The sequence below is a fragment of the Xanthobacter luteus genome, from assembly GCF_040049235.1.
Lineage (GTDB): Bacteria > Pseudomonadota > Alphaproteobacteria > Rhizobiales > Xanthobacteraceae > Xanthobacter.
Map to the genome: position 1 here is coordinate 225,005 of NZ_JBDZDO010000007.1, position 105,658 is coordinate 330,662.

The 105,658-nt window shown below is 68.2% G+C and carries 82 protein-coding genes and 1 tRNA gene; 34 read left to right on the forward strand and 49 right to left on the reverse strand.

The window, feature by feature from the left end; translation table 11 throughout:
- Window positions 1-358: 358 nt before the first annotated feature.
- Complete coding sequence (gene phaC, locus ABLE88_RS20470; protein WP_348833593.1) at window positions 359-2,755, reverse strand: class I poly(R)-hydroxyalkanoic acid synthase; 2,397 nt, start codon at window positions 2,753-2,755, stop codon at window positions 359-361.
- A gap of 158 nt (window positions 2,756-2,913) precedes the next feature.
- Here phaC and ABLE88_RS20475 point away from each other — a divergent pair, with 158 nt between their 5' ends.
- The 4 genes from ABLE88_RS20475 to glpX all read left to right on the forward strand — a co-directional run bounded on the left by ABLE88_RS20475 (window position 2,914) and on the right by glpX (window position 7,102).
- Window positions 2,914-3,237, forward strand: coding sequence for a hypothetical protein (locus tag ABLE88_RS20475; RefSeq protein ID WP_348833594.1), 324 nt, complete (start codon window positions 2,914-2,916; stop codon window positions 3,235-3,237).
- 158 nt (window positions 3,238-3,395) lie between these two features.
- Entirely contained in the window at window positions 3,396-4,616 is a 1,221-nt protein-coding gene (locus ABLE88_RS20480) for an LL-diaminopimelate aminotransferase (protein ID WP_348833595.1), read from the forward strand.
- 157 nt (window positions 4,617-4,773) lie between these two features.
- Window positions 4,774-6,075 carry a homoserine dehydrogenase gene (locus ABLE88_RS20485; RefSeq protein ID WP_348833705.1) on the forward strand — a complete coding sequence of 434 codons (1,302 nt, stop codon included), beginning with the start codon at window positions 4,774-4,776 and terminating at the stop codon, window positions 6,073-6,075.
- Window positions 6,076-6,121: 46 nt separating this feature from the next.
- The gene (gene glpX, locus ABLE88_RS20490; protein WP_348833596.1) at window positions 6,122-7,102 is read left to right on the forward strand and encodes a class II fructose-bisphosphatase; all 981 of its coding nucleotides are present in this window, start codon (window positions 6,122-6,124) and stop codon (window positions 7,100-7,102) included.
- A 299-nt stretch (window positions 7,103-7,401) separates the two neighbouring features.
- Here the strand turns inward: glpX and alaS are convergent, their stop codons facing one another.
- Entirely contained in the window at window positions 7,402-10,053 is a 2,652-nt protein-coding gene (gene alaS, locus ABLE88_RS20495) for an alanine--tRNA ligase (RefSeq protein ID WP_348833597.1), read from the reverse strand.
- Between the two features lie 342 nt (window positions 10,054-10,395).
- Window positions 10,396-11,484, reverse strand: a complete 1,089-nt coding sequence (gene recA, locus ABLE88_RS20500) for a recombinase RecA (RefSeq protein ID WP_348833598.1) — start codon at window positions 11,482-11,484, stop codon at window positions 10,396-10,398.
- 587 nt (window positions 11,485-12,071) lie between these two features.
- Between recA and ABLE88_RS20505 the strand changes: the two genes are divergently transcribed.
- From ABLE88_RS20505 to ABLE88_RS20520, 4 genes are all read left to right on the forward strand, one after another.
- A complete protein-coding gene (locus tag ABLE88_RS20505) occupies window positions 12,072-16,250 on the forward strand; it encodes a glycosyltransferase (RefSeq protein ID WP_348833599.1) in 4,179 nt (1,392 codons plus the stop codon).
- A gap of 183 nt (window positions 16,251-16,433) precedes the next feature.
- Window positions 16,434-17,402 (forward strand): glycosyltransferase family 2 protein, encoded by a 969-nt coding sequence (locus ABLE88_RS20510; protein ID WP_348833600.1) that lies wholly within the window; start codon window positions 16,434-16,436, stop codon window positions 17,400-17,402.
- 96 nt (window positions 17,403-17,498) lie between these two features.
- The gene (locus ABLE88_RS20515; protein WP_348833601.1) at window positions 17,499-18,212 is read left to right on the forward strand and encodes a methyltransferase domain-containing protein; all 714 of its coding nucleotides are present in this window, start codon (window positions 17,499-17,501) and stop codon (window positions 18,210-18,212) included.
- 126 nt (window positions 18,213-18,338) lie between these two features.
- Complete coding sequence (locus ABLE88_RS20520; RefSeq protein WP_348833602.1) at window positions 18,339-19,823, forward strand: hypothetical protein; 1,485 nt, start codon at window positions 18,339-18,341, stop codon at window positions 19,821-19,823.
- Between the two features lie 217 nt (window positions 19,824-20,040).
- Here the strand turns inward: ABLE88_RS20520 and ABLE88_RS20525 are convergent, their stop codons facing one another.
- The gene (locus ABLE88_RS20525; RefSeq protein ID WP_348833603.1) at window positions 20,041-20,835 is read right to left on the reverse strand and encodes a GntR family transcriptional regulator; all 795 of its coding nucleotides are present in this window, start codon (window positions 20,833-20,835) and stop codon (window positions 20,041-20,043) included.
- A gap of 184 nt (window positions 20,836-21,019) precedes the next feature.
- Between ABLE88_RS20525 and ABLE88_RS20530 the strand changes: the two genes are divergently transcribed.
- The 6 genes from ABLE88_RS20530 (at window position 21,020) to ABLE88_RS20555 (ending at window position 28,990) form a co-directional block, all read left to right on the forward strand.
- The gene (locus ABLE88_RS20530) at window positions 21,020-22,042 is read left to right on the forward strand and encodes an ABC transporter substrate-binding protein (RefSeq protein ID WP_348833604.1); all 1,023 of its coding nucleotides are present in this window, start codon (window positions 21,020-21,022) and stop codon (window positions 22,040-22,042) included.
- Window positions 22,043-22,121: 79 nt separating this feature from the next.
- Window positions 22,122-24,167 carry a metallophosphoesterase family protein gene (locus ABLE88_RS20535; RefSeq protein WP_348833605.1) on the forward strand — a complete coding sequence of 682 codons (2,046 nt, stop codon included), beginning with the start codon at window positions 22,122-22,124 and terminating at the stop codon, window positions 24,165-24,167.
- Window positions 24,168-24,178: 11 nt separating this feature from the next.
- Window positions 24,179-25,012: an ABC transporter ATP-binding protein gene (locus ABLE88_RS20540; protein ID WP_348833607.1), complete on the forward strand. Its 834-nt coding sequence runs from the start codon at window positions 24,179-24,181 to the stop codon at window positions 25,010-25,012.
- A complete protein-coding gene (locus ABLE88_RS20545; protein WP_348833608.1) occupies window positions 25,009-25,896 on the forward strand; it encodes an ABC transporter permease in 888 nt (295 codons plus the stop codon). The genes ABLE88_RS20540 and ABLE88_RS20545 overlap by 4 nt, the downstream gene beginning before the upstream one ends.
- Window positions 25,893-28,202: a CehA/McbA family metallohydrolase domain-containing protein gene (locus ABLE88_RS20550; RefSeq protein WP_348833609.1), complete on the forward strand. Its 2,310-nt coding sequence runs from the start codon at window positions 25,893-25,895 to the stop codon at window positions 28,200-28,202. The genes ABLE88_RS20545 and ABLE88_RS20550 overlap by 4 nt, the downstream gene beginning before the upstream one ends.
- Window positions 28,199-28,990: a phosphosulfolactate synthase gene (locus ABLE88_RS20555; RefSeq protein ID WP_348833610.1), complete on the forward strand. Its 792-nt coding sequence runs from the start codon at window positions 28,199-28,201 to the stop codon at window positions 28,988-28,990. Before ABLE88_RS20550 ends, ABLE88_RS20555 begins: the two co-directional genes overlap by 4 nt.
- Window positions 28,991-29,050: 60 nt before the next feature.
- Here ABLE88_RS20555 and ABLE88_RS20560 read toward each other — a convergent pair whose 3' ends face one another.
- From ABLE88_RS20560 to ABLE88_RS20580, 5 genes are all read right to left on the reverse strand, one after another.
- Window positions 29,051-29,926 carry a tetratricopeptide repeat protein gene (locus tag ABLE88_RS20560; RefSeq protein ID WP_510182929.1) on the reverse strand — a complete coding sequence of 292 codons (876 nt, stop codon included), beginning with the start codon at window positions 29,924-29,926 and terminating at the stop codon, window positions 29,051-29,053.
- Between the two features lie 373 nt (window positions 29,927-30,299).
- A complete protein-coding gene (locus ABLE88_RS20565) occupies window positions 30,300-33,089 on the reverse strand; it encodes a valine--tRNA ligase (RefSeq protein ID WP_348833613.1) in 2,790 nt (929 codons plus the stop codon).
- Window positions 33,090-33,651: 562 nt separating this feature from the next.
- Window positions 33,652-34,680 carry a DUF2497 domain-containing protein gene (locus ABLE88_RS20570; RefSeq protein ID WP_348833615.1) on the reverse strand — a complete coding sequence of 343 codons (1,029 nt, stop codon included), beginning with the start codon at window positions 34,678-34,680 and terminating at the stop codon, window positions 33,652-33,654.
- Window positions 34,681-34,928: 248 nt separating this feature from the next.
- Window positions 34,929-36,335, reverse strand: a complete 1,407-nt coding sequence (locus ABLE88_RS20575; protein WP_348833616.1) for a TolC family outer membrane protein — start codon at window positions 36,333-36,335, stop codon at window positions 34,929-34,931.
- 160 nt (window positions 36,336-36,495) lie between these two features.
- Window positions 36,496-37,167 carry a protein-L-isoaspartate O-methyltransferase family protein gene (locus ABLE88_RS20580; protein ID WP_348833617.1) on the reverse strand — a complete coding sequence of 224 codons (672 nt, stop codon included), beginning with the start codon at window positions 37,165-37,167 and terminating at the stop codon, window positions 36,496-36,498.
- Between the two features lie 255 nt (window positions 37,168-37,422).
- Between ABLE88_RS20580 and ABLE88_RS20585 the strand changes: the two genes are divergently transcribed.
- Window positions 37,423-37,884, forward strand: a complete 462-nt coding sequence (locus ABLE88_RS20585) for a group III truncated hemoglobin (protein ID WP_348833618.1) — start codon at window positions 37,423-37,425, stop codon at window positions 37,882-37,884.
- Between the two features lie 18 nt (window positions 37,885-37,902).
- Here ABLE88_RS20585 and ABLE88_RS20590 read toward each other — a convergent pair whose 3' ends face one another.
- From ABLE88_RS20590 to ABLE88_RS20600, 3 genes are read right to left on the reverse strand one after another with little or no spacing between them, the layout of a single operon-like run.
- Entirely contained in the window at window positions 37,903-38,628 is a 726-nt protein-coding gene (locus tag ABLE88_RS20590; protein WP_348833619.1) for an ABC transporter ATP-binding protein, read from the reverse strand.
- A gap of 3 nt (window positions 38,629-38,631) precedes the next feature.
- On the reverse strand, window positions 38,632-39,411 hold the full coding sequence (locus ABLE88_RS20595) for an ABC transporter permease (protein WP_348833620.1): 780 nt from the start codon (window positions 39,409-39,411) through the stop codon (window positions 38,632-38,634).
- On the reverse strand, window positions 39,408-40,403 hold the full coding sequence (locus tag ABLE88_RS20600) for an ABC transporter substrate-binding protein (RefSeq protein WP_348833621.1): 996 nt from the start codon (window positions 40,401-40,403) through the stop codon (window positions 39,408-39,410). Before ABLE88_RS20600 ends, ABLE88_RS20595 begins: the two co-directional genes overlap by 4 nt.
- Before the next feature lie 240 nt (window positions 40,404-40,643).
- Here ABLE88_RS20600 and ABLE88_RS20605 point away from each other — a divergent pair, with 240 nt between their 5' ends.
- Complete coding sequence (locus tag ABLE88_RS20605) at window positions 40,644-41,501, forward strand: amino acid ABC transporter substrate-binding protein (RefSeq protein WP_348833623.1); 858 nt, start codon at window positions 40,644-40,646, stop codon at window positions 41,499-41,501.
- Window positions 41,502-41,507: 6 nt separating this feature from the next.
- Here ABLE88_RS20605 and ABLE88_RS20610 read toward each other — a convergent pair whose 3' ends face one another.
- The 4 genes from ABLE88_RS20610 to ABLE88_RS20625 all read right to left on the reverse strand — a co-directional run bounded on the left by ABLE88_RS20610 (window position 41,508) and on the right by ABLE88_RS20625 (window position 47,005).
- Window positions 41,508-42,644, reverse strand: a complete 1,137-nt coding sequence (locus ABLE88_RS20610) for a DUF3616 domain-containing protein (protein ID WP_348833625.1) — start codon at window positions 42,642-42,644, stop codon at window positions 41,508-41,510.
- Window positions 42,645-42,720: 76 nt separating this feature from the next.
- Window positions 42,721-42,855 carry a helix-turn-helix transcriptional regulator gene (locus tag ABLE88_RS20615; RefSeq protein ID WP_348833626.1) on the reverse strand — a complete coding sequence of 45 codons (135 nt, stop codon included), beginning with the start codon at window positions 42,853-42,855 and terminating at the stop codon, window positions 42,721-42,723.
- A 206-nt stretch (window positions 42,856-43,061) separates the two neighbouring features.
- Window positions 43,062-45,473 (reverse strand): penicillin-binding protein 1A, encoded by a 2,412-nt coding sequence (locus ABLE88_RS20620; RefSeq protein WP_348833627.1) that lies wholly within the window; start codon window positions 45,471-45,473, stop codon window positions 43,062-43,064.
- Between the two features lie 290 nt (window positions 45,474-45,763).
- Complete coding sequence (locus ABLE88_RS20625; protein WP_348833628.1) at window positions 45,764-47,005, reverse strand: N-acetylmuramoyl-L-alanine amidase; 1,242 nt, start codon at window positions 47,003-47,005, stop codon at window positions 45,764-45,766.
- A 943-nt stretch (window positions 47,006-47,948) separates the two neighbouring features.
- Between ABLE88_RS20625 and ABLE88_RS20630 the strand changes: the two genes are divergently transcribed.
- From ABLE88_RS20630 to ABLE88_RS20645, 4 genes are all read left to right on the forward strand, one after another.
- On the forward strand, window positions 47,949-51,080 hold the full coding sequence (locus ABLE88_RS20630; RefSeq protein WP_348833629.1) for an Rne/Rng family ribonuclease: 3,132 nt from the start codon (window positions 47,949-47,951) through the stop codon (window positions 51,078-51,080).
- Window positions 51,081-51,382: 302 nt separating this feature from the next.
- A complete protein-coding gene (locus tag ABLE88_RS20635) occupies window positions 51,383-52,387 on the forward strand; it encodes a sialic acid TRAP transporter substrate-binding protein SiaP (RefSeq protein WP_348833630.1) in 1,005 nt (334 codons plus the stop codon).
- Window positions 52,388-52,689: 302 nt separating this feature from the next.
- A complete protein-coding gene (locus tag ABLE88_RS20640) occupies window positions 52,690-53,274 on the forward strand; it encodes a TRAP transporter small permease (RefSeq protein ID WP_348833631.1) in 585 nt (194 codons plus the stop codon).
- 3 nt (window positions 53,275-53,277) lie between these two features.
- Complete coding sequence (locus ABLE88_RS20645; RefSeq protein ID WP_348833633.1) at window positions 53,278-54,684, forward strand: TRAP transporter large permease; 1,407 nt, start codon at window positions 53,278-53,280, stop codon at window positions 54,682-54,684.
- Window positions 54,685-54,721: 37 nt separating this feature from the next.
- On the opposite strand, the gene ABLE88_RS20650 is transcribed toward ABLE88_RS20645, so the two are convergent.
- The 12 genes from ABLE88_RS20650 to ABLE88_RS20705 all read right to left on the reverse strand — a co-directional run bounded on the left by ABLE88_RS20650 (window position 54,722) and on the right by ABLE88_RS20705 (window position 64,330).
- A complete protein-coding gene (locus ABLE88_RS20650) occupies window positions 54,722-55,297 on the reverse strand; it encodes an SRPBCC domain-containing protein (RefSeq protein ID WP_348833634.1) in 576 nt (191 codons plus the stop codon).
- Window positions 55,298-55,335: 38 nt separating this feature from the next.
- Complete coding sequence (locus tag ABLE88_RS20655; protein ID WP_348833635.1) at window positions 55,336-55,761, reverse strand: VOC family protein; 426 nt, start codon at window positions 55,759-55,761, stop codon at window positions 55,336-55,338.
- A gap of 81 nt (window positions 55,762-55,842) precedes the next feature.
- Entirely contained in the window at window positions 55,843-57,096 is a 1,254-nt protein-coding gene (locus ABLE88_RS20660) for an RNA polymerase sigma factor (protein ID WP_348833636.1), read from the reverse strand.
- 25 nt (window positions 57,097-57,121) lie between these two features.
- Window positions 57,122-57,502 (reverse strand): YciI family protein, encoded by a 381-nt coding sequence (locus tag ABLE88_RS20665; protein ID WP_348833637.1) that lies wholly within the window; start codon window positions 57,500-57,502, stop codon window positions 57,122-57,124.
- Between the two features lie 195 nt (window positions 57,503-57,697).
- On the reverse strand, window positions 57,698-58,183 hold the full coding sequence (gene nikR, locus ABLE88_RS20670; RefSeq protein ID WP_348833638.1) for a nickel-responsive transcriptional regulator NikR: 486 nt from the start codon (window positions 58,181-58,183) through the stop codon (window positions 57,698-57,700).
- 78 nt (window positions 58,184-58,261) lie between these two features.
- Window positions 58,262-58,990, reverse strand: coding sequence for an energy-coupling factor ABC transporter ATP-binding protein (locus tag ABLE88_RS20675; RefSeq protein WP_348833639.1), 729 nt, complete (start codon window positions 58,988-58,990; stop codon window positions 58,262-58,264).
- Entirely contained in the window at window positions 58,987-59,751 is a 765-nt protein-coding gene (cbiQ, locus tag ABLE88_RS20680; protein ID WP_348833640.1) for a cobalt ECF transporter T component CbiQ, read from the reverse strand. Before cbiQ ends, ABLE88_RS20675 begins: the two co-directional genes overlap by 4 nt.
- Window positions 59,752-59,753: 2 nt before the next feature.
- The gene (locus tag ABLE88_RS20685; protein ID WP_510182927.1) at window positions 59,754-60,476 is read right to left on the reverse strand and encodes a NikL family nickel/cobalt ECF transporter subunit; all 723 of its coding nucleotides are present in this window, start codon (window positions 60,474-60,476) and stop codon (window positions 59,754-59,756) included.
- Window positions 60,473-61,135 carry a cobalt transporter CbiM gene (gene cbiM / locus ABLE88_RS20690; RefSeq protein WP_348833641.1) on the reverse strand — a complete coding sequence of 221 codons (663 nt, stop codon included), beginning with the start codon at window positions 61,133-61,135 and terminating at the stop codon, window positions 60,473-60,475. Before cbiM ends, ABLE88_RS20685 begins: the two co-directional genes overlap by 4 nt.
- A gap of 7 nt (window positions 61,136-61,142) precedes the next feature.
- On the reverse strand, window positions 61,143-61,949 hold the full coding sequence (locus tag ABLE88_RS20695) for a DUF4198 domain-containing protein (protein ID WP_348833642.1): 807 nt from the start codon (window positions 61,947-61,949) through the stop codon (window positions 61,143-61,145).
- 202 nt (window positions 61,950-62,151) lie between these two features.
- Window positions 62,152-63,333: an acyl-CoA dehydrogenase family protein gene (locus tag ABLE88_RS20700; RefSeq protein WP_348833643.1), complete on the reverse strand. Its 1,182-nt coding sequence runs from the start codon at window positions 63,331-63,333 to the stop codon at window positions 62,152-62,154.
- A 1-nt stretch (window position 63,334) separates the two neighbouring features.
- Complete coding sequence (locus tag ABLE88_RS20705) at window positions 63,335-64,330, reverse strand: tripartite tricarboxylate transporter substrate binding protein (protein ID WP_348833645.1); 996 nt, start codon at window positions 64,328-64,330, stop codon at window positions 63,335-63,337.
- A 115-nt stretch (window positions 64,331-64,445) separates the two neighbouring features.
- Here ABLE88_RS20705 and ABLE88_RS20710 point away from each other — a divergent pair, with 115 nt between their 5' ends.
- Window positions 64,446-65,195, forward strand: coding sequence for a TetR/AcrR family transcriptional regulator (locus tag ABLE88_RS20710; RefSeq protein WP_348833647.1), 750 nt, complete (start codon window positions 64,446-64,448; stop codon window positions 65,193-65,195).
- Window positions 65,196-65,453: 258 nt separating this feature from the next.
- Here the strand turns inward: ABLE88_RS20710 and ABLE88_RS20715 are convergent, their stop codons facing one another.
- From ABLE88_RS20715 to ABLE88_RS20725, 3 genes are all read right to left on the reverse strand, one after another.
- Entirely contained in the window at window positions 65,454-65,642 is a 189-nt protein-coding gene (locus ABLE88_RS20715; protein ID WP_348833648.1) for a DUF3008 family protein, read from the reverse strand.
- A 28-nt stretch (window positions 65,643-65,670) separates the two neighbouring features.
- Window positions 65,671-65,925, reverse strand: a complete 255-nt coding sequence (locus tag ABLE88_RS20720) for a DUF2934 domain-containing protein (RefSeq protein WP_348833649.1) — start codon at window positions 65,923-65,925, stop codon at window positions 65,671-65,673.
- Window positions 65,926-66,033: 108 nt separating this feature from the next.
- Window positions 66,034-66,666: a TetR/AcrR family transcriptional regulator gene (locus ABLE88_RS20725; RefSeq protein WP_348833650.1), complete on the reverse strand. Its 633-nt coding sequence runs from the start codon at window positions 66,664-66,666 to the stop codon at window positions 66,034-66,036.
- Between the two features lie 184 nt (window positions 66,667-66,850).
- Between ABLE88_RS20725 and ABLE88_RS20730 the strand changes: the two genes are divergently transcribed.
- Window positions 66,851-68,050 (forward strand): acyl-CoA dehydrogenase, encoded by a 1,200-nt coding sequence (locus tag ABLE88_RS20730; protein WP_348833651.1) that lies wholly within the window; start codon window positions 66,851-66,853, stop codon window positions 68,048-68,050.
- Window positions 68,051-68,089: 39 nt separating this feature from the next.
- On the opposite strand, the gene ABLE88_RS20735 is transcribed toward ABLE88_RS20730, so the two are convergent.
- A complete protein-coding gene (locus ABLE88_RS20735) occupies window positions 68,090-69,394 on the reverse strand; it encodes a UDP-glucose dehydrogenase family protein (RefSeq protein ID WP_348833653.1) in 1,305 nt (434 codons plus the stop codon).
- Window positions 69,395-69,698: 304 nt separating this feature from the next.
- The gene (locus ABLE88_RS20740; protein ID WP_348833654.1) at window positions 69,699-71,111 is read right to left on the reverse strand and encodes a mannose-1-phosphate guanylyltransferase/mannose-6-phosphate isomerase; all 1,413 of its coding nucleotides are present in this window, start codon (window positions 71,109-71,111) and stop codon (window positions 69,699-69,701) included.
- Between the two features lie 485 nt (window positions 71,112-71,596).
- On the opposite strand from ABLE88_RS20740, the gene cysD reads away from it, so the two are divergent.
- The 3 genes from cysD to ABLE88_RS20755 all read left to right on the forward strand — a co-directional run bounded on the left by cysD (window position 71,597) and on the right by ABLE88_RS20755 (window position 75,562).
- Window positions 71,597-72,505 (forward strand): sulfate adenylyltransferase subunit CysD, encoded by a 909-nt coding sequence (gene cysD / locus ABLE88_RS20745; RefSeq protein WP_348833655.1) that lies wholly within the window; start codon window positions 71,597-71,599, stop codon window positions 72,503-72,505.
- A complete protein-coding gene (gene cysN / locus ABLE88_RS20750) occupies window positions 72,505-74,397 on the forward strand; it encodes a sulfate adenylyltransferase subunit CysN (protein ID WP_348833657.1) in 1,893 nt (630 codons plus the stop codon). Before cysD ends, cysN begins: the two co-directional genes overlap by 1 nt.
- A gap of 154 nt (window positions 74,398-74,551) precedes the next feature.
- On the forward strand, window positions 74,552-75,562 hold the full coding sequence (locus tag ABLE88_RS20755) for an NAD-dependent epimerase/dehydratase family protein (protein WP_348833659.1): 1,011 nt from the start codon (window positions 74,552-74,554) through the stop codon (window positions 75,560-75,562).
- A gap of 78 nt (window positions 75,563-75,640) precedes the next feature.
- On the opposite strand, the gene ABLE88_RS20760 is transcribed toward ABLE88_RS20755, so the two are convergent.
- From ABLE88_RS20760 to ABLE88_RS20785, 6 genes are all read right to left on the reverse strand, one after another.
- Window positions 75,641-77,482: a right-handed parallel beta-helix repeat-containing protein gene (locus tag ABLE88_RS20760; protein ID WP_348833660.1), complete on the reverse strand. Its 1,842-nt coding sequence runs from the start codon at window positions 77,480-77,482 to the stop codon at window positions 75,641-75,643.
- A 188-nt stretch (window positions 77,483-77,670) separates the two neighbouring features.
- Window positions 77,671-78,825, reverse strand: coding sequence for a polysaccharide pyruvyl transferase family protein (locus ABLE88_RS20765; RefSeq protein ID WP_348833661.1), 1,155 nt, complete (start codon window positions 78,823-78,825; stop codon window positions 77,671-77,673).
- A 211-nt stretch (window positions 78,826-79,036) separates the two neighbouring features.
- On the reverse strand, window positions 79,037-80,836 hold the full coding sequence (locus ABLE88_RS20770) for an ABC transporter ATP-binding protein (protein WP_348833663.1): 1,800 nt from the start codon (window positions 80,834-80,836) through the stop codon (window positions 79,037-79,039).
- Between the two features lie 147 nt (window positions 80,837-80,983).
- On the reverse strand, window positions 80,984-81,307 hold the full coding sequence (locus ABLE88_RS20775; RefSeq protein ID WP_348833664.1) for a hypothetical protein: 324 nt from the start codon (window positions 81,305-81,307) through the stop codon (window positions 80,984-80,986).
- 86 nt (window positions 81,308-81,393) lie between these two features.
- Complete coding sequence (locus ABLE88_RS20780) at window positions 81,394-82,314, reverse strand: glycosyltransferase family protein (RefSeq protein ID WP_348833665.1); 921 nt, start codon at window positions 82,312-82,314, stop codon at window positions 81,394-81,396.
- Window positions 82,315-82,391: 77 nt separating this feature from the next.
- Window positions 82,392-83,699, reverse strand: coding sequence for a glycosyltransferase family protein (locus tag ABLE88_RS20785; protein ID WP_348833666.1), 1,308 nt, complete (start codon window positions 83,697-83,699; stop codon window positions 82,392-82,394).
- 577 nt (window positions 83,700-84,276) lie between these two features.
- Between ABLE88_RS20785 and ABLE88_RS20790 the strand changes: the two genes are divergently transcribed.
- From ABLE88_RS20790 to ABLE88_RS20810, 5 genes are all read left to right on the forward strand, one after another.
- Window positions 84,277-86,580, forward strand: coding sequence for an N-acetylneuraminate synthase family protein (locus ABLE88_RS20790; RefSeq protein WP_348833667.1), 2,304 nt, complete (start codon window positions 84,277-84,279; stop codon window positions 86,578-86,580).
- A 108-nt stretch (window positions 86,581-86,688) separates the two neighbouring features.
- Complete coding sequence (locus ABLE88_RS20795) at window positions 86,689-87,471, forward strand: acylneuraminate cytidylyltransferase family protein (protein WP_348833669.1); 783 nt, start codon at window positions 86,689-86,691, stop codon at window positions 87,469-87,471.
- Window positions 87,472-87,485: 14 nt separating this feature from the next.
- Complete coding sequence (locus ABLE88_RS20800; RefSeq protein ID WP_348833670.1) at window positions 87,486-88,865, forward strand: O-antigen ligase family protein; 1,380 nt, start codon at window positions 87,486-87,488, stop codon at window positions 88,863-88,865.
- Between the two features lie 63 nt (window positions 88,866-88,928).
- Window positions 88,929-89,984 carry a hypothetical protein gene (locus tag ABLE88_RS20805; RefSeq protein ID WP_348833671.1) on the forward strand — a complete coding sequence of 352 codons (1,056 nt, stop codon included), beginning with the start codon at window positions 88,929-88,931 and terminating at the stop codon, window positions 89,982-89,984.
- Window positions 89,985-90,048: 64 nt separating this feature from the next.
- Window positions 90,049-91,185, forward strand: coding sequence for a glycosyltransferase (locus tag ABLE88_RS20810; protein ID WP_348833672.1), 1,137 nt, complete (start codon window positions 90,049-90,051; stop codon window positions 91,183-91,185).
- Between the two features lie 13 nt (window positions 91,186-91,198).
- Here the strand turns inward: ABLE88_RS20810 and ABLE88_RS20815 are convergent, their stop codons facing one another.
- The 3 genes from ABLE88_RS20815 to ABLE88_RS20825 all read right to left on the reverse strand — a co-directional run bounded on the left by ABLE88_RS20815 (window position 91,199) and on the right by ABLE88_RS20825 (window position 93,346).
- On the reverse strand, window positions 91,199-91,684 hold the full coding sequence (locus ABLE88_RS20815) for a DUF192 domain-containing protein (protein ID WP_348833673.1): 486 nt from the start codon (window positions 91,682-91,684) through the stop codon (window positions 91,199-91,201).
- 227 nt (window positions 91,685-91,911) lie between these two features.
- A complete protein-coding gene (locus ABLE88_RS20820) occupies window positions 91,912-92,490 on the reverse strand; it encodes a cold-shock protein (RefSeq protein ID WP_348833674.1) in 579 nt (192 codons plus the stop codon).
- A gap of 85 nt (window positions 92,491-92,575) precedes the next feature.
- Complete coding sequence (locus ABLE88_RS20825; protein WP_348833675.1) at window positions 92,576-93,346, reverse strand: SIR2 family NAD-dependent protein deacylase; 771 nt, start codon at window positions 93,344-93,346, stop codon at window positions 92,576-92,578.
- Between the two features lie 61 nt (window positions 93,347-93,407).
- Here ABLE88_RS20825 and ABLE88_RS20830 point away from each other — a divergent pair, with 61 nt between their 5' ends.
- Window positions 93,408-93,830 carry a VOC family protein gene (locus ABLE88_RS20830; RefSeq protein WP_348833676.1) on the forward strand — a complete coding sequence of 141 codons (423 nt, stop codon included), beginning with the start codon at window positions 93,408-93,410 and terminating at the stop codon, window positions 93,828-93,830.
- 298 nt (window positions 93,831-94,128) lie between these two features.
- Window positions 94,129-94,203: transfer RNA gene (locus tag ABLE88_RS20835), tRNA-Glu, on the forward strand.
- A gap of 82 nt (window positions 94,204-94,285) precedes the next feature.
- On the opposite strand, the gene ABLE88_RS20840 is transcribed toward ABLE88_RS20835, so the two are convergent.
- The gene (locus ABLE88_RS20840) at window positions 94,286-95,404 is read right to left on the reverse strand and encodes a hypothetical protein (protein WP_348833678.1); all 1,119 of its coding nucleotides are present in this window, start codon (window positions 95,402-95,404) and stop codon (window positions 94,286-94,288) included.
- Between the two features lie 256 nt (window positions 95,405-95,660).
- The gene (locus ABLE88_RS20845; protein ID WP_348833679.1) at window positions 95,661-97,193 is read right to left on the reverse strand and encodes a 4-hydroxyphenylacetate 3-hydroxylase family protein; all 1,533 of its coding nucleotides are present in this window, start codon (window positions 97,191-97,193) and stop codon (window positions 95,661-95,663) included.
- 225 nt (window positions 97,194-97,418) lie between these two features.
- On the opposite strand from ABLE88_RS20845, the gene ABLE88_RS20850 reads away from it, so the two are divergent.
- Entirely contained in the window at window positions 97,419-98,072 is a 654-nt protein-coding gene (locus tag ABLE88_RS20850; RefSeq protein ID WP_348833681.1) for a MarR family winged helix-turn-helix transcriptional regulator, read from the forward strand.
- Window positions 98,073-98,078: 6 nt separating this feature from the next.
- On the opposite strand, the gene ABLE88_RS20855 is transcribed toward ABLE88_RS20850, so the two are convergent.
- From ABLE88_RS20855 to ABLE88_RS20875, 5 genes are all read right to left on the reverse strand, one after another.
- The gene (locus ABLE88_RS20855; protein WP_348833683.1) at window positions 98,079-98,909 is read right to left on the reverse strand and encodes an alpha/beta hydrolase; all 831 of its coding nucleotides are present in this window, start codon (window positions 98,907-98,909) and stop codon (window positions 98,079-98,081) included.
- A gap of 198 nt (window positions 98,910-99,107) precedes the next feature.
- Entirely contained in the window at window positions 99,108-99,878 is a 771-nt protein-coding gene (locus tag ABLE88_RS20860) for an enoyl-CoA hydratase-related protein (RefSeq protein WP_348833684.1), read from the reverse strand.
- Window positions 99,879-99,887: 9 nt separating this feature from the next.
- On the reverse strand, window positions 99,888-100,655 hold the full coding sequence (locus ABLE88_RS20865) for a glucose 1-dehydrogenase (protein ID WP_348833685.1): 768 nt from the start codon (window positions 100,653-100,655) through the stop codon (window positions 99,888-99,890).
- Window positions 100,656-100,845: 190 nt separating this feature from the next.
- The gene (locus ABLE88_RS20870; protein ID WP_348833686.1) at window positions 100,846-102,483 is read right to left on the reverse strand and encodes an AMP-binding protein; all 1,638 of its coding nucleotides are present in this window, start codon (window positions 102,481-102,483) and stop codon (window positions 100,846-100,848) included.
- 80 nt (window positions 102,484-102,563) lie between these two features.
- Complete coding sequence (locus ABLE88_RS20875) at window positions 102,564-104,561, reverse strand: oxidoreductase (protein WP_348833687.1); 1,998 nt, start codon at window positions 104,559-104,561, stop codon at window positions 102,564-102,566.
- Window positions 104,562-104,989: 428 nt separating this feature from the next.
- Here ABLE88_RS20875 and ABLE88_RS20880 point away from each other — a divergent pair, with 428 nt between their 5' ends.
- Window positions 104,990-105,502: a MarR family winged helix-turn-helix transcriptional regulator gene (locus ABLE88_RS20880; RefSeq protein ID WP_348833688.1), complete on the forward strand. Its 513-nt coding sequence runs from the start codon at window positions 104,990-104,992 to the stop codon at window positions 105,500-105,502.
- The last annotated feature ends 156 nt before the right edge of the window (window positions 105,503-105,658 follow it).

Here is a 105,658-nt window from a genome sequence, read left to right on the forward strand (position 1 = left end):
TATATTATATCATTAAAGAGGACGCGGCGGCCATGCAAGGGGTCGGCGCGCATGCCGGGCGGCCGGCCAGGCGGGCGCACGCCGCCGCGCCGGCGTGGGGGAGCATCCACCCGGCCGGGCGGCACGCGGCGGGCGAGGTTCACGGGCTTCAATCACGCCGCGGGGCGCGCGGGCGTCGGCTCGGGTGGGGCCGGTACCGGTGGCGAGGGCGACGGGGAGCCGGCAGGCGACGGGTAGGAGGAAGGGCGGCGGCACATGGCACGGGAAGCGGGGGATGGGCCGCGCCCCGCTTTGCTCCGGCCGGCTCTTGCGCATTGCCCGGCCCGGCTGGGCCGCCCCCTGCCCGCGCCGACGCGCCTCAGGAGCGGGCGCGCACGTAGCGGCCCGGGGCGTCCTCGATGGGCTGGAGGCGGCCGCCGCCCACCGCGCGGGCGTCCACCTCGTCGGGATGGAGCGCCGAGAACCATTGCAGCCAGTCGGGCCACCAGGAGCCCTTGTGCTCCCGCGCGCCCTCCAGCCAGGCGTCGTAGCTCGCGCCCGCCGGGCCGTCCGCCCAGTATTGGTACTTCATCTTGGCCGGCGGGTTGACCACGCCGGCGATGTGGCCCGAGCCTGCGAGCACGTAGCGCACCGGGCCGGAGAGCATGTGGGCGCCGATATAGACCGAGTTCGGCGGCGCGATGTGGTCTTCCCGCGTCGCCAGCGAATAGACCGGGACCTGCACCTTGTGGACGTCGATGCGCACGCCGGACAAATCGGCGAGGCCGCGGGCGATGTTGTTGGTGAGGTAGCAGTTGCGCAGATAATAGGAATGGTTCGCCGCCGGCATGCGGGTGGAATCGGCGTTCCAATAGAGCAGGTCGAACGGGAACGGCGCCTTGCCCTTCATGTAGTTGTTCACCACGTAGGGCCAGATCAGATCGTTGGAGCGCAGCATGTTGAAGGCGGAGGCCATCTTCGAGCCTTCGAGATAGCCCATCTCCTTCATCTTGCGCTCCAGCACGGCGAGCTGGCTCTCGTCGACGAACACCTTCAGGTCGCCCGCATGGGTGAAGTCGATCTGGGTGGTGAGGAAGGTGGTGCTGGCGATGCGGTCGTCGCCGGTCGCCCCCATGTAAGCGAGCGTCACGGCGAGCAGCGTGCCGCCGACGCAATAGCCCATCGTGTGCACGCGCCGCTCGCCCGAGGCGATCGCCACCTGGTCGAGCGCGGCCATGATGCCGTCGCGCATATAGTCGTCGAACCCCTTGGCGGCGAGGCGCGCGTCCGGGTTCACCCAGGAGATGGTGAACACGGTCAGGCCCTGGTCCACCAGCCACTTGATCATCGACTTCTCGGGCGTGAGGTCGAGGATGTAGAACTTGTTGATCCACGGCGGCACGATCAGCACCGGCGTCTTCTTCACCTGCGCGGTGACCGGCGCGTACTGGATGAGCTGCATCAGCTCGTTCTCGTAGATCACCTTGCCGGGGGTGGTGGCGAGGTTGCGCCCCACCTCGAACGCGTTCATGTCGGTCTGGCGGATCTTGAGCGAGCCCTTGCCCTCGATCAGGTCCTCGGTGAGGTTCTGCATGCCCTTCACGAGGTTCTCGCCGGAGGAGGACAGCGTCTCGCGGATGATCTCCGGATTGGTGATAACGAAGTTCGAGGGCGAGATGGCGTTGGCCAGCTGGCGCACCAGGAACTCGGCCTTGTGCTTGGTGTGGGCGTCGAGGCCCTCGGCCTCCTCCACCATGTGCTCGGCCCATTGCGAGGTGACGAGATAGGTCTGCTTCAAGGCGTCGAAGATCGGGCTCTGGCTCCAGCCGGCGTCTTTGAAGCGGGCGTCCTTGGGGTCGGGCGCCACCACCGGGGGCACGTCCTCCCCGGCGAGGCGCTTCATGGTGTTCGCCCACACCGAGAGATAGCCGCCCATGAGGCGGCTCTGGGCCTCCAGCGTGCGCTGGGGATCGGCCATCCAGTATTCCGCCACCTGCCCCACGGTCCTGACCGCATCGGCGATGTCGTCGGCCATGTCGTCGTTCCGGCCGGCCTCGCGCGGGCCGAGATAGGCGGCCATGGCCTTGCCGCCCTCCTCCACCAGGCGGGCGAGGTTGCGGGAGAAGGCCTCGACGTCGAGCCCGGCGGGACCCGGCTCCGCCGCGCCGACCCCGGCCTTGCCTGATGCAGGCTTCGTCTCGGCGGGCTTCGTCTCGGCACTCTTCGCCTCGGCGGGCTTTTCCTGGGCGGGCTTTTCCTGGGGCTTTTCCTGGGGCGGCGCGGCATCGGCCGGCGCGACTGCTGGCGCTGGCGCGGCCGGTTGAGCCGCGACCGCGGCGAGCGCCTCCTGGACCAGGGCGAAGGGTTGGGCGACCTGCACGACCGGCGGCTCCGCCGGCGCATCGTCCGGCGCGACCGGGAGCGGAACCAGCGGCGGCAGGTCCATGGGCGGGCTGGCGAAGGGGGCGAGCACCGCGGCGGCCACCTCCTTCATGAGCTCGGCGGGGCTCGCCTCCGGCCCGGCGCCGCCGGAGGCCATGAAGGGGGGCCGGATGAAGGGGTCGCCGAGCAGGCCCGGATCGGCGGGCGCAGCACCGTCGGCCGGCGCGCCGCCGGCGGAAGGCGGCACGGCCGAGGCGAGCGCGGCGGCGGCGGGCGGGGCCGACGGCGGGTGGTTGGCGGGCGCGGCATCCGCCGGCCCAGCGGCATCATGATCCTCGGCGGCCTGCCCGATCCGCAGCTCGGCGTGTCCGGATGTTTCCTCGGCAGCGGACATCCGCTCTCCCCTCGATGCGGGCGGTGCCGGATCGCACCCGCTTGGTCGTCGTTGACTGTTCTAAGTCTTGTTTCCAGCTTCCGCCATATTAGCGGGTGAATGTGCCCTTATCGAGCCTCCCGGACGACGGCGGGCCGAATGGGGACAATGTCTGAGCCGTGATTTTTCTTTGCCGACGCCAGATATCCGCGCGCCACACCCCCGGGCGGCCCTCGGCGCGGGGCGGGCGCGCCTGCGCCGCCGCTTTGCTGCTCGCGCTCGCCGGGTGCGCCGGCGACGGGCCGCTCGCCTCGCTGACCCCGCCCAATCCCGAGGTGCCCAAGGTGGAGGCCGACAATTTCCCCTCCATCGGCACTACCGTCGTCGCCGGCCGGCCGGCGCCGCTCACCGCCGAGGAGCGCGCCAAGCTGCAGTCCGATCTCGAGGCGCTCGCCAAGGATCGCGAGGCGAAGCTGAAGCAGTCCCTCGGCGCCGGCAACTGACGGCGGCGATGCCGCGATGCGGCGCGAACTTTCCCTAGGGAAGGCGCAATCATTGCTTTTTCATTCACCGAACGGTGCTAAAAAGCCCGACTGCCGCGCCGGGAGCTGAGGACGCGCGGCGTGACGAACGGCCGCGTGGCGGCCCTGGAGCTATGAAGATGACCACCGATTTTCACCGCATTCGCCGGCTGCCGCCCTACGTGTTCGAGCAAGTGAACCGTGTGAAGGCCGCCGCCCGCAATGCCGGGGTGGACATCATCGACCTCGGCATGGGCAATCCCGACCTCGACGCGCCGGCGCACGTGATCGAGAAGCTGAAAGAGACCATCGGCAAGCCGAGGACCGACCGCTATTCCGCCTCCAAGGGCATTCCCGGCCTGCGCCGCGCCCAGGCGGGCTATTACGAGCGCCGCTTCGGCGTGAAGCTCAATCCCGACACCCAGATCGTCGCCACGCTGGGCTCGAAGGAGGGCTTCGCCAACATGGCGCAGGCCATCACCGCCCCCGGCGACGTGATCCTGACCCCCAATCCCTCCTACCCGATCCACGCCTTCGGCTTCCTGATGGCCGGCGGCGTCATCCGCTCGGTGCCGGTGGAGCCGGGGCCGGAATTCTTCCACGCCATGGAACGGGCGGTGAAGCATTCCATCCCCAAGCCCATCGCCGTGGTGCTGTGCTATCCCTCGAACCCCACGGCCTGCGTGGCGGATCTCGAATTCTACCGGGACGTGGTGGCGTTCGCGAAGAAGAACGACCTGATCGTGCTCTCCGACCTCGCTTACGCCGAGCTCTATTACGACGACGTGCCGCCGCCCTCCGTGCTGCAGGTGCCGGGCGCCATGGACGTGACGGTGGAATTCACCTCCATGTCCAAGACCTATTCCATGCCCGGCTGGCGCATGGGCTTCGCGGTCGGCAACGAGCGCCTCATCGCCGCGCTCTCGCGGGTGAAGTCCTATCTCGACTACGGCGCCTACACCCCGATCCAGGTGGCGGCCGCGGCGGCGCTCAACGGCCCGCAGGAATGCATCGCCGAGATGCGCGAGACCTACAAGAAGCGCCGCGACGCCTTGGTGGACAGCTTCGGCCGCGCCGGCTTCCCCGTGCCCTCCCCGCGCGCCTCCATGTTCGCCTGGGCGCCGATCCCGGAGCCGTTCCGCGCCATGGGCTCGGTGGAATTCTCGAAGCTGCTGATCGAGAAGGCCGAGGTGGCGGTGGCGCCGGGCGTCGGCTTCGGCGAGCACGGCGACGATTATGTGCGCATCGCCGTGGTGGAGAACGAGCAGCGCATCCGCCAGGCGGCGCGCAACATCCGCCGCTTCTTCGACCAGGCCGGCACCACGCTCCACAACGTCGTGCCGCTCAGCGCGGCGCGCTGAGCCGAGAGCCCGTCCACGCCGCGCGCCGGCCGGGCGGTCTCTTTCCTTCAGTCGGAGACGGAACCGCCCCCGGGCTCGCCCGGGCCGGCCGGTCCGGCTCCAGCCCGCCGCGGCCCCTTGGGCGCAGCGGCCCTCCGACGCACAGAGAACCGGTTCGATCATGAGCGACTTGAAAGTGGGCCTTGCGGGCCTCGGCACCGTCGGGGCCGCCGTGCTGCGCATGCTGGAGCGGCAGGAGGCGGAGATCGCCGCCCGCACCGGCCGCCGCATCAAGGTGGTGGCGGTGGCCGCCCGCGACCGCGCCAAGGAGCGCGGCCTCGATCTGTCGCAGGTCGCCTGGTTCGACGATCCGGTGGCGCTCGCCCGCGAGGCCGACATCGACGTGTTCGTCGAGCTGATGGGCGGCGAGGGCGACCCCGCCAAAGCGGCAGTGGCCGCCGCCCTCGATGCCGGACGTTCGGTGGTCACCGCCAACAAGGCCCTGCTCGCCCATTGCGGCGTCGCGCTCGCCCGCCGCGCCGAGGCCACCGGGGCGGCGCTGCTGTTCGAGGCGGCGGTGGCGGGCGGCATCCCGGTGGTCAAGACCCTGCGCGAGGCCATGGAGGGCAACCGGCTGGTGCGCGTCTCCGGCATCCTCAACGGCACCTGCAACTACATCCTGACCCGCATGGCGGGCGAGAAGCTCTCCTTCGCCGTGTGCCTGAGCGAGGCCCAGCGCCTCGGCTATGCGGAGGCCGACCCGAGCTTCGACATCGACGGCCACGACACCGCCCACAAGCTCGCTCTGCTCACCGCCCTCGCCTTCGGCACAAGGGTGGACGCGGAGGCGATCTATGTGGAAGGCATCCGCGAGCTCACGCTCGAGGACCTCGAGGCGGCGGACGACCTCGGCTACAAGGTGAAGCTGCTGGGGGTCGCGGTGCGCACCGAGGCCGGCATCGAGCAGCGGGTGCATCCCACCATGGTGCCCAAGCACTGGCCGCTGGCCCAGGTCTCCGGCGTCACCAACGCGGTGGCGCTCGACGGCGACGCGGTGGACCTGACGCTGGTGGGCCCCGGCGCCGGCGGCGAGGCCACCGCCTCGGCGGTGGTGGCGGACCTCGCCGAGGTGGCGCGCGGCGCCCGCCCGTTCGCCTTCGGCATGCCCGCCGAGCTGCTGCTGCCGGCCGAGCGCGCCCCCATGCAGCGCCACGAGGGCGGCTATTACATCCGCCTCGCGGTGCTGAACCGGCCGGGCACCGCGGCGATCATCGCCGGGCGCATGGCGGACCAGGCGATCTCGCTGGAATCCATCGTCCAGCGCCGCCCGGAAGGGCTGAAGGCCGAGCCCGAGACCGCCAACGTCATCCTCATCACCTACGCCACCACGGAGGAGGCGGTGCGCCGGGCCATCGCCGCCATCGAGGCGGAAGGCGTGGTCGCCTCGCTGCCCCAGGTGATCCGCATCGAGAAGGATTGAGGCCATGGGAGCGAAGCCATGGGAGCGAGGCCATGAGAGACAGGCCATGAGCACGGCGCGCATACCGCAGGCGCTCGACCGACGCCTGGCTTTGGAGATGGCGCAGATCACCGAGCGCGCGGCGGTGGCCGCGGCCCGGCTGCGCGGCCGCGGCGACGAGCAGGCCGCTGATCTCGCCGCCATGGCGCGCGCCCATCGCGAGCTCTCGCGCATGCCGATCGCCGGCACCGTGGTGATCGGCGAGGGCGACGCGGGCGAGGTGCAGCACTTCTTCGTCGGCGAGACGCTCGGCGCCGGCACCGACGCGGTGGACGTGGCGGTGGACGCGCTCGAGGGCTCCACCCTGTGCGCCAAGAACATGGAGGGCTCCATCTCGGTGCTGGCGCTGGCCGAGCCGGGCTCGCTGCTGAAGGTGCCGCCGGCCTACATGGAAAAGCTCGCCATCGGGCCCGGCTATCCGGAGGGCATCGTCTCGCTCACCCAGTCGCCCCAGGACAACATCGCCGCGCTCGCCGAGGCCAAGGGCGTGCCGCCGACCGAGATCACCGCCCTCATCCTCGACCGGCCGCGCCACGCGCCGCTGGTGGAGGCGGTGCGCAAGGCCGGCGCCGCCATCAAGCTGATCAGCGACGGCGACGTGGCGGGGGTGATCCACACCACCAATCCCGACGAGAGCGGCATCGACATCTATCTCGGCCTCGGCGGGGCGGCGGAGGGCGTGCTGGCGGCGGCGGCGCTGCGCTGCATCGGCGGCCAGATGCAGGGCCGCCTCGTGCTCGACACCGAGAAGAAGCGGGCCCAGGCCAAGCGCCTCGGCATCGGCGACCCGGCCAAGATCTACCGCCTGGAGGACATGGTGCGGGGCGACTGCCTGGTGGCCGCCACCGGCGTCACCGACGGGGCGCTGCTGAAGGGCGTGCGCTTCTCCCGCCAGGTGATCTGGACCGACACCGTGGTCATGCGCTCCGCCACCGGCACGGTGCGCCGCATCGCCGCCGAGCACCGGGACTTCTCGAAGTTCGACTGAAGGCGAGCGGACGGCCGCCGAGATTGTCGGCCGCCGCGCCCGAAACTCACGGTCCGCCCCCTCACCCTGCCCTCTCCCCGCCGGGGCGAGCGTTCGCCCCTATTCACAACGCGGCTCCCCAAGCCGTACCGGTGCGACCCTCTTAAGGGCGTGCGCACTCTCCCATGCGCAACGGGGCCGCGCTCCCGGAGGGAGAGGGGGGTGAGGGGTTCAACGCCAGGATGACCGGAGCGCGACGCGGAAACTCTGCCCCGCCTGCGCGCGGGGCCGATCGTCCGGGGCCGCCGGACGCGCGCGTCTCAGCCGGCGAGCGCGGCCGCGATGGCGGCAAGCGCGTCGGCCGCCTTGGCGCCGTCCGGGCCGCCTGCCTGGGCCATGTCGGGACGCCCGCCGCCGCCTTTGCCGCCCAGCGCCTCGGCGCCGAGCCGCACCAGGGCGACCGCATCGAAGCGGCCGGCGAGATCCGCCGTCACGCCGACGACGATGCCGGCCTTGCCGTCCTCGGTCACGCCGACGATCGCCACCACGCCCGAGCCGAGCTGCTTCTTGCCCTCGTCCACCAGCGCCTTGAGATCCTTGATCTCGATGCCGGAGACCGCGCGCGCCATGAGCTTCACGTCGCCCACCGTGCGCACCTCCTCGCCGCCGCCCGCGCCGCCACCCATGGCGAGCTTCTTGCGGGCCTCGGCGAGGTCGCGCTCGAGCTTGCGGCGCTCCTCCACCAGAGCGGTGAGGCGCGCCTCCACCTCGGCGACCGGCGCCTTGAAGGTGGCGGCGGCGGCCTGGAGCGCCGCGTTCGCGCCGTTGAGATGGTGGCGCGCGGCATCGCCGGTGATCGCCTCGATGCGGCGCACGCCGGAGGCGACCGCCCCCTCGGACACCAGCGAGATGAGGCCGATGTCGCCGGTGCGCCGCACATGGGTGCCGCCGCACAGCTCCACCGAATAGGGCGCGCCATTGCCCTCGTCGGTGCCCATGGAGACCACGCGCACCTCGTCGCCGTATTTCTCGCCGAACAGCGCGCGGGCGCCGGAGGTGATGGCGTCGTCCACCGCCATGATGCGGGTCACCACCGGCTCGTTGCGCAGCACGAAGCGGTTGGCGATGTCCTCCACCTCGGCGCGCTCGGCCTCGCTGAGGGGCTTGGGATGGGAGAAGTCGAAGCGCAGGCGGTCGGGGGCCACCAGCGAGCCCTTCTGGGCCACGTGGTCGCCGAGCACCCGGCGCAGCGCCTCGTGCAGCAAATGGGTGGCGGAATGGTTGGCGCGCACCGCGGCGCGGCGCCGATGGTCCACCTCCAGCGCCACCGGGGCGCCGCGCGCGAGCACGCCCGCGTCCACGCTCACGTCGTGGACGAACAGGTCGCCGAGCTTCTTCTGGGTGCCGTGGACGGTGGCGGCGAGCCCCCCCTCCCCGGCGATGCGGCCGGTGTCGCCCACCTGGCCGCCCGATTCGCCGTAGAACGGCGTCTGGTTGAGGATGACGAGGCCGCGTTCGCCGGCCGCCAGGCGCTCCACCGGCGCGCCCTCGCGCACGATGGCGGCGACGACGCCCTCGGCCTTCTCGGTGTCGTAGCCGAGGAATTCGCTCGCCCCCACCTCGTCGCGCAGCGCGAACCACACCGTGTCGGTGGCCGCCTCGCCCGAGCCCGCCCAGCTCGCGCGCGCCTCCGCCTTCTGGCGCGCCATGGCGGCGTCGAAGGCCGGCAGGTCGACGCCGATGCCGCGGGCGCGCAGGGCGTCCTGGGTGAGGTCGAGGGGAAAGCCGAAGGTGTCGTAGAGCTTGAACGCCACCTCGCCGGAGAAGTTCGCGCCCGCGGTCAGATGCGCGGTCTCCTCCTCGAGGATGGAGAGGCCGCGCTCCAGGGTGCGGCGGAAGCGCGTCTCCTCGCTGAGCAGGGTCTCGGTGGCGAGCGGCTCGGCGCGCACGATCTCCGGATAGGCGCGGCCCATCTCGCGCACCAGGACCGGCACCAGACGCCACATCAGCGGGTCCCTGGCGCCGAGCAGCTGGGCGTGGCGCATGGCGCGCCGCATGATGCGGCGCAGGACGTAGCCGCGGCCCTCATTGGAGGGCAGCACGCCGTCGGCGGTGAGGAACACCGCGGCCCGCAGGTGGTCGGCGATCACCCGGTGGCTCGCCTTCTGCGGGCCGGCGGGGTCGACGCCGGTGAGATCGGCGACCTCGGCGATGATCGCCCGCATGAGGTCGGTCTCGTAATTGTCGTGGGTGCCCTGGAGCACCGCCGAGATGCGCTCGAGGCCCATGCCGGTGTCGATGGACGGGCGCGGCAGCTCCAGCCGCTCGCCGCCGGCGAGCTGCTCGAACTGCATGAAGACCAGGTTCCAGATCTCGATGAAGCGGTCGCCGTCCGCATCAAGCGAGCCGGGCGGGCCGCCGGCAATGTGCGGGCCGTGGTCGAAGAAGATCTCGGAGCACGGACCGCACGGGCCGGTGTCGCCCATGGACCAGAAATTGTCCGCGGTGGAGATGCGGATGATCTTGTCGTCGGAAAGCCCGGCGATGGACTTCCAGAGGCGGTGCGCCTCCTCGTCCTCGCTGTACACGGTGACCAGCAGGCGGTCCTTCGGCAGCTCGAACTCGCGCGTGACGAGGGTCCAGGCGAGCTCGATGGCGCGGTCCTTGAAATAGTCCCCGAACGAGAAGTTGCCGAGCATCTCGAAGAAGGTGTGGTGCCGCGCGGTGTAGCCCACATTGTCGAGGTCGTTGTGCTTGCCGCCGGCGCGCACGCACTTCTGGGAGGTGACCGCGCGGGCATAGGGCCGCTTCTCCACGCCGGTGAAGACGTTCTTGAACTGCACCATCCCCGCATTGGTGAACATGAGGGTCGGGTCGTTGTGCGGCACGAGGGGCGAGGATGGAACCGCCTCGTGCCCCTGCTTGACGAAGTAGTCGATGAAGCTCGACCGGATCTCGTTCACGCCGCTCATGTGCCGGCCATCGTCCCCTCGGGGCCGGCGCGCGGGGCGCGTCCGGCGGTGGTGGTCTCCACGCGAGCGCGCGCCGGAACGGCCGCATCGCGGTTCCGGCCGCCGCGCGCGCGGGCGCCGGCCGGAACCGGGTTCGTTTAGCGAGGGGGCTAGCTCTTGTCCAGGAAGCCGTTCCCGCGCGCCTGCCCGGATCCCCTTCGGACGGGGACCGACGGACGGGATCGACGGACGGGATCCGACCCAGGCGATCCAAGCGGCGGGGGCGCAAGCATGGCCCATTGGCGATGCGCAGACTGGACCGGCGGCCCGGGAACGTCCCGGCCCCGGCCCGAGGCGCCAACCTCAGGCGTCGCCCTCCTCCTCGCCCTCCGCCCCGTCCTCCGGCGTGCCGGCGAGGATCTTCTCGGCGATCAGGCCGGCATTCTGGCGGATCGCCGCCTCGATGCGCCCCGCCGCCTCCGCGTTCTGCTTCAGGAAGGTCTTGGCGTTCTCGCGCCCCTGGCCGAGACGCTGGCTGTCGAAGGAGAACCAGGCGCCGGACTTCTCCACCACCCCGGCCTTGACGCCGAGATCCAGCAGCTCGCCGGTCTTGGAGACGCCCTCGCCATACATGATGTCGAACTCCACCTGCTTGAAGGGCGGAGCGAGCTTGTTCTTCACCACCTTCACGCGGGTCTGGTTGCCCACCACCTCGTCGCGCTCCTTGATCATGCCGATGCGTCGGATGTCGAGGCGCACCGAGGCGTAGAATTTGAGCGCGTTGCCGCCGGTCGTGGTCTCGGGCGAGCCGTACATCACGCCGATCTTCATGCGGATCTGGTTGATGAAGATCACCATGGTGTTGGACTTCGAGATCGAGGCGGTGAGCTTGCGCAGCGCCTGGCTCATGAGGCGCGCCTGCATGCCGGGCTGGCTGTCGCCCATCTCGCCCTCGAGCTCGGCGCGCGGGGTGAGGGCCGCCACCGAATCCACCACCAGCACGTCGATGGCGCCGGAGCGCACCAGCGTGTCGGCGATCTCCAGCGCCTGCTCGCCGGCGTCGGGCTGGGAGATCAGGAGCTCGTCGAGGTTCACGCCCAGCTTGCGCGCATAGATCGGGTCGAGCGCGTGCTCGGCGTCGATGAAGGCGCAGGTGCCGCCCTTCTTCTGCGCCTCGGCCACCGTGTGGAGCGCCAGCGTGGTCTTGCCCGAGGATTCGGGGCCGAAGATCTCGACCACGCGCCCCTTGGGCAGCCCGCCGATGCCGAGCGCGATGTCGAGGCCGAGCGAGCCCGAGGGAATGCTCTCGATCTCGAGCGCCTTGCCGCCCTTGCCGAGCCGCATGATCGAGCCCTTGCCGAAATGGCGCTCGATCTGAGAGAGCGCAGCGTCAAGCGCCTTGGTCTTGTCCATTGAGGAACCTTCGACGAGTCGGAGTGTCGCCTGAGTCATTGCCGCGCTCCGGGGCTGGCGCAAGGAAAAACGAGAACTCAGATTCTGTACTCTTTTTGTTCCAGGTTCGCAATATGTTCTCCCGCCTCAGTTGTGGAGAAGAATGCAAGATCGGCGACTTAGCCGTTCATGCAGCGTGGGTCGACGTAGTACAGGAGCGGGCAACCCATGATTGCGGTCTCGGCGCGGCGTCGGGCCGCTGTCGCAAGAAGGACTCCATCGATGCGGGCGCGGCGGGAAACGGCGAGGATCGCAGGCGGTCGGGGCCTGGCGCCACGGTGCTTGACGGCGCAGGGCGTCCGCGCCCCTGCCGCGGGGACGCCGCCGCCCGGACTGCGGGCGCGGCCATGGCCGCTCGGGTGGCGCAGGACGGGCGGAACGCCGCGTCCGTCCTGCCATCGGCCGCACCGCATCCGGATGATCGCCGGCTGCGCCGATATCCCCGTCGGCGCGACGATGGGCCCGCCTCGGCCGGGCGCGCACGCGCAGGCCGCCCGACGCGAAGGCATGTTCCCGACGGCCGCTGCCGTGTTAGGAGCAGCATCAGCCTCGGCGGGGGCCGACGGTCTTCAATTCCGGATCATCTGATGCGCCGTTCCGAACACTTCATGGATCGCTACCGCGAGTTCGAGGACCTCTACCGCGGCAGCCTCGAACTGATCCGTGCGCGCCAAAGCGTCTATCTTCCTATCGTCGGCAAGATCGAGCCGGGCGGCGCCGGCCGCTGCGCGCTCGACATCGGCTGCGGCCGCGGCGAATGGGTGAAGCTGCTGGTCGAGCAGGGATGGCAGGCGGTCGGCGTCGATTCCAATCCGTCGATGGTCGCCATCGCCGCGTCGCAGGGCCTGCCGGTCCTGAACCGGGACGCCTTCGACCATCTCCGCGGCTGCGGCACATCGTCCATCGGCCTCGTCACCGCCTTCCACGTGGTCGAGCACATGGACACACAGGCGCTCGCGGATCTCCTGGCGGAGATCGAGCGCGTCCTCATGCCGGGCGGCGTCGTCATCCTGGAGACGCCCAACCCGGAAAACCTTTCGGTCGCGTCCTGGTCCTTCCGCTTGGATCCGACGCACGAGGTGCCCTTGCCGCCGCCCCTGCTCCAATTCTTCGTGCAGACGGCGGGGTTTCAGCGTCCGACGATCCTGAGGCTGAACAGCCAGTCGACCTCGGCCGAGGGCGCGCCGGTCGGCTCGGCCGTGGTGGGGCTCTTCATGAATTCCCCCGATTACAGCGTGATCGCCAGCAAGCCCGGGGCGAACGATGGCATTGCCGATGCGATCGCGCAGCTGGTGGCGGAACGGACCGAGCCCTCGCCGGCGGACATCTTCGCGCTCGCCGCGGAGATCCAGTCGTTCGCGGCGGCGGCCGCCAAGACCGACGCGCTGGCCAGCGCGTCCGAGCATCTGTTGACCGTCACCCAGACGCTTTCCGCGCAGGTGGCGCAGCTGCACCAGGCGAAGGAGCAGCTGCACGCCGACGTCGCCGCCTTGGGCAAGGACGTCTCGGCCGCGCGCGAGGGGCTCTCGGCGGTCGACAGCCTCAGCCACCATTTCGACGCGCTGCACCGCGCCAAGGACAATATTGCCGCCAATGTCGAGGCGCTCGCCGCGCGACTTACGGAGGTGGAAGGCCTGCGGGCCGATGTGTCCGAGCTTTGGAAGAGCGGCGTTCAGCTGCGGGACCACCTCGATGCTCAGGCCAACAGGCTGGCCACGGTGGCTGAAGATCTCGCCGGCCTGAACCGCCAGATCGCCACCGCGATCGGCGCGCTCGACCAGAAGACGCGCCAGCACGCGGACGCCTTGGAGCAGCGCCTGAACCACCAGGTCGCCATCGGCTTGGCCAAGCTCGAGCAACGCCAGGATGCGGCGCAAGCCGATCTCCTGGCGATGCGCGTCCAGCTCAAGGAGGTGAGAAACCTCGCGCTGCTGAAACTGCTCGTGAAAGCGCGCAGGGCCCGCAAGTCGGCGAAACGGAAGATCAAGGAAGCGTTTCAGCGCCAGTCGCCGCTGCGGGCGACCCTGCGGCGCATCGACCGCGTGATCTCCGCGCCGTTCCGGCATGTGAGAAACCGCATCTGGCCGCGACGCCGCACGGCGCTTGTGGCGCCGGCGCTGCTCGCGGACAATCCATCCGGGGCTGTGCCGGCCATTCTGACCCAAAGCAGCGGCGAGCGGCTCGCGGTCCAGCGCCTGTCTTATGCGCTGGAGCTTGCACGAGCGCCGCGGGAGGCCGACCGGCCCGCCGGGGCCAAGCCGCGGCTGGCCTTCGTCTCGCCCCTGCCGCCGGAGCGGAGCGGCATCGCCGACTACAGCGCCCAGATTCTGCCGGAGCTAGCGAAGTATTACGATATTGATGCCATTGTCGCACAGGAGACCGTCGCCGACAATGTGGCGCAGACGTGTCTCGCCATCCGATCCGTCGAATGGTTCGAGGCGAACGCAAACCAATACGATCGCATCTTATATCATTTTGGTAACTCCCCCTTCCATTCTCATATGTTTTCATTGTTGTATAAAATTCCAGGCATTGTCGTTCTTCACGATTTTTATCTTTCGGATATCATCTGTCACCTGGAGATGTCGGGCGAGAAGCGGCACTTCTGGACCAACGCGCTCGTGACGTCGCATGGCTATTCGGCGGTAAAGGACCGTTTTTACAACGGCGACATCCGGGACACCATTCGAAAATACCCAGTGAATTTCGACGTCCTGACACAATCGCAAGGGGTGATCGTTCACAGCAACTACCCTCGCGAGCTCGCGGTGCGCTTCTATCCGAAAGCTGACATTCGCACCTGGCGGGTCATCCCCCTTGTGAGATATTCAGAATCCATTGGGACGAAGGCCGAGGCGCGACGTGCCCTCGGTCTGTCGGACGACGACATCGTCGTGTGCTCCTTCGGCTTCGTTCACGAAAGCAAGCTCAGCCATCGACTGCTCGATGCCTGGCTGCAGTCCGACATCGGGCGCGACGGGAGGTGCCGCCTCTTTCTCGTTGGCGAGCTCTTGCACGAACACTATGCGGACGAGATCCGCAGGCGCGTCGACGCGCTTAGGGAGGATGGGCGCGTTCGGGCGACCGGCTTCGTCTCCGGCGAGGATTATCGCCTCTACCTGCGGGCGGCCGATATCGGCGTCCAGTTGCGGGCGGCCTCGCGGGGCGAGACGTCAGCGGCGGCGCTCGACTGCCTGACTTATGGCCTCGCGACGATCGTCAACGCGAACGGCTCCATGGCGGAACTGCCGGACAGCTGCACAGTTAAGCTGGAGAATACGTTTGACACGTCCGAGCTCGCAGCCGTGCTGACACGCCTGTGCACCGACGCCGTCGAACGCGCGAGGCTGGGCAGATTGGCGGCGGAGCACATTGCCGATCACCACAATTCGGCGCTTGTTGCGCAGCGCTATCACGAGGCGATCGAGAGGTTTTCCAGCGCCGCGCCGATCCTGCAGAGCCTGCCGGCGCTCATGCATGAAGCCCGGCAAATGGCGACCCATCCAACCTTCGACGATGCTGCGGTCTATCGCCGGGCCGAGCGTCTTTGTGCCGAGGCCCGCCTGCAGCGGCCGTGCCGACGCCTCTTTGTCGACGTTTCCGTGCTGGCGGTCGCAGACATTCGCACCGGCATCCAACGGGTGGTGCGCGCACTGCTCCTCGAACTCCTTAGGGCCCCGCCGGAAGGCTATCGCATCGAGCCAGTGCACCTGAGCGATGTCAGCGCTCGCTGGCGCTATTATTACGCAAGACGCTACATGGAGCAGGTGTTCACCGGAACGCCCGAGATTTTGACCGACGAGCCAATCGAGGTCGCGGAGGGCGACGTCTTCCTGGGGGCGGACTTCCACTCCGGAGGAATCGTCGAGGCCAATATCGCCGGCATCTTCAGGGAATGGCGCGAGCGGGGCGTGCGTATCGGCTTTGTCGTCTATGATATTCTTCCTCTGACGCTGCCCCAGTGCTTCCCGTCCTTTGCCGAGACCGGGCATCGCAGGTGGATCCAGACCATTGCCGAGATTGCCGACGATCTGGTCTGCATCTCGGCGTCCGTGGCCTATGAGACGAGGCGCTGGCTTGCCACGCAGGCCAACACGCGAGGCCGGCTGCCAGCGATCCACTCTTGGACCCTGGGCGCGGACATCGACGCCTCTCATCCTTCCAAAGGAATTCCGGCCGACGCGGAAGCCTTGATCGAACGGATGCGGAGCACCGACTGCTTCCTGATGGTCGGCACCATCGAGCCGCGCAAGGGCCACCTGCAGGCGCTCGACGCGTTCGATCTCCTGTGGGCGCGCGGGAGCCAGTCGCTTCTCATCATCGTCGGCAATGAAGGTTGGCGCGGCGTTGCACGCGACCAGGCGCAGAATCTGCCGGACATTCTTGACCGGCTGTCGAGCCACCCGGAACGCGGCCGCCGCCTGATCTGGATTCAGGGCGCGAGCGACGAGTTTCTCGACCGCATCTACCAGGAGGCCGACTGCCTCATCGCCGCCTCGCTCGACGAAGGCTTTGGCCTGCCCTTGATCGAGGCGGCCCGGCACGGCGTCCCCGTTCTCGCCCGCGACATCCCGGTGTTCCGCGAGGTGGCGGGCGAGGCGGCGGCGTATTTCTCGGGCAGCGACCGCGCTGCCCTGGCGCAGGCCATCGAGGATTGGCTTGAGGCCTTCCGCGCGGACCGGCATCCCAAATCGTCGGCGATGAAATGGCGGACCTGGGCGGAAAGCACGGCGCTGCTGAAGGAGATTTTGTTTGCTGGTTCCTGACGCATTCACCTTCCGGACGACCGGGAATTCAGCCCGAATTGCCGAAAACACAGATGGGTACGTTTAGGCTACCTCGAGCATTGAGCCAAGTTCATATCTGCAGTCACGGAGAGATCAAATGAGCTTGACAATTTACGCAGTCCGAACATAATGTTAACATCGAATATACGTATGGATGATAAAATGGAACAAGCTGCGCAATTGTCTTCTGCCGCCGGGGTTTACTCTCGGCTCAGAATTGCAGTTCTAATTCCATGCTATAATGAAGCTGCTACGGTCGGAAAAGTGATTGCGGACTTCCGCACGTTTCTACCAGCTGCGGAGATCTATGTATACGACAACAATTCGACCGACTATACATCAAAAATCGCAACTGCGGCTGGCGCGATCGTCCGCAAGGAACTTCGACAGGGAAAAGGTTACGTCGTACGCCGCATGTTCTCTGATATCGATGCCGATATCTATCTACTCGTCGACGGTGACGCAACCTATGACGCAAGCGCCGCCCCAAAGCTCATCGAGACAATGCTCGATGGGCCTTTCGACAAAGTAAATGGCGTTCGGGTCCCATCTGGGAGAGCAGCTTTCCGCAAAGGACACGTACTCGGAAATGTAATGTTGACGACCTTAGTTGCATACGTTTTTGACACAAGCAGTAAAGACATGCTGTCTGGATACAAGGTTCTTTCGCGCCGTTTTGTAAAAACATTTCCAAGTTCAAGCTCTGGTTTCGAGATAGAAACAGAGCTTCTGGTGCACGCGCTTGAGCTTGATATATCGATGGCAGACGTGGATACGCCGTACTATGAACGGCCGGCCGGCTCGGTCAGCAAGTTATCAACATTTCGCGATGGCTGGCGCATCCTATGGATGATTGTTCATCTTATTCGAGATTTCTTGCCCTTTAGATTTTTTCTTGGCGTCGCTGCCCTATTTTTTATCCTGTCCCTTGCATTTGGAACTCCAGTTTTATTCGAATATTTCGAAACCGGCCTTGTCCCCCGCCTGCCGACGGCCGTGGGCGCGCTGGGTTTGATGATACTGGCCTTTCTGTCTTTGTTCGCGGGTCTCATCCTCGATAGCGTAGCTCGCGGTCGTCGAGAAATGAAATTGCTTGCCTTTCTTCAATTCCCGACCGTTCATTTGCCTTAACTGCATTTCAGTTCCAGTCGCCGTCCTCACACATTTGTACGATTTTGTTGGAAAGATGCGTTCGGATCCCGCCCGGAATGCGATAGAGGTGATGAGATGCCCGATAATATTGACTCGATCTATTACAAGGACGGTGTGAACAACTCCTTCGCAATGTCATTACTGACAATTGCGCGCCGACGGATGCTGCATTTGTTTATGGAGCGGATGCGGCCAAATGAAAACACCACAATTCTCGACATCGGTGTTTCCGACGATGAAAATGAAGGCGCGAATTTCTTGGAAAAACATTATCCGTGGAAAAACCGGATTACCTGCGCCGGGATCGGAAATGGGGATCAGGTAAGGCGATTTTATCCAGAAAGCACTTTTGTTCGAATCTCTCCCAACGAGAAACTTCCTTTTGGTGACAGAACGTTCGATATCGCGTGTTCGAACGCGGTAATAGAGCATGTTGGCGGCCCCACCCAGCGACGCGCTTTTCTTTCCGAGCACCTACGCGTGGGACGTTCCGTTTTTTTAACTGTTCCAAATCGTTGGTTTTTCGTTGAACATCACACCAGCATCCCGTTCTTACACTACGTTCCAAGCCTTTTTAGGGGGATACTTGCAAAGACACGCCTCGAATATTGGACTCATCCAAGTCATATGGATTTCGTCAGCCGATCGACCCTAATGACGGATTGGCCCTTGGAAACGAAGCCCGATTTCGTCATGACCGGATTGCCTCTTGGTCCATTTAGCTCGAACATTGCACTCATTTTCGATCCGAGAAAAGGTCTCAAGACAGATAATCTCATTCGCACATGACAGGCGATAGCCTCCTCACCCCCCTATGGCCATCAAGGTATTTCTCAAATGTCTACCCCACGATCCCCGTCAAATTGGCTATTCTACCCTATCGTTGTTGGCTTTTGTCTGGCTGCTGGCACGATCTTGGCCCTCAATACGGGAGCTGACGCAAATTTTGACCTCAGAAACTATCATTTGTACAATGCATTTTCGTTTTCTAATTCGAGACTTGATATTGATTTTCTGCCCGTTGGGATACATTCATATATCAATCCACTGATTGATCTTCCATTTTACATCGTATATCAAACATATGGCGTTTTCGCAGCTCACATTTTACTTATATTTTATTTTTCCGTGTTTATTTTTATTACATTTCTATTCAATATGCGCGTCTTTGATGCCATAAAGCAGCAATATGCCCCTTATTATTTATTTAGTTTTAATTTCTTGCCTGTCTGCGCAACTCTTATTTCCATTTCGGGGGCTGCAGCCATCGGCCAAGCCATCACGACAATGAACGAGATCCAAACTGCAACCCTTGTCACTTCGTCCCTTCTATTTATCTTGCCGACCAATGACCCCCATAGGCAGCGACTACTCGCTCTGATGCTGGGCGGATATCTGCTTGGTTTTGCGGTCGGACTGAAATTGACCGCCATGATCTACGCTATTGGTGCAGTATTCACTCTTTTTCCCTGGCGGGGGACTCTTGCAGGGATATGGCGGTGGATGGCATTCTGCCTCGGTTTGGGCATAGGCGCAGTGTCATCCGGTGGATATTGGAGCTGGACCATTTACAAGAAGTTCGGCAATCCCATCTACCCATTCTATGATGGGGTATTTAAATCGCCGCTCGGCGATGGCGTTAACGGCGGCGACCTTAGGTTTATTCCGACTACGATGTTGGATTATCTCATTTACCCCCTGCATTGGGCGTTCCAATCCGGTACGCAGGCGTCCGAGTTGGCCGTTCGCGATCCACGCCTGTTATTGCTTCTTATTTCCTCTATAGTTTTGATTTCGGTTCATTTTTTCATTCGCCCTATTGCGCGTACGCTGTTGTTTTTGATTGTGTTTGGCATCGCATCGTATGTTGTCTGGCTTCTTCGTTTTTCTATTTTGCGGTATGCGGTCGTTCTTGAAGTTATCTCAGGTACTTTAATTGTATCAAGTATTGCAATTATTGCATTTTTACTCGGATTACGGCGTTCTATACTTTATTTTCTGTCAGGTCTGCTTGCGTTTGTTCTTATTAGTTTTACAGACCGTCCAAATTGGGGACGCGTTCCCTTTCCAGATGCCTATTCTCTTTCTATGGAGCCCGTTCCCGACGGCTCGATCGTCCTTCTTGTTGGAAGACCAGTTGCTTTTCTCGCAGCCCTGATTCCCGGACGAGACATCAAGTATGTCGGTATCGATGAATGGACGACGCAGCCTGGCCCTCGATTGAAGGTCATTTCTGAAATGCTTAGCCGGAACGATCATAAATTATTCGCATTATTTCGTCTAGGAGATGATCAGATTGCAGCTATTGGCAGCCTGGGCTTGACGTTGGAATCGCGTGAGTGCTCGCCTGTACACATTGCAATTGATCCGGGTGGTCTCGTGTTTTGTCCCATACGATAGAATTCGGCCAATTGGTGTTGTCTTCTGATTGGCCAGAGAGCAAGCGTGGGCCCTTCACTCCTGCTTTCTCTACTAAGGCGCGGCACTCGTCGCGCACGCGCACAAAGACGCCATCGTGGATCTTGCTCGATGACTCGGCGCCGAACCCGGCGAACTTCTCCACGAGCTCGGCCCGGCGGGCGCCCTCTTCCCGCGCCGCGGAGGCTCCAGTCGGTTCTTACTCCCGCGGCACCTCGAGCGTGGTGTTGAACACCACGAGGTCGCCGCGGTACTGGCCGATGCCGAGATAGAGCACCACGCCGTCCTGGTCGGTGATGACGCGCCGCACCTCGCCCACCGGCGCGCCGACCGGCAGATCGAGCCAGCGCGCCACCGTGAGGTCCGCCGCCATGATGCGGAACGACTGGGCCATCTTCTGCAGCTTCGGCCCGCACACCTGGCCGAGCAGGGGGATCACCATCTGGCTATCGAACGCCTGCGGCGCGAGCCGGTAGACGTGCTGCGCCAGATAGACGTCGATGACGCAATAAGGCTGGGCGCTCGCCCGGTGCACGCGGCGCATGTAGCGGTAGCGCTGCGCCGGCGCGCCCTCGTTCGGCGCGAGCCGCGGCGGCGCGCAGTCGGGGTCCACCACCAGCGGCTCGGGCAGGTTGCCGTCCAGCATCTTCAGGAAATTGTGCCAGTCGGAATCGAGCTGGATGATCTTGCGCTCCGGCGCGCCGCTGGCGACGAAGGTGCCCTTGCCCTGCACCCGCTCGATGAGGCCGTCGTCGGCCAGCACCCCGAGCGCCTGGCGCGCGGTGACGCGGGCGACGCCATAGAGCTCCGACAGGCGCTCCAGGGTCGGCAGCTGCGCCCCCACGGCCCAGCGGCCGGCTTCGATCTCTGCCCGCAGAAGGTTCGAGAGTGCCACATAAAGCGGCACCGCCGAGGTGCGCAGGCGCTTCTTCAGCTCCGTCGCGTCCGCGGCGGTCGCGGCGCTGCCGGCTGCCGTATCAAGGGGTGCGTCCACGAGCCGTCCGCGCTCCAAAGTCCAGTCCCCTACCGGTTTAGATGAAAAGCCCGCTGCCGATCAAATGAGCTTGTGTGATGGTTGACCATACCATAGGCTTTTATGGTCTCACAGGGGAGACGACCGGAAACGGCGCCCCCTCGGCGCCGGGTCCGGCGCCGCGCTCCAACCAGAGGAGTCGTCGATGTCCCTTCCCATTCGCCTTCGCCAGATGACCCGCGCCGCGACGCTCGCGGCCGCCGCCTTCGTCCTCGCCACAGCGCCCGTCAAAGCCGAGATGTCGGCCGTGAAGGTCGCCACCCAGATCGGCCTGCCCTATCTGCCGCTCATCGTCATGCAGCACGACAAGCTGTGGGAGCAGGCGGCGAAGGCAAGAGGCCTCGACCTGACGGTGGAATATGCCCGCCTCGGCGGCGGCGGCCCGCTCAACGACGCGCTCTTGTCCGACACCGTGCAGATCGCCTCCGCCGGCCTCGCCCCGCTGCTCACGCTGTGGGACAAGACCTCGAAGAATTACGGCGTCAAGGCGCTCTCGGCCATCAACGCCTCGCCGATGTATCTTTTGACCAACAAGGACAGCATCAAGTCGATCAAGGATTTCGGCCCCGAGGACCGGATCGCGCTGCCGTCCATCAAGGTCTCGATCCAGGCCATCGTGCTGGCCATGGGGGTGGAGAAGGCGTTCGGCGCCGGCAAGTGGGGCGAGCTCGACAACATCCAGGTCTCCATGGCCCATCCGGAAGCCTTCGCCGCGCTCACCAGCCGGGCCGGCGGCATCACCGGCTACATGGCGAGCTCGCCGTTCCAGGAGCGCGCGCTGAAGGTGCCCGGCATCCGCAAGGTGGCCGATTCCTTCTCGATCCAGGGCGGCCCGGCGACGCTGAGCGTGATTTACGCCAAGAACGATTTCGTGAAGAACAATCCGAAGCTGGTCGAGGCCTTCATGGAGGCCCAGAAGAAGGCGGTCGCCCTCATCAAGTCCGACCTCAAGGGCGCCATCGACAAATACTATGCGGTGACGGGCGACAAGACCGACCGCGCCATCGTCGAGCAGATCCTCGCCTCGCCGGAATACGACTTCGACATCTTTCCGAAGGAAAGCATGAAGATCGCCGAGTTCATGTACAAGACCGGCGCGCTCAAGCAGAAGCCGGCCTCCTGGAAGGACTACTTCTTCGAGACCGTGCATTCCGAAAAGGGCAGCTGAGCCCCGGCGCCCGCCGCGCGCGGGCGCCGCCTCCCCTTTTCCCGCCAGATCCAGACCCCCGAAAGCCTTCGAGTCCGTGATGCCCCGTCCCGAGACACGCCTGTTCACGTTCGCCGTCGTGGGCGACACCCATGTGAAGCCCGAGAGCGGCGACCAGTCCGCCCCGTGGAAGGTGAACGAGCGCGCCACCGGCCGCGCCCGCTTCATCGCCCGCGAGATCGCCCGCTACGACCCGCAGTTCGTGATCCATCTCGGCGACCTGGTGCATCCGGTGCCGGAGCTGCCGACCTTCGAGGAGGCCGTCGCCCTCACCCAGGAGGTGTTCCGCCAGCACCACAACCGCATGCACGTGCTGCCCGGCAACCACGACATCGGTGACAAGCCCAACCCGGCGATGCCGGCCAAAAGCGTGCGCGAGAGCTGGATCGCCATCCACGAGAAGACCTACGGGCCGAGCTACCGGGTGTTCGACCACGACGCCATCCGCGTCATCACCCTCAACACGCCGGTGATGAATTCGGGCCTGCCCATGGAGGCGGCCCAGCGGGCATGGCTGGAGGAGACGCTCGCCGCCGCGCAGGGCAAGCGGGTGTTCGTGTTCATGCACTATCCGCTGTTCGTGCTCGCCCCCGACGAGCCCTCGACCTACGACAATGTGGACGAGCCGGCCCGCTCGGACCTGCTTTCGCTGTTCGCGCGGCATCAGGTGGAGGCGGTGTTCGCGGGACACGTGCACAACATCTTCTACCACCGCCTTGCCGGCGCCGAATATTACGTGATGCCCGCCACGTCCTTCGTGCGGCAGGATTATTCCGAGATGTTCCGGATCGAGGCGGCGGCCGAGAACGGGCGCGACGATGCCGAGAAGCTCGGCTTCGCCTTGGTGGACGTGCATGCGGACGGCCATGTGGTGCGCTACGTGTCGAGCTATGGGCGCGAGCTGAGCGCGTCCGAGGCGGCGTTGCCCGTCGCCCCGCGCCTCGCGCTCAAGAGCGCGCATCCGAAGCTGCCCGGCGGCGCGCCGCTCGGCGTGTTCATGCGCCACCCCTGGGCGGAGATCGTGGCGCTGCCGCAGAACGGGCCCATGGACGAGTTCGTGCGCAAGCGCGCCCGCAACGACTATCCGCTGGCCGCCCTGTGGCGGCTCGGCACGCGGCGCCTCAGGGTGCCGCTCGACGACCTCCTCGATCCCTATGCCCGCGCCCGCATGGCGGACCTTGCCGCCGGCGGCTTCCGCTTCACCGTCACCGGCTTCGGCGTGCCCAAGGGCGCGGCGCGCGAGACGCTGCTCGCCCACCGCGATCTCGTCGACCGCTTCGAGTGCGTGCTGCCGTTCGATCAGATCGCGCCCGCCAAGGACGCGCTTTCCGCCTTCCGCGCCGCGCTCGGCCGGCCGGTGCTTCTGGCGCGCGTCGCCACCTCGGCCGACGACGTGAAGGTGGGCTCGAAGATCGAGCTGTTCGTCTCCCACGGCTTCCGGCCGGACCAATTGCCGGAGGTGGAGCGCCTGCTCGACCTGCCGGTGGACGGCTTCGTCATCCGCGCTGGGCTCGGCGCCGACCTCGTTTCGCTTTCGGCCGAGCTCGACGCCTTCGCCACCCGCACCGGCGCGCTCCTCGACCTGCATCTGCGCGTCGCCGCCAACAATCCGGCGGCCAACGTCACCGACGATCGCGCCATCCTCGCCGCCGCCGCGGAGCTATACGCCTGCGCGCTGGCGCACCCCGCGGTCTCCATGTTCCTCGACCCGTTCATGGACCTCGACCGGGGCTATTTCGTCCGCCACGGTTTGGTGGACCGGCGCTGCAACCTGCGCATTGCAGGCCTCGCGGTGGAGGCGCTCGCGGCCTTCCTGCCCGAAGGCGGGCCGGTGCCCGCGCTCACGGCCGCCGACGGCCCCGAAGGCCGCACGCTGGCGCTGACGGGCACCGGCCTCGACGCCCTGATCCTGCTGCCGAAGCCCGGCGCCACGCTCGCGCTCGGCCGCGCGGCCGATCCGGCGCACGTGGTGCCGCTCGATGCGCCCTTCGCCATCGACGGGGCGATCTGCGATGCGCCGTCGGCGGCCCTTCCCACCGCCGTGGACCGGCCGACGCTCATCCTCGCCGCCGACGCGAAAGCCTGAAGGACGCTTCCATGACGGCCACCTCGCCGCACGCCTCCACCGCCGCCGGCCGGGACCCCTCGGTCCCCGTGCTCACCGCGGACGCCGTCTCGCTCCAATACACCACGCGCGAGCGCATGGTGACCGCCACCTGGCGCGTGTCCTTCAAGGTCCATAAGAGCGACCGCTTCGTGCTGCTCGGCCCGTCCGGCTGCGGCAAGTCCTCGCTCCTGAAGTCGGTGGCGGGATTCCTGCCGCCGGTGGAGGGACGCATCCGCCTCAACGGCCGCGACATCAAGGGGCCCGGGCCGGACCGCATGATGGTGTTCCAGGAGTTCGACCAGCTCCTGCCCTGGAAGAGCGTGTTCGAGAACGTCGCCTATCCCATGCGCGTCAATGCCCGCTTCCCCAAGGCCGAGATCGAGCAGCGGGTGCACGGCTATCTCGACAAGATCGGCCTCACGCGGTTCGCGAACGCCCATCCCCACACGCTCTCGGGCGGCATGAAGCAGCGCGTCGCCATCGCCCGCGCCATGGCCATGGAGCCCGAGGTGCTGCTGATGGACGAGCCGTTCGCGGCGCTCGACGCCCTCACCCGGCGCACCATGCAGGCGGAGCTGCTGCGCCTGTGGGAGGACACGCGCTTCACCATCCTGTTCGTCACCCATTCCATCGAGGAGGCGCTGATCATCGGCACCCGCATCCTCGTGCTCTCGCCCCATCCGGGCCAGGTGCGCGCGGAGCTCGACGCCTCCGGGCTCGGCTTCGACAGCATCGGCACCCCGCGCTTTGCCGAGCTGCAGGCGCGCATCGAGCACATGCTGTTCGCCGGCCGCCCCGGCCACACCGAGGAGGCCCATCCATGACCCCCGCCCCCCTCCCCGCGAGCGAGCCGCCGCCGCGCCCGGACTACGAGCGCCAGGTGGAGGCCGCCGACGCCATCGGCGACATCGCCCGCAAGCTCACCTGGCGCGAAAAGCTGGTGCAGAACGCCACGTTCCGGCGCGTCGTCATCCTGGTGGTGCTGGGCCTCGCCTGGCAGATCTATGCCACCATCCTCGACAACGAGCTGATGCTGCCCAAGCTCTCGGTGACGCTGGTGGCGCTGTGGGACGCCTTCGCGCACGGGCCGCTGCTGGAGCGCACCTTGTTCTCGCTGGAGGTGCTGCTCATCGGCTACGTCATCGGCGTGGCGCTGGCGGCGGCGCTGGTCTCGGTGTCCGCCACCACCCAGGTGGGCAACGATCTGCTCTCGACCCTGACCGCCATGTTCAACCCTTTGCCCGCCATCGCGCTGCTGCCGCTGGCGCTGTTGTGGTTCGGGCTCGGCATGGGCTCGATCGTGTTCGTGATCGTCCATTCGGTGCTGTGGGCGGTGGCGCTCAACACCCATTCGGGCTTCCAGTCGGTGAGCGAGACCATGCGCATGGCGGGCCAGACCTTCGGCCTGAAGGGCCTGCGCTACATCTTCGGCATCCTGGTGCCGGCGGCGCTGCCCTCCATCGTCTCGGGGCTGAAGATCGGTTGGGCCTTCGCCTGGCGCACGCTGATCGCGGCGGAGCTGGTGTTCGGCGCCTCCTCGCGCTCGGGCGGGCTCGGCTGGTTCATCTTCGAGAACCGGATGTCGCTGGAGACCCCTTACGTCTTCGCCGGCCTGCTCACCGTGATCCTGATCGGCCTCGCCATCGAGAGCCTGGTGTTCCGGACCCTGGAAACCCACACCCTCAGAAAGTGGGGCATGCAGCGATGACCGCCATTCCTTCCGCCGCCCCCGGCCCCGTGCGGGCACGGGCGAACTGGGTGCCGCAGCCGCCCTCCATCGCGCCGGAGCTTTCCGGCCGGGTCGACATCTCGCCGCCCGGGCCGTTCCCGGCGGGCTCGATGCAGCACATCACCCTGACCTATACGGCGGGGCGCTACGGCATCGACGACACCGGCACGGTGCGGGTGTGCTTCCGCTTCGCCACCGACCAGGGCCAGCCCCAGTTCGACGACCCGAAGGCGGCCAATTTCGTCAGCGTCGAGGCCTCGAACGGCGCCGTGCTCGACGCCCGCTACGACTACAAGCTCAATGTCCGCCCGTTCGACCGCACGCTCGTGATCCGCGTGGTGAAGGGCTATCTGAAGGAAGGCGAGACCATCACGGTGCGCTTCGGCGACCCGCGCGGCGGCTCGCCCGGCCTGCGGCTCCAGACCTTCGCCGACCCGTTCCACGAATTCCAGGTGCTGGTGGACCCCATCGCCTGCGGCCATTATGTGCGGGTTCCCGACCAGCCGACCTTCGCCATCGTCGCCGGGCCGGTGGCCTCCTTCACCGCCGTGATGCCGACCCGCCGGGCGCCGGGCGAAGAGGCCTTCCTCGGCATCCGCGCCGAGGACCGCTGGGGCAATCCCGCCGACGTCGGCGGGCGCGCCGTGCGCCTCAAGGGGATCGGGCCGCTCGCGGGCCTGCCCGAGACCGCCACCTTCCCGGCCGGCGCCCCGTCTTTGCGCATCGACGGGCTCACCGCCGAGGCGCAGGGCACCGCCCGCGTCGAGGTGTTCGGCGCGGACGGGACGCGGCTTGCCACCTCCAACCCGCTGGTGGTGGCGCCCCCGGACGGGCTGATGCGCCTGTGGGGCGACCTCCATGCCCAGAGCGGGGAGACCATCGGCTCCTCTTCCGCCCACGATTACATGGGCTTTGCCCGCGACGTCGCGTTCATCGACGCGGTCGGCCACCAGGGCAACGACTTCCAGATCACCGGCGAGTTCTGGGCCGAGCTGAACGCCCTGATGGCGGCCTTCGACGCGCCCGGCCGCTTCATCACCGTGCCGGGCTATGAATGGTCGGGCAACACCGGGCTCGGCGGCGACCGCAACGTGTTCTTCGGCACGGAAGCCGGCACCATCCGCCGCTCCTCCCACGCGCTGGTGCCCGACCGCTCGGACGAGGCCACCGACTGCGTCGACGCCCGCGCGCTGTTCGCCGCGCTGAAGACTTCCGGCGACGACGTGATCTGCTGGGCCCATTGCGGCGGGCGCTATGCCGACATCGCCTTCGCCCACGACGTCGATTTGGAACGGGCGGTGGAGGTGCATTCCAGCTGGGGCACGTTCGAGTGGCTGCTGGCGGACGCCTTCGCCCTCGGCTACCGGGTGGGCGTGGTGTGCAATTCCGACGGCCACAAGGGCCGGCCCGGCGCCGAGGCGCCCGGCGCCTCCATGTTCGGCGCGCTCGGCGGCCTCACCTGCTTCCTCACCGAGCGGTTCGACCGGGCGAGCCTGTTCGACGCCATGCGCGAACGCCACCATTACGGCACCACCGGCTGCCGCCTCGATCTGGACCTGACGGCGGCGCTGCCCGACGGCGCGCAGGTGTTCCGCGACGACCCGGCCCTGCCGGGCGCCGCCGGCCGCCCGGCCGCGCAGGCGATCATGGGCGACATCGTCCGCCTGCCCGCCGGCAAGGTGGCGCTCAGCGTCAAGGTGACGGCCGCCAGCCCCATCGTCGCCTTGGAGCTGCGCGACGGCACCGCGGTGATCGAGACGATCCGCCCCGCCGCCGCCGCGCCGCGGGGCCGGCGCATCGTCGTCGCCTGGTCGGGGGCGGAGTATCGCGGCCGGTTCCGCCAGGTGGTCTGGGACGGCGACTTGACGGTATCTGGAAACCAGATTGCCGGGGTGCGGGAGATCAACTTCTTCAACCCCGACAAACCCGCGCGAAGAGAGGGCGAATCCGTCGCGTGGACGTCGGTAACAACCGGAAATTTCTGCGCCGTCGAGCTCACTCTGGCCGATGCGGAGGCGGGCGAGATTGCGGTGGAGACTAAGGTCGGCCGGCTCCAATGCGCCATCCGCGACCTCGGCCCGGAGCCGCTGGAAATCGACTGCGGCAAGCTCGAGCGCAAGCTCTCCGCCTGGCGCCTCGCCGACGAGGGCACCGTCTACAGCATTGACATCACGCGCGAAATCGAGGTCGCGGCGGCGGAGCGCCGGATCCTCGTGGCGCTCACGCTGGAGGACGGGCACCGCGCCTGGTCGAGCCCGATCTATCTGATCCCGGAGGGTCCATGACGCCGTTCGCCTTCGTCCCCGCCGCCGCCGGCCGGAGCTTAAAAAAACCCCGCAGGACCGGCCTCACCATGATGATCGACCAAGGTCTCGGCCTCAATGCCGCGGCCGATATCGTGGGCGTTGCCGGACCTTATGTGGATCTGGTGAAGATCAAGACCGGCACCGCGCGGCTCTATGACGAGGGTTACCTCAAGGAAAAACTGTCGCTCTACATCGCTGGCGGAATCCGGCCGTTCATCGGCGGGCAATTCCACGAATACGTCTTCGCGACGCTTGGAACAGACGCGCTGCCGCGCTTCTATGCGGAGGCGCTCAAGATCGGCTTTTCCACCATCGAGATCTCCGACAACGTGGTCCCGCTCTCCGACCCGGAGCGCGCCGCCCAGATCCGCGGCGCCCGCGCGGCCGGCCTCTCGGTGTTCGCCGAGGTCGGCGCGAAGGACCGCCGCACGAGCGCGGAAGAGATGATATCGCAAGGGCTTATCTGCCTCGACGCGGGGGCGGACCTGGTGCTGGTGGAGGCGGCGGAGCTGGTGGTGGACGGGGTCGCGGACCAGGCGATGCTCGCCGCGCTGAATGCCGGCCTTGCCCCCGACAAGCTCATGTTCGAATTGCCCGGCCCCTGGATCAAGGACGTGCGGACCTGCGACATCGAGGCGCTCAAGAAGCTGCTGGTGAAAAGCTTCGGCCCCGACGTGAACGTCGCCAACGTCGCCCCGGACACGGTGCTGGACTTCGAGGCCTCGCGCCAGGGCCTGGGCGTCGCCGGGCCGCCGTCCCACTGGTGAAAGGGTTCGAAACGCCAAGCCTTTTCGCAGGGGCGGAGGATCGCCCCGCTCGCGCCCCGGTCAGCGGCGCTGGCGGGAGAGCCAGGTCTCGAGATAGCTCAGCGCCTGGGCGCGCTCGTCGGCGGTCGCCTCGGCGAAGGCCACCTCGTGCAGGTCCACCACCCACTTGTCTTCCGGGCGGGCCGCCGCCTCGCGGGCGATGGTGAGCCACATCAGGCCCCTGGCGCCCTGGCGCGGCACGCCGTCGTCGCCCTTGAACAGCAGTTCGCCGAGCAGCGCCTGCGCCTTGTACTGGCCCTTCTGCGAAGCAAGGCTCAGCCAGCGCCCGGCGTTGCGCGCGTCCCGCTGCATGCCGACGCCGTCAAGATACATCTTGCCGAGCAGGAACTGCGCGTCCGCATCGCCGAAATAGGAGGCGGCGTAGGCGAACATGTCCTTGGCGCGCGAGGGATCGCGCTTCACGCCCGCCGTCGGGATGCCGACGAGGTAATACGAGCCCAACGCCACGAAGGCATTGGCCACGAACCGCGACTGCGCCGTGCCGGGATAGTCCTCGGCATGGGTGTTGGCGATCTTGCTGTAGTATTCGAATGCCTTGGCGTCGTCGCGCTTGACGCCGTCGCCGTCCGCATACATGCGGGCGAGCTTCCACTGCGCCATGGGATGGCCCTGGGCGGCGGCATAGCCGAGCGCGTCCAGGCCCTTGGCGGTCTGGCCGGAGGCCAGCGCCCGGGCACCGGAGCGGAACGCCTCGTCCACCGGACGCATCGGCGGGGCGAGCGGCACGTCGGCGGGCGGCGTCAGCGGACGGGCGGAGACCGGCGGCGCGGAATTGTCCGGACTGCCGTCAAAGGCCGCCACCGGCGCCTGGGACAGGAATGCCACGGCGCACACCGCCACGCCCACGCGCAAAGTGCGCGTGACGGCGCGCGGCATCCGCTTGCGCTCGGAAGTACGCTCGACCGACATCATGGGCAAATCCTGCCCCGGCCGGGCGGCAATATCGGGGCCGCGGAAAGGCCGCGCTGCGGCTGCCGCGCGGCGGGACCCGTTCATTTCGGCCCTCGAAGCAGGCCGTCTCGCCTTGATGATCACGCCGCCCATACGGACCCACCATGAGCGCGGCGGCCGGAAGCACTTCCGGGTTACACACACCGCCGCGCGTTGCTGATTGGTTTCACGGCGTTTTGTGGCGGCTTCGCGGCGCATGAGGCGGCGGCCCAGCCGCAGGCGGTGAATGCGCACGGCTGTGTCTTTGCCGTCACACGCTTGTGACGGGCGGTCCGGCCGAGCGGGCCGGTGCGGGCGCTCAGGATGCGTCGGACAACTGGGCGATGGCGGCGCGGACCTTCTCCTTCCGCAGGAGATACTCCTCGCGCTTCTCGCGCTCGGCCTCCACCACCTCCTCGGGGGCACGGGCGACGAAGCTCTCATTGGAGAGCTTGCCGTCGATACGGGCCACCTCCTGGTCGAGCTTGCCTTCTTCCTTGCGCAGGCGGACCAGCTCGGCCGACAAATCGACGACGCCGGCGAGCGGCAGGGCCGCCACCTCGCCGCGCACCACCATCTGGACCGACTCCGGCGGCACCTCTGCGGAGACCGTGATCTGCGAGATCCGGGCGAGCCGGCGGATGGCATCACTCCATTCCCCGGCGCGGATTTCGGTCGCGGCGTGGGGCGCCACCAGCACGAGCGGGATCTGGGCACCGGCCGGCACGTTCATCTCGGCGCGCACCGAGCGGATCTCGGTGACGAGGTCCACCACCCAGCCCACCTCGGCCTCCGCCTCCGGGGCCTCGAGGCCGGAAAGGTCGGGCCAGGGGGCGAGCGCCAGCAGGCTGGCGCGGGCGGGACCTTCCTTGCCGGTCTCGGCCCACAGCTCCTCCGTGAGGAACGGCATGAAGGGATGAAGCAGCGCCATGGCGACGTCGAGCACATAAGCGGTGGCCGCCCGCGTCTCGTCCTTGGCGGCGCCGTCGGGGCCGGAGAGCACGGGCTTGGCGAGCTCCAGGTGCCAGTCGCAGACCACGTTCCAGAGGAAGCGGTAGACCGCGCCCGCCGCCTCGTTGAAGCGATAAGCGAGGATCGCCTCGGACACCTCGCGCACGGCCCGCGCCGCCTCGCCGATGATCCAGCGGTTGAGGGAGCCTTCCACCTTGGCCGGATCGAAGCCCTCGGCGCGCACGCAGCCGTTCATCTGCGCGAACCGCACCGCGTTCCAGAGCTTGGTCGCGAAGTTGCGGTAGCCCTCGACGCGCGAGGTGGCGAGCTTGATGTCGCGGCCCTGGGCCGCCATGGCGGCGAGGGTGAAGCGCAGCGCGTCGGCGCCGTATTCGTCCACGAGGTCGAGCGGGTCGATGACGTTGCCCTTGGACTTCGACATCTTCGCCCCCTTCTCGTCACGGACGAGGGCGTGGATGTAGACATCCTTGAACGGCACTTCGCCGTCCATGAAGTGCATCCCCATCATCATCATCCGGGCGACCCAGAAGAAGATGATGTCGAAGCCCGTCACCAGCACCGAGGTGGGGTAGAACTTCTTCAGCTCGTCCGTCGCGTCGGGCCAGCCCATGGTGGAGAACGGCCACAGCGCGGACGAGAACCAGGTGTCGAGCACGTCCTCGTCGCGGGTGAGGAACTGGGCGCGCTTGCCGGCATCCTCAATCAGCGCCTCGGCCTCCTCCGGCGAGAGCGTCTCGTTGCCCACATTGTGGGCCAGCGCCTGCTCGAAGGCCTCGTCCTCGTCCTCGGCGACGAAGACGTTGCCGAGCGGGTCGTACCAGGCGGGGATCTGGTGGCCCCACCACAGCTGGCGCGAGATGCACCAGGGCTGGATGTTCTCCAGCCACTCGAAATAGGTCTTCTCCCAATTCTTCGGCACGAAGATGGTGCGCCCCTCGCGCACCGCGGCGAGCGCCGGCTGGGCCAGCGTCTTGGCGTCCACATACCACTGGTCGGTGAGCCAGGGCTCGATCACCACGTTCGAGCGGTCGCCGTGCGGCACCATATGGGTGTGGGGCTCGATGGTCTCCACCAGCTCCAGCGCGGTGAGCAGCTCGACGATCTGCTTGCGGGCGGCGAACCGGTCGAGACCCTGGAACTGGGTCAGGAGGCCGGCGGCGTCCGGGGCGTCCACATAGGCCTCGGGACGCTCGGCGTGATCGTCGCGGATGCCGGTGGCGTCGATGCGGGCCTCCGCATCGAGCACGTTGATCATCCGCAGATGGTGCCGCCTGCCCACCTCGAAGTCGTTGAAGTCGTGCGCCGGCGTGATCTTCACCGCGCCCGAGCCCTTCTCCGGGTCGGAATATTCGTCCGCCACGATCGGGATGCGCCGGCCCACCAGCGGCAGGATCACATGCTTGCCGACGAGGTCGCGGTAACGCTCGTCGTCCGGGTGCACCGCCACAGCGGTGTCCCCCAGCATGGTCTCGGGGCGGGTGGTGGCCACCACGATGAAGCGGCCCTTCTCCCCCTCCACCGGATAGCGCAGGTGCCACAGATTGCCCTTCACCTCCACCTGCTGGACCTCGAGGTCCGAAATGGCGGTCACGAGCTTGGGGTCCCAGTTGACGAGCCGCTTGTCCTTGTAGATCAGCCCCTCGCGATAGAGCTGCACGAACACCTTGAGCACCGCGCGGGAGAGCCCCTCGTCCATGGTGAAGCGCTCGCGCGACCAGTCGCACGAGGCGCCGAGCCGCTTCAATTGGCCGACGATGGTGCCGCCCGATTCCGCCTTCCAAGCCCACACCTTCTCGATGAAGGCGGCGCGGCCCAGGTCGCGCCGGCCGGGAAGCTGCTGCGCCATCAGCTGGCGCTCCACCACCATCTGCGTGGCGATGCCCGCATGGTCGGTGCCCGGCTGCCAGAGCACGTCCTTGCCGCGCATGCGCTCGAACCGCGCCAGCACATCCTGCAGCGTGTTGTTGAGCGCGTGGCCCATATGGAGCGAGCCGGTGACGTTGGGCGGCGGGATGACGATGGAGAAGCCGGGCTTGTCCTTGCGGTCTGGACGGCCGCAGCGGAACGCGCCTTCGTCCTCCCAGGCCCTGGCGATGCGCGCCTCCACGGAGGCGGGATCGAAGATCTTCTCGAGCATGGACGGGCTCCGGAACTGAAGGCGGGCAAAAGCGCGGCGGCGCGCCGCCCGAAGCGGGATGGGTCGTGCGCCGGGTTAAAGCCGGAGGTCGGGGGCGCCGTCAACCACGCCCGCAGCCGGCGGGCAGACGGGTGGCCTGAGCCGGAACCGGTCGCGGGCCATGGCCGGACGCCGCAGCAGGGCCTTCGAGCGATGGACGGAGCGGTGCGCGGGGGCTTCATTGCGTGGACCCGCGGGCCGCGCCCGCGTGCGTGGAGCGAAGGCCAGGGAGGGGACGTGGGGCGACTTCTTCGCGGCGCTGGTTGGCGGCACCGCGGCGCTGCTGGGCCCTCGCGGCGGCCATGGTGATCTCGATCGTGAAAGCCACGACCGACGCCTGGGTGCTGCGGGTGGAGATCAAGCGCTGAGCCCGCGGCGGCCTAGGCTTGCGCAAGCCGCGGAAGCCGCAGGCTGCGGAAGGCCCGGCCGCCGGCACACGGACTCTGGCGCGGGAATGACGGTGCGGGGGGAAGGCAGCCCGGGAAGCAGGCGGCGCGGCGGAAGTGAAATCGGCGCCCGGTGCTCAGCGGCCGGAGCGCACCACGCGCTCGATCTCCGCGCGCACCAGACGCTCCACCAGATCGGGCAGATTCTCGTCCAGCCAATCCTTGAGCATGGGGCGCAGGATCTCCTTCACCAGGTCCTCCACCGTGCGGTCGCGCTGCGGCAGGACCAGATCGCCCAGAGCGTTCATGGCCGAGGCGACGGCGGCGTCGGCGGCGGGGGACAGGAGATCCCTGCGGCGGCCGCCCGGCGCGGACGGCTCCGGCTCGCTCCCGCGGGGCACGGCGGAGAGCGAAGGCCGCTGGGGCGCCGGACCCGCGACGCGGGCCAGGTTCTCGCGCACCTCCCGCCGGTCGGCACCGCGCCGCGGCGCGCGCTCCGCCTCGCCGTCGCGCGGGAAGGCCCGCGGCTCACGGCGCTCCTCGAATCTCGGGACGGCCTCGACCGGCGGCCGCCGGCCCTCGGCCCCCTCGGGGGAGCGCGGCGGCGCGGACCGCGGCGGACGGCCCTCGGCGCGGCGCTCGGCCGCGCGTTCCTCGGACGCGCGCAGGTCGGCGAGATGGGCGTCCAGCTCCTGGAGCGCATCCAGGCCGTCAAAGTCGGCGAACGGCTGCGGCCGGCCGCGCAGCTCGCGGCCGTGCAGTTCGCGGCCGTTCATCTCATGGGCATCCAGCTCCCGAGGATGCACCTCGCGGCCATGCCGCTCGCGGTCGGCCGGCTCGCGGTCGTGCGGCTCGCGGTCGTGCGGCTCCTGGGCGCGCATCTCCTGGGCCCGCATCTCCTGCGCGCGCGCCTCCTGAAAGCGCGTGTCGGGGGCCCGGCCCTCCTCGCGCCGCGATCCCTGCGGCCGGCGCTCGGCGCGCGGCTCCCAGCGCCGCGCGTCGGCCGCTGGCGCCTCGTCCTCCTCGTAGCGGCGCGACGGCGCGCCAGCCCCCTCCCCCGACCCGCGCCGCGGCGCCGACGTCAGCTCGTCGTCGGCGATGATGCGGCGGATGGAGGCGAGGATCTCGTCCATGGACGGTTCTTGGAGCTTGGGGCTTGCAGACATGTCTCGACACCTCGGCCGGAAACGTCCTTCGACCCTCGCACCCGCGACGGATCCGGTCGGATGGCCTCGGCCCGCCCGGTATCCGTCTCTAAGGTGCTGCCAGAGATCGCGCATCCGACCAGCTTGCGGCTCAAGCCGACCAGCGCGTCGTCTGGTCCACGAGACCGGACGCTAGAATCAGTATTTCTTTGTGAAGTATGGCATCCGGAATACTAGTCGCAACCCGCCCTGGGGTCATTTCTCCGGCTTTATTTGCCGTCGGGGGTACGAATTCCGGCCCAGCTGTCGCGGACCTGATGGTAGTGCACCGTCGGATTGTAGACGTTCACCCGCAGCCGCAGCGACACCGCGTCGAGCTTGCCGATGATGGAGACCAGCGAATACGCCGCCACCACACGGTCGCGCTGGGCCGTCACCAGCGCCGAGCGGCTGTTGGTGAGGTCGCGCTGCGCGTTCAGCACGTCGGTGGTGGTGCGCTGGCCCACGCGCCACTCCTCGCGCACGCCTTCCAGGGCCAGCGTGTTGGCCGCCACCGCCGACTGGGCCGCCTCGATCTGCGCCTTGGAGGCCTCGAGCGCGCCCCAATACTGCACCGCCTGGGCGCGGATGGCGTCGCGGTTGACGTCCACCTCGATCCGCGCCTGGGTGAGCAGTTCCTTGTTCTGGCGGATGTTCGCGTATTCGACGCCGCCCTGATAGATCGGCACCGAGAGGTTCAGCGTCACCTCGGCGGCGCGTGCGCTGTCGACCGTGGCCGAGCTGTCATAGGTCTGATAGAGCTGGCCTTGGACGTTGAGGTTGGGCATCAGCGCGCCCTCAGCCACTTTCACCTGGAACATGGCCGCGTCGACCGCGAACTGCGACGCCTTGACCGCCGGGTGGTGGTCGAGGCCGGCGGTGACCACCTGACCGAGATTCTTCGGCAGCATGGCCTCGATCACCGCGCCGGGCGACACCAGCCGCCCCGGCTCGACGCCGATCACCTGCCGGTAGACCGCCTTGGCGGAGGACAGGTTGGCCACCGCCTGGCTCACGCCGTATTGGGCGTCGGCCACGCGCGCCTCGGCCTGAGCCACGTCGGTGCGGGTCACCTCGCCCACGTTGAAGCGATCGCGCGTGGCACGCAGCTCCTGCTGCAGCGCGGCGAGGTTCTGGTTCTGCAAGTCGAGCAGCGCGATCGCCTGGATCACGTTCATATAGGCGGTGGCCGCATTCAGCAGCACCGACTGCTCGGTGTTGCGCAGCGTCTCGCGCGAGCCGCGCACCTGCGATTCGGCGCTCTGGGTGGAATTGGCCGTGATGAAGCCATTGAAGATCGTCTGGGTGGCGGTGAGCGCGAACTGGCGCGGCCACAGAGTCCCCGAGGTCGAGACCCCCTGGGACTTCGCCCGCGCGGCCTCGACGCCCGCCGAGGCGGTGGCGAACAAGGTGGGACGGTAGCCCGACAGCGCCTGGGGCACGGTCTCGTCCACCGCCCGCGTTCCCGCCCGCTGCGAGTTGAGGGTCGGATTGTTCACATAGGCCTGGGCCAGCGCCTGATCGAGCGTCTGTGCCGCCGCCTCCCGCACGGGAAGGACCAGCGCCGGGAGGGCCAGCGCCAGGTAGGCCAGGGCGAGGGCCAGGGCCGGTCGGCGCATGCTGGTCGCAAACGACATCGAATTCTCCTGGTCCGACACGGCGCGCAGCTGTCCCCGTCGGGGGCGTGCCGTGCGGTAACTTTTTGGAAAGATATCCTCACGTTGCCGCTGACGAAACCGATCGGTTCGATCACGTGGCGCTTTTCGCAGCACCGCGGCAATCGCGCCACAGGTGACGTCAGAAAACGAAGCGTGGCGCGGCTTCGAAGCCCGGAAGCGGGGGCACTGCGGCGTTGAAGGCGATGCGCTCGCTGGGCTGTCCGGCCACCTTCGTGAAGACGCTGGCGCGGCCCGCTCCGCCCCGGCCCACCACCGTGATCAGCCGTCCACCCGCCTTCAGCTGGGCGAACAGCGCCGCCGGCACGGCGTCCACCGCGCCGTTGAGCAGGATGCAGTCGTAGGGCGCCTCGGGCGCCCAGCCGGCCGAGAGCGGCCCCTGCATCACCGCCACGTTGTCCACGCCGAGATCGGCGAGGGTGGCGGTGGCCGCGGCGGCGAGGTCGGGGTCCTCCTCCAGCGCCACCACCTGCTGGGCGAGGCGCGAGAGCAGCGCCGACGAGTAGCCGGTGCCCGCGCCCACGTCGAGCACATGCTCGCCAGGCTCGATGTCGGCGAGCTGGACCAGGCGCGCCAGAATCATCGGCTCCACCAGATAGCGCGGCGCGGCGCCCGCCCCGGCGGCGCGGATCTGCAGGTCGTCGTCGATATAAGCGAGCGACTTCAGGTTCGCCGGCACGAAGCGCTCGCGCGGGATTTCGAGCATGGCGGCGATGATGCGGTGGTCGGTCACGTCGTTGGTGCGCACCTGTCCGTCCACCATGCCGCGGCGAAGCTCTGCGAAATCGATCATGTCCTGCCTCCGGCACGGGCGCGGACCGACCGCCGCGCCATCACCACGGGCCCCGTCCCCGCGCCGCGAGGGCCGAGCCTCGCGCTCAAGAGCCATATTGCCGCCGCTTTTGCAAGGCGCCCCGCGGCCGCGCCCGGCGCCGATTTGACATGGCGCATTGCGCGCCGCGCGCCGCCCCCCGTAGAAGGCGCGCGGTGCAGCCTTGCCGAAGGCGTGGACCGGCAGAATGCGCGGAGCGAAGCGAAGGTGGGTGCCATGAGCGAGCGCACGATTTCCCCCCGGCCCGCCGCGCGGTCGCTGCTTGCCGATGCCGGTGCCACCCTCACCGAGGAGAACATCCACCGGCTGGTGCACGACTTCTACGATCGGGTACGGGGGGACGACCTCGTCGGCCCGGTGTTCGGCCGCGAGATCGCGCCCGACCAATGGCCCGCGCATCTTGCCAAGATGTGCGACTTCTGGTCCTCGGTGCTGCTGCGCACCAGCCGCTATGACGGCCGCCCGCTGCCCCCGCATCTGCGCATGCCGGACCTCACGGATGCCCATTTCGCGCGGTGGCTCGCTTTGTTCCGCCACACCGCGGACGCCGTCTTCGCTCCGGCCGACGCCAACCGGGTGATCGCCCTGGCGGAGCGGATCGGCACCAGCTTTCGCCTGGCCATCGCGCTCCACCGGGGCGAAGACACCACCAAGGTCGGCGCCCTGCCCCGGCCCTGATCCGGCTTTGCCGGGCACTCAGCTGCGCGCGGGCGCGGCGAGCGCCGCCGCGACGCGTGGCAGAGCCAGCAGCCGCGCGGCCTGCGCGAACACCATGCTCGGCTCCACGACCGGCGTGCTGGCGAGGTCCTCCACCACCCGGGCCGGACGCGGGGAGAGCACGACGATCCGGTCCGCGATGCGCACCGCCTCCGTGATATCGTGGGTGACGAACAGCACGGCGATGCCGGCGCGCTCGACCTCGCCGCGCACCTGCCCCTGCAGCTCGGCCCGCAGCCCCACGTCGAGCGCGGAGAAGGGCTCGTCCATCAGCAGCAGGTCCGGCTCCACCGCCAGCGCCCGGGCGACGGCGACGCGCTGGCGCATGCCGCCGGAGAGCGCCGCCGGCCGCTTGCCGAGATCCCGCGGCACGAGGCCGAGGCGCAACAGGATGTCCTGCGCCCGCGCGCGCCGCGCGGCCCGGCCCACGCCGAGGGCCTTAAGGCCGAAGGCGGCGTTGTCGAGCGCGCCGGCCCAGGGCAACAGGCGCGGCTCCTGGAACACCATGGCGGTGCGCGCGAACCCGTTCTCCACCGCGCCCGCCTCGGGCCGCGCGGCGCCGGCGGCAACGCCGAGCAGCGTGGTCTTGCCGCAGCCGGACGGTCCGATCAGCGCCACCAGCCGGCCCTTCGGCACGCATAGGTCGATGCCGTCCAGCACCGGACCGTCGGCGAAGGAGAGGCGCACCCCGCTGAGGCTCAGCATGGCTCACACAGCCGCCGCGGGCGCCGTGCCGTTGGCCGCGAGCCAGCCGCGCAGGGGCGCAAAGAGGGCCGCGTCGGTCGCCAGGAGGAACGCCACCACCAGCACGATCCAGGCCATGGTCTGCGGCAGGTCCAGATGGGCTCGCGCGGTGGCGATGGCCCCGCCCACCCCGTCGGCGCCGCTCAGCACTTCCGCCATCACCGAGACCTTGAAGGAGAAGGCGAGCGCGGTGGCGAAGGCGGGCGCCAGAAATTGCGCGAGCCGCGGCAGCAAGAGATCGGTCAGGCGCAGGAGCGCCGGCGCGCGGTAGACCGTCGCCATCTCGGACAGGCGCGGGTCGCGGGCGCGCACGCCCTGGAGCGCCGCCAGGAACACGATCGGCGCCGCAGTGACCGCAACCGTGAATGTCGGCGCGCCGCCGCCCGGCCCGAACCACAGCAGCGCCAGCACCACCCAGGCGATGGGGGGCGTGCCGAGGATCGCAGTGAGCACCGGCCGAACCGCCGCGCCCACCGGCACGAAGACACCGCCGAGCAGGCCAAGCGCGAGTCCGGCCGAGGCCCCAGCGAGAAAGCCTCCCAGCGAATGGGCGGCCGTCTCGGTGAGCGGGCGAAGCGCCGCCCCGCCGGCGACGAGGCCGGCGAGCGCGGCACCCGTCTCGGCCAGCGACGGCAGCACGAATGGGCCGAAAGCCCAGTTCCCCGCCTGCCAGGCGAGCGCCAGGGCCAGGAGGCCGAAGGCCCCCCACCCCACCCGCGCCAGGTGGACGCCGCCGCCGCTCACAGGTCGAGGTAGAAGGTGTTCGGTGGCAGCTTGCCGCCGAGCGCATCGGGGGCGAGCTGAAGGATCGCCTCGTAGAAGGCGACCAGCGCCCCCTGCATGGGCTTGGCGCCCACAGCCACCACGTGGAAATGATCGAACGAGGCGGAGAACATCTGCGCCTTCATCTGCATCTTCTCCTCGGCCAGCGCGGCGGCGGCGGCGCGGTCCTGGAGCACCCAGTCCTTGGCCGGAACCATGCCCTGCCGCAGCGCCGCCATCAGCCCCGGGCTTTCGGCGAGCAGCGACTCATGCACGGCGACGCCGGCCATGGGGATGCCGTCGCCGCCATAGAGGCGCTTCCATTCCGCCTGGAGGCTGATCGCCCGGCGCAGGGCGCGGCCTTCCTTCCGCGCCATCATGATGGCGGCGGTGGCGGGCGGCTCGGAGAGCACCGCCGTGGTGGCGCGGCCCGCCGCGAGCAGTTGCGCCGCCTCCATGGGCGTCTGCACGTAGGTCAGCGTCATGTCCTTGTCCGGATCCATGCCCTCGCGCCTGGCGATGGCGCGGAACACCAGGTCCGGCATGTCGTTGCGGAAGAAGCCGAGCACCGGCTTGCCGGCGAGGTCCTTGAATGACGTGATGCTCTCGTCCGCCGTGACGACGGACAGGTGGCCCATGGAGAGCAGGCAGAGCAGCTTCAGCGGCAGCCCGCGATTGGCGAGGTTCGCCGGCACGTGGGTTGGCGTGGTGAAGAGCTTGGTGCGGCCGGAGACGATGCCGGCGCGCAGATCGTCCGTGTCGCGCCACAGGCGGAATGAGGCGCCGGGCGCAGCCGCCGCAAAGGATTCGGTCTGCATCAGGCGGACCAGGACGATGGTGGAGGCATTAGGCGCCCCGAGAACTTCGAGGCCGGACTGAGGCGCCGCGCGCAGCAGACGCGGGCAAAGAGCGAGCGATCCGCCGAGGGCGGCCATGCCGGCAAGCAGATGGCGGCGGGAGAGCAATGACTGCATGAAAGGGTCCTCGCAATGGCGCTCCGCCGGATTCCGCAGCGGTGTGGCGACAGCCCTTCTTATATCCATTTGGATATAGCGTGAAGCCTCCGGATTCCTACGCAGGCACCTTGCGGGATGCCGGAGCCGGCGGACGGCCGCGCCTGGCCTTCGGCCGCGCGCCGCAACATGCTAGAAGAGGTCAAAAGGCGTGCTGCCGGCGCGCGCGGCGGCGTGTTACCAAAGGTTGGGGGAATTGCCATGACCGGGAACCTGGGGCGCGCGATCTTGTGCGCGGCGGCGTTGACGTTGGCGGGACCGGTTGCGCCCGCTTTTGCCCAGACGCTGGAGCGCGTGGCCGAGACCCAGACCTTCCGCATCGGCTACCGCCATTTCGCCCCGCCTTATTCCTACGCCGCCCCCAACGGCCAGGCCGCCGGCTACATCGTCGACCTGTGCCGGGAAGTGGCGGGTGCGGTGAAGACCCATCTCAAGCTGCCGAGCCTGAAGATCGATTATGTGATGATCACCGCCGAAAACCGGTTCGAGGCGGTGAAAGACGGGCGCATCGACATCCTCTGCGACCCCACCTCCATGACCATGTCGCGACGGGCGCTGGTGGACTTCTCCCTGCCCACCTTCCTCGACGGCGCCAGCGTGGTGACGCGCGGGACGCCGGTGAAGGGCCTCGAGGACCTCAAGGGCAGGAAGGTCGGGGTGCTGAAGGGCACCACCACCGAGGAGACCCTGCGCTCCACCCTGGCGCAGATGCGGGTGCCGGCCGAGATCGTTCTGGTGAACGACCACCCGCAGGGCCTCGATCTGCTGGCGGACGGCAAGCTCGACGCCTATTTCGGCGACCGCGGCATCCTCGCTTATCTCATCCGCACCCGGGCGAAGGGCGGCAACCTGACCCTGTCCGAGCAGTACTTCACCTTCGAGACCTATGCGCTCGCCATGCCGCGCGGCGACCAGACCTTCCGCCTGCTGGTGGACGCCACCCTCGCCAACCTCTACCGCACCGAGAGCATCCGCCAGATCTATGCGCGCTCGTTCGGCTCGTTCCCGCCGGACCAGTTCCTCGACGCGCTGTTCGTGATCAACGGCGTGCCGAAATAGAGAACCTCACGGCCGCGGGACGCGGTATTCGGCCGGCGCGCCGCCGTCGACACCGTCGAACAGCACCAGCAGCCGGTAGTCCTCGCCGGCGGTGTCGGCGAGCACCAGCAGGCCCTCCGCCTTGGCCGCCGGATGGGCGCTGGCGAGCACCGCCAGCGGGCGCGTCGCCTCGCCGGCGCCGTCCCAGAAATGGATCAGGCTCGGATAGGTGAGGCCCGGGCGCTCGCTGACGTCGAGGCCGGCGAGGATGAGGAAGCCGCCCTCCACCGCGACCAGATCGCGAATGCCGAACGCCGGGCCGAGCCGCGCCTTCAGCAGCGCCGGCTTCAGCGCCGCCGCCGCAGGCTCGAACAGGCCCTGTGCCGGCAGCCGGAGCACGAAGGCGCGGCCGTCCGCGGTCGGCGCGCGCAGGCCGAAATAGAGGTCGCCGTCCTTGGCGGCGAGGCCTTCGACATTGACGCCACCCGCCTCCAGCCCGGCGCAGGGGCCGGCGCGCACGCAGGCCTTGGGGGCGAGCTCCGGCACCGCGGCGATCAGCGCCTCGAGCACGCCGGTGCGCTGAACCTCCGGCGACGGCCGGCTCCCGTCGAAATCGGCCACGGCAGGCAGGCCGGTCTGCGAATCCACGGCAATGCGGAACAGGCCGAACCGCGCGGCCTGATAGCCGCCGCTGCCGCGCGAGGCGCCGTGCGAGCCGGTGACGTAGTAGAAGCCTTGCCCGCCCAAGCGCACAAAGGCGGCGCCTTCCGCGTCCACCTCCTTGGCGCGCACCCCGTCCGCGTCCTTCGGCGCGAGCGTGATCGTGCGGCCGAGGACGATGGCGTCCGGCGCCAGCGTCGCGAGCCGCGCGTGGCGGACGCCGTCGCTGACCAGTAGACAGGCGCGCAGCGCGGCGCCCGGCGGGGCGGCGCAGGCCATGGCGCTGAGGTCCTTCGCCTCGTCCTTGCCCGAGAAACGGCCTTGCACCTCCAGCAGGCGCGCGGGGGCGACGAGGGCAGGCGGCGCCGGCGGGGCGCCTTCGGGACCGTGGGCCAAAGCGAGGAGACCGCCGCAGACGGTCAGGACCAGTCCAGCGGCGACCGCGCTCAGCCGGCGCGCGCTGCGGCGCACCGCGGACGACGATACGGCGGGTCCCGAAGCCATGTCCGCTCCCAGGCCGCGAGGGCGGCGTGGCACTGTGACGATTTCCCCCGGCAAGGCCAAGCCTGTCGTGCCGCGCTTACTCGAAGGCGGCGCCGGAAAGGAGCGCCACGAGGTCCGCCTGGCGGCCGACGCCGACCTTGGCGAGCACCCGCTTCAGCTGGAAGCGGACGGTCTCGCGCGAGATCCCGGCGGCCGCGGCGGCACTGTCCACGGTCTCGCCCTGGGCAATCGCGCGGGCCGGCCGCAGCCTCGGCGGCCGTGAGGTCGAACAGCGCGGCAAGCACTTCAGCGCTGGGCACAGCTTTTGGTTCCGCCGCAGGTGCAGGCGCCCGGCGCCGCGGCATGGACGCGCCGCGATTCCAGCCAGGGGAGACGGGAGACACGCGCTCCGCACAGGGGGAGCCGCTCCCGGCGCCCTCAGTACAGGCCGCCGGTGCCGCTGCGCACCGCGCGGTCCGCCTCGGGCGTCACCGTGCCGTTCGAATAGACCACGTTATAGCCGTCGGGCGGGGCGGTGCCGGGCTTGAAGGCCTCCAGGATGGCGTTGCCGTCGCCGGCGCTCGTGCGCTGGCCGCTCTTGCGGTCGATGCGCACCAGCTTGATGCCGGCGGGCACCCGGAACGGAATGGCGGGCCGGTCGGCGATGGCGGTGCGCAGGAACTCGCGCACCACCGGCGCGGCGAGGATGCCGCCGGTGGAGCCCTTGCCCATGGCGCGCGGCTTGTCGTAGCCGAGATAGACGCCCACCACGATCTCCGGCGTGAAGCCGAGGAACCAGGCGTCGCGCTCGTCATTGGTGGTGCCGGTCTTGCCGGCGATGGGCTTGCCCAGCTCCTTCAGCGCCGTGCCGGTGCCGCGTTGGACCACGCCCTCCATCATGGACGTGATCTGATAGGCGGTCATGGGATCGAGCACCACCGGGCGGCGGTCGATCAGCGTGGGCTCGGGCTGGTTGTCCCACTTCGCGGCGTCGCAGCCGCGGCACTCGCGCTCGTCGTGGCGGTAGATGGTGTGGCCGTAGCGGTCCTGGATGCGGTCGATGAGCGAGGGCGTCACCTTGCGCCCGCCATTGGCCAGCATCGCGTAGGCGCCGGTCATGCGCAGCAGCGTCGTCTCGCCCGAGCCCAGCGCCATGGCGAGGTAGGGCGGCATGTCGTCATAGATGCCGAAGCGCTTGGCATATTCGGCGATGATCGGCATGCCCACATCGTTGGCGAGGCGCACCGTCATCACGTTGCGCGACTGTTCCAGGCCGAAGCGCAGGGTCTGGGGGCCGTAGAACTTGCCGGAATAGTTTTCCGGTCGCCAGGTGTCCTGGCCCTTCTGCTCCAGCTCGAACGGCGCGTCCACGACGATGGTGGAAGGCGTGTAGCCATTGTCGAGCGCGGCGGAATAGACGAACGGCTTGAACGAGGAGCCCGGCTGGCGCATGGCCTGGGTGGCGCGGTTGAACTGGCTCTCGTCGTAGGAGAAGCCGCCGGTGAGCGCGAGCACCCGCCCGGTGGTCGGCTCCATCACCACGATCGCGCCCTCGACGCCCGGGAACTGGCGCAGGCGGTACTGGCCCGGCCGGTTGGCGAACGGCTCCACATAGATCACGTCGCCGGGCTTCACCACCTGGAGAAGCGCCTTGCGGGTCCACTTGACGCCATCGGCCGGCAGCAGTTCGACCACGCGCTCGTTGGAGCGCTGGCCGGATTTCTCGCGCCGCGGCTGGAGGCCGATGCGGGCATTGTCCTTGTTCACGTCCAGCACCACGGCGATGCGCCAGGGCACGTCGCTGTATTCCTTGACCTCGGCGAGCTTGACGCCCCAATCGACGCCGGCGAGCTCCATATGGGAGATGGGGCCGCGCCAGCCGCGCGCCTCGTCATACTTCACCATGCCTTCGGTCAGCGCCTTGCGCGCCGCCACCTGGAGATCGGTGCGCAGCGGCGTGCGCACGGACAGGCCGCCGGCATAGAGCTTGTTCTCGCCGTAGCGCTCATAGATCTGCCGGCGCACCTCTTCGGCATAATATTCGGCCGCCTCGGCCTGGGCGCCGGTGGCGCGCGGCGTCACCGTGAGGGGCGCCTTCTTGGCCGCCTCCCCGTTGGCGGCCGCGACAAAGCCGTTCTCGACCATGCGGTCGATGACCCAGTTGCGCCGGTCGACGGCGCGGTCCCGGTCGCGGAACGGATTGTAGGTGGACGGCGCCTTGGGCAGCGCGGCGAGATAGGCCACCTCCTGCACGTTCAGCTGGTCCACCGACTTGTCGAAATAGACCAAAGCGGCGGCGGCGATGCCGTAGGCGCCCATGCCGAGATAGATCTCGTTGAGGTAGAGCTCGAGGATGCGGTCCTTGGAATAGGCGCGCTCGATGCGCAGCGCCAGGAGCGCCTCCTTGATCTTGCGGTCGACGGACACCTCGTTGGTGAGAAGGAAGTTCTTCGCCACCTGCTGGGTGATGGTGGAGGCGCCCTGGGGCCGGACGTTCTTGCCGTAGTTCTGCAGGAAGAAGCTGGCGGCCCTGAAGATACCGGTGGGATCGAGGCCGCCGTGCTCGTAGAAGTTCTTGTCTTCGGCGGACAGGAACGCCTCGATCACCAGTTTCGGCACAGATTGGATCGGGATATAGAGGCGCCGCTCCCGGGCATATTCGGCCACCAGCGCGCCGTCGGAGGCGTGCACGCGCGTCATCACCGGCGGCTCGTAATTCTGAAGCTGAGAATAGTCAGGCAGGTCCTGGGAATACTTCCAGACGAAATAGGTTGCGCCCGCCGCCCCGACCAGGAGCACCAGGGTGCCGAGCGCGAACACGAACCCGAAGAACCGCAGCAGCACCCGCATGTTCCCGCTATCCTCCTCACGGGCCGACCCCGCCGACCGAACCTGGGCCCCAAACCGGCGACCCGAACCCGCGCCGGGCCGAACCTGCACCGCCATAGCGCGAGTTTGCCGCGCTGCGAAGGGCAAAATCCAAGGCCGGTTCCGAGCGGGCGTCGCGCGCCGTCACATCGGCGCGAGCGCCGGCACACCCGGCCGCGGACGGCGGGTCCGCCGCGACAGATATGCTGGCCAAACGTGGCTGCTTCGCGACAGCGGCGGGCGAGGCCTGCAGTCTGGCGCCAGTCCGCTGCTCAGGGCACCGGCCCGGCCGTCCGCTGCGCCGTCCCCGCCAGCTGCGGCGCAAAGAACGCGTCGATGGCCTGCATTATGGCATCGGTGACCCGCTCGCGCCATGCGTCCGACGTCAGCAGCTTGAGGTCCGCCGGCGTGGACATGTAGCCGAGCTCCACCAGCACCGAAGGCACGTCGTGGGCGCCGAGCACCTTGAAGCCGGCGGCGCGCAGCGGCGTCCGGTGCGTGCGCACCGCGCCCTTGAAGCGGGCCACCAGGGCGCGGGCGAACACGGCGGAGAAGTTGTGCGTCTCCCGCCGCGCCAGGTCCACCAGGATGCCGGCCACCTCGTCGCTCTCGTCGGAGAGGTCGACGCCGGCGATCAGGTCCGCCTTGTTCTCCTTCTCGGCGAGGCTCGCGGCGTCGGCGTCGCTCGCGGTGTCGGAGGCGGTGTAGACGCTCGCCCCGCGCGCCTGCCCGTCGCCGGCCGCCAGCGCGTCGGCATGCAGCGAGACGAACAATGCGGCGCGATTGGCCCGGGCGATCCGCACCCGCTCCCCGAGCGGAATGAACACGTCCTCGGTGCGCGTCATCACCACCCGGTAGAGGCCCGTCTTCTCGAGCTTGTCGCGCAAGGCCAAGGCGGTCTCCAGGACGATGGTCTTCTCGGCGAAGGCGCTGCGGCCGGTGGTCCCGGTGTCGATGCCGCCATGGCCGGGGTCGAGCACGATCACCGGGCGCGTATCGCCCGAATCGGCGGACGGCGGGGCGGCGGGCGAAGCGGCCGGCGGAGGGGCGGGTGGGCGGGCGGCGGCGCTCGCCTGCGCGAAGCTTGCCGGGTCGGTGGGCACCAGGTCGACCACCATGCGCGCGGGCTCGCCGTCCACGGCATCGAGCACGAACGCCCTGTCGATCGCCACCGGCCCGGTCGCCTCCAGCACCATGCGCGCCTTGCCCGGCGCCAGCGCGCCGAATCGCCAGGCGGAGACCAGGCCGCGCCGCATCCGGTCGGGGCCTGGGCTGAAGCGGAAGCTGACGCCGGACAGATCGAGGATGACCCGGTAGGGATTGCCGAGGGTGAAGGCGCGAAACGGAACCGCGTGGTCGAGATCTACCACCAGGCGGGTGCGCTGCCCGTCGCCGGCGAGCCGGGCGTCCCGCGCCGCCGCCTCGACCGGCCGCGCGGCACGGTCGGCGCCGGCCGCCATCACCAGGGGAGGCGGCGGCTCGGCGCGCGCGCCACCGGCGGCGCCGAGGACCAAGGCGCAGGCCAGCGCCGCCGCGGCGCCTGCATGCAGGCGCCTGTGCGGGCAAGGGTCCCGGGGGCCGCCCTTGGTCGCTCCTGGTGCCGGACAGCCGGCGTCGGCGCTCGCAGTCATGGGCCTTCACGCTCCGCAGGCACCACGGTGCCGCGGCCGAAGCCGCGCCGCTGGTGCGCGATGGATCCCGAGGCGGCCGGGCCGCAGCACGCCCGCCCGGCGATCGAAGCCGGGCGGCGGCGTGCCGCGGCGCTCCGCTGTTCAAGCGTTAAGAGGCAGCGCGTTAAGCGTTGGTTTACGCCCGGGGGCGGCGAACGGGGCCATCGCGGCCCGATGGTACCGCAGCCGACACGGGATGGCCGTGCGGCGGTGCGCAAGAAACTTGCCAAGCAGGAAGCGGGCCGGGTAAGAAAAGACGGTACACGGTTCGCGTTCCGGCCAGGGCCCTTCGGCCTCAGGCGGCCGCGGCTGCCGCGGGCGATGTCCCGGTGTGCGGCTGTGCTCCGATGGGGCCGGCCGCGCGGGATATGGCCTTGGTCCGCCTCCCGCCCTTTCCGGGCGGCGCGCGGGCCACGGGCGTCTTGACGATGCCTGGGCGGTCGGCCCACTCGCCGCCTTCGACCATCGGCCCTTCGGTTCGATCTGGGGAATCGCGCGGACGTGTACGATGGCCGCATGGGGGTCTCGCCCCTGTGTCCGGCCGGACCCGTCATCGAGGAACGAGTAGCCGAGGGCATGGATCTTTCTCCGCACGACCGGCGCGCCCGTCGCGCCTCCGTGTGCCCCGACGCCGAGGGTGTTCACACCACGCCCGGGCGCGTTCGTTCCTCTGCCTCCTTCCGTCATCACATCCGGCGTTCCAGCGGCGTACGGGCGGGCCTGATTGCGGCTGCGCCCCTGCGACCGTTCCGGAGCAAGGCCTCCGGCGCCGCGAAGAGAGAATTCCATGGCCAACAAGATGCTCATCGATGCCACCCACCCGGAGGAGACCCGGGTGGTGGTCGTGCGCGGCAACCGGGTCGAAGAGTTCGACTATGAGTCCGCCTCCCGCAAGCAGCTGCGGGGCAACATCTACCTCGCCAAGGTGACGCGGGTCGAACCCTCCCTCCAGGCGGCGTTCGTGGAATATGGCGGCAACCGCCACGGCTTCCTCGCCTTCAGCGAGATCCACCCCGATTACTACCAGATCCCGGTCGCCGACCGGCTCGCCCTGATCGAGGAGGAGGAGCGCGCCGCGCGCCTCGCCGAGGACGAGCAGGACATGCGCGACCGGCGCCGCGAGCGCGGCCGCCCGCGCAGGTCGGCGCCCGATGCCGCCGTCACCGAGGAGGTGGAGGAGGCCGAGATCGTCGTCGACGGCGCCCCCGCCGCCGAGGGCGAGGAGGCGCCGGCCGCCGTCGCCTCGGAAGCACCCGCTGCCCCGGCCGCGGTGGAGTCCGAGGACGGGTTCGAGGCGCCGCGCGCGTCCGGCGAGGTGCACGACCATCCGGGCTCCATGGCCGATCTGGTGGCGCCCGCCGAAGTGGCGGAGGCGCGCGAGGCCCTGATCGAGCAGACCGTGGAGGCCGAAATGGGCGGCCCCCTGCCCGCCCCCGCCGAGCAGAGCCACGCCGCCGACGAGGACGAGCTGCGCCGCGAGGCGGCCGAAGGCGAGAGCCACCCGGCCCCGATCCTGCCGGAGGACGACGCGCCGGTCGCCGCCGCACGTTCCGATGACGAGGCCCGCGCGCCCGCCGACGAGGACGAGGACGACGAGGACAGCGACGTCGACCAGATCGACGAGGAAGAGGAGATCGAGAACCTCGGCGCCGACGAGGACGCTCTCGAAGAGGTGCCCGAGCGCGCGCCGCAGCGCCGCGCCCGCTCCTACAAGATCCAGGAGGTGATCCGCCGGCGCCAGGTGATGCTGGTGCAGGTGGTCAAGGAGGAGCGCGGCAACAAGGGGGCGGCCCTCACCACCTACCTCTCGCTCGCCGGCCGCTACAGCGTGCTGATGCCCAACACCGCCCGCGGCGGCGGCATCTCCCGCAAGATCACCAATGCGGTGGACCGCAAGCGCCTCAAGGAAGTGGTGCAGGACCTGGAGGTGCCGGAGGGGATGGGCATCATCCTGCGCACCGCCGGCGCCAACCGCAACAAGGTCGAGATCAAGCGCGACTTCGAATACCTGCTGCGGCTGTGGGAGACGGTGCGCGAACTCACCTTGTCCTCGTCCGCGCCGAGCCTGGTCTACGAGGAGGGCTCGCTCATCAAGCGCGCCATCCGCGACCTCTACAACAAGGACATCGACGACATCCAGGTGGCCGGCGAGGACGGCTACAAGGAGGCGAAGGACTTCATGCGCATGCTCATGCCGAGCCATGCCAAGAGCGTCATTCCCTACCGCGAGAACCAGCCCATCTTCGCCCGCTACGGGGTCGAGCAGCAGCTCGACGCCATGTTCTCGCCCGTGGTGCAGCTGAAGAGCGGCGGCTACATCGTCATCAACCCCACCGAGGCCCTGGTCTCGATCGACGTGAATTCGGGCCGCGCCACGCGCGAGCACCACATCGAGGACACCGCGCTCAAGACCAACGTGGAGGCCGCCGAGGAGATCGCGCGCCAGCTCCGGCTGCGCGACCTCGCTGGCCTGATCGTCATCGACTTCATCGACATGGAGGAGAAGCGCAACAACCGGTCGGTGGAGCGCAAGCTCAAGGACTGCCTGAAGAACGACCGGGCGCGCATCCAGATCGGCCGGATCTCCCATTTCGGCCTGCTGGAAATGTCGCGCCAGCGCATCCGCACCGGCGTCCTGGAGAGCTCCATCGAGGTGTGCCCGCACTGCGGCGGCACCGGCCACGTGCGCTCGGCGGCCTCGGTGGCGCTGCAGCTGCTGCGGGCGCTGGAGGAGCAGCTTCTGCGCTCCACCACCCACAATCTGGTGGCGCGCACCCGCACCGAGGTGGCGCTCTACGTGCTCAACCAGAAGCGCGCCCACCTGCGCGACCTCGAGGAACGCTTCTCGGTCACCCTTTCCATCTCCGCCGACGACAGCGTCACCGGCCACCAGCCCTTCATGATCGAGAAGGGCGAGCCGGCGGCGCCCGCTCCGGCGGCGCCGCGGCCCTCGAGCGTGGTGCAGCCCGATTCGATCCTGCCGGACGAGGACTATCTCGAGGACGAGGACGAGGAGGCGCCGGAAGAGGCCGCCGAGGCCGAGCCCGCCGAAGCGTCCGACGAGCGCACGGACGACGGCGCGCGGCGCAAGCGCCGCCGGCGCCGGCGGCGGCGTGGCGAGCGTGACGAGACGCGCGAGGCCCGCGACGGCGAGACCCGCGATGGCGAGGCCGACGGCGATGAAGACGACGAGGACGCGGTGGCCGAAGGCGAGGACGCCGAGGGCGACGAGCGTGCCGGCGAGGACCAGGCCGAGGGCGCCGAGGCAGGCGAGGCCGAAGGCCGCGACGACGAGAATGGCGAGCGGCGCCGGCGCCGGCGCGGCCGGCGCGGCGGCCGCCGCAACCGGCGCGACGGCCGCGAGGGTGGCGAGGAGACCGCCGGGGAAGCCGGCGAGGGCGAGCTCGGCGAGGAGGACGCGGCCGCCGAAGCCGGCGCCCCTGAGCCTGTGGCCAGCCCCCATGAGGCCGAGGCTCCGCTCGAGGTTCGCGCCGGGTCTGCGGCGGAGACCGGGTTCGTGACGCCCCATTGGGCGCCGCCATTGGCGGCTGCGCCCGCCGAGGCCGTGACCGAGGCGCCCGCCCGTCCGGCGCCGTCCGCCCCGGCGGCATCCTGGGCCGCCGAGGCGCCGGTGGCCGAGGAGGCCGAGGCCGCCGGCAAGCCGCGCCGCCGCTCGACGGTGCGCGAGAAGGCGCCGATCGTGCTCGCCGGCGCCGTGGCCGAAGCCGCAACCACCGCGCCGGCGCCCACCGCGCCCGCACAAGCCATCGCCCCGGATACGGCCGCCACCGATGCCGCGTCGGAGCCGGAGGCCGCAGCGCCCGCGGCCGAAGACCCGCGCGAAGCATCGCCTGCGGCGCCAAGCGAGCCGTCGAAGCCCCGCTCCGGCTGGTGGCAGCGCAAGCTGTTCGGCGACTGAGCGTTTCAGGCCCGCCGCGAGCTTCAGGAACAAGCCCCCCGGAATCGCTTCCGGGGGGCTTGTTCGTTTGGGGGCGGAGCGCCGCGCGGGCAGCGGCGCGAGGGCAGCCGGGACGGCGGCCGGCGCCGCGCGTCATATTCCCCTGTGCGCCCCCTTGCCGGTTCGAGCTTCCATAGTACCATGCAGCCGCGGCGGGGCCGTGTGCGCCCTCAAATCAAAACGATTTAAGTGGGCGCCGCGGGACCCTCGGCCGCAGGAGCACGCGGACACAGACGCCGCGACCCATATGTGGGAGGAACAGGATGATCCGTCTTCGTCGCGGCCTTGCGGCCGCCACCTTCGTTGGCGCCGCCGCGTTCGCCGCCGCTGTGCTCGCCGGCCCCGCGAGCGCCCAGACCAAGCTCAAGTGGGCCCATGTCTACGAGCCGGCAGAGCCGTTCCACACCGCCTCGGTCTGGGCCGCGGGCGAGATCGCCAAGCGCACCAACGGGCGCTACCAGATCGATGTCTATCCCTCTTCGCAGCTGGGCAAGGAGAGCGACATCAACCAGGGCCTCACCTTGGGCACGGTCGACATGATCATCTCCGGGTCGAGCTTCGCCGGAAAGGCCTATCCGCCCATCGGCGTGACCTATTATCCCTACACCTTCCGCGACGCGAGCCACCTTCTGGCCTACGCCAAGAGCGACGTCTTCAAGGACCTCGCCAAGGGCTATGAGGACAAGACCGGCAACCATATCGTCGCGGTGACCTATTACGGCGTGCGCCAGGCCACCTCCAACAAGCCGTTCAAGAGCTGCGCCGAGATGAAGGGCCTCAAGATCCGCGTGCCCGACGCCCCGGCCTACCTCGCCATGCCCAAGGCCTGCGGCGCCAACATCACGCCCATCGCCTTCGCCGAGGTCTATCTGGCGCTCCAGAACGGCACCGTGGACGCCCAGGAGAATCCGCTGACCACCATCGAGGCGAAGAAGTTCTACGAGGTGCAGAAGAACATCATCCTCACCGGCCACATCGTCGACCACCTCAACACCATCATCTCCGCCAAGCTCTGGAACGCCCTCTCGCCGGAGGACCGCAAGATCTTCACCGAGGTGGCGCTGGAAGCCGCCGCGCGGGCGACCAAGGAGGTGGCGGCGCGCGAGAAGGAACTGCTCGACGTGTTCAAGCAGAAGGGCCTCAACGTGGTCGTGGTGGACACCGGCGAGTTCCGCGACACGGTGATGAAGAACATCACCTTCGAGAGCTTCGGCTACCGCAAGGCGGATTGGGACCGCATCCAGGCGCTCAAGAGCGACACCATGTGAGGGTGGGCCGTCAGGGGACGAGGAGCGGGCGCCTCGGCGCCCGTTCCTCGGCCCAGCGACGGCGCAGCCGGAGCGGTTCCCCGGCCAAGCGACAGCGCAGCTGGAGCGCCGAGCCGGGGTCCAGCGCAAGACTCCCGCGCAGCGGGCGAAAGCTCGGGGCGCAACAAACCATGCGCCTGCGGCGGGTTTTTGCGCTGGATCCCGGCTCTCCTTCCACTGCGCTGCGCTCCGTTCCAGTCGGCCGGGATGCGAGGACGTGCGCCGCGCGGCCGATCATCCCTCTCTTTCAGCACCGGACCCCCATGGCCCACGAAACCCACACCCGCGTCACCGGCGAGGAGCTGGCCCATACCTTCGACGTGCAGGAGGCGGTGGATCTTTCCTCCTACCGCGTCGAGGACTGGATCACGCTTGCCGCCTTCTGGATCATGGCGGGGCTGGTGTTCACCCAGTTCTTCACCCGCTACGTGCTGAACGACAGCTTCGCCTGGACCGAGGAGATCGCCAGCTACTTCCTGGTGGTGGTGGTGTTCATCGGCGCGTCCATGTGCGTGCGCCTGTCGCGCCACATCCAGGTGGACCTCATCTACCGCTTCCTGCCGGCGGGCGCGGCGCGGGTCCTGGCGCTCGGCGTCGACCTGGTGCGCACCGGCTTCATCGCCTACGCCGTGTGGCTGATGGTGCGCTACATCGCCTTGGTGGGCGACGAGCCGATGGTGATGGTCGATGCGCCCAAGAGCTACCTCTATTACGCGGTGCTGTTCGGCTTCGTGATGATGCTGCTGCGCTCGGTCCAGGTCGCCTTCGGCAACCTCAAGCGCGGCTATTCCATCCTGGAGCGGCCCGAGGCCTTCGAGGGCTCCCCCTTCGCGCACAAGGGAGACTGAGCCATGTGGCTGCTCATCGGCGCCTTCCTCGCGCTTCTGATCTGCGGCGTGCCGGTGGCGATCGCCCTCGCCGGCTCCTCGCTCATCTACATCCTGGTCTCCGGCACGGTGCCGGACGTGGTGATCGCCCAGCGCATGATCGCCGGCGTCGAGAGCTTCCCGCTGCTGGCGGTGCCGTTCTTCATCCTCGCCGGCAACCTGATGAACATCGCCGGCGTCACCGGGCGCATCTATGCCTTCGCGGTGGCGCTGGTGGGCTGGATGCGCGGCGGCCTCGGCCAGGTGAACATCATCGGCTCGGTGATCTTCTCCGGCATGTCGGGCACCGCCATCGCCGACGCCGCCGGGCTCGGCACCATCGAGATCAAGGCCATGAAGGACCATGGCTATTCCACCGAGTTCGCGGTCGGCGTCACCGCCGCCTCCGCCACCCTCGGCCCGATCATCCCGCCGAGCCTGCCGTTCGTGATCTACGGCATGCTGGCGAACGTCTCCATCGGCGCGCTGTTTCTCGGCGGGGTGGTGCCGGGCGCGGTGATGACGCTCTTGATGATGATCACGGTCGCCTATTTCGCGCGCCGCAACAATTGGGGCTCGGACGCCGCCTTCTCCTGGCGCCAGCTGGCGTCGGCCGGCGTCGAAATCGTCGTGGTGCTCGCCTTCCCGCTGGCGGTCTATCTCATGATCGCGCTCGGGCTCTCCACCAACCAGGCGGTCCTGATCGCGCTCGCCGCCCTCGTCGCCCTCGACTGGTATTTCGACTTCTCCGCCGTGATGGCGCTGATGACGCCGGTGATCCTGATCGGCGGCATGACGCTCGGCTGGTTCACCCCCACCGAGGCGGCGGTGGCGGCGGTGATCTGGTCGCTGTTCCTCGGCCTCGTGCGCTACCGCTCCATGACGCTGCGCACGCTGGCCAAGGCGACGTTCGACACCATCGAGACCACCGCCTCGGTGCTGTTCATCGTCACCGCCGCCTCGATCTTCGCCTGGCTGCTCACCGCCAGCCAGGCGGCGCAGATGCTCTCCGAGGCGATCCTCGGCTTCACCCAGAACAAATGGGTGTTCCTGTTGCTGGCGAACCTGCTGATCCTGTTCGTCGGCTGCTTCATCGACACCATCGCCGCCATCACCATCCTGGTGCCGATCCTGCTGCCGATCGTGCTCAAGCTCGGCATCGATCCGATCCATTTCGGACTCATCATGGTGCTGAACCTGATGATCGGCCTGCTGCACCCGCCGCTCGGCATGGTGCTGTTCGTGCTGGCGCGGGTGGCGAAGCTGTCGGTGGAGCGCACCACCATCGCCATCCTGCCGTGGCTGGTGCCGCTGCTGCTGGCGCTGATCGCCATCACCTATATCCCGGCGCTCACGCTCTGGCTGCCCAACGCCATGGGGCTCGGCCGGTGAGGGCGGCCCGGCGCCCGCGGCGCGCCGGTTCGGGCCGTCAGCGCGCCAGCAGCGCGGCCAAGCGGTCGAAGGCGGCGGCGAGCCCATGATCCATGGGCGAGCGCAGAACCTGCGTGCGCGCCGTAAAGCTCTCATAGCCGAGCGTGAGGAGCGCCACGGTCTCCCCCGCCGCCTCGCGCAGCTCCAGCGCGAGGCGCGTCTCGCCCGGATACCAGGCGGGATCGGACCACTCGGTGGCGCGCAGGGCGCGGCCCGGCTCCACCGCGGTGAAGGTGCCGCCCCAGCTCATGACGCGGCCCTGCCGGTCACCGAGGACATAACGGTAGGCGCCGCCCGGCACCGGGTCCACCGCCGCCTCCAGGATGGCAAAGTCCGGCCCGCCGAGCCACTGGCGCGCCACCGCGGCGTCGGTCCAGGCGCGGAACAGCGCCGTGGCCGGTGCCGCGAACGCCCGCGCGATCAGGATCTCCTGGTCGCCGCGTGGCGCCAGGCGCAGGGTGCCGGGCCGGGCGCGGGCCTCGGCCGCCATCTCGTCCAGGCTCGGGCGATCCGCGGGGATCCGGCTGCGGGTCTTGCTGGTCCAGGCTTCGCCGGACCCTGCCTTGACGGACATTTCGTGCCTTCCTGCGGCGTTCTGGGAGGGTGGGCCGCTCACCCGCCGATCGGCTGGTTCATGGCCCACAGCACGCCGAAGCGGTCGCGCAGCTGGCCGTAGCGGGCGCCCCAGAACATCTCCTGCACCGGCATCACCTCCTCGAAGCCGGCGGCGCGGGCGCGCACCCACCAGGCGTCGATGTCGGTGACCTGGAGCACCAGCGAGTAGCCCTGCGCCTTCTCCAGCGCGTGGCCGCATTCGGGATAGGGGTCGCTCATCATGACCGACGAGCCGTTGATGTAGAGGTGCACGTGCATGGTGCGCCCCTTGTCGTCGGGCGGGATCAGGGCCACGGTCTGCGCGTCCAGCGCGCGGCCGTAGAGTTCGGCTGCCGCCACGGCGCCGTCGATCTGCAGATAGGGCACCACGCCGCCCTTCACCGGCGCCGCGCCGGCCTTGAGGTTCTGCGCCGTCTCGTCCATGGCTCGTTCTCCTCGATCGCGCGCCGGGGGGGGCGGGCTCCTGACAATGACGTGCGGCCGGCGCCCGCGCCGACAGCCCGCTCAGTTTTTTTCAGGCTGGCACGCATGGGCGATGAAATCGAGATGGCGGCGGATGGCTGAGGCCTCCGCGGTGGTGCCCGCGAGGCTGATGGCCGTGTCGAAGGCGACTTTCGCCTCCGCTTTGCGGCCGAGCTGGAGCAGGAAGGCGCCCTTGGTGCCGAAGAAGTGGAAATAGCCGGACAGCTGGTTTCCCAGCGGCTCGATCATGGCGAGGGCCGCCTGCGGCCCCTTCACCTTGCTCACCGCCACCGCGCGGTTGAGCGTCACCACCGGCGAGGGCCGCATATATTCCAGCACCGCATAAAGGGCGTCGATCTGGTTCCAATCGGTGTCCGCCGCCCGCGCGGCGCGGGAATGGACCGCGGCGATGGCGGCCTGGATCTGGTAGGGTCCGGGCGCGCGGTGACGCATGGCCTTGTCCACCAGCGCGAGGCCTTCATTGATGCGCTCGCGGTCCCACAAGGCGCGGTCCTGCTCCTCCAGCAGCACCGGCTCGCCCGCCGCGTCGAAGCGGGCACGGGCGCGGGCGTGCTGGAGCAGGAGCAAGGCGAGCAGGCCCATGATCTCCGGCTCGGAGGGGAACAGGCGCAGCAGCAGCCGCGCGAGGCGGATCGCGTCCTCGCTCAGCCCGGCGCGCTCCGGATCGCCGGCCGCCGAATAGCCCTCGTTGAAGACCAGATAGATCATGGCCGCCACCGTCTGGAACCGCTCCGCCCGCTCCACCGCGCCGGGCGCCTCGAACGGCACCTCGGCCTTGGCGATGCGCGCCTTGGCCCGCGTGATGCGCTGCTCCATGGCCGCCTCGCTCACCAGGAAGGCGCGGGCGATCTGCTTCACCGACAGGCCCGAGACCACCCGCAGCGCGAGCGCGATCTGCTGGGTGTGGGGCAGTTCGGGGTGGCAGCAGATGAACAGCAGGCGCAGCACGTCGTCGCGGTAATGCGCGCTGTCGAGCCGCTCGGCCATGGGCACTTCCATGTCCTCAAGATCGGAGATCGCCTCGTCCGGCGGCAAGGGCGCGTCGCGCGCCGCACGGCGCTTGCCGTCGAGCGCGGCGTTGCGCCCGACCAGGATCAGCCACGCCACCGGATCGCGCGGCGGCCCCTTCTGGGGCCAGGATTTCAAGGCCCGCAGGCAGGCCTCCTGATAGGCCTCCTCGGCAGTGTCGAGGTCGCGGAAATAGCGCAGCAGCGCCCCCATCACCTGCGGTCGCGCGGCGGTGAGCGCGCCATGGACGAAGGCGGCGTCGGTCATCGGGGCTTCTCCTCCGGCGCGCCGCTCACGCCGTCGCGCCCACTCGCAGATCGGGCAGGAACAGGCCCACGGGCCGGATCTCCAGCGCCCCGCCGGGATTGGCCTCGCCCAAGGCGCGGGCGATCTCCAGCACCTCGTCGAGGTCGGCGGCGTCCACCAGATAGAAGCCGAGCAGCTGCTCCTTGGTTTCGGCGAACGGCCCGTCGATGACGAGGGGCGGCTCCTGGGTCTTGCGCAGAGTGGTGGCGGCGGAGGTGGGCAGAAGGCGCAGCGAGGCGCCCATCTTGCCCTCCTTCACGAGCCGCTCCTGGACCACGGCGAGCCGCGCCATCACGGCGTCATCCTGCTCCTTGGTCCAGGCGCAGACCACGTCTTCCTCGTGGTAGCAGAGAATGGCGTACATCATGGGCGGCGTGCTCCTTTTGGTCCGAAGGACGCGGGACTATGCCCAATGCCGACAGGCTGCGGCAAAAAGTGGGGGCGCGATTGGGCCGTTTGAAGACGGCCCGCAGCCTCCCGTCGGCCCGGCCGGGGCATGGAGGCGCCCGTCGGTGGTGGACCGACGCGCCACCGACCGAAGACCTCAAGACGGCGCCCCGGCTCAGTCTTCGTCGTGGTGGTGGTGATGGCCCGGCCCGTGGCCGTGCCCGTGGCCCCCAGGATCCGCGGCGGGGCCGCCGGCGCGCGCCTCCACCGGCACCAGAACCAGCCGGCCGTGGCGCACGCCGCGCTCGGCGATGAGGTGCTCGGAGAAGTGCCGCAGGCTGCGCGTCGGCCCGCGCAGCAGCGCCACCTCCAGGCACTGGGCGTCGTCGAGATGCATGTGCAGCGTGCACACCGACAGGTCGTGATGGCGGTGGTGCGCCTCGGTGAGGCGCTTCGACATGTTCCGCGCCTCGTGGTCGTAGAGGTAGACAAGGGCGCCCACCGCGTCCTCCCCCTCCCCGGCCGCCTCCGCCGCCTGGCGCAGGCCCGAGCGGGCGAGGTCGCGCACCGCCTCCGAGCGGTTCTGGTAGCCGCGGCTCTCGATGAAGCGGTCGAGCTCGGCGATGAGGTCCTCGTCGAGGGTCACCGTCACCCGCTGCATGGCGTCTCCTCCTGCGGGGCCTGGGCTGGTCCGCCCCTGGCAACGAGGTAGGCCGCCGGCGCGGCCGCGTCCAGCGCCTCAGAAGCGCTTGTGCCGGTGGCCGGCATCGAGGCCGTGGATATGGACCTCCTCCTGCGTCACCCGGTGGCGGTGGATGATTGCCGCCTCGAGCCTGCCGTCCTTCAGCAGCACGGCGCGGGTGGCGAGGCGCTCCAGGAAGGCGCGGTCGTGGGAAACGATCAGCAGCGCCGCATCGAGCCCGGCGAGGATGTCGATCATGCGCGCGCGGTTGTGGTCGTCGAGGTCGTTGGTGGGCTCGTCCAGCAGCAGCACGTCCGGCGCCATGGCGATGAGCGCGGCGAGGCAGACGAGCCGCTTCTCCCCGCCCGACAGCCGGTGCGTGACCCGGTCCGCCAGAGCGAGCAGACCGAGGCGATCCAGCACCGCGCGCGCCTGCGCGAACGCCGCCTCCCGGCTGCGCCCGAGATTGAGCGGGCCGAAGGCCACGTCGTCGATCACGGTGGGGCAGAACAATTGGTCGTCGGGGTCCTGGAACATCAGCTGGGCGCGGGCGCGCACGGCGCGGAAGTCCTTCTCCCCGGCGCGCGCCCGGCCGAAGGCGCAGACCTGGCCCGCCGTCACCCGCTCCAGGCCGACCAGGGTGCGCAGCAGCGTGGTCTTGCCCGACCCGTTGGCGCCGACGAGCGCGAGCCGCTCGCCCGGATAAAGCGCCAGGTCGGCGCCGGCGAGCACGCTGCGCCCGCCGCGCGCCACGCCGACGCCTTCGAGCGCCAGAAGCGGGCTCACCGCAGGTGCTCGGCGGCGAAGGCGGCAAGGATCGCGGCGCCGAGCAGGCCGGCGAAGGCGAGATCGACGGCGCCGAAGCCCAGCTGCCCGGAGGGCGGCGGCAGGCGGCCGCCATAGCCGCGGCAGCGCATGGCCTCGGAGACCCGTTCCGCCCGCTCCAGCGCCCGCACCAGCACCATGCCGAGCATGTGGCCGTAGGTGCGCCAGGTGTGGAGCGAGGAGCGCGGCACGAAGGCGCGCGCCCGCATGGCCTCCTGGAGCCGGGCCGCCTCGGCGCGCAGCACCCCGGCATAGCGCACCACCATGAGGAACAGCTGCACCAGCCGCTCCGGCACTTTGAGCGCCAGCGCCGCGCCGCCGAGGCGCACCGGCTCGAGCCCGGCGAGGAGCGCGAACACGAGGAAGCCGCAGGCATTGACCTTGAGCAGGATCGCCAGCGCGCGGGCAAGGCCTTCCGCGCTCGCCACCAGCGGCGGCGCGCCGAACAGCGGCGTGCCGGGAACCGTGAACGGCAGGACGGCCAGCAGCACCAGCATGAAGCCCTCCAGATGGAGCAGCCGGCGCGCGAGCGCCGGGCGCCCCGGCCCGCAGGCGAGCGCCGCCGCGAGCGCGCCGAGCGTCACCGCCGCCAGCACGGCGAGACCGGAGAGCAGCGCCACCGCCGCCACCGCGGCGACCGCGCCGAGGAGGCGGGTGCGCGGATCGAGCGCGGCGATGCCGAAGGCGACGGGCGCGGGCGCGGCGCGCGGGGCGGCCGGCATCGCTAGGCCGGCGCTTGCGGGCCGCGCGGGGCGCGGCGGGATGAGGCCCACAGCGCCGCGCCGGCGAGGCCGACAATCATGCCGATGCCGCCCATCACGTCGTTGAAGCGCACCCGGCCCTCGGCCTCGGCCTCGGCCTCCAGCAGCGGGCGGATCTGGCGCGCCACCGCGACGTCCACCAGCGCGGCGAGCGCGGCGGGATCGCAGGCGGCGGGCAAAGCGGGCGCGGCGGCGTCCGGCGCATCGGCGGGCGCGGGGCCATTCGCCCGGCGGGCGACGGACGATGACGCCCCGGGCGCAGGGCCGGCCGCCATCGGGATGGACGACATACCGGCCGATGGTCCGACGCCGGGGGCAGCGGAGGGGCCCGCGCCGCCGGCAAAGCGGTCCGCGGTCACGCGCGCCTCGGCCGCGTGGCCGTCGCCGGCGTCCACCACCACGGTGATGGTTTCGCTGCGCTCCGGGGTGAAGGCGAAGGCGCCGTCCGCGTCGGTCGTGGCGGTGCCGAGCGTGCGCCCCGACGCGTCGCGGAAGGCGACGGGGGCGCCGTTCGGCCGGCCGCCGCCGATGAAGAAGGCATAGCCGGAGACGCGGTCTCCCTCCACGGTCACGAACAGCTTGAGCCGGTGCGCCGCGGCCGGCGCCGGCGCCAAAGCGAGAACCAGGCCGGCGAGCAGCGGGACGGCGAACGCCGGCCGGGCAAGATGCGAGCCCCGGCGCCTCACGGCCGCTCCCCCGCGAACGCGCCGGCCACGCCCGATGCCACGGGGGCGGCAGCCCCATGAGCGGCGAAGGCCTCCGGCCGCACCTTGGCGAGGAACGCCACCGCAAAGCCGGTCACCAGCGCCTCGCCCACGGCGAGCGGCAGGTAAGTGAGCAGGATGATGCGCGCGGAGGGCACGAATTCGGAGGCCGAGAGCGCCAGCGCGCCCGCCACCATGCCGCCGGTCAGGAGCACGCAAGCCGCGCCGGCGACGGCGCCGACCACTCCCGCCCTGGCGGGCGCCGCGCCGCGCAGCAGCAGCCCGAGCAGGACCCCGCAGGCGAGACCCGGCAATGCGATGGTCACGGTGTTGACGCCGAGCGTGGTGAGCCCGCCGAAGCCGAACATGAGCGCCTGCAGCACCAGCCCGACGAACACGGCGGGAAACACCGCCGGCCCGACCATCAGCCCCATCAGCCCCGACAGCAGCAGATGCACGCTCGACGGCCCGACCGGGATGGCGACGAGGCTGACCGCGAAGAAGGCGCACGCGAGGATCGCGACCTTCGGGATATCCTCCTCGCCGATCCGCCGCAGGCCATAGCCGATGCCCGCCACCGCGAGCACGGCGCCGCCGGCCAGCACCGGCACCGAGAGCACGCCGTCGGGGATGTGCGCCATCGCGCCCTCACTTCGCCTTGCCGGCGCCGGCGACCGGCGCCGGCACCATGTCGGTGGCCTTCACCCAGATCAGGGCGCCGAGCTCCACCGGCACCTTCTTGCCGTCGGGGGCGGTCATCGGCGCGTCGGCCTCCATCAGAGCGGCAAAGCCCCACCAGCCGGCGCGCGGCATGGCATAGGCGAACACCCCCTCCCTATCGGCCTTGATGACCTGGGTGATGAAGGCCTCGTTGGGCGCCTTCACCGTGCCGTCGTTCACGTATTCCACCTCGATCTCGGCGAACGGCACCGGCTTTCCGGCCTTGCGCACGATGCCGCGGAAGAGGTTGCCGGTCCAAAGGCCGGTGGGGCGGGCGAGCGGCTCGATCTCCACCGGCAGGCCGACCATGGCGTCCCAGCCCTCGCCGGAGGCGAAGCCGTCCACCACCACCTTGGCGTAATGGACGATGAACTTGCCCTCGGCGGGCTCGAAATAAGGCTGCGGCTCGACGAAGAATACGGCGGCGCCGGGCTGCTTGAGGTCGGCGCCGGCGCGCCAGGCGCCCTTGCCGTCCACCGGCGCGGCGGCGAGGCTCGCGGTCAGGTCGCTCACCTTGCCCCCCGCCTTCACGCCGAAGCGCTTGGGCTTCTTCATGTCCATCACCGGCCCGTTTTCCATGGGGTGGGTGAAGACGAGGTCCAGCGTCACCGCCCCGCCGTCCGGCAGCACGTCGGCGGAGGGCAGGATCTCCTGGAAATGGGCGGCGGCCGGGCTGGCGACGAGCAGAGGTGCCAGGGCGACGATTGGGATCGCGCGGCGCAAATGATCGAGCATGTCAGCCTCCCCTCCCCAGCCATCGCGCGGACCCGGCCCCGCGGGGCGGGTTCGTTTGATCATACTTTCTTAAAAAATCGTCATACGTCAACTGAAATGGAGCGCGCCGATGAAAATGCGCCAGTGGCGTCCGGCGGCGACAAAAAGCCGCCCGCGCGGGGGCGCGGGCGGCGGGTCGATAAACCGGCGAACGGAAATGGCGTCAGGCGGTGAGCGGAAACGGGCGGCCGTTGCGCAGCACGGCGCGGGCGATGTTGGTCTGCTGGATCTGCGAGGTGCCCTCGAAGATGCGGAACAGCCGCACGTCGCGATAGAGCCGCGCCACCGCGCGCTGCTCCAGATAGCCCTGCCCGCCCAGCATCTGCACCACCCGGTCCGCCACCTTCGACACCATCTCGGAGGCGAACAGCTTGGCGCAGGCGATCTCGACGATGGGGATCGGCGGCCCGCGGTCGAAGCCGCGCGCCGCCTCCAGCACCAGGGCGCGGGCGGCGAGCACCTCGGACTGGCTCTCGCCGAGGAGCACCTGCATGGCCTGGAACTCGCCGATGGGCTTGCCGAACTGCTGGCGCTCCAGCAGGTAGGCCGTCCCCTCGTCCAGCAGCCGCAGCGCCTGGCCGACGCAGGTGGCGCCCACATGGGTGCGGGCGTGGTTGATGCCGCGCAGCGCCTTCTTGAGCCCGTTGCCCTCCGCCCCGCCCACCAGGGCGGAGACCGGCACGCGGCACTCGGCGAAATGAACCTCGCCCACGTGCGAGCCGCGCTGGCCCATCATGCGGTCGTGCGGCGGGGTCGAGAGTCCCGGCGTGCCGCGCTCCACCAGCAGGCAGGAGAGCGCATCCGCGCCCTCCCCTTCCCCGGTGCGCGCCACCACCATGAAGACGTCGGCATCCGGCGCGTTGGTGATGTAGCGCTTGGTGCCGGTGATGACATAGGCGTCGCCATCACGCACCGCGCGGGTCTCCACCGCCCCCGCGTCGGAGCCGGCCGCCTCCTCGGTGAGGCAGAAGGCGCCGGTCATGGCGCCCGACGCCATGGCCGGCAGATAGCGCTTGCGCTGAGCGTCCGTGCCGTAGTCGAGGATGACCTGGGAGGTCAGCCCGATGGTGGTGGAGAACCGCGAGCGGTAGACCGCCGAGGCCTGGGTGAATTCCATGGTCAGCAGCGCCTGCTGCTCCATGGTCCAGCCCAGCCCGCCATATTCGTGCGGCAGCGTGATCGCGAACAGGCCGATGCGCCGCATAGCGTCGACGATGTCCGCGGGGATCGCGTCCTCGCGCTCGACGGTCTCTTCCGCCGGGCGCAGCACCTCCCGGGTGAAGGTCCTGATTTCCTCGAGATAGTCTTGGAACGAGACGTTCCGGGCAGATGCCGCGCCGTGCATGTCATTGCACCGTGATGCCGGCGGACTTGATCACCTGCGCCCACTGGTCGCGGTCCTTCACCATGAAGGCGCCGAGCTCGGCCGGCGTGGAGGGGGCGATCACCACGCTGAGCGGCTTCAGGCGCTCGATCACGCTCGGCTTGGCAAGGCCCGCCACCAGCGCGGCATTGAGGCATTTCACGGTCTTCTCCGGCGTGCCGGTGGGGGCGAGGACGGCGAGATAGGTCACCACGTTGAAGCCGGGGGCCACGGTCTCCGCCACGGTGGGCACGTCGGGCAGCGCCGCTGAGCGCTTGTCGGAGGTGATGGCGAGCGCCTTCAGCTTGCCGTCCTTCACCAGCGGCAGCGCGAGCGTCATGGTCAGCGCCATCGCCTGGATGCGGTTGGTGATGAGGTCCTGCGTCGCCTGCGGCTGGCCCTGGTAGGGCACGTGCTGCATGTCGATGCCGGCCTTGCTCTTGAGCATCTCCATGGCGAGATGGGGCGAGGAGCCGGACCCGGCGGAGCCGAAATTCAGCTTGCCGGGATTGGCCTTGGCATAGGCGACCAACTCGGCCATGGAATTGACCGGCACCTCGGGGTTGACGACGATGAGGTTGGGCACGGAGCCGACCATGCCCACCGGCGCGAAGTCCTTGATGGGGTCGAAGGCCTGCTTGGTGTAGAGGCTCGGATTGATGGTGTGCGCGGCGCTCGCGAGAATCAGCGTGCGCCCGTCCGGCGCGGCGCGGGCGACAGCGGCGGTGCCGATATTGCTGCCGGCGCCGGCCTTGTTCTCCACCACCACGTTCTGGCCGATGCTGGAGCGCAGCTCGTCGGCCACCACGCGGCCGACGAGATCCACCACGCCGCCGGGGGCATAGGGAACGACGAAGGTGACGACATCGCTGGTGCAGGCTTCGGACGCCAGAGCGGCGCCCGGCGCGACGGCGAGGCCGAGCGCGAGCGCGAGACCCGCGCGGCGCAGGCTTCGCAGGATGACGGGGGCAGTGGACATAGGGTTCCTCCCAGGACAGCACACGGCCCGTGCTGATGCGGGCCTTCGATGACGCTGGCAAGATTAATTCAAGTGATTTAAACTGGCAAGCCTGGGCGGGCCGGGGAGACGAAGAATGGACGAGCCGAGGCCCGAGAAGCGCCGGGGACGCCCGCCGGGCAGTGGCCGCGCGCGGCCCGCGCCGCCAGCGCAAGCCGCTGGCGAGAAGACCACCCGCGCGCATCTGATCGCGGTGGCCGAGCGCCTGTTTGCCTCCCACGGCATCGACGCCACCTCCATGCGCGAGATCAACCGCGCGGCGGACCAGCAGAACGCCTCGGCGATCCACTATTATTTCGGCTCGAAGGAAGCGCTGATCACGGCCATCCTGGACCTGCGCATGTCGGCGGTGAACACCGCGCGCCTCGCCGAACTGAAGGCGCTTCAGGAGGCGGGGCTCGCCGGGGACCTCAGGGCGCTGGCGCGGGTGTTCATCCTGCCGCTCGCCGCCCAGCTCAACGACGGCAGCGGCTCCAACCACTACATCCGCTTCCTGGCGCAGTTCTACGCCAGCCAGCAATTCGACATCTGGGCCATCGCCAAGGACCGCAACGACGCCAGCCTCTCGCGGGTGGTGAGCCTGCTGCACGCCATCCTGCCCCATCTGCCGCGCGCGCTGGTGCGCGACCGGGTCTCGATCGCGCTGCGCCAGGCGATCTACGCTCTGGCCGACTGGGAGCGCGACAAAGCGGCCGGCCGGCTCAATCTGGGGCTGGAGAAAGAGGCGTTCGTCGCCAATCTGGTGGACATGACCGAAGGGGCGCTCGCCGCGGCCCTTTCCCCCGCCACCGCCGCCGCCCTCGCGCGCCAAAGCGACCCGGGCTGAGGGGCCATCGCCGGGCGCGCGACCGCCCCGGCGTACCGCCCACTCACCCTACTCTCTCCCCACGGGGGAGAGGGTTCCTTTTGCGCACCGCGGCTCCCTCCCGGGAAACACGTCTCCCAAAGGCGCGCCGGCCTCCCTCTCCCTGAGGGAGAGGGTGGGGGTGAGAGGTTCCCCGCGCAGGGCGGAAGCGCGCCATCGGCCGCTGCCCGCCTGCCCTCTCCCGCCGGAAGAGAGGGTCTCCCCCACCACGCAGCGCCGTCAGCCCTTGCTGGCGTGCTGCGGCTTTCCCTTGCGCGGGGTGGAGGCCATCTTGTCGAGCTCCTTCTCGCTCATGCTCTCCGCCATCGAGCGCGAGGCGCCCTTCAGCTCGGACTTGGGCATGTCGCCGCGCTTGGCGGCCAAGGCGGCACCCGCCGCCTTCTGCTGGGCTTGGGATTTCGCCGGCATCGCCTGGTCTCCTTGAAAGTGGGGCGGATCAGGCGGACGGGCCGCCCTTCAGAACCTGGAGCTCGGCCTGCTCCCAGAACTCGCGGTCGCGGCCCTGGGGCGAGCCGGCTTCGCGCCACAGCCCGTGAGCCCGGCGCTTGATGCGGTCCCGCTCGGTCTCGGTCAGGCCGCCCGTGGCCTGCGGATCGCCGGCGGGCGTCGCCGCGTGGGTCCTCGTGGATGCGCTCTTTTCGGTTGCGCTCTTCTCGGGTGCCTTGCCTGCGCTTGCGCCGGACGTGGTCATGGCAGCCTCCGTTGGTCACAGATCGCCCCTTCCCCGGCGCGGTAACGCCCCTGGAGAAGGCCGGTTCCGCGCGCGGCGGCGGCGCGCCGGCCTCCGGCGCGGCCCGGTTCAGCGCGGCAGGAGGCCGGAGGCGATGAGATCGCAATAGAAGTCGGCCACGTCCTCCGCCGCCATGGCACCGCCGGGGCGATACCAGCGCGCCATCCAGGAGAGCAGCGAGAGCACGGCGCGCCCCGTCATGGCGACGTCCATGGCGCGGAACGAGCCGTCGGCGACGCCCTGGGCGATGATGGCGCGCAGCTGGCCCTCGTGGGCATCGCGCAAGCGCAGGGCCTCGTCCTTCAGCGCCGCGTTCGCCATGCCGGAATAGCCCACCAGCATGGTGACGAAGCTGTCGTAATTGTCCGCCAGATAGCGCGCATGGCCGATCATGAAGAGGCGCAGCCGCGCGTGCGGGCTCCCGCCCTCGGCCACCGCCGCCGCGGCCGCCTGGTTGAGCCCGTCCAGGGTGCGGATGATGATGGCGTCGTAGATCTCCTGCTTGGTGGCGAAATAGTTGTAGATCGCACCCTTGGAGTAATTGAGCGTCGCCGCCACCTCGGCCAGCGAGGAAGCGCCATATCCCTTCTGGGCGAACAGTTTCGCGGCCTGGCGCAGGATCTCCTCGCGCGGATCGCTGACCAGCGGCGGCCGGCCGAGCCGCTTCTCCTCCCCCTCCTCCCCGGGCGCGCCCGGGGCCATGCGCGGCCGTCCGCGCGCCGGACCGGTCGCAGGGGCGGCGGGGGGACGCGGCTTGTGATCGTTGCTGGCCAGGGTTGGGCCTCCCATCTCGACTCCGCGCGCGGCTTGCGCTATATCGCACGCATTATATTCCGACTGGTCGGTATGTAAATCGCCGACCGCGCCGAAACCAGGGAGCATCGCCATGGCCGCGCCGTCCTCGTCCAAGCCCGTGTTCGATTGGACCGATCCCTTCGGCCTCGACGGCCAGCTCGCCGACGAGGAGCGCATGGTGCGCGACACCGCGCGCGACTATGCGCAGGACAAGCTCCTGCCGCGCGTCACCTCGGCCTATCTGGAGGAGCGGTTCGACCGCGAGATCATGAACGAGATGGGCGCCCTCGGCCTGCTCGGCCCCACCGTGCCGGCGGAATATGGCGGCGCCGGCCTCAATTATGTCTCCTACGGCCTCGCCGCCCGCGAGGTGGAGCGCGTGGATTCGGGCTACCGTTCGGCCATGAGCGTGCAGTCCTCGCTGGTCATGCACCCCATCAACGCCTACGGCTCCGAGGCGCAGAAGCAGAAATACCTGCCCAAACTCGCCACCGGCGCGTGGGTGGGCTGCTTCGGCCTCACCGAGCCGGATGCCGGCTCCGATCCCGGCGGCATGCGCACCCGCGCCGAGAAGGTGGCGGACGGCTACCGCATCACCGGCTCGAAGATGTGGATCACCAACGCCCCCATCGCCGATCTCGCCGTGGTGTGGGCGAAGTCGGCGGCGCACGACAATGCCATCCGCGGCTTCATCGTCGAGCGCGGCATGGCGGGCTTCTCCACGCCGAAGATCGAGGGCAAGCTCTCGCTGCGCGCGTCCATCACCGGCGAAGTGGTGCTCGACGGCGTGGTGGTGCCGGAGGAGAACCTGCTGCCGAATGCCACCGGCCTCGCCGGTCCGTTCGGCTGCCTCAACCGCGCCCGCTTCGGCATCGGCTGGGGCGCCATGGGCGCCGCCGAGGCGTGCTATGCCGCCGCGCGGCAATACACGCTCGACCGCAAGCAGTTCGGCCGGCCGCTCGCCGCCACCCAATTGGTGCAGAAGAAGCTCGCCGACATGGCGACCGAGATCGCCCTCGGCCTCCAGGCCTGCCTGCAGGCGGGCCGGCTCATGGATGCGGGACGTTTGCCGCCGGAAACCATTTCTTTCATCAAGCGAAACAATTGCGGCAAGGCGCTGGAAATCGCCCGCATCGCCAGGGACATGCACGGCGGCAATGGCATTTCGGCGGACTACCATGTGATGCGGCACGCGGCGAACCTCGAGACCGTGAACACCTATGAGGGCACCCACGACATCCACGCCCTCATCATCGGCCGCGCCATCACCGGCATCCAGGCCTTCTTCTGAGGCGCCAAGCGGAGCGGATCAAAGGATCCGCTCCGCCCGTCAGGCGCGCCCGACGCTCTGATAGGCGAAGCCCAGGGCCGCCATCTCGTCGGGCCGGTAGATGTTGCGCAGGTCCACCACCACGGGCGAGCGCATCAGCGTGTGGATGCGCTTGAGATCGAGGGCGCGGAAGGCGTCCCACTCGGTGATGATGACCAGGGCGTCGGCCCCCTCCGCCGCCGCATAGGGGGTCTCCACATAACCGACCTCCTCCAGCACCAGCTTGGCCTGCTCCACCCCCTCGGGATCGTGCGCCTTGACCACCGCGCCCGCATCCTGGAGCGCGGTGATGATGGAGATGGAGGGGGCGTCGCGCATGTCGTCGGTGTTGGGCTTGAAGGTGAGGCCGAGCACGCCGATGGTCTTACCCCGCACCGTGCCGCCGAGCGCGTGGATCACCTTGCGCGCCATGGCCCGCTTGCGCTGGTCGTTGACGGAGACCACCGTCTCCACGATCCGGATCGGCGCGTTGTAGTCCTGCGCGGTCTTGATGAGCGCCAGCGTGTCCTTGGGGAAGCACGAGCCGCCATAGCCCGGCCCCGCATGCAGGAACTTGGCGCCGATGCGGTTGTCGAGGCCGATGCCGCGCGCCACGTCCTGCACGTTGGCGCCCACCTGCTCGCACAGATCGGCGATCTCGTTGATGAAGGTGATCTTGGTGGCGAGGAAGGCGTTGGCCGCGTACTTGGTGAGCTCGGCGGTGCGGCGCGCGGTGAACAGCAGCGGCGCCTGGTTGAGATAGAGCGGCCGGTAGAGCTCGGCCATCACCTGCTTGGCGCGCTCGTCCTCGGTGCCGAGGACGATGCGGTCGGGCCGCTTGAAGTCGGTGATGGCCGCGCCCTCGCGCAGGAATTCAGGGTTCGAGACCACCGCGAATTCGGCGTCGGGCCGGGTCTCGCGGATGATGCGCTCCACCTCGTCGCCGGTGCCCACCGGAACCGTCGACTTGGTCACCACCACCGTGTAGCGCGAGATGCCGCGGGCGATGTCGCGCGCCGCCTGGTAGACGTAGGACAGGTCCGCATGGCCGTCGCCGCGCCGCGAGGGCGTGCCGACGGCGATGAACACCGCCTCCGCCTTCGCCAGGCCCTCGGCAAGGCTGGCGGTGAAGAACAGGCGCTCGGCCTTCATGTTGGCGGCGACGAGGTCGGCGAGGCCGGGCTCGAAGATGGGGATCTCGCCGCGCTTCAGCGCCGCGATCTTGCCCTCATGAGTATCGACGCAGGTGACGGTGTGGCCGAAATCGGCGAAGCACGCCCCGGAAACCAGCCCCACATAGCCTGCGCCGATCATCGTCACGTGCATTGTCGCTCGTCCACTTGTCCGCTCGGGCCGGATGCGGTCGGACCACGGCGGTCCGCTCCATGCCGGCTCCCGTTCCCCGATCGAGACCGCCGGGCCGCGCCGCGTTGCGGGCAGACCGGTGCGGGCTCGTGCGGCGGACATCCGCTCATCCGATTGTCGGCAGCGGATAATCCACCAACTGTGACTTCCCGATGTCTGCCTTTTGCGCCCTCGCGCGATGGAGGGGAAGGGGCAAAGCGGCGCGGGCCGTCGACCCGGCGCCCGAAGGCGCGGGGCGACGGCCCGCCGCATGACCCGCAATGGCTCAGACGCGTTGGTAGATGTCCTCCAGGCGGACGATGTCGTCCTCGCCCAGATAGGAGCCGGTCTGCACCTCGATCAGCTCCAGTGGAATGCGGCCGGGATTGGCCAGCCGGTGCACGCTGCCCATGGGAATGTAGATCGACTCGTTCTCGTTCAAGGTGACCACCTTCTCGCCCACGGTCACCTCGGCGGTGCCGCGCACCACCACCCAGTGCTCGGCCCGGTGATGGTGCTTCTGGAGCGAAAGGGTGCCGGAGGGCTCCACCACGATCTTCTTCACCTGGAATCGCTCGCCGCGGCACACGCTCTCATAGCTGCCCCAGGGCCGGTAGACCTTGTTGTGGCTCTCCACCTCGTTGCGGCGGGCGCTCTTCAGCGCCCCCACCAGCGCCTTGACGTCCTGGCTGCGGTTCGTCGGCATCACCAGCACCGCGTCCTCGGTGGCGATCACCGCCAGGTTCTCGATGCCGATGCCGGCCACCAGAGGTCCGTCGCTACGCACATAATTGCCGTCGCTGTCGAGCAGCGTCACCGGGCCCTTGGTGACGTTGCCGGCGTCGTCGGCGGTGCCGATCTCATAGACCGCATCCCACGCGCCGACGTCGGACCAGGTGAAGTCGCCTTTGACCACCGCCGCCTTGGTGGTGCGCTCCATGACCGCGAAGTCGATGGACTTGGCCGGCGCCGCCTCGAACGCGGCCTGGTCGAGCTTGAGGAAGCCGATGTCCACCTTGGCCTGCTCCACCGCGCTGATGGCGCAGCGGGCGATCTCCGGCTCGAAGGCCTCGGCTTCCGACAGCATGACGTTGGCGGGGAAGACGAAGTTGCCGGAATTCCAGAGGTAGCCGGCATCCATGTATTTCTGGGCGGTGGCGGCGTCGGGCTTCTCGACGAAGGCGCGCACCTTGAAGGCCCCTGGGACGGCGAGCGGCTCGCCCACATCGATATAGCCGTAGCTGGTGCGGGGGCGATCCGGGGCGATGCCGAAGGTGACGATGTTGCCGAGCGCAGCCGCCCGCGCCGCCACCGAGACCGCGGCGCGGAACTTGTCGGTCTCCAGCACCACGTGGTCGGAGGCCAGAACGAGCACCAGCGCTTCGGGGCAATGCTGCGCCGCAACATAGGCGGTCGCCGCGATCACCGCCGGGGCGCTGTCGCGGCGGGCGGGCTCCAGGAGCACGGTGGGCGTGATGCCGATCTCCTGCGCCTGCCGCTGCGCGTAGAAGCGATAGTCGTGGCTGGTTATCACCACCGGATCCGCAAACTCGGCTCCCGGCGCGGCGCGCAGCAGCGTCTCCTGGAACAAGCTGAAATTCGAGTTGAGCGGAAGGAATTGCTTGGGAAGACTGTTGCGCGACAGCGGCCAGAGGCGGGTTCCTGTGCCACCCGCCAAGATTACAGGCACGATCTTCATCTTTGCCTCTTCCGTCGATCCGACCGTCGCGGTCCCCCGGGACGTAGGGCCCTAGCTTTGACACAGGCCCTACCGCCCGTCCAGCACCCCGCAGTGCAATATGAGGAGCGATTTTGTGCCCGATGGACCGTCCGCGACGGCGCGGGAAGGCCCCGCCGGCGCGGGTCTGCGGGGGAATCGGCAATCAGGGCCGCCCTTTCGGCGCCGACCACAGCGCCGCATTGCACAGCAACTTGGCGCAGTGTATCTACACCTCCCTTGTCTTCGTGCACGGTGCGGACGCATTGCGTGCATGATCTGCGGCTTCAGGGGCGGTAATTTACAACGAATTCTGTAGAATACACTCCGCAGCAAAGCCGAAGGACGATGCGAGAGATCTTTTTCTTCCTCCGACAGCCGGAACTTGCGGGCACGCGTGGCGGGTTCGGCCGCGCCGCGCGGCGACGCAACCTCATGGTGAAGGCTCAACATTCAAGGTGGCAACCGTGTCCCAAGATCGCCTGACGCACCTCAAGCGGCTGGAATCCGAATCCATCCACATCATGCGCGAAGTGGCCGCCGAGCTGAGCAATCCGGTGATGCTCTATTCCATCGGCAAGGACTCGGCGGTGATGCTGCATCTGGCGGTGAAGGCATTCCATCCCTCGAAGCCGCCGTTTCCGCTGATGCACATCGACACCACCTGGAAGTTCAGGCAGATGATCGCGTTCCGGGACGAGACGGCGCGCCGGCTCGGCTTCGACCTCATCGTCCACACCAATGAGGACGGCCTCGCCCAGGGCATCAACCCGTTCGACCACGGCTCCTCGCTCTACACCCAGGTGATGAAGACCGAGGCGCTGAAGGCCGCGCTCGACAAACACGGCTTCAACGCGGCCTTTGGCGGCGCGCGCCGCGACGAGGAGAAGAGCCGCGCCAAGGAGCGCATCTTCTCCTTCCGCTCCGCCAACCACGTCTGGGACCCGAAGAACCAGCGCCCGGAACTGTGGAACCTCTACAACGCGCGCATCCGGCAGGGCGAATCCCTGCGCGTGTTCCCGCTGTCGAACTGGACCGAGCTCGACATCTGGCAATATATCCTGCTGGAGCGGATCCCGATCGTGCCGCTTTATTTCGCCGCCGAGCGCCCGGTGGTGTGGCGCGGCGGACAGATGATCATGGTCGACGACGCCCGGCTGCCGCTGGAACCGGGCGAGACCCCGCAGATGCGCCAGGTGCGCTTCCGCACGCTCGGCTGCTATCCGCTGACCGCCGCCATCGACAGCGACGCCACCACGCTCGAGGCGATCGTGCGCGAGATGCTGATCGCCCGCACCTCCGAGCGCGCCGGCCGCCTGATCGATCACGACGAGGCCGCCTCCATGGAGAAGAAGAAGCGCGAGGGCTATTTCTGATGGACCAGACCCTGAGCCCCGGCGCCGCCGCGGACTATATCGCCGCCCAGGAGAATAAGAGCCTGCTGCGCTTCCTCACCTGCGGCAGCGTGGACGACGGCAAGTCCACCTTGATCGGCCGCCTGCTCTACGACACCAAGCTTCTGTTCGAGGACCAGCTGGCGACGCTGGAGAACGATTCGCGCAAGCACGGCACCACCGGCGCCGACCTCGATTTCGCGCTGCTGGTGGACGGCCTCGCCGCCGAGCGCGAGCAGGGCATCACCATCGACGTCGCCTACCGCTTCTTCGCCACCGACACGCGCAAGTTCATCGTCGCCGACACCCCCGGCCACGAGCAGTACACCCGCAACATGGCGACCGGGGCCTCCAACTCCGACCTCGCGGTGATCCTGGTGGACGCCCGCAAGGGCATCCTGACCCAGACCCGGCGGCACTCCTACATCGTCTCGCTGCTGGGCATCCGCCACGTCGTGCTGGCGATCAACAAGATCGACCTCGTGGACTTCTCGCAAAGCGTGTTCGAGGAGATCGTCGCCGCCTACCGGTCGTTCGCGCACGATTTCGGCTTCGAGACCCTGGTCGCGATCCCGCTCTCGGCGCGCTTCGGCGACAACGTGATCGAGCGCAGCCCGCACACACCGTGGTACCATGGCCCGGTGCTGCTGGAGCACCTGGAGGCGGTGGAGGTGGTGCGCGCGGCCGCCTCGCGCCCGTTCCGCCTGCCGGTGCAATGGGTGAACCGGCCGAACCTCGACTTCCGCGGCTTCTCGGGCACCATCGCCTCGGGCGTGGTGCGCACCGGCGACCCGGTGGTGGTGGCGAGCTCGGGCGTCACGACGCGGGTGAAGTCCATCGTCACCGGCGACGGCGAGCGCCCCGAGGCGGAGGCCGGCGAGGCCGTCACCCTCACCCTCGCCGACGAAGTGGACGCCTCGCGCGGCGACGTGATCGCGGCGGCCGCCGCGCGCCCGGATTTCTCCGACCAGTTCGCGGCGCACCTCATCTGGATGCACGAGGAGCCGTTGCTCCCGGGTCGTTCCTATCTGGTCAAGATCGGCACCCGCACGGTCGGCGCCTCGGTCACCGAGATCAAGCACAAGGTGGACGTGAACAGCTTCCAGCGGCTCGCGGCCAAGACGCTGGCGCTGAACGAGGTCGGCGTGGTCAATTTCGCCACCCTGGCGCCGGTCGCCTTCGACCCGTTCGCCGCGGTGCCGCAGACCGGGTCCTTCATCGTCATCGACCGCATATCGAACCTCACGGTCGGCGCCGGCATGATCGATTTCGGCCTGCGGCGCGCCACCAACGTGCACTGGCAGGCACTGGAGGTGACCAGGCAGAGCCGCGCGGCGATGAAGGGCCAGCAGCCGGTGGTGCTGTGGTTCACCGGCCTGTCGGGCGCCGGCAAGTCCACCATCGCCAACATCGTCGAGAAGAAGCTGCACCAGCTCGGCCGCCACACCACCATGCTGGACGGCGACAATGTGCGCCACGGGCTCAACAAGGACCTCGGCTTCACCTCCTCCGACCGGGTCGAGAACATCCGCCGCGTGGCCGAGGTCTCGCGCCTGTTCGTGGACGCCGGGCTGATCGTTCTGGTGTCCTTCATCTCACCGTTCCGCGCCGAGCGGGCCATGGCGCGCGAGCTTTTGGGGCCGGGCGAGTTCGTCGAGATCTTCGTCGACACGCCGCTGGCGGTGGCCGAGAGCCGGGACGCCAAGGGCCTCTACAAGCGCGCGCGGGCGGGCGAGATCCGCAACTTCACCGGCATCGACAGCCCCTATGAGCGCCCCGAGGCGCCGGAGATCGTGCTGGAGGGCGGCACCACGTCGCCCGAAGCCTTGGCGGATGAGGTCGTAGAATACCTTCAGAGCCGCGGCTACTTCTGATCCTGGCCGCGCCGGACCCTCGCCCGAGGCTTGATTCCCGAGCCCCGGGCAGATAGCCAATGCGGCGCTCCTCGCGTCCGCCGCGCATGCGCGGAGGGATCGCGGCGCGAGAGCCGGCCCGCTGCGGACCGTGCGCACAAAGACGAGCCCCTCCATGCGTTTTCTCATCACGGGTACCGCCGGCTTCATTGGCTTCCACTTGGCGCGGCGGCTGCTGGACGAGGGCCATTTCGTCGTCGGCTACGACGGCATGACCGATTATTACGACCCGGCCCTGAAGCGCGCCCGGCACCATCTGCTCGGCCGCTCCAACGGCTTCCGCGCGGTGGAGGCGCGGCTCGAGGACATGGCGGCGCTCACCGCCGCGACCGAGACCGCCGAGCCGGACGTGATCGTCCACCTCGCCGCCCAGGCGGGGGTGCGCTACTCCATCGAGCATCCGCGCACCTATGTGGATTCCAACCTGGTGGGCTCCTACAACCTGCTGGAGGCGGCGCGCGCGGCGAAGCCGAAGCATCTGCTGATGGCCTCCACCAGTTCGGTCTATGGCGGCAACGCCAAGATGCCGTTCGCCGAGACCGATCGGGCGGACTTTCCCATCACCCTCTATGCCGCCACCAAGAAGGCCATGGAAGCCATGGCCCATTCCTATGCCCACCTGTGGGGCCTGCCGACCACATCGTTCCGTTTCTTCACCGTCTACGGGCCTTGGGGGCGGCCCGACATGGCGCTGTTCAAATTCGTCGACGCGATCCTGTCGGGCCGGCCGATCGAGATCTACGGCATGGGTCAGATGCGGCGCGACTTCACTTATGTGGACGACATCGTCGAGGCGGTGGTGCGACTCGCCGGCGTTCCGCCGGTGGTGGGCCAGCCGGCGGCGGCGCAAGGCGTGGAGGACAGCCTCTCTCCCGTGGCGCCGTGGCGGGCGGTGAACATTGGCGGCGGCCAGCCGGTGGGCTTGCTCGACTTCGTCGAGGCCATCGAGGCGGCGCTCGGGCGGCCGGCGGAAAAGCTCCTGCTGCCCATGCAGCCGGGCGACGTGCGCGAGACCTTCGCCGACCCGCGCCTGCTGGAGGCGCTCACCGGCTACCGGCCGCAGACGCCGCTCGCCGTCGGCGTGCCCGCATTCGTCGCCTGGTACCGGGAGCACTACGGAAAATAGCGCCGGAGCGGCCACCCTGCGGCGCAGCGCACAGTCCTCACGCTGCGCGCTCGCGCAGGTCGTGCCCCGCCGCGCCGCTCACGGGCGGCTGACCGCGACCGGCGCGCCCCGGGCATCCGTATTGCCGGCCGCCGAAATCTGCGCGCCATTGTCCAGCGACCGGTCGATGATGAGGGGGACCTTGTTGTCGGCGATGACGAATTGCGGCTGGCCTGCCGCTGTCGGCGTGCCCGTAACGGCGATTGCGGCCGCGGCACCGTCCCCGGGACGCTGGCGCACCTCGTTGTTCCGGATCACGGTCCGGCCGGGACCGGACTGAACCGCGCCGATCGCCACCGTCCCGGCATCGGCTGCAGCATCGATGACGACGACGTTGTCGACGATGCGGGATTCCTGCGCCCCCGTGGCGCCGCCGAGGCCCACCAGCACCTCGTTGCCGGACACCAGCCGGTCGAAAAAGAACGCATTCTTCTCCAGCCTCACGGTGTGCACTTGTGGGTAACTGAAATTACACCGAACATTCAGGAATTTGTTGCTGTCGAAAGTGACGGATGAACTGTAACTTGGCGCAACTTTGCCGAGGCCGTCGCCGCCGGTATACGCAAAAATATTGCCCGTGCACGCGATCACCACCTTGTCCGGACCGGAAAACCCGGCGCTGCGCAGCGCAAACAATATGCGCCCGGTGGGCTTGCCGGGCAGCTTCGCCGAAAGGCGCTCGATCACCGTTGCTCCCTTTCCGGTCTGCACCCCCACATTGCCTTCGAAGCGAATGTTCTGCGCTGCATAGAATGTTGAATAGCAGAAATTTCCGGCATCGATGGCGATGTTCCGCCGTGCGACACAATCGACGCAGCCCTCGAAATCGATCGCTGTATCAGTGATGTCGTGCGCCAGATTGTCCTCGATGAGAACGTTCTGACCGTTGTTGCCATAGAATGCGCCGTTCGCCCCATGCATCTCGTTTCCAACGATGGCGACGTCGCGCACCCTCCGCAGAAATTGAAGCTGCCCGCCTTGGGACAACTTCGCCCCGCCGCCCCACCAGCTGATGTTGGCGAACCGCCCCTTGTTGTAGGCGGCGACGACGCGCCTGCCGAAATCCACCCGCAACGCCTGAACCATGAAGGCCTGGCCATCGATCTCGTTGTCGATGAAGAGGATGTCCTCGTTCAGATCGGTCGGCGCATCGGGCAGGAAGCCGGCGATGACGGCCGGATCCAGGTCGGCGCTCGGGTGCGGCTTCTTGGGCTGATAGGCCCTTTCCTTGGCATGGCCGACCCTCATGCCGCCCAGGCCCGTCGTCCGGCACCGCGTGAAGCGGATGTCGCGCACATTGACGCCGACCACGGCATGACGTTTCACCGCCGGTGCCGGAACCGAGAAGATCAGGCGATCGAACCACAGGCCGCGGATGAACGCATCGGGCGCGGCGGCCTCGTCCTCGACGAGCAGCACGGCCCCCGCGCGTGATTCCGAGTGGATCTTGGCCCCGCCCTCGCCGCCCAGCAGCGCAACCGGCCTGCGAATTCGTACCGTTCGTGTGAGTCGCAATGTGCCGTTCGAGGGCAAGCGTATGACGCCGGCACCCGAATTCACGGCCCGCTGAACCGCCTCAGTATCGTCCGCTTGGCCGTCGAGCACGGCTCCAAACGATCGGATGTCAACGGCATCCCGGGCGACCCACCGTTGCCCGGCCTCCTTGTAGAGCGCCGGGAGATCGACCGATCCGACCACACTCCTGCGGCGGACGCGCCCGAGCTCCGCAAGCCGGTCGCGCAGCACCGCCGGGGGATCACGCAGGAACTGGTCCCGCAGATCGCCGGCCTGGCCGAACGCTGTCGAAGGCTGGGCGATGATTCCAAGTGTCGCCAGCAGATAATCGCGTCGACTAAGCTGGAACGGTCCCGTGCTTTTCATCGCGCTTGTCCTCGGCGCCCGAGAAACCCCTGCACCGCCCGGCCTCCATGAGGGAGCCGATGCCTCACGGCCGATGGTGACAGGCGAATGTGGTATCAATCGGCAGGCGCCGGCTTTCCACATCGCTCGGCGGCGGACCGGGGCGAGAATGGGTCGCCGCCTGCGAGTGCCATCCGACGGCGCGCGATTTATCCAAGCGCGGTGACCAGCATGTCTTCACAGCGCTTGCGATGGCGTTGGATATGACCTCGCACGCCATCCGCGAGCGCCGTGTCGGAGATCGTCGCCGCCATACGATCGGCCCGGCTTTTGGCGCGAAGCATGTTGGTGATCGAGCCCAGCTCCACGTAGAAGGGATTAGCTCCGATCATCTGATAGAGAATGTCTTTCTTCTTGTCGTTCAACATGGCGGAGGGCTTGTTCTCCGACGACCCGATGCAGATCGCGGGAATGCCCATGCGCCATGCATTGATGGTGAGATGGTAGGTGTCCGTGATGATGAACTTGCACGTGCGGAGGTAGGAAAAGACGGACCCCGGCAGGCTGTCCGAGCCCGCGGACCTCACGCCGATCATTCCCGCGACGCGTTGCCGAGACCTCGTTTCGAGCCACGGAACCCAGGCCAGCGGCATCTTCAGCCGATGGCCGATCATATGCGAGAACAACATCAGGGCATCGAAACGCTGCGTGCGTCCGAAGAAGATGCCGATGTGATTTTTGGTCGAGGTCGGCATGTAGCCGGGGCAGATGGCAAGATCATCATCGTGCAGCAGGAATGCGCCATCGATGCCCAGGCAACGCGATTCCGGCTGGAAGGCACTTCCATGCGACGCGGAGATGGGATCGCGAAAGCCACAAGCCCGGCTTTTGCCTACAATCCGTTCGAGGGCCGCGACATAGCGCGGATTCTGAAGGTCCTTGGGCCCGATATTGTAGATAGTCGTCCCGAAGGAGACCGTCTTCTCGAGAAGTGCGGCATCTTCGTGCTCCAGAGAGTGAAGGCGATAGACCAGGTCTCGCGCCTCCTGCTCGCTTCCACTGATACCGTGCTGCAATGCGCGGGGGATCAGCGCCTCTTCCCAATATCGAATGTTATGAAGAAAATCGCCCCAGTACAAAATTCGATCGGCCTCACGAAGATCTTGAAAATTTTCCTGCAAGGAGACATGGCGATAGCCGAGGCTACCTGAGTCGTACGCGGATAAATCCGCCTTTCCGAATGAATAAAGAGTAAGCTCTGCCTCAGGAAAATGACGACGAATAAATCCGATAACGGACATATCAACAGTGAGCATCCCACTGTTCTTGTGCGTATAAAATGCTGCAACGACGGCTATCTTCATCGCATTTCCTTATAACAAGAATAACCACCGTTGGGATTTCGACCCAGTCTGGAGCTGCCAAGATCGAGACGCTGTATTGATTGCGCACTTAAGTGCCACAGAATATAAATCGGTCGAATGCCTGGATCTGAGAAAGCCGGACGTTATGATCGGCTTCGCGCTCCTTGTGACTTCGGGCTCTTAATAAATCTACTTTTTGACTCCATACAGACTACCGCGCCATGGCCTCGAAATCCGCGTCGGTGCGGCGCAGGTCCTCGAACCTCCCGCTGGCGTGCACCGAGCCGTCCTTGAGCATGTAGATCACGTGGCAATTGACCACCGTGCTCAGGCGATGGGCAATCATGATGAAGGTTCGCCCTTCCTTGGCCTGGTCCAGCGCCTCCATGAGCCGGCGTTCCGTGACGTTGTCGACCGCTGCCGTGGCCTCGTCCATCACCAGCACCGAGGGGTCATGATAGAGCGCGCGCGCGATGCCGATGCGCTGGCGCTGGCCGCCCGACAGTCGTACCCCGCGCTCGCCGACAACCGTGTGAAGGCCGGCGGGAAGCGTGCTGACGAGCTCGTCGAGCTGGGCCGTGCGCACCGCCCGCGCCACCGCCCCGTCGTCGATATCTTCGTCCGGGATGCCGAAGGCGATGTTCCGGCGGATGGTGTCGTCGATCAGGAAGATGGACTGGGGGATATAGCCGATCTGGCGCTGCCAGCCCACCATGTCCGCCCTGATGTCCTTGCCATCCACGAGGACCTTGCCGGACGACGGCTCGAGCAGCCCCAGCATGAGATCGACCGCCGTGGTCTTTCCGGCACCGGTCGGCCCCACGAACCCGACGGAGGTGCCCGCCTTGATCTCGAACGAAAGATCCTTGATCACCCGGCCGGCCGCGTTGGGATAGGAGAACGAGACGTTCTCCACGCGGATCGAACCGGAGAACTTGCCGATCTTGACCTTTGGGATGCCGCCGTCGCGCGCCGGCGCGCCCGCCATGGCCTCCAGGTCCCTCACCTCGGCGTAGAGCGTGTCGACGGTCGCCGCGTTGGTGCGCAGCTGCACCAGCGCCTGCGTCAGTTGGTTGAGCGCCGGCAGCATGCGGATCATCGCCGCCGCCAGAAGGGCGAGCATGGGCAGAATATCGGTCAGCGACGCGCCGCGCCAGACCAGGAACAGCGGCACGAGCACCAGGCCGAGGGCGCCCACCGTCTCGACCATGGGCCGTGTGCTCTCGATGAGGAATTGCTGCATGTGCCAGGAATGCCCCCGCTCGTGCAGCAGGCGGCTGAGGCGCGCGTTCATGAAGCCCGAAAGGCCGCGCAGCCGCATGTCCTTGAACGCGCCGAGCCCCTCCTGAAGCGCCTGCAGCAAGGTACCGTTGACGACCGTGAGCAACTGGCCGTGACGCGTGGCGGTGCTCCTGATGCCCCGCAGGAAGAAGAACACCGAGCCTCCACCCAGTACGAGCACCAGAATCGACAGGACCGGTTCGTAAAGAACAAGAATTGAAAGGATGGCGATGATCATCACCGCGCTGAGGATGAGGATGAGCGCGGCCTTCATGACCTGCTGGCCGATCCGCTGCGTCTCGATATGGATGTTGCGGATCAGCGACGAGGAATTGTTGACCAGATGGAACACGTAGGGAGCGGCGATGTAGCCCGCGAAGAGCCGCTCGCCGATATGGGCCGTGACCTCGCCGGCAAAGCTCGATTTGAGGAAGTTCAGGCTGATGAGATAGAGGCCGCGGACCACATAGAACACCGCGATCAATCCGCCGCCGACGAAGAGGATGGTCTCCCGCGGGGTATCGACCCACTGCTGGGCGGCCGTGCCGAGGAACGGCAGGCGGGCGAGCCGCGAGGGTTCCGCAAGCACCGCAATGAACAGGGGGATGATGCCGATGCCCACCGCTTCCAGGACCGCGGCGACGAGCATCAATGCGAGCAGGCCCCAGAACTGAATTCGTAGCTTGGAGTCGAGGAGATACCAGAGCTTCTTGGTTATGCTCGTCAACATTGAGGATCCTCGACGCCACCGTATTCCCAAATGGTCATCATCTGCAAACGCCCAGCCCACCAAAACCCGCCGCGCAGGATGCGCCGACTGGATCGCCCTCTGCCCACGCCGTTTGCACGAATTGGGCCATTTTTTTGTGGCGGATGTTCAAACGGCTTCACGCGATCCGTCGACACAAGGCGCGAATGCCGGGTAGTTGGCGACCGTCGTATCGAACGGGCTCTTCATTCGCTCGCCGATGAGACGATAATTTTGCGGCCCGAGCAGCCGACAGACGAGCCGATTGGGAGCATAGGCGATCATCACGTCGGACCTGCCCCGCACCCTCCCCACATGGACGGCGCAACCCGGTTTGTGCCGCACTTCCGCATTGCTCTTCCTGGCCCAAGAGTGATGCTGCCGACCGGCATGCAACGTCGCCGGCTGATTGCGCGCGATAAGACCCAACCGCCCGATCTTAGAAAGGTTCATAGCCGCTTTCCGTTACCGTTACCCGATGGGCGCCTTCGCCGGTTGCTGATCAAAATCCTAACACGCCCCCTTCACACCGGACACTCTTAATGGGACAGGCCAAAGGTGCGCTTAAGCCACTGCTTATTCATTCCATGCTTTCGCCGCCAGCGGCGCCACAACCTGCGTGGCCCCGTCACGACCCAGAAGAACGGCACGTGGACGCGCGGAAGATCGCCATATGCGCCCAGCTTCCGACTATAGTGTTCTTGAAATTTTGTTCTTCCATGAAGAACCATTACATTATAATAGCCGCCAATGAATCCAGGCAATGTATGCCTGAAGTTAAATTCAGGCGGCAATATGTAAAATCGCAGGTCGCTTTCCCAGAGCGCCAACCTGAATGACGGCTGATCAACCTTTACCGGAGGATCCGTCTTGTCATGCAGCTCGCGGTGCTTCTCGCGCCAGCTTTGAAAGAATGCCCTGACCTGCGCATTGTTTCGAAATCCGATCACGCCGGTATTGCACTCCGGAAACGACCGCGGCGCGCCCCAATCCAGCAGCGTGCGGAAGGCGGCATCGGTCGTGAAGCGCGTCGGCTCATGCGCCACCACCATGTCGAACCGCTCGAGCAGCTCGAACACCGAATCCAGCGGCTTGATGACGTAGGCGTCGCTATCCAGGAACAACGCCCGATCATAGGTATCGGGCAGGTCGATCCGCGCCTTGTCGATATAGGAGCGGGCGGGATTCTCGATGACGAACGACCGGGTGAAGAGGCCGCTGCCGTCGTACACCTTGCAGCCTTCGGCATCGGCGAACCCGACGATGTCGATTCCCGGCATCACCGCTTTGACCTGCCGCGCCGCATCCACGGCTTCGGCGGCGTAGCGCACGCCCGAGCAGGCGAAGACGATGCAGTCGCGCCCGGTTCGAGACCGATCCTGTTGGGAGACTTCCGCCATCGTCATCGACCACTTTTCACGTGCGAGGAAGACCGGCCGGACGACGCCGTCATCGGCCACATCCTCCGGGACCGAGAGACCTTGGTATCGCGACGGCGCTGCTTCCGGATGGTCCAACGCCTCACCGCACGCGCTCCCTATATCCGATTTGCTGAAGCGGATATGACATCCGCGACCATCCGGGACGCCTGCCCCTGAATCTGGCCGATCTCGTCGCGCAGCTTGCTGGCCGAGATGGCCGGTCGCTGAGTGAGGCTTGCGACCAGTGCATCGGCGAGCCCCTGGGCGTCGATGGCGGTCGGCACGCCAATGCCGGTGATCACGTCCTGCTTCGCGCCTTCCGCCGGTTCGGAAAAGGCCTCCTTGGGCAGGCGGACGCAGACGGCGGGCACGTCGCACGCCAGCGCCTCGAGGATCGCGCTCGAATAGAAGCCGACCACCAGATCGAACTCGGGAAGAACGCTCGGAAACGGCGCGGTCGCGTTCTGGATCTCGTACGGCGTGGCCAGGGCATCGACGAGCGGCGCCAAATCCTCTCGATTTCCACGCGGATGGGCGCGCACCACCAGGTCGAAGGCGGTCGAGGCAGCAGCGCGGTTGAAGGCCTCGGCAAGGTCGCGCATCCGCGCGTGGGCGGCCGCCGCGCTGACCTTGCCGTGTCGGGCGAAAGGCTGGGCCAGGAAGCAGACGCGAGGCACCCCGCCGGGGCGCGGCTCCTTCGCGGCGATGTCGTGCCTGATGCGGGCGAGAGAATCGTATCGCGGGATTCCGGTGACGGCCATGTGGTCGGGCTCGATTCCCGATCGGACCCACTGCGCCGCATAGGCCTCGGACGCCGCGCAGATCCGCGCATGCCCGGCATGCCCGTAGTCCGGCATGGCCGGCAGCAGACCGATCTTGTGCGCCAGCGGGGCGAAGAGATACTTGATTTTCAAATTCACGCTGTTGGCCGTGCCGTACCCGATGACGCAGAAGGGGCCTTCCTGGATCAAGACGGTGGGAATGCCCATCTCCTGGGCAGCCCGCACGAAGGCCAGCTCACTATAAAGGCGGTCGTGGCACAGCACCACGACGTCCGGCTTGGCGGCCGCGTAGGTCGCGCGGGCCTTGTCCACGATCCGGCGAAATGCGGCAGCTCCCCCGCTCAGAAGCAGATTGATGCTGCTGCTCTTGAACTTCGTGTTGATGCCGCAGTCCGCCGGCCCGATCCGGATGATCTCGGCCTCACGGGGATAGGCAATCTGTCCCGGGCTGCGCAGATGGAACATCAGCAGGTCGACGATCGTCAGCGCCACCGGCCCGTTCGCCTCCAATGCCGCGTGGACCGTCGAAATCGTCTCGGCGGTCGAGCCGCCCATCAGCACCGCGCAGACCCTGATTGGCTTGTCGCCCCCTGCCTGCATGTACCCTCGCTCGGCGACCAAATTCAACGCGTGATGCAGCATCTCGTCGAGATTGGCGCGACCGCATCCGCGAGCGAAAATATACCAACACCCAACGTCGATCCACCCCACAGACTTGATTATTATCTAGGCATTTCTTTTGCCGGCACCTTGAGTTGTCCCCGCGCCAAATAAACGCCGCTACAGACGAGTGGAGCGAAAGAAGAGTTCAGGCGGCGGCCGGACCCCCTCGGGCACCGTGAGACAGGCGCGGCGCGGAGCATGTTTGCCCCCGTGCCGACCCGGCAATGCGACATTCGACCGCCCCGTGTTCTCGTCATAGTTGTATTGTTGCGTCCGACACAATCTTATCCTCCGGCGCTGGCCGGGCTGGCCGAACCGGCCCCGGCGCATCAGCCGGGATGCCCCGCGGGGCGAGTCCGGCTGTTGCGCCCAACCCTCGGGCGATGCATGCTTTCCAGCGTTGCATCCTGGGCGCCGCGAGCGCGATTCCCCGCCCGTGCGCCACGGCGGAAATCGGGCGGAGCACCCTCGTAGCACTTGCGCCTCGGGACATATTTGTGCAATGCAAGATGACATTGCCGATGTCAGCGGTCGAACCACAGCGGAGTAGGCAGGCATGCTCATCGACCGTAACGTGCTCCGGTTCGTCGTCCTCAACGATGATCCCGTCCTGGCCGCGCTCAACAAGATCAGCTCGAACAAATCGGGCTTCGTCCTCGCGGTGAGCGAGAACGGCCAGCTCGAGGGCATGCTCACGGACGGCGATTTCCGCCGCTGGCTGACCTCCGCCCCGGAGATCAATCTCGAAGCGCCGATCTCCTCGGTGGCCAACACCAAGTGCCAGACCGCGCGCATCGACATGCCGCCGGAGGCCATCGCGGCGCTGTTTTCCGACCGCATCCGCGCGGTGCCGCTGCTCGACGACTATTCGCGCGTGGTGGCCATCGCCTTCCCGTCCAAGGCGGAGATGTCCATCGCCGGCCGGCTCATCGGCAAGGGCCAGCCCGCTTACGTGATCGCCGAAATCGGCAACAACCACCAAGGCGACGTGGACCTCGCCAAGCGCCTGGTGGACCTCGCCAGGGAGGCGGGCGCCGACTGCGTCAAGTTCCAGATGCGCGATCTGTCCTCGCTCTATGGCGGCGGCAAGAGCTCGGACGCCAACCAGGACCTCGGCGCGCAATACACGCTGGATCTTCTCGCCCGCTTCAATCTGAAGGCGGACGACATGTTCCGGGTGTTCGACCACGCCCGCGAAGCGGGCATCGAGCCGCTGTGCACGCCGTGGGACCTGCCGAGCCTGGAGGCGCTGGAGCGCTACGGCATCGCCGGCTACAAGGTGGCCTCGGCCGACCTCACCAACCACGATCTGCTCACCGCGCTCGCCGACACCCACAAGCCGCTTCTGTGCTCCACCGGCATGTCGCAGGAATCGGAGATCCGCGAGAGCGTGGCGCTGCTGAAGTCCCGCGGCGCGCCCTTCGTGCTGCTGCACGTGAACTCCACCTATCCCACCCCCTACAAGGACGTGCAGCTGCGCTACATGGACCGCCTCGCGGAGATCGCCGGCGGTCCGGTGGGCTATTCCGGCCACGAGCGCGGCTGGGTGGTGCCGGTGGCCGCCGTGGCGCGCGGCGCCTGCGTGGTGGAGAAGCACTTCACCATCGATCGGGGCCTGGAAGGCAACGACCACAAGGTGTCGCTGCTGCCTGGCGAGTTCGCCGACATGATGGCCGCCATCCGCGCCGTGGAGGAATCCATGGGCGCGTCGGGCGAGCGCGCCATGACCCAGGGCGAGATGATGAACCGCGAGATCCTCGCGAAAAGCCTGAAGGCGGCGCAGGACATCGCGGAAGGCACCCTCATCACCGACGACATGATCGTGGTGCAGAGCCCCGGCCAGGGTCTCCAGCCGAACCAGCGCGGCGCCCTCGTCGGCCGCAAGGCGCGCCGCGCCATCGAGGCGGGCACGCCCTTCTTCCCGTCCGACCTGCTGGACGAGGTGGCGCAGGCCCGGCCGTTCCGCTTTCCGCGCTCGTGGGGCATCCCGGTGCGTTGGCACGATTACCGCGCCATGATCGAGAAGACCAACCTCACCTTGCTGGAATACCACCTGTCCTACAAAGACATGGAGGTGAAGCTCGAGGACTGGTTCAGCGAGCCGCTGGACATCGATTACGTGGTCCACGCCCCGGAGCTGTTCAAGGGCGACCACATCCTCGACCTCGCCTCGCCGGACGAGGCCTATCGCCAGCAGTCCATCGGCGAGCTGCAGCGGGTGATCGACGTCACAAGGGCGCTCAAGAAGTGGCACAAGAAGGCGAGCGTGCCGCTCATCATCGTCAATATGGGCGGCTTCTCCACCTCCCGCGCCTTCCCCGCGGCCGCCCGGCCGGCACTCTATGCCCGCATGGAGGAAAGCCTCGCCGCCATCGACCGCACGGGCGTGGAGCTGATCCCGCAGACCATGCCGCCCTTCCCCTGGCATTTCGGCGGCCAGAGCTACCACAACCTGTTCATGGACCCGGACGAGATCGCCGCCTTCTGCGCCGCGAACAAGATGCGGGTGTGCTTCGACGTCTCCCACTCGCAGCTCGCCTGCAACCATTTCGGCTGGTCCATGCGCGAATTCTGCCAGAAGGTGGGGCCCTATACGGCGCATCTTCACATCGTCGACGCCAAGGGCGTGGACGGCGAAGGCCTACAGATCGGCGACGGCGCCATGGACTTCGCGGCGCTCGCCAGCGCGTTGGAGGAGAGCTGCCCCAATGCCTCCTTCGTGCCGGAGATCTGGCAGGGCCACAAGGACGGCGGCGCCGGTTTCTGGTATGCTCTCGACAAGCTGGAAGGCTGGATGGGCACCAAGGCGACGGGGCGCAACCCCCACGGGGCCGGCCTGCGGCTCGCTCAGGGCAATTGAGGCGTTGGCGCGAGTGAGACATTCGCGCAGGATCATCTGAACCCCGGCGGCCGAGGCCAGAGGCCTTGTGGCGCGGCGGTCGAAGCGGAAATCGGGCACGGAGCGTTCATGTCGTCCGGTGGTGTCTATGCCCTGGTGCTCGCGCGTGGCGGCTCCAAGGGCCTGAAGGGCAAGAATGTGCGGCCGCTGGGGGGGCATCCCCTGGTGGCGTGGTCCGTGGCGGCGGCGAAGGCATCGAAGGCGGTGGACCGGGTCATCTGCTCCACCGATTCCGAGGAGATCGCCGCGGTCGCCCGCGCCTATGGGGCGGAGACACCCTTCATGCGCCCGGCCGAGCTGGCGGGCGACTTCTCCACCGATCTGGACGTGTTCGGGCATGCGGTGCGGTGGCTCGCGGACCATGGCGAGCATCCCGATCTGATGGTGCAGTTGCGTCCGACGACGCCGTTCCGCGATCCCGAATGGATCGATCGGTCGGTGGCCATGATGCGCGCCAACCCGGCCATCACCTGCGTGCGATCGGTGACGGTGGCGGAACGGACGCCCTACAAGATGTGGTGCAAGGCGGACGACGGAAAGCTCGCGCCGCTGCTGCGCCTGGAGGGCGTGCCCGAGCCCTTCAACATGCCGCGCCAGAAGCTGCCGCCGGTCTATTGGCACACCGGCCAGCTGGACGTGATCCGTTCCGACGTGATCCGCGCCGGCTCGATGACGGGCGACGCCATTTTCGCCATCGAGGTGGACCCGGACAGCGCTGTGGACATCGACGGCATCCGCGACTTCCAGATGGCCGAACTGGTGCTGGAGGAGGCCATGCCCAAGGCGGTGCGCGATGCGATCGCGGTGGCGGGGCCCGCAGATGCGGCCGTGCCTCACCTCTCCTTGAACTGAGACGGAGCAGAAAGATGCGGCGCCGGCGCACCCTTTCGACGACGCTCCGGACGTCCGCTCCGGGAGTGCTGCCGCCGCGTGGCTTTGGCCGCCAGGTTGCTCCCCGCGCGATGCCGCAGGGAGGCTACGAGGCGCAGCGGTCAGCCGCACCGACGACGACCTTCTTCTTCATGTTGCTCGTGACCTTCCTGATCGCCTTTCCCAAAGGCGGGATGAAGATGGGCAATTTTCCGCTCACGATCGGGTATTTGACGCTGGGCCTGGTCACGTTCATTGCGTTGCCGCGATTTCTCATGAGTCTCAACAAATTGCCGCAGAATGCGCTGACCGCGTGGCTGCTGACCACCCCCTTTTATTTTATACTGATCGCGACTTACCTGTATTCTGGAGTACAGAAGGACAGCGCTGCGTTGCTCCTTATGATATTCGCCTCCTTTGTCTTCATGCCAGCGGCATTTCTGCTGATTCTTGCCCCCTCCGCAAAGGCTCTGGAACCAGACAAGATCAAATGGGCACTGGTCTTCGCCATTCGCTTCATCTGCATTTTCGGCATTGTTTTATTTACGGTCAAAACATTCACCGGATACACCATCGAGGTGCCGTTCTTGACTGTAAATCTTGATGACACGGACGTTCTCGGTTCAAAAAACAATACTCGAGGTGAATTGTTTAAGCTTATTTCAACATACAATAACGGGAATATATTTGGCGTCTGCCTCGGCATTATGTTGCCACTGTATTACTTCTTGGAAAAAAAGAGAATATTTTTTATTATTGCAGTGGTATGCATGGTTCTCACATTGTCCCGCACGGCCTGGATCGCCCTTGTCCTGATCCTCATGGCGATCGCGTGGATCGAGGGGCTGAAGCCGGCGCGCATCGCTGGGCTGGGCATCCTCGCATTGGTTTTCATCGCCGCCTTGCCGCTTCTCGTCGAGGCGATGGGGCGGGACAGCAGCTCTTTTCTTTTTGACACCAGCCTCGGCAATCGCAGTTCACAATTGGAGCGGTTCTCCGACTTTCACCTTGAGCCACGGGCGCCCATCTCGAACATAAATGAGATGGTGTACGCGAGCATCTATTCCAATTACGGTCTATTCGGCTTGATATCATTTTTGCTTTTTCTCGGCGGACCGGTTCTCGTGACGATGACCAAGCGCAAGCAGAGCGTCCTCAATCGAGCGGCTGCAGCGGGATTGCTGATATATATGATCGTTGCGATGTCGGATGGAGCCATTCTGTTGATTCCGGTGACGGCGATCTATTTTTTTATCGCTCTCTTCGCGCTGGAGATGGAGGACGACGATCCGGGCCTACCCGACGTCCCGCCGCCCAGTCAGCTGCCGGCACAGGACCGCGGCTTTCGGCGATCCCGATTTCAGGCTGGCCGATAGGCCCCCATAGCGCCGACCGCGGCCGGACCGCTTCTGGAACCGCACCATGAGCCAGCGAGCGCCATGCCTGATCTGACCTCGTTCACAGGACCCGGATTGGAACGGCTGGCCCGCGCGCTTGCCGAGCGTCGGCCGGTCCGGGCCGCGCTGCCGCGTAGCACGCTCCACATCAAGCTGCTCGAGGACAATGACGCCTCGGTCGACCTCTGCCTCATCCGCGATGATCACATGCTCGGCCCCGCCGTCGCCGCGTTTGGCGACGCGGTCGTCCATCTGGGCCGCGAGACGCGAATTGGTGGCGGCAACCTCAACCTTCCGGCCATCCGCGGCGCCAACCGCTGCTACTATCGCAACCTCGCCTCCCTCATCGACGCGATCCGCTTCGAGCGGCTGATCATCTTCCTCGCCACGGAGCCGCTGGAGGAATTCATCGTGCCGCGGCTCCCACCCGCGGCGGTGGAGATCTGGGAAGAAGGCCTCATGCATTATGTGGACATGGAGGGCACCGTCTTTCGCGTGCGCCGTCGGCTGGTGCAGAAGCTCTGCGGCTTTCACGTCCGCCGCCTGTCCGGCACGAGCCTCGACAGGGGCGCCTACCCGCTCCGAGACCGGTTCCGCGAAGGCTCACTGCGCCTGCACCGGCCGCTCCGCGCGCAGGCCCCGCGCGAAGAGATCCTTTATCTCGGCCAGCCACTGGTGGGCGACGGCATGATCGATCTGAGATCCTATGCCGCCGGCCTCGGGGCACTGGCGCGCGCGCTGCCGGCACCGCTGCGCTATTTGCCCCATCCGCGCGAGAGCGCCGACGCGGTGGAAGCGCTGCGGGCCGCGGTCGGCCCCGGCGGGCTCACGGTCGAGACCGACCGGCGCGGTGTCATCGAGCATTGCGCAGACTGGTCCTATGTCGCCTATCTCTCTCCCTTCTCCACCGCTTTGCTCGATCTGGGAGAGACCGGGCGCTCCTTCTGGGTCGCGGGCCTCGTGGGCCTGAAGGCACGCGGGAAACGGCTGCGCGGCTTTAGGGACTCGCCCGTCGCCATGCCGGAGGCGCTCGACGAGCTCGCGGCCGCGCTGTCGCGCCTCGCGCCGGCGGCAGCCGCGCGCCCCCACCGGCCGTGACCGGCGGTCCGCCGGCGTGGCAAATGGCGAAGGCTCTTGCATCCCGGGGACCGGAGACCGCCCGATGACCGCCGCGCCGATTCGCGTCCTTCACGTCGCCGAGACCCTGCCTGGCGGCATCGCCAGCTATCTCGAGGAATTGTGGGCGTTCCAGCGCACCCAGTTCGGCGAGGGCCAGGTCCGCTTCCTGCTGCCCGCCGAGCAGGTCGGCCATGCGGGGCAGATCCCCGCCGCCGCGGTGACGCGCTGGTCGCGCGCGGGCCGCGACCCCGCCTCCTTGCTCCGCCTCGGCCGGGCGCTGGGGCGCGAGGTCTCGGCCTTCCGGCCGCATGTGGTCCATATCCACAGCACCTTCGCCGGCGTCGTCGGCCGCGCGGTGCTTGGCGTCCGCCCGAAGCGGCCGAAGATCGTCTATTGCGCCCATGGCTGGTCCTTCGCCATGGAGGTCTCGCCGCTGAAGCAGACGCTCTATTCCAACCTGGAGCGCGGGCTGGCGCTCGGCTGCGACGCCATCGTCACCATCTCCGAGGACGAGCGCCGCCTCGCCCTCGCCGCCGGGCTGCCGGCCGCCAAGCTGGTCACGGTCTGGAACGGCATCGCCGAGGCGCCGCGGGGCGCGGGCGCCGCCGCCCGTCCGCAGGACGGTCCCATCCGCCTGCTCTTCGCCGGCCGCCACGACCGGCAGAAGGGCCTCGACATCCTGCTCGACGCCATGGAGCGGCTCGACGGCGTGCCGGTGGAACTGGACGTGCTCGGCGAGCCCCTGGGTGAGGACGGGCGGCCCCTGAGGGCGGGCGCCACCCCGCCGCCGCGGGCCGGCGCGAAGGTCAATTATATTGGCTGGGTGCCGCGGGAGGCGGTGGCGCAGCGCATGGCGGCGGCGGACGCCCTCGTGATGCCCTCGCGCTGGGAGGGATTTGGCCTCGTGGCGGTCGAGGCCATGCGGGAGGGAACCCCGGTGCTCGCCTCGGACCGCGGCGCCCTGCCGGAAATCGTCGATCACGGGCGCTCCGGGCTCATCTACCCGCTCGATGCGCAGGCCATCGCCGGCTGCCTCAGGAGCCTCACGCGGTCGCGGCTCCAAGCCATGGGCACCGAGGCCCGGCGCGACTTCGAGACACGCTTCACGGCGCAGCGGATGAGCGCGGAGATTCTCCGCCTCTACGGCACGCTGGTCGGCGCACCTGCCCGCAGCGCCTGACCGGCCGCCTCGCTTATTTGGCGGGGAACATGGGATGGGCCACCTTGTCGCCCGGCGCGATGCCGAGGCGGCGGGAGGCGCCCCCGTCGATCTCCAGCACCGCCCGCACCGGCTCGCCGGAGGAAATGGTCTGCTCGGACAGCGGGGTGGTCATGGCGGCGATCCGCGCGATCGTGCCGTCGGCGCGGATGAACAGCATGTCGAGCGGGATGAGGGTGTTCTTCATCCACATGGCGACCAGCTGATCGGTCTTGAAGTCGAACAGCATGCCGCGCCGCTCGCCGAGCTCCCTTCGGAACATCAGCCCCTTGGCGCGCTGGGATTCGGTGTTGGCGAGCTCGACCTCGAACACCAGGACCCCCTTGGCCGTGGCGATCTCGAGCGCCCCCCGGCCGACGGCCGTCGCCGGGGCGGGCGCGGTCTCGGCGTGCAGGGCGCCGAACGGCGCAACGAGCCCCAGCACGAGGAAGACGAGTGCGGCGCGGATGCCAAACATCATGGATAACCTTTGGCGGAGCCGGAGCGCCGAAAGCCGGCGCGGCGCCACCTCATATGCCCTGGCGAGGGCGGCCGCAACATGGCTGCCAGCGGCACGGCGCGCGGCGTCTGCGCGCCCGCCCGCGCGGCGGAGGATGCCGCTGCGCGAGGTCCGGGTCTGCTTCCGCATCGGGCCGGCGCCGCGCCTCTGCCCCCCGGAAACCGAAACGCCGCCCCTCCGGTCCCGCCTCAGTGGCTGCCCGAGCCGTCGCCGTCCGCCTTCACCTCGGCGGCCATGAGGCCCTTGGAGCCGTCGCCGTAGCGCACCAGCACGCTCTGGCCGGGCCTGAGCTCGGTGAGGCCGTGGCGGCGCAAGGTCTCCATGTGGACGAAGATGTCCGGCGTGCCCTCGCCCTGGGTGAGGAAGCCGAAGCCGCGCAGGCGGTTGAACCACTTCACGGTGGCGCGCTCGAACCCGCCTTTGGGTTCGACCGCGACGCGCACCCGGCTCGGCGGCGGCGCGGCCTGCACCGCTGTGGACAAGTCGAGCGACAGCACGCGGAAGGCCTGGAAGCCCTTGGCGCGGCGCACCGCCTCGCACACCACGCGGGCGCCCTCGATCGCGGTCTGGAAGCCGTCACGCCGGAGGCAGGTCACGTGGACGAGCACGTCCGGCCCGCCGTCGTCGGGCACGATGAAGCCGTACCCCTTCGACGCGTCGAACCACTTGATGGCGCCGGCAATTTCGACGAGACCCACCGGGGTCTCCGTGCCGTCGTCGGTGGAGCCGTCGATGAGCGGTCCCACCCCCAGTCCGTCAGACCCCATATCCACCCCGACCTAACGCGCGCGATCGCTCGATTCCGCGACAGGGACCCACGATAGCAAGTCGGCAGCGGTTCGCACACCCTCTTCACGCATGGGCAGCGAACGGCGCGAGCACGTCGCCGATCTCGGAACGCGTGACCATGTCTGCGATGGCGTCGAAATCGGTGGGCTCGCGGTTGAGGATGGCGAGCTTCGCACCCGCGCGCTTGGCCTCGAGCGGGAAACCGGCGGCCGGATACACCACCAGCGAGGAGCCGATGACGATGAACAGGTCGGCGGCGCGGGTGAGCGCGGCGGCGCGCGCCATCTCCCGTTCCGGCATGGCCTGGCCGAAGGAGATGGTGGCCGACTTCACCGGTCCGCCGCAGGCCGCGCAATCGGGCGCGATCCCGCCGGAGGCCTCGAAGCGCTCGCGCACCCAGGCGAGTTCGTAGTGCTGCCCGCATTCGAGGCAGGTGGCGTAGGTGCCGTTGCCGTGCAGCTCCACCAGCTTGTCGCCGGGCACGCCGGAGGCCTGGTGCAGGCCGTCGATGTTCTGGGTGATGACGCCGGCGAGCCGCCCGGACGACAGGAGCCGGGCGAGCGCCCTGTGGCCGCGGCCGGGCTGGGCGCCGCCGAACGCCTCCTCCATGGCGAACCGGCGCCGCCAGGCCTCGTTGCGCGCCGCCTTGTGGGCCACGAACACGTCGTAGGGGATCGGCTTGTTCTGGGTCCACAGCCCGCCGGGGGAGCGAAAGTCCGGAATGCCGCATTCGGTGGAGATGCCGGCCCCGGTGAAGGCGACGGCGCTGCGCGCCGCGTCGAGAAGTTCGGCAAGGCGCGCATGGGCGCCCTTGAGATCGCGCTCGAAGATCATACGTTCGCTCCGCCGGCGCTCCCGCCGGCCTCCCGACTTGCCCACAGCGAAGAGGCTCGCCATGCGCTTTCTGCACACCATGGTCCGCGTGACCGACGTCGACAAATCGCTGGACTTCTACTGCAACAAGCTGGGGCTGAAGGAGGTCCGCCGCAAGGACGTGCCGCAGGGCCGCTACACGCTGATCTTCCTCGCCCCGCCCGGCCAGGAGGACGTGGCCGAGATCGAATTGACCCACAATTGGGACCCGGAGCCCTATGGGGAAGGCCGCAATTTCGGCCATCTCGCCTTCGAGGTGGAGGACATCTACGCCACCTGCGAGCGCCTGATGGCCGGGGGCGTCACCATCAACCGCCCGCCGCGCGACGGCTACATGGCGTTCGTGCGCTCGCCGGACAACATCTCGGTGGAGCTTCTGAACAAAGGCGGCCCCAAGCCGCCGGCCGAGCCCTGGTCCTCCATGCCGAACACCGGCAAGTGGTGAAATCGGGCGCCACCGGCGCTTGAGGCGGCCGGAGCGCCCCGCCATCTTGTCGGGGAACGGCGCGCCGGGATTTGGACGGCACGAGGCGGTGGGGCGAACCTGCCGCAGGAGCCGCCGCGCGAAATTCCCTCTCCCCGCCGGGGAGAGGGTTGCGGCACGGCCCTTGGCCGGGCGGAAGGACAGAACGCCCTTGGCCGGGCGGAGGCGGGAAAGGACGGGTTTTCCCCCGGTTCCGCGCGCCGGCGCCCACGCCCCCTTGCCGCCCCCTCCTGACGCCCCTATAAGGGCCGGCGCCGCTGCGCCCTTCGTCTATCGGTTAGGACGCCACCCTTTCACGGTGGAGAGAGGGGTTCGACTCCCCTAGGGCGCGCCAAAAAACCTCTGCCAAAATTCTGATAGAATTTTAGGTGGTTCCCACCCCTTCTTCGGCTATGGCACCCCCATCGGGACCCAAATCAAGCCGACTTACGGGTGGTACCCACCGAAGCTCCAAGCTGCGACGACAAGCCCGTGAGTGCGGGAAGTTCACTGATCACGACGTCGACCGACGCCGGCAGCGGAATGCGCATCACTTCGCTCGGACGCGCACCTACGAACAGATCGCTCCCATCACGGTTGATGAAGAAGCGAATCGGAGTCTCGGCCTCCCGTCCCCACGCTCGGAGAGTAGCGAGGTTCGCAGGGCTCAAGCACCTCCTGCGTTCGGCTAATTCCGCCAGCAACTCCCTCCCCTTCTGAAAACACTGATCAAGGGTCTTAGCCGCCTTGGCTCGCTCCGCATCCGACAGCGCTGACAGCGCGGCTTCCACATCGTCGTAGTCGATGTCGTAGAGGCTCTCGATGACCTTCGTGAACTTCCTCGACAACGGCCGGGAGTCGGGATCAAAGAGCGCGACCGAGACGCTCCCGTACCGAACAGTCACTTCGACCGGTCGAAGGTGAAGCTCGCCGTCGCGCCGACGATAAACCTCTTTTTCTGAGCGGTGCAGGCTGAGAACCCCCTTACCGATATGGTGCCAGATCTTAGGTGCGCAGATGCTCAGGCGCGAATGCAAGGTGTCTTGCAATTCATCAAAGTCGTCTGCAATGAGCCTCGCATCTTCGAGCAGAGCCACGGCATCGACAACTTTTGTAAGATTACCAAGCAGGAACACTTTGTCTCGCCACTCCTTTTGTTCTTTAGCGAGATTGGCAACGGCAATGTCGTGCCCCTCTGGATTGAGGGCTCTGAAGCAATCCGGCCCCATAAGGCGGATCACTTGCTCGTCGGGAAACCACGCTACTTTGCCCGGCTCCCGGCCATACTTGGGATCACGGGGGCAGCAGCAGGGACACGCTGCCCATCGCTTTGCCTTCACACGGGCAGCGGGCAGGTAGACCTCCCCAATATAGACTGGCATCGCCAACGGCGGCGGGGGGCTGTGCGTGTGTCCGCGCCACAGGTGAGGCTCATTACCTTCAGCAACCCAGGCTCGGATCTCGTCCAAAACAGCGTTGGCGTCGGTCCTCGTGACGTACCAAGCCTTCGGCTCGAACGCCTCAGGAGGGACGTCGAACTGGTGCTCCTTCGACATAGCGTGCAGCCCTCAGCGAATCAGTGAGAACATACTGAGAACACGTTACGTCAGGAGCGACTAATTGTACAGATTCGCTCTGACACCCCCAACATATGGAAAAAATAGATCAGGAAGGACACGACCGGACGTCCAGGGCCTCGGCACGGCTGCCGGCCTTCTCGCGGTTCACGGCACGGGCGTGAGCGGCATCCTCGGCGTTGGCGTCATGGCCGCGGAACCCGCCGCGCTTGACGCCGCAGGCGGAACGCCCCCCTCACCCCAGCCCATACCTTGACGTGATCACCTCCACCGCCTTCGCCGCCCCCGCCCAGTCATAGGTGCGGAAGCTGTGGCCGCGGGTGACGTATTGCGCGCCGGCGTAGAACATCTCGTATTGCTGGTGGCGCGAGGCGAATTCCGAGCCCACCGCGTCCCAGGTGAGCTTCAGCAGCTTCACCCGGTCCTCGCCGCTGACGGCGGGGGAGATCTGCGTCAGGCGGATGATGCGGGCAAGGTCGGCGTTGGAGAAGTCCTCCACCGAGGAGGGCAGCATCAACAGCGCGCCGCCGGCGAGCTCGCGGACGGTGCCGATGACCTGGGGATAGATCTCCTGCGAATGCACCTGGGCGGCGTAGAGCAGATGCCGGTCGGGCAGGAAATAGCGCCCGCGCTGATAGCCCGCCGCCTCCATGCCGTAGACCAGGCCCTCGATCATCGCCGCCTGGGCGGCGAGCTTGCCGAGCGTGTCGCGCACCTGGGGGAAGTTCGACGTGCCGATGATCTCGGTCAGCGCGCGGGCAAGGCCCACCAGGAATTTCAGCTTCACCGAGAGGCGGATCTGCGCCTGGTAGTTTTGATAGACGTGGCCCGGCGTGTCGTGGAACTGGGCGCGGCACATGTCGGTGTCGCGATAGGTGAAGACGCGCTCCCACGGCACCTTCACGTCGTCGAAGAACACCAAGGCGTCGTTCTCGTCGTAGCGGGCGGCGAGCGGGTTGTCGAACTCGCTCACCGCATGGGCCTCGAACGACTTGCGCGACAACAGCATCAGGCCCGGCGCGTCCATGGGCAAGGCGCAGGAGAAAGCGAGGTGCTCCTCGCCCGGCACCAGCGGCTGGCCGGAGCTGACATAGATCTCGTTCGCCATGATCGAGGAGGTGGCGAACAGCTTGGCGCCGCGGATGGTGATGCCCTCGTGGTCCTCGTCGACGATGCGGGCCACCATGTCCTCGGCCCCCTCCTGCTGGCTGCCGAAGGCCTTGGAGCGGTCGCCCTGCACGTTGTTGATGACATAGGTGAGGAACACGTCGCGCCGGCGCACGTCCTCGAACCAGTCGCGGAACGCGGCGGCGCGCTTGGCGTCGTGCCGCTCGAACACCTCGAAGCCCATATACTGGCCGCACACCGAGGAGGCCACATGGTCCGGCGAGCGGCCGAGGAAGCCGCCGGTCAGCTGCGCCTGCGCCACCAGCGCCTGGCGGCGGACGACCAGGTCCTGGTAGGTTTCGGGCAGCTGCCAGGCCCTCCCGACACGATGACCGGGGCTGAGCTCGAACGTCATCTTCTCCAGGTTCTCGGGCGCCGCCTGGTAGTCGTAGAGCATGCCGGCCGAAGCGACGGCGTTGCGGAAGGCGGGGTGGGTGGTCACGTCCCCCACCCGCTTGCCGTCCAGATAGACGGCGCGCCCGTCATTGACGCTGGCGACGTGCTGGGCGCCGTCCTTGACCTGCGCTTGGACCGGGCCTTGGGCCGGGCCTTGGGCCGGGCCTTGGGCCGGGGCTTGGGAAAGGCCGGGGGCTGCGTTCATGTGGGGCGTGCTCCTCTGGTGTCGGCTGGTCGAGCGAAGGCGCACCCCCGCCGATCCGGCCCGCTTTTTGTCGGCGGGCACTCCGTGGCGGCTAAATGCTAGCATTATTAGCTTTTTTTACAAGTGTTTTGGCGGCATCCTCGGCTTGGATCGGGCCCGCCGGCGGGCTAAAGGCAGGGGAGCCGGGCGGCGCGCGCCGGCAGCCGGGGCCGAGGAGTTGCAGACGTGTCCGATGCGAGAAAGACCCGGGCCGCAAACGGGGCGCCGAAGAGAGCGGCTCCGGCTGAGCGGGCGCCGCTTCAGGCCGCGCCGCTCACGGTGTCCCGCCCCGAGCTGCTGGCGGACGGCAGCGACCGGGAGTTCCGCCAGCTGGTCCACGCCTTGTTCGGCTTCCTGGCGCGTCACGAGGCGGTGCGCGCCGGCCACGCCGCGCGCATCGGCCTCGCCGGGGTGGAATATTCCGTGCTCATCTCCATCGGCCACCTGGACGCCGAGGAGCGCAGCGTGAGCGTCAACAGGCTCGCCACCCATCTCCATCTCAGCGGCGCCTTCATCACCACCCTCACCAACAAGCTGGAACGCCTCGGCCTGGTGAGCAAGGAGCCGGACGACGCGGACCGCCGGCGCGTGAAGCTGCGCATCACCGCGGAAGGCTGGCGCCGCCTCAGCGCGCTGGCGCCGGTGCAGCGCCAGGTGAACGACGTGCAGTTCGGCCCGCTCACGGCCGGGGAGTTCCGCCTGCTCAACGACATCATGGGCCGGCTGATCGACAGCAGCGAGCGGGCGCTGAAGCTGCAGGCGTTCCTGGCAGACCCACCGGCGTCGGAGCAGGCGCCGGCGCCGCTGCCCGCCGCCACCGCCGGCAAGCGGAAGGGCTGACCGGCCTCAGCCTCCGGCCCGCGCCACGAGCGTGCGCAGGCCGGGGCTCTCGGGGTCGGTCAGCTGCGCGAGCACGGTGAGGTGGTTCGCGCCGGCAACCTGCGCCCCGCTCGCTTGGACCCCGCTTTTGCCCCAGGCGCGGACGATCTCGTCCGCCTGCGCGAGATAGACCTCGCTCTCCAGCGCCCCGACGAGGACGTCGAGGATGCCGCTGTCCGGCGCCGGCTGGAGCAGCGGGCTGAGCGCCACCGCGCGCGCCTCGTCGAGCTTCAGAGCCCCGTTGATGGTGGTGCCGATCACCGGCCGCAGATCATAGATGCCGGAGATGGAGAAGGCGGAGCGCACGAAGTCCCCGGGGAGTCCGTGCCTGGTCCAGTCCTCGGCCAGCATGCGGGCGGCGAAGTTGCCCCCCGCCGAATGGCCGGCGATCACCACCGGGCGCCGCCAGCGTTCATAAGCGCGCACCATGACGGTGCACATCTCGCGGTAGATGTCCTCGATCCGGACTTCCGGCGCCAAAGTGTAGTTGGGCATCATCACGTCGACGCCGTGCCGGTTCAGCCCCGACGCCAGGTGGCTGAAGGCGCGGCAGTCATAGCGCTGCCAGTAGCCGCCGTGGATCAGCACCACCGGGGCGAGGCTGCCGCCGCCGCCGTCCCCGTGGAAGACGTCGACATACTGCCGCGCGCCGGGACCGTAGGGGATGCCGAGCTCGGCCCGCGCCTCCTGCCGGTAGGCCTCGGCGTCGCGGTGCCAGCCCTCGATGACGGTCTCGCGATCGGGGATGCGCAGCGCGATGTTGATCTGGGTCTCGTAGTCCACGGCCTCGATCTCCATGGCTTGGCCTCGCAGCGGGCGGGGTATTCGATGTGGATGGCGTCAGCCGCGCCTGTCCGGGGCATTGACGCAGCCGATTGCCCCGCGCCGCAAGCCCGTTCGCGCACCGGGCCCGACGTGATCCCCGGACCGCCGGGGGATGACGGCGCGCGCAACGGGCGGGCCCGAGCTCTCCTTTGGAGACCGGCCGCTCCGGCGCTAGCGGAATTTCGGCGGGCGCTTCTCCAGGAACGCCTTCACACCCTCGCGCGATTCCTCGGTCTGGTAGAACAGGCTGAGCGCCTGCATGCCCATGGCGGAGATGGCGCGGATGTTCTCGCTGTCGAGGTTGAACGACTTCTTGGCGATGGCGATGGCGGTGGGGCTCAGCGCATGGATCTCCATGCACCAGCGCTCCACTTCCGCGTCGAGCTCGTCGGGCGGCACCACCGCGTTGACGAGGCCCATCTCCAGCGCCTGCTGGGCGCTGTAGCGCCGGCACAGCATCCAGATCTCGCGCGCCTTCTTCTCGCCGACGCCGCGCGCCAGCAGCGCCGTGCCGAAGCCGGGGTCCACCGAGCCCACCTTGGGTCCGACCTGGCCGAACACCGCGGTCGAAGCGGCGATGGCGAGGTCGCAGCAGGTGACGAGCACGTTGCCGCCGCCGATGGCATAGCCGTTGACGCGGGCGATGACCGGCTTCGGCACGTCGCGGATCAGGCTCTGCAATTCCTCCACCGGCAGGCCGATGGTGCCGCGCCCGTCATAGGCGCCGTCATGGGCCGACTGGTCGCCGCCGGTGCAAAACGCCTTCTGCCCGGCGCCGGTGAGCACGATGGCGGCGATGGACTTGTCCCAGCCCGCCTTGCCGATGGCGTGGATCAGCTCCTCGCAGGTGATGCCGCGGAAGGCGTTGTACTTCTCCGGCCGGTTGATGGTGACCCAGGCCGCCGGCCCGCGCACCTTGTAGGAAATGTCCTGGTAGTCCATCGCTCGTCCCTATCCGTGCATGGTCAGGCCGCCAGACACGCTGATGACCTGGCCGGTGATGAAATCGGCGTCGGCGCTCGCGAGGAAGGCGATGATGCCGGGCAGGTCGTCCGGCTCGCCCAGGCGCTTCAGCGGGATCGCCTTGCGCAGGCCGTCATAGATCTTCTGCCCGAACTCCCCCTCCCCCACGAACGAGCGCAGAAGCGGCGTGTCGGTGGGGCCGGGGCACACCACATTGACCCGCACATTGTCGCGCGCGCACTCGCGGGCGATGGTCTTCGAGAATGCGATCAGCCCGCCCTTGCAGGCGGAATAGACCGATTCCCCGGAGGAGCCGACCCGTCCGGCGTCGGAGGCGATGTTGACGATCTTGCCGCCGCCGCCGGCGATCAGCGCCGGCAGCACCGCCTTGTGCAGGTTCAGCGGCCCGCGCAGGTTGATGGCGATGATCTTGTCCCACAGCTCCGGATCGGTCTCCACGAACGGCTTGGCGATGTCCCAGCCGGCATTGTTGACGAGGATGTCGAGCCGCCCGAACTCGGCCTGCGCCCGCGCCACCGCCGCCGCCACGTCCTCGAAGCTTGTGATGTCGAAGGCGAGCGGGAGCACCGCGCCGCCACCCGCCCGCAGCTCCTCGGCGAGGGCCTCGAGGCCGGCCGCGTTCACGTCGGCGGCGGCGAGCTTGATCCCCTCGGCGACGAAGCGCCGGCAGATCGCCTGGCCGATCCCGCCGGCCGCCCCGGTGACGATGGCGACGCGGTCCTTCAGGCCTCTCATGTCTTTGTCCCCTATCGTTCAGGCGCCGTCATGCCCCGGCTTGTCCGGGCCATCCACCTCGCCCTTTGCCCTGCGCCTCACGCCGGATCGCGGGGCCGGCCACAGAGTGGATCCCCCGGACCAGCCGTGGGATGACGCCGCCGGTAAGGCGTCCGAGCCGGAGACGCGGAATCCGTGGCCCATGACAGCCTTATTCGCCTTGGTCCTGGATCAGGCTGCGCAGCTTGAACTTCTGCACCTTGCCGGTCGCGGTGCGCTCGATCGGCCCGAAGATCACCCGGTCGGGGACCTTGAACTTGGCGAGCCGGGCGCGGCAGAAATCGAGCAGCTCCTCCGCGGTGAGCACGCCGTCCGCCCCCCCTTTCAGCTCCACGAAGGCGCAGGGCCGCTCGCCCCAATGGTCGTGCTTCATGGCGATCACCGCCACCGAGGCCACGGCGGGGTGCTGGTAGAGCACCTCCTCCACCTCGATGGAGGAGATGTTCTCGCCGCCCGAGATGATGATGTCCTTGGAGCGGTCCTTGATGTCGATGTAGCCGTTGGGATGGACCACCGCGAGGTCGCCGGTGTGGTACCAGCCGCCGGCGAAGGCCGCCTCCGTGGCGGCCGGGTTCTTGAGGTAGCCCTTCATGCCCATGTTGCCGCGGAACAGCACCTCGCCCATGGCCTGGCCGTCGCGCGGCACCGGCTGGAGGGTGAGCGGATCGGCGACCATCATCTGGTCCGTCACCACGGTGCGCACCCCCTGGCGGGCCATCATCCTGGAGCGTTCCTCGCCGGGCAGCGCGTCCCATTCGCCGTGCCAATCGCAGAGCGAGACCACGCCGTGCATCTCCGTCGTCCCGTAGACGTGGCGCACCACGAAGCCGAGGTCCTCGGCGGCCTTGAGCACCGGCGCCGGCGGCGCCGAGCCGGCGGTCATCACCGCCACCGGCGCATGGAGGCGGCGCCCCGCGCGGGCGGCGCCCTCCACCAGCATGCCGAGCACCGTCGGCGCGCCGCACAGATGGGTGGCACCGGTCGCGTCGATGACGTCGAACACCTGTTCGGCCAGCATCTTGCGCAGGCAGACATGGGTTCCGCCCACGGCCGCCACCGCCCAGGTGAAGCACCAGCCGTTGCAGTGGAACATGGGCAGGGTCCACAGATAGACCGAGCTCGGGTCCATCCGGTGGTGGATCACCTGGCCGAGCGCGTTCAGATAGGCGCCGCGGTGGTGATAGAGCGCCCCCTTGGGGTTGCCGGTGGTGCCGGACGTGTAGTTGAGCGAGATGGTCTCGAACTCGTCTTCGGGCCACACCACCGGATCTTCCGCGCTGCCGGTGGCGAGCAGTTCTTCATAGGTCAGGGCGCCGACGCGCCCGCCGCCCTCCGCCATGTCGTCCTCGATGTCGACCACCAGGGGCTTGCTGGACGACAGAGCGAGCGCCTCCGCGGCGATGGCGCTCCACTGCCGGTCCACCAGCAGCACCTTCGCTTCGCCGTGGTCGAGGATGAAGGCGATCGCCGCCGCATCGAGCCGGATGTTGATGGTGTTGAGGATCGCGCCCGCCAGCGGAACGCCGAAATGCGCTTCGAGCACCGCCGGGATGTTGGGCGCGAGCACCGCCACCACGTCGCCCTTCTGGACGCCCGCTTGCCTCAGGGCCGAGGCGAGCTTGAGACATCGGTGCGCATAGTCGCGCCAGGTCAGGCGCTCGGCGCCATAGATCACGGCGGTGCGCTCGGGGAACACGTCGGCGGCGCGGAACAGGAAGTTCAGCGGCGTCAGCGGCTGGTAATTGGCATCCCGTCTCTGGAGAAATGGGGCATCGAGGTTCAGCGTCACGACTTCCCTCCCTAAGCGCCCGCCGTCTTGTTTCGGAGCTGCCATGGCCCCCTGCGACGGACGTCGAACTCACCGCGCCATCAGATGCGGTTGCCCACCATGGCCCCCTCCAGGATCGCCCGCTTGGCGTCGAGCTCTCCCGCAAGCCGCGCGCCGCCGACCACGTGGACGCTCTGGCCGCGCGCCTCCAGCTCGTCGGCGAGGCTGCGGTCGCTGTCCTGGCCGGCGCAGACGACGATGGTGTCCGCGGGGAGCACCTCCATTGTGTCGCCGACCGCGATGTGCAGCCCCGCCGCGTCGATCTTCAAATAGCGCGCCTCGGCGATCTGGCGCACGCCGAGGTCCTTCAGCTCCTGCCGCAGGATCCAGCCCGTGCTCTTGCCCAGCGTCTTGCCAAAGCCGCCGGGCGAGCGCTTCACCATGGTGACCTGCCGGCGCGCGCTCGGCGCCCGGCGCGCTCCGGCGATGCCCCAGCGCTGCTCGAACTCCGCCACCGACTGGCGCTCGCCCGCCTCGCCCAGGGCGAGGAACAGCGCCACGTCATGGCCGATGCCGCCGGCGCCGATCACCACCACCCGCGCGCCGGCCGCCACCTTGCCGTCGAGGATGTCGGTGTAGCCCACCACCCGCGGATCGTCGGCACCGGGAATGTCGATCGGGCGCGCGGTGACGCCGGTGGAGATGATCACTTCGTCGTAATTGTTGCGCCCCAGCGCCTCGATGCTCACGCGGGCGCCGGTGCGCACCTGCACGCCGGCGTGTTCGAGCTGGCGCGTGAAGCTGTCGACGGCGAGGCCGTAATCCTCCTTGCCGGGCACCTGCGCGGCGAGGGTGAACTGTCCGCCGATCTCGGGGGCCGCCTCGTAGAGCGTGGTGTGGTGGCCGCGCCGGCCCGCCTCCAGCGCCGCCGAAATGCCGGCGACGCCGCCGCCCACCACCGCGACGCGCTTGGCGCGCGCGGCCGGTGCATCGGAGAATTCGCCCTCGCGCAGCGCGCGCGGATTGACCAGGCAGGAAATCACCTGGCCGGTGAAATAATGGTCGAGGCAGGCCTGGTTGCAGGCGATGCACACATTGATGAGGTCGCCGCGGCCGTCGCGCACCTTGTTGACGAAGGCGGCGTCGGCGAGGAACGGCCGGGCCATGGAGATCAGGTCGGCGGAACCGTCCTCGATCAGGCGCGCGCCGTCTTCCGGCAGGTTGATGCGGTTGCTGGCGGTGACCGGGATCGACACCGCCGCCTTGATGCGGCGCGTCGGCGCCGCGAACGCGGCGTGGGGCACCGTGCCGGCGATGGTGGGGACGGTGGATTCGTGCCAGCCGATGCCGGTGGACAGGCAGTCGGCCCCGGCCTTCTCCACCTCGCCCGCGAGCCAGACGGTCTCGGCCTCCGTGAGCCCGCCCTCGATCAGCTCCAGCGCCGAGATGCGGTAGGACAGGATCGCCCCCTCCCCCAGCGCGGCGCGCACCGCGCGCACCACGGCGAGGGCAAAGCGCGCCCGGTTCTCGAGCGCGCCGCCCCATTCGTCGTCGCGGTGGTTGGTGCGCAGCGCCAGGAACTCGCTGATGAGATAGCCCTCCGAGCCCATCACCTCCACCCCGTCATAGCCCGCCGCGACGGCGAGGCGCGCGGTGTTGGCGTAAGCGGCGATGGTCTCCTCGATCTCCGCCGCTGGCAGCGCGCGCGGGGTTTCCTTGTTGATGGGCGCGCGGATCGCCGAGGGCGCGACGATGGCCGGATGGTAGCCGTAGCGGCCGGCATGGAGGATCTGCAGGATGATCCGGCCGCCGGCGGCATGCACCGGCGCGACGATCTTGCGGTGCGCGTCCACCTGGTCGGGCCGCTCGAACGTGCCGGGCTCGTCCTTCATGCGGCCGGCGAAGGTGGGCGCGAAGCCGCCGGTGACCACCAGGCCGACCCCGCCTTTGGCGCGCTCGGCATAGAAGCGGCCGAGCTCGTCGAAGCGCTCCGGATGGGACTCCAATCCGGTATGCATCGAACCCATGACGACGCGGTTGGCCAAAGTGACCTTGCCGACGGCAATGGGCCGAAGCAGCGCCGAACGGGCCGCGCTCATGGGCAGTTCCTCCACAGCCTTCGCGCGCCGCCCGGCGCGCGTTTGTCATTGCTCCAAGGAATAGACGGCGGATCGGATTAGTGTCAATATCTTTGCCTTTCCGGATGGGTTGGCCGCGGCTGGCGGCGGCGCCGAGACTGGTTTGAACGCTTCTCTTTTTGCGGCGCAGCATCCTGCGCTCCGCCGCGCACCGGCCGCTGAACCGTCGTCGTCTTTCACTCCATTTATATCAATATATTTACTGAAAAGCCGTCATTGATGCCAGCGGCGCGCCGACCCCGGCCGGGCCCGAACGCGCTCTGGAGCGCGGCAGCGTTGCCAACTATGGTGGCCGCCATGGATCAGGTGTGGCGGCGCGCCCTTCGACCGCCCGCGTGACAAAGGTGCGAACCGGAGCTGGCCGCGTGAATGCTTCAGGGGAAGATCGCTTGATTGCGCCGCACGAGGAGCAGACCTCCGCCGACCAGCTGAACAATCGGATTTTCTTTCGTCTGTTCCAGCTCGGCAATACATTGCAGCGCCAGTCGGTGAAGGAGCTCGGGGTGACGACGGTCCAGTGGGCGGTCATCGGCGCCCTGTCGCAGAAGCACCGCCCCGAGGGCATGGCGTTCGGCGACCTCGCGGAATATCTCGTGGTCAGCCGCCAGAACCTCGACGGCGTGATCAAGCGCCTGGAGCGCGGCGGCATCGTCGAGCGTGCCACCGACCCCAATGACCGCCGCGCGCGCCTGGTGCGCCTCACGCCCGCCGGACACCGGCTCTGGCCGGACCTCAGGAACAAGATCTTCGAGTTCTACCGGCAGGCCGCCGCCGGCTTCAGCTTCGACGAGCGCGCCTCTTTGGTGCATTTCCTCGGCAAGCTGCAAGCACAGCTCCTCACCGTGGAAGTCGGCTACAAGCCTCCGTCCCTCGCCGAGGGCGAGGAGCAGAAGCCGGGCTGACCGCCGCGCGCCCTTGTGGGCCCGCGGCGGCCCGCTCGGGCTCAGAACCTGGTGCAGGCGTCGGGGCCGATGGCGTCCTCGGCCGACACCTTGCCGATGATGTCGAACTTGCCGTTGTTGATGCGCACCACATACATCGGCTGCATCGCCTGGTGG

Excerpts from the sequence above, each read along its gene's own strand:
- phaC (WP_348833593.1), bottom strand. The coding sequence starts at position 2,755 with ATGTCCGCTGCCGAGGAAACATCCGGACACGCCGAGCTGCGGATCGGG.
- ABLE88_RS20480 (WP_348833595.1), top strand. The coding sequence starts at position 3,396 with ATGACCACCGATTTTCACCGCATTCGCCGGCTGCCGCCCTACGTGTTC.
- glpX (WP_348833596.1), top strand. The coding sequence starts at position 6,122 with ATGAGCACGGCGCGCATACCGCAGGCGCTCGACCGACGCCTGGCTTTG.
- alaS (WP_348833597.1), bottom strand. The coding sequence starts at position 10,053 with ATGAGCGGCGTGAACGAGATCCGGTCGAGCTTCATCGACTACTTCGTC.
- recA (WP_348833598.1), bottom strand. The coding sequence starts at position 11,484 with ATGACTCAGGCGACACTCCGACTCGTCGAAGGTTCCTCAATGGACAAG.
- ABLE88_RS20505 (WP_348833599.1), top strand. The coding sequence starts at position 12,072 with ATGCGCCGTTCCGAACACTTCATGGATCGCTACCGCGAGTTCGAGGAC.
- ABLE88_RS20510 (WP_348833600.1), top strand. The coding sequence starts at position 16,434 with ATGGAACAAGCTGCGCAATTGTCTTCTGCCGCCGGGGTTTACTCTCGG.
- ABLE88_RS20515 (WP_348833601.1), top strand. The coding sequence starts at position 17,499 with ATGCCCGATAATATTGACTCGATCTATTACAAGGACGGTGTGAACAAC.
- ABLE88_RS20530 (WP_348833604.1), top strand. The coding sequence starts at position 21,020 with ATGTCCCTTCCCATTCGCCTTCGCCAGATGACCCGCGCCGCGACGCTC.
- ABLE88_RS20535 (WP_348833605.1), top strand. The coding sequence starts at position 22,122 with ATGCCCCGTCCCGAGACACGCCTGTTCACGTTCGCCGTCGTGGGCGAC.
- ABLE88_RS20540 (WP_348833607.1), top strand. The coding sequence starts at position 24,179 with ATGACGGCCACCTCGCCGCACGCCTCCACCGCCGCCGGCCGGGACCCC.
- ABLE88_RS20545 (WP_348833608.1), top strand. The coding sequence starts at position 25,009 with ATGACCCCCGCCCCCCTCCCCGCGAGCGAGCCGCCGCCGCGCCCGGAC.
- ABLE88_RS20550 (WP_348833609.1), top strand. The coding sequence starts at position 25,893 with ATGACCGCCATTCCTTCCGCCGCCCCCGGCCCCGTGCGGGCACGGGCG.
- ABLE88_RS20555 (WP_348833610.1), top strand. The coding sequence starts at position 28,199 with ATGACGCCGTTCGCCTTCGTCCCCGCCGCCGCCGGCCGGAGCTTAAAA.
- ABLE88_RS20560 (WP_510182929.1), bottom strand. The coding sequence starts at position 29,926 with ATGCCGCGCGCCGTCACGCGCACTTTGCGCGTGGGCGTGGCGGTGTGC.
- ABLE88_RS20565 (WP_348833613.1), bottom strand. The coding sequence starts at position 33,089 with ATGCTCGAGAAGATCTTCGATCCCGCCTCCGTGGAGGCGCGCATCGCC.
- ABLE88_RS20570 (WP_348833615.1), bottom strand. The coding sequence starts at position 34,680 with ATGTCTGCAAGCCCCAAGCTCCAAGAACCGTCCATGGACGAGATCCTC.
- ABLE88_RS20575 (WP_348833616.1), bottom strand. The coding sequence starts at position 36,335 with ATGTCGTTTGCGACCAGCATGCGCCGACCGGCCCTGGCCCTCGCCCTG.
- ABLE88_RS20580 (WP_348833617.1), bottom strand. The coding sequence starts at position 37,167 with ATGATCGATTTCGCAGAGCTTCGCCGCGGCATGGTGGACGGACAGGTG.
- ABLE88_RS20585 (WP_348833618.1), top strand. The coding sequence starts at position 37,423 with ATGAGCGAGCGCACGATTTCCCCCCGGCCCGCCGCGCGGTCGCTGCTT.
- ABLE88_RS20590 (WP_348833619.1), bottom strand. The coding sequence starts at position 38,628 with ATGCTGAGCCTCAGCGGGGTGCGCCTCTCCTTCGCCGACGGTCCGGTG.
- ABLE88_RS20600 (WP_348833621.1), bottom strand. The coding sequence starts at position 40,403 with ATGCAGTCATTGCTCTCCCGCCGCCATCTGCTTGCCGGCATGGCCGCC.
- ABLE88_RS20605 (WP_348833623.1), top strand. The coding sequence starts at position 40,644 with ATGACCGGGAACCTGGGGCGCGCGATCTTGTGCGCGGCGGCGTTGACG.
- ABLE88_RS20610 (WP_348833625.1), bottom strand. The coding sequence starts at position 42,644 with ATGGCTTCGGGACCCGCCGTATCGTCGTCCGCGGTGCGCCGCAGCGCG.
- ABLE88_RS20620 (WP_348833627.1), bottom strand. The coding sequence starts at position 45,473 with ATGCGGGTGCTGCTGCGGTTCTTCGGGTTCGTGTTCGCGCTCGGCACC.
- ABLE88_RS20630 (WP_348833629.1), top strand. The coding sequence starts at position 47,949 with ATGGCCAACAAGATGCTCATCGATGCCACCCACCCGGAGGAGACCCGG.
- ABLE88_RS20635 (WP_348833630.1), top strand. The coding sequence starts at position 51,383 with ATGATCCGTCTTCGTCGCGGCCTTGCGGCCGCCACCTTCGTTGGCGCC.
- ABLE88_RS20640 (WP_348833631.1), top strand. The coding sequence starts at position 52,690 with ATGGCCCACGAAACCCACACCCGCGTCACCGGCGAGGAGCTGGCCCAT.
- ABLE88_RS20645 (WP_348833633.1), top strand. The coding sequence starts at position 53,278 with ATGTGGCTGCTCATCGGCGCCTTCCTCGCGCTTCTGATCTGCGGCGTG.
- ABLE88_RS20650 (WP_348833634.1), bottom strand. The coding sequence starts at position 55,297 with ATGTCCGTCAAGGCAGGGTCCGGCGAAGCCTGGACCAGCAAGACCCGC.
- ABLE88_RS20655 (WP_348833635.1), bottom strand. The coding sequence starts at position 55,761 with ATGGACGAGACGGCGCAGAACCTCAAGGCCGGCGCGGCGCCGGTGAAG.
- ABLE88_RS20660 (WP_348833636.1), bottom strand. The coding sequence starts at position 57,096 with ATGACCGACGCCGCCTTCGTCCATGGCGCGCTCACCGCCGCGCGACCG.
- ABLE88_RS20665 (WP_348833637.1), bottom strand. The coding sequence starts at position 57,502 with ATGATGTACGCCATTCTCTGCTACCACGAGGAAGACGTGGTCTGCGCC.
- nikR (WP_348833638.1), bottom strand. The coding sequence starts at position 58,183 with ATGCAGCGGGTGACGGTGACCCTCGACGAGGACCTCATCGCCGAGCTC.
- cbiQ (WP_348833640.1), bottom strand. The coding sequence starts at position 59,751 with ATGCCGGCCGCCCCGCGCGCCGCGCCCGCGCCCGTCGCCTTCGGCATC.
- cbiM (WP_348833641.1), bottom strand. The coding sequence starts at position 61,135 with ATGGCGCACATCCCCGACGGCGTGCTCTCGGTGCCGGTGCTGGCCGGC.
- ABLE88_RS20695 (WP_348833642.1), bottom strand. The coding sequence starts at position 61,949 with ATGCTCGATCATTTGCGCCGCGCGATCCCAATCGTCGCCCTGGCACCT.
- ABLE88_RS20700 (WP_348833643.1), bottom strand. The coding sequence starts at position 63,333 with ATGCACGGCGCGGCATCTGCCCGGAACGTCTCGTTCCAAGACTATCTC.
- ABLE88_RS20705 (WP_348833645.1), bottom strand. The coding sequence starts at position 64,330 with ATGTCCACTGCCCCCGTCATCCTGCGAAGCCTGCGCCGCGCGGGTCTC.
- ABLE88_RS20710 (WP_348833647.1), top strand. The coding sequence starts at position 64,446 with ATGGACGAGCCGAGGCCCGAGAAGCGCCGGGGACGCCCGCCGGGCAGT.
- ABLE88_RS20715 (WP_348833648.1), bottom strand. The coding sequence starts at position 65,642 with ATGCCGGCGAAATCCCAAGCCCAGCAGAAGGCGGCGGGTGCCGCCTTG.
- ABLE88_RS20720 (WP_348833649.1), bottom strand. The coding sequence starts at position 65,925 with ATGACCACGTCCGGCGCAAGCGCAGGCAAGGCACCCGAGAAGAGCGCA.
- ABLE88_RS20725 (WP_348833650.1), bottom strand. The coding sequence starts at position 66,666 with ATGGCCCCGGGCGCGCCCGGGGAGGAGGGGGAGGAGAAGCGGCTCGGC.
- ABLE88_RS20730 (WP_348833651.1), top strand. The coding sequence starts at position 66,851 with ATGGCCGCGCCGTCCTCGTCCAAGCCCGTGTTCGATTGGACCGATCCC.
- ABLE88_RS20735 (WP_348833653.1), bottom strand. The coding sequence starts at position 69,394 with ATGCACGTGACGATGATCGGCGCAGGCTATGTGGGGCTGGTTTCCGGG.
- ABLE88_RS20740 (WP_348833654.1), bottom strand. The coding sequence starts at position 71,111 with ATGAAGATCGTGCCTGTAATCTTGGCGGGTGGCACAGGAACCCGCCTC.
- cysN (WP_348833657.1), top strand. The coding sequence starts at position 72,505 with ATGGACCAGACCCTGAGCCCCGGCGCCGCCGCGGACTATATCGCCGCC.
- ABLE88_RS20755 (WP_348833659.1), top strand. The coding sequence starts at position 74,552 with ATGCGTTTTCTCATCACGGGTACCGCCGGCTTCATTGGCTTCCACTTG.
- ABLE88_RS20760 (WP_348833660.1), bottom strand. The coding sequence starts at position 77,482 with ATGAAAAGCACGGGACCGTTCCAGCTTAGTCGACGCGATTATCTGCTG.
- ABLE88_RS20765 (WP_348833661.1), bottom strand. The coding sequence starts at position 78,825 with ATGAAGATAGCCGTCGTTGCAGCATTTTATACGCACAAGAACAGTGGG.
- ABLE88_RS20770 (WP_348833663.1), bottom strand. The coding sequence starts at position 80,836 with ATGTTGACGAGCATAACCAAGAAGCTCTGGTATCTCCTCGACTCCAAG.
- ABLE88_RS20775 (WP_348833664.1), bottom strand. The coding sequence starts at position 81,307 with ATGAACCTTTCTAAGATCGGGCGGTTGGGTCTTATCGCGCGCAATCAG.
- ABLE88_RS20785 (WP_348833666.1), bottom strand. The coding sequence starts at position 83,699 with ATGCTGCATCACGCGTTGAATTTGGTCGCCGAGCGAGGGTACATGCAG.
- ABLE88_RS20790 (WP_348833667.1), top strand. The coding sequence starts at position 84,277 with ATGCTCATCGACCGTAACGTGCTCCGGTTCGTCGTCCTCAACGATGAT.
- ABLE88_RS20795 (WP_348833669.1), top strand. The coding sequence starts at position 86,689 with ATGTCGTCCGGTGGTGTCTATGCCCTGGTGCTCGCGCGTGGCGGCTCC.
- ABLE88_RS20800 (WP_348833670.1), top strand. The coding sequence starts at position 87,486 with ATGCGGCGCCGGCGCACCCTTTCGACGACGCTCCGGACGTCCGCTCCG.
- ABLE88_RS20805 (WP_348833671.1), top strand. The coding sequence starts at position 88,929 with ATGCCTGATCTGACCTCGTTCACAGGACCCGGATTGGAACGGCTGGCC.
- ABLE88_RS20810 (WP_348833672.1), top strand. The coding sequence starts at position 90,049 with ATGACCGCCGCGCCGATTCGCGTCCTTCACGTCGCCGAGACCCTGCCT.
- ABLE88_RS20815 (WP_348833673.1), bottom strand. The coding sequence starts at position 91,684 with ATGATGTTTGGCATCCGCGCCGCACTCGTCTTCCTCGTGCTGGGGCTC.
- ABLE88_RS20820 (WP_348833674.1), bottom strand. The coding sequence starts at position 92,490 with ATGGGGTCTGACGGACTGGGGGTGGGACCGCTCATCGACGGCTCCACC.
- ABLE88_RS20825 (WP_348833675.1), bottom strand. The coding sequence starts at position 93,346 with ATGATCTTCGAGCGCGATCTCAAGGGCGCCCATGCGCGCCTTGCCGAA.
- ABLE88_RS20830 (WP_348833676.1), top strand. The coding sequence starts at position 93,408 with ATGCGCTTTCTGCACACCATGGTCCGCGTGACCGACGTCGACAAATCG.
- ABLE88_RS20840 (WP_348833678.1), bottom strand. The coding sequence starts at position 95,404 with ATGTCGAAGGAGCACCAGTTCGACGTCCCTCCTGAGGCGTTCGAGCCG.
- ABLE88_RS20845 (WP_348833679.1), bottom strand. The coding sequence starts at position 97,193 with ATGAACGCAGCCCCCGGCCTTTCCCAAGCCCCGGCCCAAGGCCCGGCC.
- ABLE88_RS20855 (WP_348833683.1), bottom strand. The coding sequence starts at position 98,909 with ATGGAGATCGAGGCCGTGGACTACGAGACCCAGATCAACATCGCGCTG.
- ABLE88_RS20860 (WP_348833684.1), bottom strand. The coding sequence starts at position 99,878 with ATGGACTACCAGGACATTTCCTACAAGGTGCGCGGGCCGGCGGCCTGG.
- ABLE88_RS20865 (WP_348833685.1), bottom strand. The coding sequence starts at position 100,655 with ATGAGAGGCCTGAAGGACCGCGTCGCCATCGTCACCGGGGCGGCCGGC.
- ABLE88_RS20875 (WP_348833687.1), bottom strand. The coding sequence starts at position 104,561 with ATGAGCGCGGCCCGTTCGGCGCTGCTTCGGCCCATTGCCGTCGGCAAG.